This is a genomic window from Streptomyces sp. P17, assembly GCF_032436805.1.
In the GTDB taxonomy this organism is placed as follows: domain Bacteria; phylum Actinomycetota; class Actinomycetes; order Streptomycetales; family Streptomycetaceae; genus Streptomyces.
Window position 1 is genome coordinate 1 of the sequence record NZ_JAVRBF010000029.1, and the last position, 104,027, is coordinate 104,027.

Here is a 104,027-nt window from a genome sequence, read left to right on the forward strand (position 1 = left end):
ACGTCGGCCTTCAAGACCACAACCGGGTCTCGAAGGCCGACGTCACGCAGGGCCCCGGATTAACCAACAGCGTCCGGGTTACGGTTCGGGGCCCTTTGTTTTCCGCCCCCGCCGCCCCTACCCGTCCCAGCCCTGGGGGCTGCCGCCCCCAGACCCTCGCTTCGGCCCTGAAGGGGCCTCGTCCTCAAACGCCGGACGGGCTAAAGATCAGCCCCTCGCCGTTCGAAGGCGGAGGGCCGTGAAATCAGCCCCTCCGGCGTGTGAGGAGCGGGCCTCCAGGGGGCAGAGCCCCCTGGAGGGGGTTGAAGGGGCGGCAGCCCCTGCTGGGGTCCCCCCTCTGGGGGAGGGGACGGGTAGGGGCGGCGGGGGCGAGAAACTGCTCTCCGTCAGCGCAGGAAGTCCTCGGCGATTCGGGACGCCGAGCGTTCCAGGATGGGACCGGCGTCCGCGATGCACTTCGCGACGTCGGGCTCGATCTCCGTCAGGGCGTACACGCGGCGGATCCCCGCCCGGCCGAGCGCCTCCGGGGGCAGCGCCAGCCGGCCGCACACCGCCACGACCTCCTTGCCCGCAGCCCGGGCCGCCGCCGCGACCCCCGCCGGCGCCTTGCCGTGCAGCGTCTGCTCGTCCAGCGAGCCCTCCCCGGTGATCACCAGGTCCGCCCGCTCCAGCGCGGGCGCGAAGCCCAGCACGTCGAGCATGACCTCGATACCGGGCCGGAACCGGGCACCGAGAAGCAACGCGCCGTAACCGATGCCGCCCGCCGCACCCGCGCCCGGCGAGGCCGCGTACTCGGCGGCCTTGGAGCCGATCGCCCCCTCCAGCACCTTCGCGAAGTGCGCGAGCGCCGCGTCCAGCGTCGCCACGTCGTCCGGCGAGGCACCTTTCTGGGGGCCGTACACGGCAGGGGCGCCCTTGGGACCCGTCAGGGGGTTGTCGACGTCGCTCGCGAGCACCAGCTCGACGGAGGACAGACGCGCATCCAGGCCCGACAGATCCGCCGAGGCCAGGTCGCCCAGTCCCCCGCCACCCGGCGACACCGGCTCGCCGTCCGCGTCCAGGAAACGCGCCCCCAGCGCGGAGAGCATGCCGGCGCCGCCGTCGGTCGTAGCGCTGCCGCCCACGCCGAAGACGATCGTCCGCGCGCCCGCGTCGAGGGCGGCCCGCAGCAGCTCCCCGGAGCCGTACGTGGAGGCCGTCAGGGGCGCGAAGACGCCCGCCGGGAGCCGCTGGAGCCCGCTGGCCTCCGCCATCTCGACGACCGCCGTGTCACCGCGCAGCGCGAACGCCGCCGTGACCTCGTCACCGAGGGGTCCCGCGACCCGTACCTCGTGCCGCTCGAACCCGGCCGCGACCGCGGCGTCCACGGTGCCGTCGCCGCCGTCGGCCACGGGCAGCGCCTCGACGTCGACGTCGGGCACGACCTGCCGCAGTCCGGCCGTCACCCGCTCGGCGACCTGTACGGCCGTCAGCGAGCCCTTGAACTTGTCCGCGGCGATGAGCACGCGCTGTGTCACCTGTGATCCCCTTGCTCTCCGGGCCTCGCGCATGTCAAGGCCAGTCGCGCCGCTGCGACCTTAACCGCAGGACACCCCCGCCGTCATGCCCCGCCCGGTCCCTGGACCGCATCCACCCCCTCGCAAGCCGGCCGCAACCGAGGCGCCCCCTGAACCGGAACCACACGGCCCGGCCCCGCCCCGCTGTCCGCACCCCCCGGAATCGGGTAGACCGGTCGTATGACCCCTGTGGGCACCGAGCCAGAGCTCGCCGACCGCGTTCTCGGGGGCTGGCTGGGCCGGATCGCCGGGAACATGCTGGGGAAGCCGGTCGAGCAGGGCGACCTGTGGACGCGGGACCGGATCGACCGTTACTTGCGGCGGGCCGCCGCGCTGCCGCTCACCGACTACCTGCCCGAGCCGCCGCCCGGCGAGGACGACGTCCTCGAGCTGCGCCCGGAGTGGCGCCAGTGCGTGCGCGGCCGGATCCACGGCAGCTGCCGCGACGACGACGTCGACTACGCCATCCTCGGCCTGGACCTGCTGGAGACCCACGGCTTCGCGTTCAGCACCGAGCAGGTCGGCGACCGGTGGCTGCTGCGGCTGCCGTACCTCCAGACCTTCACCGCCGAGCGGGCGGCGTACCGGAACCTCGCCAACGGGCTCAAGCCGCCGCTGACCGCCACCTACGAGAACCCGTACCAGGAGTGGATCGGCGCCCTGATCCGGGCCGACATCTACGGCTGGACCTGCCCCGCCGCGCCGAGCCGCGCCGCCTCCCTCGCCCGCCGGGACGCGGTGCTGTCGCACACCGGCAACGGTGTGTACGGCGCGATGTGGGCGGCGGCGCTGGTCTCGGCGGCGTTCAGCGCGCCCACCGTGCGGCACGCCCTGAACGAGTCGCTCACCGTGATCCCGGCGAGCAGCCGCCTCGCGCGCACGGTGCGCCGGGTGATCTCGCTCCACGACACCCGGATGACCTGGGAGGACACCCTCACCACCGTGGCCGAGGAGACGGCGGGGCTCGGCTGGATCCACACCGTCCCGAACGCCGCCGTCCTCACCGCGGGCCTCCTGTACGGCGACGGCGACTTCACCCGCACCATCACACTGACGGTGCGGAGTGGTCTGGACACCGACTCCAACGGGGCCACCGCCGGTTCCGTGGCCGGGGTGCTGACCGGGGCGGAGGCGATTCCCGCGCAGTGGCGGGACCCGTTGGAGGACACGGTGCGCAGTGCGGTGTTCGGGTTCGACGGGGTGCGGATCAGCGAGCTGGCGGAGCGGACGGTGCGGCTGGTCGGCGCTGAGTGACGGTCAGGGCGCGACGTCCGCGTACGTCGTGCCGACCTTCGATCTCGGCGCCGTCCGTGCCCCACTGGGGTTTGTCAGGCTGTCCCAGGTGCGCCGTGGTAGCGGGGGGGTCGTCGCGAAGGCCCCGGTGCCGCCCGCCGCGTCGCCGTCCCAGGTGACGGCGGCCGACGCGGGCGACGCCGTCAGCAGGACGACGTCGGCGGCGAGGACGGGGAGGGTACGCGGGCCGGTACGCGGGCCTGCCCCCTTCACGCGAGCCGGACGGTGAGTTTGTGGGTGGCCCCGACCGTTTCGCTCAGGTCACCGAAGGTGACGGTCAGTTCGACGCCCGTATCGACCGAGGTGACCGTGGGCGCCTTCGACGAGGCGGGCCTCGGTGCGGTGACCGCGCGCGATGTGGTCGCGGACGACGAGCTCCACGGCGGAACTGGAGAACCGACACCGGGTCGGCTGATCCGGCCCGACGGGGTTCAGCCCTCGACGTCCCGGGGTTTGGCGTCCACCTCGCGCAGCGCGTCGTCGCGTTCGGCGATGCGGGCCTCGGTGCGGTGACCGCGCGCGATGTAGTCGCGGACGACGAGTTCCACGGCGTCCTGGGGGCTGCCCACGCCCGCGAGGACCATGACTTCGACGACGAGTTCGGCGTCGAGGGAGACGGTGACCTTGGCCATGCGCGGACGATAACACCGGCGTGTGTCCCGCGACCCGAATATCCGTTCGCCGCACCCGGGGCCCCCGCCTACCCTCGGTGGCATGACCAAGCCCCTCGTCGCCATCCTCAGCGGCGCCGGTATCAGCACGGACTCCGGGATCCCCGACTACCGCGGGCCCAACGGTCTGTGGCGGCGGGACCCGGACGCCGAGAAGCTGGTGACGTACGAGTACTACATGGGCGACCCGGAGATCCGTCGGCGCTCCTGGCGGATGCGGCGCAAGAACCGCACGCTGAAGGCCGAGCCGAACGCCGCGCACCACGCGGTCGCCGAGCTCGATCGCTCCGGGGTGCCGGTCCGGGTGATCACGCAGAACGTGGACGGGCCGCACCAGCTCGCCGGGATGCCGGCCCGCAAGGTGCTCGAACTGCACGGCAGCGCGCGCAGCGTGGTGTGCACCAAGTGCCATGCGCGCGGCCCGATGGAGGACGCGATCGCCCGGGTCGAGGCCGGTGAGGAGGATCCGCTGTGCCTGGAGTGCGGGGGGATCCTGAAGTCGGCCACGGTGATGTTCGGTGAGCGCCTCGATCCGGTGGTGCTCGGCGAGGCGGTCGCGATCACCAAGGCGTGCCAGGTGTTCATCGCGGTCGGCACCAGCCTCCAGGTGCAGCCCGCGGCCGGCCTCGCCGGGGTCGCCGCCGACCACGGCGCACGGCTCGTCATCGTCAACGCCGAGCCGACGCCGTACGACGAACTCGCCGACGAGGTGATCCGGGAGCCGATCGGCAGCGCGCTGCCGAGTCTGCTGCGCGGGCTCGGCGAGTAGCCCAGAATGCGATCATGACCTCTGTCATCCGCCATGTGACGATCGACTCCGCCGACGCCTACCGCCTCGCCGGCTTCTGGTCCCAGGTGCTGGGCCTGCCCGTGCACGAGGACAACAAGCCGGGGGACGAGGACGCGCTGATCGAGGGCGCGGGCCTGCTGTTCGTCACCGTCCCGGAACCGAAGACCGTCAAGAACCGGGTGCACCTGGACCTTCAGCCCGAGGACCGCACCCGGGACGAGGAGGTCGAGCGGCTGCTCGCCCTCGGCGCCACGATGGTCGACGACCGCCGCACCCCGGACGGCAGGGGCTGGGCGGTCCTCGCCGATCCGGAGGGCAACGAGTTCTGCGTGGAGCGCGGCGCGGCGGAGCGGGCCGGTGAACCGGCGGCCTAGGAGACCACTGAGAATCTTGAAAACCCGCCCGACTTGCACCGGATTGCCCCGATCGACTTTTGCCGGCGAACCTGGGCGATCGGGGCGGTCCAAGCAAGATCTTCAAAACACCCCCTAGAACAGCGCCGATCCGCCCTCGAACTCCAGCAGCCGCTGCTTGCGGTCGAGGCCGCCGCCGTACCCGGTGAGGCTGCCGTTGGCTCCGACCACGCGGTGGCAGGGGACGATGATGCCGATCGGGTTCTTGCCGTTGGCGAGACCGACCGCCCGGGAGGCACCGGGGTTGCCGAGGGCGTCGGCGAGATCGCCGTACGAGCGGGTCTCGCCGTAGGGGATCCTGCGGAGCTGGTCCCAGACGCTGCGCTGGAACGGTGTGCCGTTCAGGCGCAGTTCGAGGGCGAACTCCTTCAACTCGCCCGCGAAATAGGCCTCCAGTTGTTCCTCTGCGGCTCCGAACAGGGTGTCGTCGCGGGTGCCGAAGGTCTCCTCCGGTGGCCGGTGGCGCTGCTCGGTCATGTAGAGGCCGCACAGGACGCCGTCGTCGGCGACCAGGGTGAGCGGGCCGTACGGACTGTCGATCACGGTGTGCTGATGCATGGAACGTCCTTAGACCGGAAGGAAGTTGATCGGGTGGCTGTCGGTCGCCCACAGGTACTGGACGGCGTACGCCCGCCAGGGCCGCCAGGCGGCGGCGCGTGCGGTGAGGGCGGCGGGGGTGGAGGGCAGGCCCAACTCCCCTGCCGCGCGGCGGATTCCGAGGTCCGTCGGGAGGAAGGCGTCGGGGTCGCCGAGGGCCCGCATCGCGATGACGTCGACCGTCCAGGGGCCGAATCCGGGGAGGGCGAGCAGTCGGCCGCGTGTTTCCTCCCAGTCGCTCTCCACGCCCAGGTGCAGGCTTCCGTCGGCGAGTTGGCCGACCAGGGTGGTGAAGGTCGTACGGCGGGTGCGTGGCATCGCCAGTGACTCCGGGTCCGCCGCCGCCAGTGCCTCGGGCACCGGGAAGAGGTGGGTGAGGCCGCCCTCGGGGTCGTCGACCGCCTCGCCGTGCGCGGTGACCAGGCGGGCCGCGTGGGTGCGTGCGGCGGCCGTGGAGACCTGCTGGCCGAGCACGGCCCGTACGGCGAACTCCGCCTCGTCGACCGTGCGCGGTACGCGCCGTCCCGGGGCCTTGGCGACCAGCGGCGCGAGCAGCTCGTCCGTGCTGAGCTGCTCGTCGATGGCGACCGGATCGGCGTCCAGGTCGAGCAGGCGGCGGCAGCGGCTGATGGCGACGGTCAGATCGCGCAGGTCGCTGAGTGTGAGGCGGCAGGCGATGTGGTCGGGCCTCGGGGTGAGGGAGGCGATGCCGTGGCCGTACGGGAGGCGCAGGGTGCGTCGGTAGGCGCCGTCCCGCCACTCCTCCACGCCCGGTACCGCGGTGGCGGCGAGGTGGCCGAAGAGGTTGTCGGGGTTGAGGGGGGCGCGGAACGGCAGGCGGAGCGCCAGCGCTCCGGGCGTGTGTCCCGGGCGGGGCGCGCGCGCCCGTAGCTCGCTGGGCGCGAGCGCGAAGACTTCGCGCACGGTGTCGTTGAAGGTGCGGATGGAGGAGAAGCCGGCGGCGAAGGCGATCTCCGCCATCGGCAGCGGGGTCGTCTCGATCAACAGGCGGGCTGTCTGGGCGCGTTGGGCGCGGGCCAGCGCGAGCGGGCCCGCGCCCAGTTCGGCGAGGAGCTGGCGTTCGACCTGCCGGGTGCTGTAGCCGAGCCGGGCGGCGAGGCCGGGCACGCCCTCACGGTCCACGACCCCGTCGGCGATCAGCCGCATGGCGCGGGCCACGAGGTCGGCGCGCTGGTTCCACTCCGGGGAGCCCGGGCTGGCGTCCGGGCGGCACCTTTTGCAGGCCCGGAAGCCGGCCTGCTGACAGGCGGCCGCGCTCGGGTGGAACACCATGTTCTCCGGCTTGGGCGCGACCACCGGACAGCTCGGCCGGCAGTAGATCCCGGTGGTCAGAACGGCTGTGTAGAACCAGCCGTCGAAGCGCGCGTCCTTGCCCTGGACGGCCCGCACGCAGTGCTCGGTCTCGGTGTGCATCCCCTTCTGCATGCGTCCAGCATCGAGCACGCGCCGGGGGAAGGCTGGCGAGGATCCGACATCAACCTCGACGGTCCTGGGACCATGCCGATTCACGCAGAAGCCCGAGCCCATGAGCCCGACCAGCACGGTCGAGCCCTCGTGGCCCGCCATGCCGAGCGGCAGGGGAAGGTGGCCGATCAGGTCCCACAGCACCAGGCCGGTGATGAACACGCCCGCGATGACGAGGTTCTGCAGCACCAGCCGACGGGCGGCCCGGGACAGTCGTACCACCGCGGGCACGGTCGTCAGGTCGTCCCGCACGACCACGGCGTCCGCCGTCTCCAGGGCCGGGTCGGAGCCCGCGCGGCCCATGGCGATCCCGGAGTGGGCGGCGGCGAGGGCGGGGGCGTCGTTGACGCCGTCGCCGACGAAGAGCACCTTGGGGCGAGGCCCAGCAGGAAGGCGAGGGTCGCGGCGATCGCCCAGCGGGCCTCGGGCAGGGCGAGGATCCGGGTACGGCGGCGGAGGCCGCCGGGGCGGGTGCGGGGGCATGGGCGGGGACGAGTGTGGTGGATACGCGGGTGCCCTCCAGGCCCTGTCCACCGGCCCAGGTTGCGGGATCAGCAGGCGGGAGGGGTGGGCGAGCGGCGCGGCCGTTCGGTCGTGTGCGCGCTGCACGACCACCATGTCACCGAACTCCTCCACCAGGCCGTCCATCACGTGGAGCATCTGCGGCTGGGGATCAGCGACGTGACGGAGTCGGTCCTAGGCCGTCGTAGCCTCGTCCTCGGCCACGAAGTCGACGATCGCGAGCGCGAAGAGCAGGGTGAGGGCCAGGCCGACGACGACCCAGCCGGTCGGGTACGGCCACAGCACGAAGGCCAGGACCGCCGCTGCCACCAGCACCCAGGAGATCCAGGTGCGGTGACGGCAGGTGAAGCGTCCCACCCGGCCGGTGCGCAGGCCCGCCCTGTCGGCCGTCGAGCGGACGGCTCCGATGCCCGCGTGCCACATCTGCCGTACGAATCCGGCCCGGCGGCCGGGTCCGGTGAGCCAGGTGGCGAGGGCGACCACGAGACCGAGGGCGATCGCCACACGGACGCCGGTGCGCAGGAAGCGGACCATCGTGTCGTACACGGCCTCGGCGGCGGGCTGCGAGATGCCGGAGGGCAGGGCGTCGAGGTACACCATGCGGAAGACGGTCAGGGCGATGCCGAGCAGGCCGGCGGCGAAGGCGAAGCCGAGCGCGCCGGCGATCAGGGCCCGGCGGCGGTGCGTGGCCAGCAGGACCCCGCCCGCGATCAGCAGCACCGAGACGATCGGGAGCCAGAATCCGGTGAGCTGGAGCAGCCGGAACCCGGTACGGGCCTGGCCGATGTCCTCCGACTTGATGAGGGTGAAGTCGGTGTGGATCTCGGGGATCTTCCCGGCGACCGTCATGCCGTCATCGACGAGACGCTGTTTGACCTGTTCGACGACCGGGCCGAGGTCGATGGTCACCGCGTCGCCCTCCACCTTCACGGCACCGCCGCCCTCGCCGGTCAGCGCCTTGACGACGGCCTTGTGAACCCGGCGGTTGGCATCGGCCCAGATCCGGTCGAAGGTGTCCGAGGCAATGACGGCCTGCGCCTTGTCGTGCACGAAGCTGCGGACCGCGTTCTCCAGCGAACCGCCCAGCTTCCCGAGGGCCTTCTCCACCAGCGGCCGATCCGCGACGGGGGTCTGCGACAGCAGTGCCTTCAGGTCGAGGTGGGCCATCACGGCATCGCTGACCCGCCCCGCCACGGCGTTCTGGATGTCCCGGTCACGCGCGAGGGGTTCGACTGTCTCGACGTAGCGGTCGCTGTCCCGCGTGATGTCGGCGGTCCACGCGGCGAGGGCGCCCAGCGGTGTGAGGATGCAGCCGAGGACGATCAGCACGGCGGCGAGCAGCGACTTGACACGGTGCCGTCGCGGACGCGCGGCGCGCTCGGCCTCCAGCGCCTCGACGCGGGCCCGCAGCCGCTCCAGTTCGTCCCGCTCGGCGCCCGAGGGTTCCCCGTCACTCGCCATGCCGTGCTCCCTCCTGCTCCGCTGAGGCCAGCAGATCCCTGGGCCGGGAGGGAGGCGACCTCGGGCGGGCCGTCCGGGTGATCAGACCGGCGCCGGCTCCTGTACGGCACAGGGCCTGCACCGGCGGCATGGCGAGCGCGACCCGCAGCCGGCCGCCGGACTCCCCCGCGGCGTTCTCGGCCGAGGCGAAACAGCCGGCCAGCAGAGGCGTGAGGGCGAGCGTCGCGAGGAGCCCTCGGGAAGTGGTGCGTATCTGTGTCCCGTCGCGCGGTGGGGTCGTTCACGCCCCGCGCACTGAACACGGCGACCAGGACCGCGCCAATATATAAGGTAAGGCTTACCAAAGTTCATCCGGGTAGGTGAATTCTCAACCAATGAGATCGGCGAACGCCCCGTACGCCCGCTCGTCGAAGAGAACGAAGGTCACCTCTTCGACCGAGGTCTCCGCCGTCCGCACCGCCTCCACCGCGATTCGCGCCGCGTCCTCCACCGGCCAGCGGTAGACGCCCGTGGAGATGGCCGGGAAGGCGACTGTGCGGGCGCCCAACTCGTCGGCCACGCGCAGGGATTCGCGGTAGCAGGAGGCGAGGAGGTCGGAGCGGTCCTCACTGTGGCTGAAGACGGGTCCTACGGTGTGGATGACCCAGCGGGCGTCCAGTTCGCCGGCCGTGGTGGCGACCGCCTTGCCTGTGGCCAGGCCCTTGCCGTAGTGGGAGGCGCGCAGCTTGCGGCACTCCTCCAGGATCTCGGGACCGCCCCGGCGGTGGATGGCCCCGTCCACGCCGCCCCCGCCGAGCAGCGAGGAGTTGGCGGCGTTGACGATGGCGTCGGCGGCCTGGCGGGTGATGTCGCCCTGGACGAGCGTGATGGTGGTCATGTCTGCCTCAGCCTTCTCCAGACGGCCTTCGCCGCGTTGTGCCCCGACATCCCGTGCACACCGGGCCCGGGCGGGGTGGCGGAGGAACAGATGAAGACCGCCGGATGCGGAGTGCTGTACGGGAACAGGGACAGCCTGGGGCGCAGCATCAGCTGGAGTCCGGAGGCCGCGCCGGCGCCGATGTCGCCGCCGACGTAGTTGGCGTTGCGGGCGGCGAGTTCGGGCGGGCCCGCCGTGGCGCGGGCGAGGACGCGGTCGCGGAAACCCGGGGCGAAACGCTCCAGTTGACGCTCGATCGCGTCCGTGAGGTCGCCGGTCCAGCCGTTGGGCACATGGGCGTAGGTCCAGAAGACCTGCTTTCCCGCCGGGGCCCGGCTCGGGTCGGCGACACTGGGCTGGACCGTGATCATGAACGGCCGGCCGGGTGGCCTGCCCTCCCGTGACGCGGCGCGCAGTGCGGTACCGATCTCCGCGCTGTCGGCGCCGATCTGCACCGTCCCCGCGCGGCGGGCCTCCTCGGCGGCCCAGGGGACCGGTCCGTCCAGCGCGTAGTCGATCTTGAAGACGCCCGCGCCGTACCGGTAGTTCTCGTAGAAGCGGCCGAGGCCGGCGATTCGGGCCAGGGCGGTGGGTGAGGTGTCGAAGACGTACGCGCGCGCGGGCGGCAGGTCGTCGAGGCGCTTGACCTCGTAGTCGGTGTGGATCGTGCCGCCGAGGTCCAACAGATACGCGGCCAGCGCGTCCGAGATCGACTGGGAGCCGCCCCGGGCGACCGGCCAGCCGCGGGCGTGCGCGGCCAGGGCGAAGACCAGGCCCACGGCGCCGGTGGCGAAGCCGTTCAGCGGGGCCATGACGTGGGCCACGAGGCCGGCGAACAGGGTCTTGGCGCGCTCGTCCCGGAAGCGGCGGGTCAGCCAGGTCGACGGGGGCAGTCCGACGAGGCCGAAGCGGGCGAGGGTGAGCGGGTCCCGGGGCAGCGCGGTCAGCGGCAGGGACATGAAGTCCCGGGCCAGGGTGTCCCATCGGTGCAGGAAGGGCGCGACCAGCCTGCGGTACGCGCCCGCGTCCCGCGCCCCCAACGAGGCGGCCGTCTCTCCGACCGAGCGGGAGAGCACGGCGGCGGTGCCGTCGGGGAACGGGTGCGCCATGGGCAGCTCGGCGTGCAGCCACTGCAGGCCGTACCGCTCCAGCGGAAGAGCGCGGAACGCCGGGGAGTTGATGCCGAGCGGATGCGCCGCCGAACACGGGTCGTGGCGGAACCCCGGGAGGGTGAGCTCCTCGGTACGGGCTCCCCCGCCGATGGTGTCACGCGCCTCGAACAGGGCCACGGAGAAGCCGCGCCGGGCCAGCTCCACGGCAGCGGTCAGTCCGTTCGGCCCCGCACCCACCACGACCGCATCGAGCATCGACGGCACGTTTCGGTCCCCTATCGTCAGCCCATGGCCACTCGGGGTCAGGATATGCCGGGTGCGCCCAGGAGCCCGGTCCAGCCTGTCCGTATCGCGAGTGCGGGGGCGTGAGGGGCTTGTCGCGCCCACGCGGCGGAGCCGCATATCGATACAGCCCCGCGCCCCTGGGTGGGTCAGGCTGCCCCTCGCTCCAGAAGTTCCCGAACCCTGCTCGCCGTCGCCGCATCCCGCGCCGCCGTGAACGGCAGGGCGTTGCCGCCGGTCACGCGGAACGGCTCTCCGGAGAGGGTCAGATGGGCGCCGCCCGCCTCCTCGACCAGCAGCAGGCCCGCGGCGTGATCCCATGCCAGCTCCCAACTGAACGCGACGGCGTCCAAGTCGCCACGGGCGACGGCCAGATACTCCAGGCCCGCCGAGCCGCAGGCGCGCGGCGCCACGCCGTCCGTCCACAGGCCGAGCAGGGCGTGCTTCTGCTCGTCGGTGGTGTAGTCCGGGTGGGAGGTGGCCACGCGGAGGTCCCGGCCGGGGTCGGGCGCGCCGGCGTGCAGCCGCTCACCCTCGAAGAAGGCGCCCTGGCCGCGTATCGCGGTGGCGAGTTGGTCGCGGGCCGGGGCATAGGTCCAGGAGGCGAGCAGTTCGCCGTTCTGCACCAGCGCGACCAGGGTGCAGAACCCGGGGTCGCCGTGCACGAACTGACGGGTGCCGTCGACGGGGTCGACGATCCAGACGGGCGCCGCGCCCTGTATCGCCCCGTAGGTCGCGGGGTCGGCGTCCACCGCCTCCTCGCCGACGACGAGGGAGCCTGGCAGCAGCGCGCCGAGGGCTCCGGTGAGGTACTGCTCGGCCCTGCGGTCCGCGTCCGTCACCAGGTCGTGCGGTCCGCTCTTCTGGTCGACCTCGTGCGCGGCGAGCCTGCGCCAGCGCGGCATGATCTCCTGAGCGGCGGCCTGACGGACGGCTTCCTCCACGTCACAGGCGTGGAGAGCGAGAAACTCGTCGATGGTTTCCGTGTCTACGATCATGTCTCCATGAGAGCACGCCGCACTGACAATCCCCGCCCGGCCGGTAAATGCCGGGTGGAATCGGCGTGAATAGGCCGATTCGCGACGGGCGCACCATGATCGTCACCGCCCTACGGCGTACCCCTGCATCCCCCGCGGATTGGCCCCCGCCGACAGCACCCCGGTCCGTGGATCCCGCGCGACCGCGCACAGCCGCCCCTCCGACCAGGCCTCCCCGACCGTGACCCGGTGCCCCCGTGCGACCAGCTCCTCGATCACCTCCGCGCCCATACGAGACTCGACCGTCACGCTCCCCGGCCGCATACCGCGCGGGTGGAAGGAGCCGGTGAAACTGTCGTTGTGCCAGTTGGGGGCGTCGATCGCGCCCTGGAGGTCGAGGCCGCCGCGCACCCGCTCGCGGAGCGCCACGGCCAGGAAGAAGTGCAGCTGCCACTGGTCCTGCTGGTCGCCGCCGGGCGTGCCGAACGCCATGACCGGCTCCCCGTCGCGCAGGGCGAGCGAGGGCGAGAGCGTGGTGCGCGGGCGGCGGCCGGGCGTCAGCGAGGCCGGCAGGCCCTCCTCCAGCCAGGACATCTGGAGCCGGGTGCCGAGCGGGAAGCCCAGCTCGGGCACCACGGGGTTGGACTGGAGCCAGCCGCCGCTGGGCGTGGCCGCGACCATGTTGCCCCAGCGGTCGACGACGTCCAGGTGACAGGTGTCGCCGCGAGTGGCCCCGTCCGCGGTCACCTCGGGCTCCCCCGGCACGGGTGACGTGGAGTGCTTGGCCACGGTCGGCTCACCGGCACCCGGGGCGGCGACCTCGTCGTCGGCCACCACGCGCGCGTGCCCGCACAGGCGTGGCGTACGGCCCCCGGGGCTGCCGGGCCGCAGCTCGTGGGAGGCCTTGTCGCCCACGAGCGCCCGCCGCCCCGCGTTGTACCCGGCGGACAGCAGTTCCCCGAGCGGCACCTCGCCCGCGTCCCCGTACCAGGCCTCCCGGTCGGCCATGGCGAGCTTGCAGCCCTCGATCAGCAGGTGGACGTAGTCGGCGGAGCCGTAGGGCGGCAGCTCGGCGGGGAGCAGCGCGAGCTGCTGGAGCAGCACCGGGCCCTGGCTCCAGGGGCCGGCCTTGCACAGGGTCCAGCCGTTCCAGTCGTACGTCACCGGCGTCTCGTACGTCGCGGACCAGCCGGCGAGGTCGTCGGCGGTGAGGGTGCCGGTGTGGTGCTCGCCGCTGGTGTCCAGGGTGGGCCGCCGGGCCTGCCGGACGAGCGCCTCGGCGATGAATCCGGTGCGCCACACCTCGCGGGCCGCGTCGATCTGTGCCTCCCGGTCACCCGCCCCGGCCACCTCGGCGAGCAGCCGCTTCCAGGTGGCGGCGAGGGCGGGGTTGTGCAGGAGCCGGCCGGGGCGCGGCGGCTGCCCGTCCGGCAGATACACCTGCGCCGACGACGTCCACTCCGTCTCGAACAGCTCCCGTACGGTCTCGACGGTCGCCCCGATGTTCTCCACGGGCGCGTGCCCGTGTTCGGCGTATCCGACGGCGTACTTGAGCACGTCGGCGAGGGACTTGGTGCCGTGGTCCCTCAGGAGCAGCATCCAGGCGTCGAAGGCACCGGGCACGGCGGCGGCGAGGGGGCCTGTACCCGGGACCAGGTCCAGACCGAGCGCCCGGTAGTGCGCGACACTCGCTCCGGCCGGGGTGACGCCCTGCCCGCACAGCACCTGTACCGGGCCGCCCGCCGGGGCGAGCAGGATCGGGACCTCACCGGCCGGGCCGTTGAGGTGCGGCTCGACGACGTGCAGCACGAACGCCCCCGCCGCGGCGGCGTCGTAGGCGTTGCCGCCGTCCTCCAGGACGGCCATCGCCGACTGGGAGGCCAGCCAGTGGGTGGAGGACACCATGCCGAAGGTGCCCTGGAGGGTGGGGCGGGTGGTGAACATAGAGCCTCTCACCTCGCTGTTTACGTGTACCAGCCCGGACGATGGGCACTCAGGACGGGTCCTGGGGAGAATCTGGGGAGTTTGCGCCAGAGACCTCCTCCCGCTCCCCCAGAAGGCTATCGATCGCCCTGCGCCCCTTCTTCCCCGCCTCCGGCATGAAGTGGGCGTAGTGGTCGAGGGCGATGGTCGGCGACGAGTGTCCCAACCACTTGGCGAGCGTCACGACCGACTCGCCTGCCTCGAGGACTAGGGACGCATACGTGTGCCTCAACACGCGGAAACCGTCCTTCGGAGCGGCTTGCCACTGCCACGGCTTCGCCCCCTTAACCTGCGGCATTATGACGCCTGCTCTGGCCAAAGCGGGCTTCCAGATCTCGGTGTTCCACGTGTCGGCGGCGATTGCGTTGCCTTACTTTAGGAAGGTGCTGTCAACTGAGCTGCTATGTAAGGGGCTTGAGGCACGTTTGGGAGTGGGTTGTTTCGGCGGACTGCCACAGTGCGGTCGGTGATCTGGTTCCAAGTGGTGGTAGATCCTTGCTCGGGACCGCTTCAGCCGGCAGTGGGCAAACTCCGCGCCCCACAAAGCAACGGCGACTTCGTCCAGTACTGGGCCTTCCACATCGAGCGGGAATACCACCGCGTCCACCAGACCACATACCGCCCTGTCAGTCTCCACGCCGGCCGCGGCACCGGATTCGGCGGATCGTGTGGTGGTGCGGTCATGTCCCTGACTCCCCGGTCGTGGTCGAGGCTCCGGTGCGAACCGGGCCACGGGTCCATGCGAGCGCTGCCGCGATGTGCAGCGCGGCACCGGTGACCAGGCACTCTTCGTCAAGGAGTAGACGGCCCGAATGGCAGGGCGCGGCTGTGGCAGGGTCGGTGGTGTCCGGGGGGCACGCTCCGACCAGGACCAGGGCCCCGGGGACTCGTTCAAGGATCAGCCCGAAGTCCTCGGCCGCCATCACCGGTGTGGTGAGCTCGAGGGCCTGTCCCGGACCGAGGAGCTGCTCGGCAAGGTCGAGGGCGTCGCGCGCGTGACCGGGCTCGTTGACCGTCGGCGGGCAGCCGTACCGGAGGCTGAGACGACCGTCGAGACGGTGAGCTCGCGCGATGTTGTCGACCAGGGACGCAATGCGCTTCCAGGCTTCCGCGCGGACGCCGGGGTCGAAGGTCCGCAGCGTGCCCTTCAGGACCGCGGTCTCCGGAATGACGTTGGACGTGGTGCCGCTGTTGACCGCACCCAGGCTGACCACGACCGGGGTGTGCGGCGGGAAGGCCCGCTGCACGGTGGCGAGTAGCGCGGTGCCCAGGGCGAGCGCGCCCTGGATCGGGTCCACGCACGCATGCGGCATGGAGGCGTGGCCTCCCTGCCCGACCAGAAGGATCTCGAACTCGTCGCAGGAGGCGAAGAAGGCGCCAGGTCGCGTGGCGACCATGCCGGTGGGCAGGTTCGGGTTCACGTGTACCGCGAACGCGGCGTCGGTGGGTTCCGCGAGGAGCCCATCCTTGATCATGTGCTCCGCGCCGCCGCAGCCTTCCTCGCCGGGCTGGAAGACGAACCGCACGGTGCCGGTGAGCCGGTTCCGGAGCGGTCCTGCCAGAACCCGCGCGGCGCCGAGCAGCATCGCGGTGTGCGCGTCGTGCCCACAGGCGTGTGCGATGCCCGGGGTACGGCTGGCGAAGGGAAGCCCGGTCTCCTCGGTCAGCGGCAGGGCATCGGTGTCCGCTCTGAGCAGTACGGTGCGGCCGGGGCGTCTGCCGTACAGGGTGGCGATGATCGAACTGGCTCCGACCCCCGTCTCGATGTCGAGACCAAGGCCCTCCAATGCGGCTAGGACGGCGCTCTGGGTGCGTGGGTTGTCAAGCCCGGTTTCCGGGTGGGCGTGCAGGTCCCGCCTGATGGCGGTCATCGTTCCGGCCTCGGCGCGTACGAGGCGCAGTAGTTCTGCAGGGTCCGGACCGGGCAGAAGGGTGGTCAGATCATCGAGCACGGCCGGCCTCCTCGAGTGCCTTGTCCGGGGAGGCCAGGCTTCGCCGGAACCCGGCGACGAGCAGGCAGGAGACCGCGGCGATGCCGGCCGAAGCGACCACGACGGGCTCGTACGTCCGTAGGGTGTCGTAGCTGATGCCGCCGGCCTCGCTCACGGCGAAGGCGCCGATCTGGTGGACGAACCACATCAGGCCGAGGGCCAGGCCCTTGGTCCGGGCGTCGAGCCCGTCGAGCAGTAGCATCGAGCCGGCGATGACCGTGCCGAGGTAGGTGAGGCCGAAGAGGAGGCCGAAGACCCCGGCGGCGAAGGCGGTCGGGAAGGCCGCGAGAATCACCAAGGAGAGGCAGCGCAGCAGGTAGCTGCCGGCCAGGACCTTGACGGCGTGGCCGCGGTCGCACAGGTATCCGGCGAGCAGGGCTCCGGCGATCTCGGCGGCCCCCAGGAGTGCCACCGTGGTGCCGGCGACCGCCTGGCCCATACCCATGAGGTCCAGGTGCGCGACCAGGTGGACGTCGACGAACCCCATGGTGATCCCGCAGCCGAAGAATGCCCCGGACACCACCCAGAAGACCTTCGAGCGCAGCACCTTGGCCAGCCCTCCGCCACCAGCTGTCCCGGTCTGAGCCGCGACGGAGCGGGGGGCGCCGGGCAGCAGCATGAACGCGAGCACGGCGAGCAGTGCGGTCACCGCGCCGAGCACCAGAAACACGGTCCGCCATCGTTCGCCGTCGTCAAGCGCGATCCACAGCGGGAGCAGAGTGATGAAGCCGACCGCGGTGCCATTCATGAGCACCGCGTACGCGAGGCCGCGCCGCTCCGGCGGGAACATCTCGTCGGCCAGGACCCCGAGCGGTACGTACGAGATGGAGGTATAGGCAACCGCGAACCCGACCCCGTACAACACGGTAAACAGGCCGAACGAAGTCGCGATCCCCGCCGCGGCGAAGAGTACGGCCCCGAGGGCGAGTCCTCCGGTCAGGGCGCGGCGCGCGCCGATTCGGTCGGCGGCCCAGCCCATCAGGGGCGAGGCAATCGCGTACGTGAGCATGAACAGGGACGGCGCTAGGGCGAATCCGCCGCGGGTGACGTCGAAGCTGTCTGCCATGGAGACGTAGAACGCGCTCACCGTGTTCTTCAGTGAGGAGGAGAGCAGCGCGATGGCGAAGCCCACCGTGACGGCGACGAGCAGGAAACGGCGGGATGCCTTCGGGGCCTTCGGGGGTGCGGCGGCGTCCGGCGGAGGTGAGGTGGGTGCCACGGGGGCCCTCCTGGATGGTCTTCGGGGGGGAAGTCAGGCGGCGCGGGCGCTCAGTGCGGCCCGCGCGGTGTCGGCCAGGGAGCGCACGGGGCACGACATGTAGTGCCCTCGGTGGGAGACCTCACGGACCCGCACGTAGTCCTCGAGCACTCCGTAGGTGGTGAACCCGAACCGGGACCAGACGCGGTGCGCAGGTGAGCCTTCGCGGACATCGATAGTGAACAGCTCGACTCCGATGTCCCCGGCCCGGTCGCAGACCTCAGCAACGAGGCGGTGCACGGCCGTGGTGCCGCGAACCCGCGGGTCGAGGTACGCCTTGCTGACGTCTGCGATGTGCCGGCCGTTCGGCATGGAGGTGGTGCGCAGGACGCACATGGCGGCGGGACCGTCGGCGTCCTCACCGACGAGCACATGCCCGCCGCCCTCCGCGACCAGGCGGACCAGACCGTCGGCGAAGGCCGTGCGCTGGGCGGCGGTGGGTTCTTCGGTGTAACCAAGGATGCCGTCATCGCGGATGCTCGCGGCGAGCATGTCCGCGAGATGTGTGGCGTACGGACCGAGGTCGGTCGGCCAGGACCAGGTCAGCATGGGGCACCTGTCTGTTCTGAAGGAATACGGGCGGGTGTCGGGCGGACGCGGATGCGATGGCGTACCCCGCGGAGCCAGTTGGCGAAGAACCGGTGGGAGTCGGCGGTCCAGCCGCTCGTCACGTCGTGTTCGGACAGGTGCGGGAAGACGTCGAGCTGCCTGATGTCCCGGTGCTCGGCGGCGTGTTCCACGCAGTTACGCAAGGTGGCCTCGACGGATGGGGAGAAGGTGCGGTGCGGCAGGTCGGGCAATGTGGGTGATTCGCCCGCGAGATAGCGGCGCAGGTCTCGCCTGAACTCGCGGAGCAGCGTGTCCGGCAGGTACTCGGGATGCCCCTGGAGGAACACGTGACGGAGGCCATCGGCGGAGGCAGCCACTGTCCAGTCACTCCCGACGGAGTCGAGGACAGGTGTGACGCCTGCCTCACGAAGCTCCGTGGAAGGGACGGTGTTCCAGCGGGACTGGGGTACCTGGACGACGCCCTTCATGCCTGCGGTGAGGGGGTGGCATGTCGTACTCACCCAGTGGTCGAAGACTCCTACGCACTTGGTGTCCATCCGTCGGCGGCGCAGCCCGTGCCGGATGTGCAGGGCGGCATGCGCGGACTGGCAGGAGAACAGGATGGAGGTCGGGCCCTCCGTGTCGGACCGGGTGACGTCCAGAAGGCGTTTCACTACGGGAAGGAGCGGTTCCGCGCCGATGCTCCGGTGGCGTGGCTCGCTACCGGTGACTACGAGGGCGTCGTACCGGCCGATCGTCGTCCAGTCGATGCCGCAGAGATCCACGGAGCGCGAGGTGTCGACCCCGTACGCGGTGGTCTCGACGGTGCAGCCCAGCTGCTGGGCGGCCCGGTCTACCGCGCGGGAAAACAGGTGACGCGCGGTTCCGTCCGGGCCAGCGGTCATGAAGTCGACGATGCCGACACGAAGGCCCGCCGGAAGTGGGAGCACGGTCATGCGACGGCCTCCTGCTCCGCCGGACGGCGAACGGTCCGGACCGGATTCCCGGCCGTGCCGGGGTCCGCGTCTCTGGTCAGGCCCTGCTCCTGCGCCCGGTCCAGTGCCTGGCGGAGATCGGCGATCACGTCGGCCGGGTCTTCCAGACCGACAGAGACGCGAAGCATCCCTTCGACGACGCCGGCCCGGGACCGGTCGGCGTCGGAGAGACGGCCGTGCGTGGTGGAGGCTGGGTGAGTGACCATCGACTTGGTGTCGCCGATGTTGGTGGTGTTGGAGATCAGGCGCAGTCCGTCCAGCACACTCCAGGCCGCAGCCCGTCCGCCCCGCACGGTGAAGCTGACCAGGCCGCCGTGCCCGGACTGCTGGGCGTTGGCTAGCTCCCATTGCGGATGCGTACGGAGACCGGTGTAGTGCACCTCATGGACGGCCGGATGCTCCTGCAGCCATTCGGCGACCGCCTGACCACCACGGGCGTGCTCACGCATCCGTGCACCGAGGGTCTCCAGACTCTTCAGGAAGACCCATGAGTTGAACGGGCTGGGGCTGGGTCCGGCCGTCCTGAGCACGTCCCGGATCTGTTCCGTCAGTGCGTTACGGCCCGCGAGGATGCCTCCGCCGCACCGCCCCTGGCCATCGATGTACTTCGCGGTGGAGTGGACGACGAGATCGGCGCCCAGCGACAACGGGTTCTGGAAGACCGGGGTGCACAGCGTGTTGTCGACGACGAGAAGCACCCCGTTCGCGGTCGCGAGCGCCCCGAGGGCCCGCAGGTCCGCGACCTCCATCACCGGATTGGTGGGTGTCTCCACAATGAACATCACGGTGTCGTCGCGTACCGCGCGGGCCCAGGCAGCGGTATCGCGCACCCCGACCACGGTGCTGGTCACCCCAAACTTGGCCATGTAAGTCTGGAAGAACCGGGGTGTGGTGCCGAACATGCCGTCCGCCAGGACCACATGGTCCCCGGCCTTGAGCAGGGCGAGCGCGAGCGCGCTGAACGCCGCCATTCCGGAGGCCACCGCCACCGCGCTCTCGGCCTGTTCCATGGCGGCGAGCCGCTCTTCGAAGGCGGCCGTGGTCGGGTTCCCGAACCGCACGTAGACGTTGCCTGGGCGTCTGCCGGCGAACTTCTCGGCAGCGTCTTCGGCATCGGCGAACAGATAGCTCGCGGTGAGAGCGAGTCCTTCGCTGTGCAGGTCGGAGAGGTCCTGGTACTGCCCCGTGCGGACTGCCAGCGTGGCGGGGGACCGGGGGGCATCGGGAACTGCTGAGGTGGACACGGCTTATGCGCTCCTTCGTCGGGAATGCCGGGCCCGGGACCGTCGGCACGGTCCACGGACCGGTAAACGGGGCAGCGGGGCCGGTCAGAGACGGCCGGCCAGGAGTTCCTGGTGGATGCCCTCGTACATGCCGTAGAAGAGGTCGCAGGTGTGGGCGACCGCGTGCAGCGCCTCCTGCTGCATCTGCTCCGTGGTGCAGACGTCGGTCACCAGGTCCAGGCCGTGCCGGACATGGTGTACGTCCTCCTCCTGGTGGACGGAGAAGAACAACAGGTCCTCGTCCTTGAGGCCGTACACCTTCTTGAACAGGACGTCGCGGGCCTCGGCTCCGCGGGTCTCCAGGTTTTGCCCTTCGCTGGCGACCATTACCGCGGCGGCGCCGATGTGGTAAGTCTCCGGGTCCTTGCACGCCTTCATGCGATAGTCGATGAGCTCCTGCGTCTGAGGAAGGGCGAGAACGGCGTCACGCCGCTCGTCGTCGATGCCGATGGCACGGAGGAAGTCCTCCATGAGCTCGACGTGGTTCTTGGTCTTTGAGACCCGGCCGGTCTCCTCCTCGAAGAGGTTGAAGAGCAGACGCCTCTTGTGCTTGCGGTCCTTAGGACAGAAGTAGAAGAGCGTCTCGATGTACTCCAGGAAGTTCTTGGTCAGCTGGTAGCCCTGGAGCGCCACCTTCCGCAGGGTCTCCAGGTCGGGGTTGGCCGGGTCGAAGAGTGTCTCGAATATTGGGTGATTGAGCGTCAGCTTGCTCTGGAGCGTGTCGTCGAGCGCCTGACGGAAGTCTTGCTTGGGCAGCACAGGATCGTCCCCTTGTACGGGTCGGGTGGGGCAGCGCGGAATAGCGTCTTGCGGCATCGCACAGGCTTCTGGGCCGTCACCAGGTACTCGACTCATCGGTGGAGGCCGGACCGCCTCGCCGTTGAGGAGGGACAGCGGAAGGCACTACTGCGGCACGTGCGGCTTCGGCTGCTCCGATCCATGTTAGGCACGCCTGTCTCCGAGATCAATGCCGTATTGATCAAAAACTCAACTGGATCCACCGCATAGAAGTCGATGAATGGGTTTCAGGGCTTCTCGTGGCTGATTTCCGCTGTTGGGCAAGGGCGAGTTCCGGGTGGCCGCCGGTAGCGGGGTCTCCGGGTCCTTCGCGGTCGTGGATGGTCTGTCGGCCCTGGTGGTCAGCTCTTCATGCGGTGACCGACGGCTGTCCACGGCTTCGGTCAAGGCGCCCTGCCAGGACCAGCATTGAGGGAAGCGCCAGGTCAGCATGCGCGCGCCTGCGGTCAACCTGGTCGGAACGTGGAGGAGTCGACGGCGCATCGGGCCGGTCTTGGCCCGGCGTGGAAGACCGAGGCAGGGTGCCGAACATCGGAGCAAGTCACGCAACTTCACTCACTCCTGGTCAATGAGGCTATTCTGGAACCTTGAATTCCGTCGGATTCACCACGCTTCTCCGGAGCGCTCCTTCCTCGCCTGAGAAGTCTCCCCTCACGCACGGTGAATCGGAATTGAAAATTCCGTATGGCGATCATGCCCGACAGGTGACACTACTTAGAGGTCATCTCATGTGGCGTGGGGGCGGTGCGGCATGATGTCGGCTTGTGAGTGTTGATCTTTCGAGTCGGCTGGTGCCGGACGGTTTGTGGGAGCTGACTGCTCCGTTGTTGCCGGGGTTCAAGGCCCGGCCGCAGGGCGGGGGCACGGCTCCGGTGGACGAGCGGGCGGTGTTCACCGCGGTGGTGTACGTACTGGCCAGCGGGTGCGCCTGGCAGCTACTGCCCGGGGACTTCGGGGTCTCGCCGGCCACCGCCCACCGCCGGTTCACGGCCTGGACCGAGGCGGGGGTGTGGCGGCGGCTGCACCGGGCGGTGCTGGACGAGCTCGACGCCCGGGGCGAGATCGACTGGACCTCGGCCATCGTGGACGCGGCGAGCGTGCGCGCGAAAAAAGGGGCTCGCTGACCGGCCCGAACCCGGTCGACCGGGGCAAGAAGGGCAGCAAAATCCATGTCCTGTCCGACGCCCGAGGCCTGCCCCTGGCCGTCGCCGCGTCCGGCGCCAACGTCCACGACACCAACGCCCTGCGCCCGTTGATCGGCGGCATACCCGCGATCCGCTCCCGGCGCGGACCGCGCCGCCGGAAGCCCGTAAAACTCCGGGCCGACAAGGCGTACCACTCCGCCGCGCACCGCAGGTGGCTCCGGGACCGCGGCATCGTCCCGCGCATCGCCCGGCCCGGCATCGAAACCGGCGAGCGCCTGGGCCGGCACCGCTGGAAGATCGAGCGCACCATCGCCTGGCTCTTCGGTTACCGCCGCCTCACCGTCCGACACGAACGAAAGGGAAACCACTTCCTCGCCTTCCTCGGACTCGCAGCCGCCCTGACCTGCTACAAGAAGCTGGCGAAACTCGCCACATGAGATGACCTCGTGGTCGACCGATGACGCCGTCAGTGGTCATTGGGAGGGCTTCCGGGAAACCGAAGTGCTGGATCAGGCCGGTTGCGAGGACGGAGGTGGCCGCGATCAGGACCAGTCCGTCTCCGGCGAGGTCGTCGACACCGTCTCCGGTCAGGCCCCGTCGGTGATCGTGGAGATGGTCTGCTTCGACACCTCGGCCCCGTAGACCTCGGCGAGGTGGGCGGAGATCTCCCCGTGCGTGAGGCCCTTGGCGGACAGCGACAAGACCATCTCGTCGATCCCGCCGAGCCGCCGCTGCCGCTTCTTGACCAGCATCGGCTCGAAGGTGCCCGCCCGGTCCCGGGGAACCTCGACCTCGACCGGGCCGACCTCTGTGACCACAGTCTTGGCCCGGCGCCCGTTGCGGTAGTTCTCCCGCCCGCCCTCGGCCTTCTCGCCGCGCTCATGGCCCAGATGGTCGGTCAGCTCCCCTTCCAGGGCGGACTCCAGCACCCGCTTGGTCAGCTGCTGCAGCAGACCTCCCTCACCGGTCAGCCGCAGCCCGTCAGCCTGAGCCCGCGCCACCAACTGGGACACCAGCTCGTCATCCACACCCGCCCCCGGCCCCTCGGCGGCCCGATCCGAGGTCTCGGCGACACTCACGTCAGTCATCAACTTCCGCTTCCTGCCCGGGAGTTACACCAGTCACCGTACAGACCCGCTCCCCAGCTGCTCCGCATGGGGAGCGGCTGGGGAGTTTCTCGTCGCTGGGGGGAGGCTCTGGGGAGTTCCGGCGGCATCAGCCGGTACAGCACCGAAAGACACTGAAAGAAGCATCACCGCAGGTCAGGGACTCAATGGGCAACAAAAGCCCAGGTCAGCGACCCGACCCCGGGACCTCCATGCCGAACGTGCCCTGGAGGGTGGGGCGGGAGGTGAACACGGGCGGGGCTCCTCACTGCGCGGCGGCGGTCGTGCGATGGTACGCGGGTCAATTGCCGCCGCGTGCTGTCACCAGGCCCGACTCATAGGCGAACACGACCAGTTGGGCGCGGTCCCGGGCCCCCAGTTTGGTCATGGCGCGGCTGATGTGGGTCTTGGCCGTGAAGGGGCTGATGACCATGTGCTCGGCGATCTCCTCGTTGCTGAGGCCGCGGGCGGCCAGTGCGGTCACCTCGCGTTCGCGGCGGGTGAGGCCCTCCAGGCCGGGGGCGGTGGCCCGGTCCGGAGGGCGGGCGACGAACTCGCCGATGAGCGTGCGGGTGACCGACGGGGACAGCAGTGCCTCGCCGCGGGCCACGACCTCGATCGCCTGGAGCAGATCGGCCGGTTCCGTGTCCTTCAGCAGAAAGCCGCTCGCGCCCGCCCGCAGCGCCTCGAAGACGTACTCGTCGTGGCCGTAGTTGGTGAGGATCACCACGCGGACGTGCGCGAGCGCGGGGTCGGCGGCGATCCTGCGGGTCGCCTCGATGCCCGTCATCACCGGCATCTGTACGTCGATCAGCGCGATGTCGGGCACTTCGGCGCGCACGAGTGCCACGCCCCGCTCCCCGTCGGCCGCCTCACCGACCACCTCGACGCCGTCCTCGGCGTCCAGCAGGGCCCGGAACCCGGCCCGCATCAGCGCCTGGTCGTCGACCAGCGCCACCCTGATCATCCCACCTCCCCCAGCGGCAGCCGCGCGCACACCGAGAAGCCGCCCTCCGCGCGCGGGCCGGCGTGCAGGGTGCCACCGAGGGCCGCGACGCGTTCCCGCATGCCGGTGAGTCCGATGCCGGGCACGGGTGGGCGGTCCGGGACGGCGTTTCCGTCGTCGTCCACCCGGATCGTCAACCCGTCGTGGGCGTAGACGAGTTCGACATTGATCGTGGACTGCCCCGCATGCCGTGCCGCGTTGGTGAGCGCCTCCTGGACGATGCGGTACATGGCCCGGTCGACGGTCGCGGGCAGCGGGCGTTCGTCCCCTGTCACCGCCAGCTCGGCCGCGAGGCCCGCCGCCCGCGCCCGCTCCACCAGCAGCGCCGGGGTGCCGGTCGGCTCGTCCGTACGCAGCACCTCCAACGTGGCGCGCAGTTCACGCATCGCCTCGCCGCCGGCCTCCTGGATGGCGAGCAGCGCGGGCGGCACCTCCTCGCCCCGCTTGCGCGCCAGGTGGACGGCGACACCCGCCTGGAGCTTCACGATCGAGATGCTGTGGGTGAGCGAGTCATGCAACTCCCGGGCTATGCGCAGGCGTTCCTCGCCGGCCCGGCGCAGGGCGGCCTCCTCCCGGGTGCGCTCCGCCTCCAGCGCGCGCTGCTCGGTCTGGCGCAGATACGCCTGCCAGTTGCGGTCGGCGAGCCCGGTCACCACCGCGCACAGGAACCAGCCCGCGAGCAGCGCGGACTTCTCCAGCACCTCCTGGGTGCCGGGTCCGGTCGCGAGGTACGCCGCCAGGAAGGCTCCGGCCGCCGCCCCGGCGAGCGCCCGGTGTCCGGCCCGGGCCGCCGTGTGCACGGCGGCGATGACGGGAAGCGCGGCCAGGGTTCCCGGTTCGGCGTGCAGCACGTAGGCGGAGCTGCTCACGGCCGCGATCGCCAGCACGGCCCGCGGAGCCGTCCGGTAGAACGCCAGCGCCGCGCAGCCCACCAGCATGAGCGCGTAATCCACTACGGTCGCGCCTGCGGCCGTGGTCAGCACGAGGGCAGCGACCACGACCGCCAGGGCCGCGTCGGCGAGGTGCCTGCGTGTGACCGGGTTCCCGCTCATGAGGGCACACTAGACGCTGGTGCCGACACCGGCGTCAGACCTGTGGACAACTCCGGGACTACTCCCGGCGCAGTACTTCCGCCTTCCGGACCACCCGCCCGACGCAGCGTCAACTCCCTTCGGCTGTACGACGACCGCGGGCCCCCGCGAAAAGCAAGCTGCTGTCCATGACCACAGCCTTCCGATACACCCAGCCTCTGCCTCCCAAGTCGGCCACCGGACGCGTCGCCGAGGTCTACGAGCAGCTCTCCCGGGACTTCGGCATCGACGAGCCGGTGACCTTCGTGGTGCTCTCCTCCGCGCCGGAACTCCTCGCCGCCACGTGGGCGTTGATGCGCGAGTCCCTGATCGCCGGCCCCGGCAGCCGCACCGGCAAGGAGCTCGCGGCGTTCGGGGTGTCCCAGGCCAACCAGTGCCCGCTCTGCGTGGACGCCCACACCGTGCTGCTGCACGCCACCGGCGACCACGCTCTCGCCGAGCGTCTCGCGCGAGGACAGCTCCCGGAGGACGAGGAGCACGCGCGCGTGCTGGAGTGGGGCAAGCGGACCCGGGTGCCGAGCCCGGCGTCGAAGCCGTACCCCTTCCCGCGCGAGCAGGCACCGGGATACATCGGCACCGCGCTCGCCTTCCACTTCATCAACCGGATCGTGTCGGCTCTGCTGACCGAGAACCTGATGCCCGCGAACGCCCAGCACCTGAGGGTGGTCCGCAGCCTGGCGGGCCGCTCCCTCGCGCGGACCGTGCGCCGCCCGGCCCGGCCCGGTCAGGCGCTGGCGCTGCTCGACCGGACCGACCCCGGCGAGGCCCCCGCGTGGGCGGGCGACACCGCCGTAGGACCCGCGTACGCGGCGCTGCTCCGGGCGGCCATGGTGGGCGCCGATCTGCTCGACGCCGAGGACCAGGCCGTCGTACTGGAGAGGCTGCGGCACTGGGACGGGCGGCACCCGGGGCTCGGCCTGGAGGGGTTCCCGGACCGGCGGGAGCGGCCGGGGGCGCGTCTGGCGCTGCTGGCGGCCCTCGCGCCGTACCGGATCACCGACGAGGACATCGCGGCCTGGCGGCGGCCGGAGCACACCGACCACTGTCTGGTGCACCTCGTGGCGTACGGGGCGTTCACGGCGGTCGACCGGATCGAATCCGCGCTGAGCCGGTCCACTGCCCGGACATAACAGGCATACAGCCCATGGGCGGTGGGCCTCCGTCACCGCCCATGCACGGAGCGAGTTGGCACTTCCGCCCCACAGGGAGTCGTGCGAAACTGCCGTCCCGTCCGCAGTGCGGACTTGCTCCGCACCGTCCCCCACGAAAAGTGCGCCAGTGCGTTCCTTCCCCCTCCCGATCGCCCTCACCGCCCGCCTGTCCCCCGTCGTGGTGCTCGCCGTGGCGGGCTGGGCACTGACGTCCGGCCCGTTCGCCGCGACGCCGGACGCCGAGCCCCAGGCGCGGGAGAAGACGGAGAACAAGTCCGCCTCGGCGCCCTCGACCTCGGCCGCATCGAAGACGTACTCCGACGCCCCCGCACCCTGCGACAGCGTCTCCTCGGCAACGGTCAAATCGCTCGTTCCGGGCGCCAAGACCGCCGGCAAGGAGATCCCGTCGACAGACACAAACGTGCGCCGCACCTGCTCCTGGAACGCGCTCAAGGGGTACGACTACCGTTGGCTCGACGTCTCCTTCGAGATCACGGACTCGGACGAAGCGGCACAGAAGTCGTATCAGGGGCGCGTCGAGGACAAGAGCGGCGGAGGGGATGTTCCGGGCCTCGGGGACGCGGGTTATTCGGTGGTGAACCTGACCACCGAGGACGGGCAGAAGACGCGTGAGGGCGTGGTGCTGGCCCAGGTGTCCAACGCGCTGGTCGTCGTCACCTACAACGGCAGCGACTTCGAGACGAAGGAGGCGCCCAGCTCGGACGAGATCAACAAGGGCGCCATCAAGGCCGCCAAGGAGGCGGTGGCGGCCTTGGAGGACGGCCAGAACAGCTGACCGTCCTCCAGCGGGTGCCTTACACGCTGCGCCTGCGCGGCAGCATCAGCGCCAGATACAGCACCATCGACGTGCCGAGCCCGACCGCCCAGCCGTAGTCGGCGAGCGACGACAGCGCGGGGATGGGGGTGCCGTCGATCAGCGGATCGAAGTTCGCGCCGCCGATGGCCAGGACGCCACCGGTCAGGAAGGCGACCACGGCCCGCCAGTTCCAGCCGCCGTCGTACCAGTAACGCCCGCCGGTGCGGTACAGGTCCGTCAGGTCGAGACGGGCCCGGCGCAGGATCCAGTAGTCGGCGATGAGGATGCCGGCGACCGTGCCGAGCAGACCGCCGACCAGGCCGAGCCAGGTGAAGATGTAGCCCTGCGGGTCGGAGTACAGCTTCCAGGGGAAGATCAGTACGCCGAGGACACAGGTGGCGAGGGCGCCGGTACGGAAGCTGATCTTCCGGGGCGCGATGTTGGAGAAGTCGAAGGCCGGCGAGACCAGGTTGGCGGCGATGTTCACCGACAGGGTCGCCACCAGCACGGTCACCAGGGCGAAGAGCAGTCCGACCACGTTGTCCGTCTTGGCGGCCAACTGCACCGGGTTCCAGATGGGTTCGCCGTACACCGCCGCCGAACCGGAGGTGACCATCACCGACAGGAAGGCGAAGAGGGTCATCGTCGTCGGCAGACCGAGCGCCTGGCCCCAGGTCTGGGCCTTCTGGCTCTTTCCGTACCGGGTGAAGTCCGGGATGTTCAGCGAGAGCGTGGACCAGAAGCCGATCATGCCCATGAGGGACGGCCAGAACAGCTTCCAGAAGTCACCGCCCCAGCCCAGCTTGGAGGGCTGGTCCAGCAGCGGCCCGAAGCCACCGGCCTTGTCGCTCATCCACCACAGCATCACGAAGGCGCCGACCAGCACGAAGGGCGCCGCCCAGTTCTCGAACCGGCGGATCGTCTCCATGCCCCGGTAGATGATCGCGACCTGGATCGCCCAGAAGATGGCGAAGGACAGCCACATGGTCCAGGCGTAGCCGCCGATCTTCCCGGCGTCCGCCCAGCCGTCGCCGATCAGCTTCCCGGCCAGGAAGAAGATCGCCTCGCCGCCGATCCAGGTCTGGATGCCGAACCAGCCGCACGCCACCAACGCCCGTACGACAGCGGGGAGGTTGGCGCCGCGGATACCGAAGGAGGCCCGCGCGAACACCGGGAAGGGAATGCCGTACTTGGGCCCGGCGTGCCCGGTGAGCAGCATCGGCACCAGCACGATCACATTGGCCAGCGCGATGGTGAGCACGGCCTGCTTCCAGTCCATGCCGACGGCGATCAGACCGGAGGCAAGGGTCCAGGAGGCCGTGTTGTGGGCCATGCCGATCCACAGGGCGGAGAAGTTGTACGTGGTCCAGGTCCGCTTCTCCACCGGGACCGGGAGCAGGTCGTCGTTGGCGTACGGACCGCTGGGCAGCGGGGACCCCGGGGCGAGCTCCACCCGGCCGTCGGCCAGGGTGACTTGGGAGGACGGCGGTATCGCCGTGGGAGCGGTGTCGGTCATGGGCAGGCCAATCAGGGGACGGTGGGACGGGAAAGGCCGTGCGGGTGGCGCCGTTGGGGGGTGCGCTGGGAAGAAGCGCCCTGGGCCCCCTCCCCGGGACGGCGGGAAGGGGGAGCTGTCGGAGGGGGGTTCAGCCGTTGACGGTGGGGATGACCTTCGCCCCGTACGCGTCGATGACGGCTTCCTGGGCGTCGTGCATGTCGTAGACGGCGAACTGGTCGACACCGAGCTCACGCAACGCGTTCAGCTTCTCGATGTGCTTCTCCACCGGCCCGATGAGGCAGAACCGGTCGACGATCTCGTCCGGCACGAAGGCGGTGTCGGGGTTGTCGGCGCGTCCGTGGTGCGAGTAGTCGTAGCCCTCGCGCGCCTTGATGTAGTCGGTGAGTTCCTCGGGAACGGCGGCGGAGTGCTCGCCGTACTTGGACACCAGGTCGGCCACATGGTTGCCGACCATCCCGCCGAACCAGCGGCACTGCTCGCGCGCGTGGGCGAGCGCCTCGGGCGAGTCGTCCTCGGTGACGTAGGCCGGGGCGGCGACGCAGATCTTCACCTCTGAGGGGTCCCGGCCGGCCGCGACAGCCGCGTCCTTGACCGCCTTCACCATGTACTCGGTGAGATACAGATCGGCGAGCTGGAGAATGAAGCCGTCCGCCTCCTCGCCGGTCATCTTCAGCGCCTTCGGCCCGTACGCGGCCATCCAGACGGGAAGTCGGGCGCCCGGCCTGGTCCACGGGAACCTGATCACCGTGCCGCCGAGGTCGGCCTCGTCGCCGCGGCCGAGGGCGCGGATGACCTTCATGGCCTCGCTGATCCGGGCGAGGGTGTTGGGCTTGCGCCCCGCCACCCGCATCGCGGAGTCGCCGCGGCCGATGCCGCAGATCGTGCGGTTGCCGAACATGTCGTTGAGGGTGGCGAAGGTGGAGGCGGTGACCTCCCAGGTGCGGGTGCCCGGGTTGGTGACCATCGTGCCGACCGTCAACTTCGTGGTGTTGGCCAGGATCTGACTGTAGATCACGAACGGTTCCTGCCACAGCACCGCCGAGTCGAAGGTCCAGCCGTGCGTGAAGCCGTTGCGCTCGGCCCGCTTCATCAGGCTGACGACCTTCGAGGCCGGCGGGTCGGTCTGCAGGACGAGTCCGAAGTCCATGTGCTCCGCTCCTAGTTGAGGTACTGGCAGGTGGAGCGGGGGGTGTAGACCCCGTGCCCGGCGCGGCCGGTGTACTCCCGCTCGCTGATGACGACTTCGCCGCGGGAGAGGACCGTCTCCACCCGGCCGGTGGTCTGCTTGCCCTCGTAGGCCGAGTAGTCGACGTTCATGTGGTGCGTGACGGCGGACATGACCTGCTCGGCGCGCGGGTCGTAGATCACGATGTCGGCGTCGGAGCCCGGCGCGATGGTGCCCTTCTTCGGGTACATCCCGAACATCCGGGCCGGGGTCGCGCAGGCGATCTCGATCCAGCGGCGGCGGGAGATGTGCCCGTCGACGACGGCCTGGTGAAGCAGGTCCATACGGTTCTCCACGCCCGGCAGACCGTTGGGGATCTTGGAGAAGTCGCCCCGGCCCAGCTCCTTCTGGCCCACGAAGCAGAAGGGGCAGTGGTCGGTGGAGACGACCTGCAGATCGTTCGTCCGCAGCCCCTGCCACAGCTTGGCCTGGTGCTCCTGGGGGCGCAGCGGTGTGGAGCAGACGTACTTCGCGCCCTCGAAGTTCGGCTCGGCGAGGTTGTCGGTGGACAGGAACAGATACTGCGGGCAGGTCTCCCCGAAGACGTTCAGCCCCTCGTCGCGCGCCTTGGCCAGCTCGGCGACCGCCTCCATCGCCGAGACGTGCACGACGTACAGCGGCGCCCCCGCGACCTGGGCGAGCTTGATGGCGCGGTGGGTGGCCTCGGCCTCCAACAGGGCCTTGCGGACCTCGCCGTGATAGCGGGGGTCGGTCTCCCCGCGCGCCAGCGCCTGCTCCACCAGCACGTCGATCGCGATGCCGTTCTCGGCGTGCATCATGATCAGGCCGCCGTTCTCGGCGGAGCGCTGCATGGCGCGCAGGATCTGGCCGTCGTCGCTGTAGAAGACGCCGGGGTAGGCCATGAACTGCTTGAAGGAGGTGACGCCCTCCTCCACCAGCAGGTCCATCTCCTTGAGCGTGTCCTGGTTCACATCGGAGACGATCATGTGGAAGGCGTAGTCGATCGCGCAGTTGCCCTCGGCCTTGGCGTGCCAGGCGTCCAGGCCCTCGCGCAGGGTGTGTCCGACGCTCTGCACGGCGAAGTCCACGATGGTGGTCGTACCGCCCCAGGCGGCGGCCCTGGTGCCCGTCTCGAAGGTGTCGGAGGCGAAGGTGCCGCCGAACGGCAGCTCCATGTGGGTGTGGGCGTCCACGCCGCCCGGGATGACGTACTTCCCGGTGGCGTCGATCGTGCGGTCCGCGCTCCAGCTCTGCGTACCGGGCACGGCGAGCGCGGCGACCCGGCCGTCCTCGATCAGGACGTCGGCGTGGACCTCGTCGGACGCGGTGATGACGAGACCGCCACTGATGACGGTACGGCTGCTCATGGTCCCTCTCCTCCCAAAGTGGACGGTGTGATCAGGGCGCGGTGAGCGGTGTGTAGGCCCCCGGCGCCCGGTCGCGGTAGAACTGCCAGCGGTCGCGGACCTCGCGGAGCTTGGCCAGGTCCAGGTCGCGGACGACGAGTTCGGTCTCCTTGTCGCTCGCCACCTCGCCGACGAACTGGGCCTCCGGGTCCACGAAGTACGTGGTGCCGTAGAAGTCGTTGTCGCCGAGGTCCTCCACGCCGACCCGGTTGATCGCGCCCACGAAGTACTCGTTGGCGACGGCCGCCGCCGGCTGCTCCAGCTGCCACAGGTAGCGGGACAGTCCGCGCGAGGTGGCCGAGGGGTTGAAGACGATCTCGGCACCGGCGAGGCCCAACGCCCGCCAGCCCTCGGGGAAGTGCCGGTCGTAGCAGATGTACACGCCGATCCTGCCGACGGCGGTCTCGAAGACGGGCCAGCCGCTGTTGCCGGGGCGGAAGTAGAACTTCTCCCAGAACCCCGGCACTTGGGGGATGTGGGTCTTGCGGTACTTGCCCAGGTAGGAGCCGTCGGCGTCGATCACGGCGGCGGTGTTGTACAGGACCCCGGGCTGCTCCTCCTCGTACATCGGCAGCACGAGGACGAGGCCCAGCTCCTTCGCCAGCGCCTGGAAGCGCCGTACGGTCGGTCCCTCGGGGATCTGTTCGGCGTACTCGTAGAACGCCTTGTCCTGCACCTGGCAGAAGTACGGTCCGTAGAACAGCTCCTGGAAGCACAGGACTTGAGCACCCTGCGCGGCCGCGTCGCGGGCCGCCTGCTCGTGTACCTGGATCATCGACTCCTTGTCGCCCGTCCACGCGGTCTGGAAGAGGGCGGCACGGATCACTCTGCTCATCGGGACCTCCGGTCGCTCGGTGTGCGAGAAGACTAGGAAGTCCGAAAACCGGCTTTGAGTTGCACGGTGTCACGTCTGCGGGCCTCCGGCGTGCCACGGTGTCACGTGCTCGTGGGCCCATGTTTCACCGCCGTTTTCCCAGGTCGTCGCATGTTTCAGCCCTGTTGCGCATCATGTGCGAGCAGGGCGATGTGCACCGAGGCGGCCTGCTCGAAATCGTCGAGGTCCACACCGAGGCGGCCCTGTATCGCCTCCAGCCGGCGGTAGAGCGCGGGCCGGGAGACATGGTGGAGCTGGGCGGTGCGGGACTTGTTGCGGCCGGTGGCGAGATAGGTGCGCAGCACCGCGAGCAGGCCCTCCTCGGGGCCGCACAGCAGGCCGTCCAGCTCCCGTTCCGCGAAGGACTGCACCTGCGGGTCGTCCCGCAGCAGCCGGATCAGGCCGCGCAGATGGACGTCCTTGAGGCGGACCACAGCGGGAACGTCCAGCACATCGACCACGGCATCGGCGACGTGCTGGGCCTCGCGCAGGCCCGCGGGTACGTCGTCCCAGGCGGCGCGGGGGCCGGCGGCGGCCACGACGGTGCCCGGTGCCTCCGAGCGCAGCCGGGTCGCGAAGTTGGCCGTGAGCGCGCTCGCGTCCTGGTCACGGGCGAGGCTCAGCAGGACGGCGGTGACCGAGTCGGCGAGCTCGGCGACGATTCCGGGGAGCCCCACCATGCGGAGCACTCGGTCGAGTTGGGCGGGCTCTCCTCCCCTCACGACCAACGGCACGAAGGTGCGCCGGTTGACGGGCAGTCCGGCCGCCCGTGCCCGGGGCAGCAGCTGCCTGGCCGGTACGACCCCGCTGACCAGGTCGGTCAGCAGGCTCTGCGCGGACTGCTCCTCCCAGGTGTGGGCGGAGGTGCCGCCGAGCATGCGGTGCAGGACGAGCGCCTCGGCGGCCCGGTCGGCCAGCAGCCGTCCGGTGGTGGTGTCGCCGCGGTGGCCGCACAGGACGATCTGGCCCCAGCGCTCGCCCCGGCCGCCGAGTTCGGCGCGGATCCAGCCGTCGCCCTCGCTGCCGCCGGCCTGCCGGGCGATGCGCTCCCAGTCGCGCAGCACGTCGTCCACGGCAGGACGCTCCCCCGCCGTGGCCAGCACCCGGTGGGCGAGGTTGGTGACGACGACCGGGCAGGCGCTGTGCTGGGCGATCTCGTCGAGCAGCCGCTGCAGCGGGGCGCCCGCGGTGATCAGGCCGGTGAGGGCGGTCCGTACGGACTCCGACAGGCTGACGGCCGCGAACTTCCGCCGCACCAGCCGGGACTGGACCTCCTCGGTCAGTTCGGCGAAGGGGAAGGGCCGGTGCAGGACGACCATCGGCAGCCCGCACCGCTCGGCAGCCCGGCGCATCACGTCCGGCGCGGACGGGAAGGCGCGGCCGAGTCCGAGGACGACGGCCGCGGCCTCGGCGCGGTGCAGGGACTGGATGTACTCGGCCTGGGCGCTCTCGTCCCCGGCCAGCAGCACCCCGGTGGTCAGCACCATCTCGCCGCCACTGAGCATGACGCCGACGTCGGCGGCCTCGGCCACATGCACCCAGCGCACCGGCCGGTCGAGCTGCCCTGCGCCGGCCACCACCTCGGGCTCCCCGGCGAGCACCCGCTCCAGGGTGAGGACCTGACGGACCGACAGGGCGGGTTCCAAGGTGGTGGTCATGGCGCTGTTCCCTTACTGAAGGCTCCTCAGAGCGCGTTCGAGGATCGCGGCACCCTCCTCGGCCTCCGCGACGGACAGCGACAGCGGCGGGGCGACCCGCAGCGCGCTGGTGTCATGGCCGCCGCCCTTGCCGATCAGGAGTCCCTCCGCGCGGGCCGCCTCCAGCACGGCCGCCGCCGCGTCGGGGGCCGCCCGGTCCGTGCCGGGTTCGGCCAGCTCGATGCCGATCATCAGCCCGCGCCCGCGTACCTCCCGTACGTACGGCACCTGCGCGGCGACCGCCCGCAGCCGCTCGATGAGCAGCCCGCCGACCCGCCGGGCGTTGCCCTGGAGGTCGTGTTCCAGGAGGTACGTCAGGTTGGCGAGGCCCGCAGCCATGGTGATCTGGGTGCCGCCGAACGTCGAGATGCTGTTGGCGTCCAGGCAGTTCATGATCTCGGCGCGGGCGATCACCCCGCCGATGGACATGCCGTTGCCGATGCCCTTGGCGAAGGTGACGATGTCCGGCGGACCGTTCTTCCCGTGCGCCTGCCAGCCCCAGAAGTGCTCGCCGGTGCGGCCCCAGCCGGTCTGCACCTCGTCGGCGATCCACAGGATGCCGCGCTCGGCGAGCACCTCGCGGAAGGCCGCGTACAGGCCGTCGGGCGGGGAGGTGAAACCGCCGACGCCCTGGATGGGCTCGGCGATCAGGGCCGCGGGCGCCCGGGTGTGGCCGAGCAGGTCCTTGAGGTCCTCGACACAGGCCGCGATGAAGTCCGCGTCGCTGAGCGAGGCGTACGGACCCCGCGTCCGCACCCCGCCATGCACGTACAGCGTCTGGAGCGGGGACAGGGAGGTCGGGGACCAGCCGCGGTTGCCGGTGATGCCGACCGCGCTGAAGGAGCGGCCGTGGTAGCTGTTGCGCATCGCCAGGATCGTGTTGCTGCGCCGGTGCGCGGTGGCGAGCAGCAGGGCGGTGTCGTTGGCCTCGGTGCCGGAGGTGGTGAAGAAGACCCGGGCGTCCGGGATGCCGGACACATGGGCGACGCGCTCGGCGAGTTCGACCATGGGGCGGTTCAGATACAGGGTCGAGGAGTGGATGATCCGCCCGGCCTGCTCGCTCACCGCCTTGGTCACCTCGGGCAGCGCGTGCGCGGTCATCGTGGTGAGGATGCCGCCGAAGAAGTCGAGGTACTTGTTGCCGTGGGAGTCCCAGACATGGCGGCCCTCGCCGTGGGTGATCTCCAGCGGCTCCTCGTAGTAGAGGGCGAGCCAGTCCGGCAGCACCCGGCGGTGGCGTCCCAGCAGATCGTCGGCCGTCACGGCTGCACCAGCCCTTCGTAGGCGTCGGGGCGGCGGTCGCGGTAGAAGGCCCACTGCTGCCGCACCTCTTCGATGACGTCGAAGTCGAGGTCGCGGACGAGGAGTTCCTCCTTGCTGTCGCTGGCGGCCTCCCCCACGAACTGTCCGCGCGGGTCGACGAAGTAGCTCGTCCCGTAGAAGTCGTTGTCGCCGTACTCCTCGACGCCGACGCGGTTGATCGCGGCGACGAAGTACTCGTTGGCGACGGCCGCCGCGGGCTGCTCAAGACGCCACAGGTGGGAGGAGAGCCCACGGTGGGTGGCGGACGGGTTGTACACCAACTGGGCGCCGTTCAGCCCGAGTTGCCGCCACCCCTCCGGGAAGTGGCGGTCGTAGCAGATATAGACGCCGACCTTGCCGACGGCGGTCTCGAAGACCGGCCAGCCGATGTTTCCGGGTTTGAAGTAGTACTTCTCCCAGAAGCCCTTGACCTGCGGGATGTGGTGCTTGCGGTACTTGCCGAGGTAGGTGCCGTCGGCGTCGATCACGGCCGCCGTGTTGTAGTAGAAGCCGGACTGCTCGATCTCGAAGACCGGGACGACGATCACCATGCCGGTCTCGCGCGCGAGCTCCTGCATACGACGCACGGTCGGCCCGTCGGGCACCGGCTCGGCCCAGCGGTAGTGCTCCGGCTCCTGCACCTGACAGAAGTAGGGAGCGTTGAAGACCTCCTGGAACCCGATCACCTTGGCGCCCCGGCGGGCCGCCTCCCGGGCGTGCTCCTCGTGTTTCGCCACCATGGACTCGGTGTCGCCGGTCCAGGTGGCCTGGACCAGAGCGGCGCGTACGACGTTGGCCATGAGCTGCTCCTTCGACGGGACGTCAGAGCCTCTACGCCCGTAGACGCAGGCCGTAGAGGCACGAACGTAAGCCTCCCGGACGGGCTTGCCAAGACCATCGTCGTTAACCCGCTGAGTCGATCCGGTTTCACACTCCTGTGGGTGATCGGCCCACCCGGTCAGGCGGCGAATCCGGCGACCCTCAGCGCGTGGACGAGGTCCCAGTGGCGCTCGTCCGAGACACCCCGTGCGGCTTCCAGCAGCAACGGTACGAGGCTCCCCGGGTCCGCGGCCACGCTGCGGGCGGCCTCCTCGGGCGCGCGGACCCTGACGTAGGCGTCCAGCAGGGCGCGGATCTCTCGCCGGCGCCCCTCCTGGGCAAGAGCCAGCACGGCCTGTCCGATCTCGTCGGCGGACCGGACGACCCCCTGCCGCAGGAGCTGCTCCCCGTCGGCCTCCCGCCCCGCGGCGACCAGCGCGTCCGCCGCCGCGACCAGCCGCTCGGCGGGCAGCGAGGCGGCCTCCCACAGCAGGGTGGCCCAGTCCGCGCCGAGCCCGGCGCGCTGAAGCTCGACGGCGAGCAGCGGATACCGCCCGGCGGACGAGTAGGCGATCTCGGCGAGCAGCGCGTGCGCCTCTCCGCTACGGCCCTCGTGCCGCAGCCGTACGAGCCTCTCGACGGCCCCCGCGACCTCCCGGCGGTCCGCCCCGTCCACCGCCTCGACCTGCGGCTCCGCCGGCTCCACGGACTCGGCGGCTCCCGCGAAGCGGGCGCCTCGCGGGGTACGGCGGCCGGCGGCGGGGGGCTCGGGGAGGGACGGCACGGCGGTGGGCGGTACGACGACGGGGGCGGCGTCCTCCTCGACCATGCCGGCGAAGCGGGCACCGCCGCGTCGGCGTTTGCGTTGCCGGGGGGTGGGGGCGGGGGGTTCGGGCCGGTCGTCGGCCGGGCGGGCCGGAGCCTCGGTGGCCCAGGAGGCGGGGTCCTGGGCGGCGGCTTCCCCGGGCTGCGTGCCGACTCCCGGGTGCCCGGAGCCGTGGGTGCGGGCGGAGTCCTGCGCGGAGGTTCCCCCGGCCTGTGCAGCCCCCCGGCGTCCGGCGCCCTCGGCATGGACGGACGCCTGCGTCGGGGCTCCCACGCCCTGCGCGCCGGACGCCCGCGACGCGGCACCCCCGGCGGGGAAGCCCCCGCCTCCCTGCGCCGGAATCCCCCGGCCGTCCCCGAGCGGCGGCCCCTCCCCCATGCGCTCCCGCCGTATGGCCGCCGCCTGCCCACTCGCCGAGCGTCGGTCCAACTCCGTCATCCGGGCGCGGAGTTCGGCACACCGGGCGGTGGCCCGAGCATGATCGTCACGCGCCCAGGCGAGATCGAGACGAAGAGCCTCGGCCTGCTCCTGGGTGGTTGCCGCGGCGAGCGAACGGGCCAGTTCCGCCTGCCGCTCCGCGGCGTACCGCTGCTCGCGGAGCATGACGTCGAGCCGGTCACCCAGGGCGTCCCGGCCGCCGGGGCGGGTGTCGTAGGCGAGGAGCGCGGCGGCGTGCAGCGCGCGGACCCCCTCCGCCTCGGCGCGGGCGGCTTCCGGGCCGTACTCCGGGGCGAGGTCCTGCAGCAGCGCCTCCACCACGTCCCACGGCGGCACTTCACGCCCGTCGAGGCAGGCCTGCATGCCGTCCGGATCGCGCTGCCAGAACACCCCGCACCAGCCGCCGCCCTGGTCGAGGCGCGTCATGAGGCCGTTCAGGTAGTTCGCGAACTCCCGTACCCGAGCCGGGAGTTGTTCCACAGCCATGCCCAACTCCCGCCAGACCGGAGCACTCCGGTCCGTAAGGCAACACCAGTAGTGTTACGAGGACGCTACGGGGAGTTTTCCGGCGAGACGCAGAGTACGCCCACCCTGCCGGAACGTGACGTGCGAACGCTCACGCGGCGACCGGCGCGCACAGCCCGGCCAGCTCGTCCATGGACAGACCGAGCGCCCGCGCCAGCCCGGCCACCGTGAAGAACGCCGGGGTCGGCGCCCGGCCGGTCTCGATCTTGCGCAGCGTCTCGGCGGAGACACCGGCACTCGCCGCGACCTCCGCCATGCTGCGGTCGCCGCGCGCCTCGCGGAGCAGGCGCCCGAGCCGCTCGCCGCGCTCGCGCTCTTCGGGGGTCAGTGGGTTGCGTACCATGCCCCCATTCTAATACCGGTATAGTAATTGGCATGGTGGAACTGAAGACGGACACATCGATCGATGCCATGTACGAGGCCGGCCAGGTCGTCGCCCGCGCCCTGACAGCCGTACGAGAAGCCGCTGACGTGGGCGTTTCCCTGCTCGAACTGGACGAGGTGGCGCGGGCCGTCCTGCGGGAGGCGGGCGCGAGGTCCCCCTTCCTCGGCTATCGCCCGTCCTTCGCCCCGACCCCCTTTCCCGCGGTCATCTGCGCCTCGGTGAACGACGCGATCGTGCACGGCATCCCGACCGCGTACCGGCTGCGCGACGGCGACCTGGTCTCCATCGACACCGGGGCCGTACTCGACGGCTGGGCGGGCGACTCGGCGATCAGCTTCACGGTGGGCAGGCCCCGCCCGGCGGACCTGCGCCTGATCGACACGGCCGAGCGCGCCCTGGCCGCCGGCATCGAGGCGGCCGTCGTCGGCAACCGCATCGGCGACATCGCCCACGCCATCGGCACGGTCTGCCGGGAGGCCGGCTACGGCATCCCCGACGGCTTCGGCGGCCACGGCATCGGCCGCCACATGCACGAGGACCCCGGCGTCCCCAACGAGGGCCGCCCCCACCGAGGCCTCCCCCTGCGCCACGGCATGGCCCTGGCGATCGAGCCGATGCTGATCGCGGGAGGACAGGACGGCTACTACGCGGCCCCGGACGGCTGGACCCTGAAGACCAACGACGGGTCGCGAGCAGCACATGTGGAGCACACGGTGGCGATCACGGACAGAGGGCCAAGGGTTCTCACTGATCGAGGCCAGGGGGAAACTCCCTGAGGGGCGCGGGGAACTGCGCGAGCAACCACACGCGACCCGCACCCGCGACCGAACACCGGGCCCCCCATCCACAGGCGCCTGAAAGTGCCCCAAGATACAGAACGTGCCATCGTGGCTTAAACGCACCATGTCCGGGTTACCCGACTCCGGTACGTCGTCAACGAAGGTACGGAACCGATGACCAACGGCTTCAACGGCCCGGAGGGCTACGGCGACCCCTTCGGCGAGTTCCTCGCTCGCTTCTTCGGCGGCCCCCGCCCCGGCCCCCGCCAGATCAACATCGGCCAGCTGCTCAGCCAACCGGCCAGGGAACTCGTCCGCGGCGCCGCCCAGTACGCCGCCGAACACGGCAGCCGGGACCTGGACACCCAGCATCTGCTCCGCGCGGCCCTGTCCGCGGAGCCGACGAGGAGCCTGCTCAGCCGGGCCGGGGCCGACCCGGACTCCCTGGCGACGGAGATCGACGAGCGCTCGGGCCCGGTCCAGCACCCGCCCGGCGAGGCCCCGCCGCCCACCTCGCTCTCGCTCACCCCGGCCGCCAAGCGCGCCCTGCTGGACGCGCACGACCTGGCCCGGGCCCGCGGCACCGGTTACATCGGCCCCGAGCACGTGCTCAGCGCCCTCGCCGCGAACCCGGACTCCGCCGCCGGGCACATCCTGAACTCGGCGCGCTTCAGCCCCGCAGGGCTGCCGCCCGAGGCGCCGGACACCGCGCAGCGGCCCGAGCGGCCCCGGTCCGTGGACACGCCGACCCTGGACAAGTACGGCCGCGACCTCACCGAGCTCGCCCGGCAGGGCCGTATCGACCCGGTGATCGGCCGGGACGAGGAGATCGAGCAGACCATCGAGGTGCTGTCCCGGCGCGGCAAGAACAACCCCGTGCTGATCGGCGACGCGGGCGTGGGCAAGACCGCCGTGGTGGAGGGCCTGGCCCAGCGGATCGCCGACGGGGACGTCCCGGACGTGCTGAGCGGGCGGCGGGTGGTCGCCCTCGATCTGACGGGTGTCGTCGCGGGCACCCGGTACCGGGGCGACTTCGAGGAGCGCATGACCAACATCGTGGGCGAGATCCGCGCCCACTCCGACCGGCTGATCGTCTTCATCGACGAGCTGCACACCGTCGTGGGCGCCGGGGGCGGCGGCGAGGGCGGTTCGCTGGACGCCGGGAACATCCTCAAACCGGCCCTGGCCCGCGGCGAACTGCATGTCGTGGGCGCCACCACGCTGGAGGAGTACCGCAGGATCGAGAAGGACGCGGCCCTCTCCCGCCGCTTCCAGCCGATCCTGGTGCCCGAGCCGACCCCCGCGGACGCCATCGAGATCCTGCGCGGCCTCAGGGACCGCTACGAGGCCCACCACCAGGTCCGCTACAGCGACGAGGCGCTGGTGGCCGCCGTGGAGCTGTCCGACCGCTATCTCACCGACCGCCGTCTTCCGGACAAGGCGATCGACCTGATCGACCAGGCCGGCGCCCGGGTGCGGCTGCGGGCCCGGACCAAGGGCACCGACGTACGGGCCATGGAGCGCGAGGTCGAGCAGCTGGCCCGGGACAAGGACCAGGCCGTCGCGGACGAGCAGTACGAGCAGGCCACCCAACTGCGCGACCGCATCGTGGAGTTGAAGCAGCGGATCACGGCCGCCGACGGAAACGGCGCGGCCGACGAGGGACAGAACCTCGAAGTGACCGCCGAGGCCGTCGCGGAGGTCGTGTCCCGGCTGACCCATATCCCGGTCGCCAGCCTGACCGAGGAGGAGAAGGACCGGCTGCTGGGTCTGGAGCAGCATCTGCACGAGCGGGTCGTCGGCCAGGACGAGGCCGTGCGCGTGGTGTCCGAGGCGGTGCTGCGCTCGCGGGCCGGGCTCGCGAGTCCGGACCGGCCGATCGGCAGCTTCCTCTTCCTCGGCCCGACCGGCGTCGGCAAGACCGAACTGGCCCGGGCGCTCGCCGAGGCGCTGTTCGGCAGCGAGGAGCGGATGGTCCGCCTGGACATGAGCGAGTACCAGGAGCGGCACACGGTCAGCCGTCTGGTGGGCGCCCCGCCCGGCTACGTCGGCCACGAGGAGGCGGGCCAGCTCACCGAGGTCGTGCGCAGGCACCCGTACTCCCTGCTGCTGCTGGACGAGGTGGAGAAGGCACACCCGGACGTCTTCAACATCCTGCTCCAGGTGCTGGACGACGGACGGCTGACCGACTCCCAGGGCCGCACGGTGGACTTCACCAACACCGTCATCGTCATGACCAGCAACCTGGGCTCGGAGGCGATCACCCGGCGCGGTGCCGGGATCGGCTTCGGCGCGGGCGGTGAGGAGGCGGACGAGGAGGCGCGGCGCGAGCGGATCCTGCGGCCGCTGCGCGACCACTTCCGGCCCGAGTTCCTCAACCGTATCGACGAGATCGTGGTGTTCCGCCGGCTCGACCCCGACCAGCTGCGGCGGATCACGAACCTGCTGCTGGACCGGACGCGCCGGCTCATGCAGGCCCAGGACGTCACGGTCGAGTTCACCGAGCCGGCCGTCGACTGGCTCGCCGAGCGCGGCTACCAGCCCGAGTACGGCGCCCGCCCGCTGCGCCGCACCATCCAGCGCGAGGTCGACAACCGGCTGTCCCGGTTGCTGCTGGACGGCCGGGTCGCGGAGGGCGGCCGGGTGACGGTGGACGTCGAGGGCGGACGCCTGGCCTTCCGTACCGAAGAGCAGGCGCCCGCACCGGAGTTGTGACTACGGCACCGGGTGCACCACCATCGCCGAGCCGCCGCCCCGGCGTACCTTCTCGGCGGCGGCGAGCCACTTCCCGTCCGGCAGCCGCTGGACGGCGGTCGCCGCGCCGATCTCGGGATTGAGCCGGAAGCCGTGCCCGATCGCTTCCAGCTGAGCCTTCGACGGGCTGTTCCACAGGCCCGGTTCGAGCTCGGTGGTCATCTGGTTGCGCTGGCTGGCGCGTGGCGCGGCGATGGCGTCGACGAGCGGGAGACCGCGGTCGAGCAGGCCGGTCAGGGTCTGCAGCACCGTCGTGATGATGGTGGCGCCACCGGGCGAACCGAGCGCCACGACGGGCTTGCCGTGCTGGTCGAGGACGATCGTCGGGGACATCGAGGAGCGCGGACGCTTGCCGGGACCCGGCAGATTCGGGTCGTGGACGGCCGGGTTGGCCGGGGCGAAGGAGAAGTCCGTCAGCTCGTTGTTGAGGATGAAGCCACGGCCCGGGACCGTGATGCCGCTGCCACCGGTCTGCTCGATGGTCAGCGTGTACGAGACCACGTTGCCCCACTTGTCGGCCACCGTGAGATGGGTCGTGCTGTCGCCCTCGTACGTCGTCGGGGCCGCCGTACCACCCGCGCCGCAGGCGGCCGGGTTGCGCGGGTCCCCCGGCGCGAGCGGGCTCGCCAGCACGGCGTCGTCCTTGATCAGGCACTCCCGTGAGTCGGCGTACCGCTGCGACAGCAGCTCCTTCGTCGGTACGTCCTCGAAGGCGGGGTCGCCGACCCAGCGCCCCCGGTCGGCGAAGGCGATGCGGCTGGCCTCGATGTAGCGGTGCAGGTACCGGACCTCGCTCGCCTTCGAAAGGTCGGTCCGCTCAAGGATGTTGAGGGCCTCGCCGACGGTCGTGCCGCCGGAGGAGGAGGGTGCCATGGAGTAGACGCCGAGCCCGCGGTACGAGGTCTTCGTGGGCGCCTGGGACTTGGTGCGGTAGGCGGCGAGGTCCTTGGCCGTGAGATCGCCGGGACGGGCGTTCCAGCCCGAAGCGGGGTCCACGGGCGGCTTGTTTACCGTGTTCACGATGTCCTCGGCGAGATCGCCCCGGTACAGGGCGCGCACCCCTTCACGGCCCAACTGCTCGTAGGTACGGGCGAGATCGGGGTTCTTGAAGGTGGCGCCGACGACCGGGAGCGACCCGCCGGGCAGGAACAGCTCGGCGGTGTCGGGGAAGTAGCGGAAGCGGGTCTCGTTCGCGGCGGTCTGCGCGCGGAAGGTGTCGTCGACGACGAAGCCCTCCCGGGCCAGGCGCTCGGCGGGCTTGAGCAGGCTCCCGAGCTTCTTGCTGCCCCACTTGTCCAGCGCCGTCTGCCAGGTGGCGGGCGTGCCGGGGGTGCCGACGCTCAGGCCGCTGCTGACGGCCTCGGCGAAGGGGATCGCCGTGCCGTTCTCCAGGAACAGTCCGGAGTCCGCGCTCAGCGGGGCGGTCTCCCGGCCGTCGATCGTCCGCACCGTCCGGGATTTGGCGTCGTAGTAGACGAAGTAGCCGCCTCCGCCGATACCCGCGGAGTAGGGCTCGGTGACACCCAGTGCGGCGGCGGTGGCGACGGCCGCGTCGACGGCGTTGCCGCCCTTCCTCAGTACCTCGATACCGGCGGCGGAGGCGTCCGCGTCGACGCTCGCGACGGCACCGCCGTAACCGACGGCGACGGGGACCTTCCCGACGGCCGCTGCGGAAGCGGTGGGAGGCGCCGCCGCCCCCACCGACACCACGGCGGCCGAGACCGCGAGGACCGACAGCTTGCGTGCGACGGAAAGACGCATCCGCACCTCCAGTCAGGGACCGTTCGCGCAGCCTAATGGATCGACATGCCCCCGTCAGGAGCACCCGCTACCATGCGCGCCCATGAATGACGACCTGCGCAACATCGTCCTGGGTGTGGTCGCGGCCGGCCTGAGCGCCGCCCTCGGCTGGCTGGCCCGCACCTACCTGTGGAAGCGCAAGCTCCGCCGCAAGCAGGCCTTCTTCGGGCTGCCCGACAACTCCGAGTCGCTGCTTGTGGTGAACCGGGAGGCGGGATCGCCCGAGTTCAGCGTGATGCGGTTCGATGTGTTCGCGCTGCTGGAGCTGTCCGCGCTGATCAAGGACTGCAACGCGCACGCCCAGATCGTCACGCATGACGCCGCCCAGCAGGGCTTCGGTGAGCGCACCGAGTTCTGCGTCGGCGGGCCGGCCTCCAACCGCCGTATGACCGCCCATCTCGCCTCCCTCCTGCCCGGTATACGCATCAACGTGGACGCCGAGCCGGGGCCCGACCGGGGCGCCTTCCAGATCGGCAGCGAGCGCTACCGGCTGGAGCCGGGCCGCGGCGAGTACGTCATCCTCGCCCGGCTCACCGCGGGCCAGGGCGCGGGCTCCCGCCCGGTGTTCCTCTTCTGCGGGCAGCGGGCGATCACCAACCAGGCCGCGACCCGCTATCTCGCCCGCAACCACGAACGGCTGTACCGCAAGCACGGCAACAACTCCTTCGTCCTGCTGCTGAAGGTCGTCAACTCCCAGGCGTACGGCCCCGATGTGGTGGAGCTGGTGGCGGACGTGACCCGGACCGCCCAGGCACCCCTGCCGACATCGGCGGTCGCGCGCAACTCGCACCGCGCCTCCTGATTCCCTTCACCCGCCAACAATCGTTACTCCCGCGTAACTTACCGACGGGTTACCTACGGTAAGAGCCCCCGGTTACCGTCGGGTCACTTTGCACTGACACGAGTGAGGAGTGACCTGTGGGACCTCGCAAGGCTCTGCGCACGACCGCCGTGGGCATCGTCTCGGCGACCCTGATCGCCGGCGTCGGCCCCGTCGCCTCGGCATCGACGGGCGGCGTCCGCTTCGTCGACATCACCGGCGACGGCGGTACGACACTCAAGGCGAACGTCATCACCCCGGCCGGCGCCGACGGCACGCGCCGCTACCCGCTGCTGGTGTTCCCCACGAGCTGGGGCACGCCTCAGGTCGAGTACCTGGCCAAGGCCCAAAAGCTGGCGAACTCCGGGTACATCGTGGTCAGTTACAACGTCCGCGGCTTCTGGCAGTCCGGAGGCGAGATAGAAGTGGCGGGCCCGCCCGATGTGGCCGACGCCTCCCGGGTGATCGACTGGGCGCTCGCCAACACCCCCGCCGACGCGGGCCGGATCGGCATGAGCGGGGTGTCGTACGGAGCGGGCATCAGCCTGCTGGCCGCCGCGCGGGACGAACGTGTCCGGGCGGTCGCGGCCCTCAGCGGCTGGGCCGACCTCATCGACTCGATCTACTCCGGTCGCACGCAGCACACCCAGGCCGCCGCGCTGCTGGACGGCACGAGCCTGGTCACCGGTCGCCAGAGCGCCGAACTCAGGGAGATCTTCGACGCCTTCCGGTACTCCGACCTGAGCAAGGAGGACGCGATGATCGCCTGGGGGAAGAAACGTTCAGTCACGACCTATCTCGACCAGCTCAACGACAACGCCCCGGCGGTGCTGCTCGCCAACGCCTGGGGCGACTCGGTCTTCCCGCCCAACCAGTACGCGGACTTCTACGAGAAGCTCACCGGTCCCAAGCGCCTGCAGTTCCGTCCCGGCGACCACGCCACCGCCGAACTGACCGGACTGCTCGGCCTGCCCAACGATGTGTGGACCGACACCGAGCGCTGGTTCGACCGCTATCTGAAGGGCGAGGACAACGGCATCGACCGTGAGCGGCCGGTCCAGCTCAAGTCCCGTTCCACGGGCGGCTACGAGAGCTACCCCGACTGGAAGTCGGTCGGCGCGACCAGCCGCAAGATCGCCCTCGCGGGCTCCACCACGATCCGCACGAACGTCAACTCCGGTGCGGACGGCGGGCTCGTCCTGCTGACCGGCCTCCTCGACCAGATCGCCAAGCTGCCCCCGCTGGCGTCCATCCCCCTGCTCCCCCGCCGCTGGGCGGCCGTTTGGCAGTCGGAGAAGTACGCCACCACCCAACAGGTGCGCGGCACGGCCCGGCTGCACACCACCGTCACCCCGACCGAGGAGAGCGGCACCCTCGTCGCCTACCTCTACGACGTGGGCCCGCTCGGCCTCGGCAAGCTGGTCAGCAACGCGCCGTACACCTTCCACGGGCGTACGCCCGGAAAGCCGTTCGGCGTCGACCTGGAGCTGTTCTCCACGGCCTACGACGTCCCGGCAGGGCATCGTCTCGCCCTGGTCGTCGACACGGTCGACCCGCTCTACATCGAGCACAACCCGACCGGCGCGCAGCTGACCTTCTCCTCGCCGGCGAACGACCCGTCGTACGTGTCGGTCCCGTTGCGCGAGCAGTGATCTCCGGCTGCCGCCGGGCGGGTACGGCTCTGTGACTGGGGCTAGGGGGTGTTTTGAAAGTCCCGCACAGCACCCAGGGCGCCCGGCACGCATCCTCGCCGCACCGGCCAAAGACCCAAGTACGTCCAGTACGAGGGCCTTCGTCCGGCACGCCGAGGGCACGCACCGGACACCGCGGGCACCGCACAGGACTTTCAAAACACCCCCTAGGGGGACGAACCGCCCATCCTGGTCGAGGCTCGGCGGGACGCACTTCCCGGGCGGTGGGCGGGGCTTGAGCATCCGTCGTCCGGTGCCTCGAAGGACACACGTGTGGTACGCGGCATGGGTCGCACTCCCCGCTCAGTGCTTGAGGATCTTGGACAGGAAGTCCCGGGCGCGCTGGCTCTCCGGGGCGGTGAAGAAGTCCTCGGGCGCTCGGTCCTCGACGATGCGGCCGTCGGACATGAAGACGACACGGGTGGCGGCGGACCGGGCGAAGCCCATCTCGTGGGTGACGACGGCCATGGTCATGCCCTCGCGGGCCAGTTGCCGCATGACTTCGAGGACCTCGTTGATCATCTCGGGGTCGAGCGCCGAGGTCGGCTCGTCGAACAACAGCGCCTTGGGCTCCATGGCGAGCGCGCGGGCGATCGCCACCCTCCCCCAGCGCCTGAAGGGCCTGGGCGGTACCCCCAGCTGCTGCCCGCCGGAGAGCCGGGCGGGAAACTTGTCGGCCTGGTCGGCGAGGCCCACCCGGCCGAGGATGTGCCGCGAGCACTGGTCCGCCTGGTCCTTCCTGCGTCCGCGGACCCTGATCCGGGCCAGCGAGATGTTCTGCAGAACGGTCTTGTGGGCGAAGAGGTTGAAGGACTGGAAGACCATGCCGACATCGGCGCGGAGCCGCGCGAGGGCCTTGCCCTCCTCGGGCATCGGCTGTCCGTCGAGCAGGATGGTGCCGGAGCGGATCGTCTCCAGCCTGTTGATCGCCCTGCACAGGGTCGACTTCCCCGACCCCGAAGGGCCGATGACCACGACCACCTCCCCCTTGGCGACGGTGAGGTTGACGTCCTGCAGGACGTGCAGCCCCCCGTAGTACTTGTTGACGTCACGCAGCTCGATCAACGGATCGACGACCATGCCCAGCCCTACCCACTCTCAGCTGTGTCGTGGTTGCCGCAAACTACCCAGACAAGACGGAAGTTATGTGACGACACGCACTTTTCGGGCATTACCCGTATTTAAGCCGCAGCTCAGGCCAGGGATTCACGCCTCCGCGACCTCCGCGTAGAGCTGCGAGAGCTCGGGCACGCCACTGGAGGCCCACTCGTGCCCGGAGGCGACGACATCGAACTCACGGCCCGAGGAGAGCCGCACGACAGGCTGGCCGCTCGGCCAGATCTCCCACTGCGCGCCGGGGACCGTGCGCACGATCACCGTGCCGAGGTAGAGGCCCGCGTCGTTGCCGAGCCAGGGCAGCACCTCCTCGTCGTCCCGCCAGCGCGGAAGCAGCTGGTCGAGGGCTTCGAGCGAGGTCGCCGAATCATCGAGACGGACCCCCTCCCGGGCCGCCTGGGAGCGGAGCAGATCGCACTCGGAGAGCAGCTCGGCGATGCCCTCGTGGCTGTCGTCGCCGTCGGAGAAGACGGCGACGCCGAAAGCGGGACCGCGCCGCTTACGCCAGCCGCCCAGGAAAGGGATGTTCATACGCTCAGCCTCGCACCGACCATGCCACCGGCACCACCGGCACGCGGGAACCAGCCACCCGGAAACCTCTTGCCAAAGCTTATTCATTCTCCGTAGAGTTCATCAGGTCATGAGTTCAACGAATGTTGACTTTGGCCTTCCGGGAGGCGGGGACCCGTGCGGAAGATTCCATTCCAGGTGAACGAGGGCGGGCTGGTCGCCCTTCTGCCCAACGGTCATGTCGAGTTCCTCGCCGACTCGGCGCGCCGGCTGATCCTGCGGCACAACTCCGGACGGCCGGTGCCCGCCGAGGAGTTGATGGCCCACGCGCTCAGCGATCCGCTGGTGACCCTGGACCGGTTCCATCTGTCCGCCCCGGCCATCGCGTTCGTGGAGACCACGAACCTGTGCAACCTGCGCTGCAAGCACTGTTACGCGGACTCCGCGCTCAAGCGCCCCGACGAGATGTCCACCCCGCGCATCAAGGCCCTGCTGGACGAGTTCGCCGAGATGGGCGTGCTCCAGGTCTTTCTGACGGGGGGCGAGATCTTCTCGCACCGGGACGCCGTGGAGATCATCCGGCACGCCCGCAGCAAGCCGTTCAGCACCCAGATCTTCACCAACGGTCTGCTCATCACCGAGGAGCGGCTCGCGGCGATCCCGCCGGGCCAGTCGTTCTTCATCAGCTTCGACACCGCCGACCCCGAGCGCACCGTACGGGGGCGGATGGACTTTCCCAAGCTTCAGCACGCCTTCGAGATGATGCGCAAGCACGGGCACGTCTTCCGCACCGCTATCTCCGTCCACCGCAACAACATCCAGGACGCCGAGGAGATCTTCGAGTGGTGCGCGGAGCGGGGCTACCCCCGGCCGCAGTGGCTGGAGACCCACCCGGTGGGCCGCGCCCTGCTGCACCCGGACATGCTGCTGCGTCCCGAGGACGTGGACGAGGTCTTCGAGGTCTACCGGCGGTGCATGGAGCGGTACTCCGCCGGACCGGACATCGAACCCGGGGGCGCGGCTCCCGGTGAGCCCGGCCCACGCGCCGCGGACGAGATCCGCGGAGTGGACACCATCCAGTTCTGCCAGCGTCTGGAACGCGCCGTCGGCCAGGAGAAGTGCGGCCGCTCGGTGGTCTACGTCAACAGCCGCGGCGACATCTACCCGTGCAGCAACTGCATGTCGGGACAGCTGCACCGGGCCGGGAACCTCACCGAGCGGTCGTTCGCCGACATCTGGGAGTCCGGCTTCGACGCCTTCCGCGACATCCGGTTCAGCGACCACACCGTGTGCGGGAGCTGCCCGGTGGCCGCGGAGGACATCTGGTGCCAGTTCCGCTGCCCCCCGCTGGCCCGCAATCTCACCGGCGACCCCCAGGGGTGCGGTGCGACCGAGTACCTCCAGGAGTTCATGCTGCGCGCCGGCCGCTACTGGCGGGAGCGCAAGCGGCGCGACGTACGACTGACTCTCACCCCGCGTTAGACGCGGCCCCCGGGCCGCGTGCCGATCGCGCCCGGCGACTTCGCCGGGCCCCACCGACCCCGCTCCCGATGTCGTGGGCGGGTCCCGTCCGCGGGCGGCGCGACCGCTGCCGCCCCTCATCGAAGGGAACACGGGCATGCCCGAAGAGAAGAAGGTCATCCGCATCCACCTTGAGCCCGGCCAGGAGGGCGTGACGCTCAGCGCCGTCGGCGCCGCCTCGGCCACGGCGCCCAGCGAGACGCTCCTGGTGGAGGCCACCAACATCACCGAGGCCACGGTCATCGAGGTCGAGGTCTGACCCACCCCCGTGGCGAGACGGACCGGAGCGCAGCCATGGCCTGGCGGCGGATCAGGTCGGCTGCGAGGAACGGTGCTGCCCGGCCTGAGCCGAGCGGGGGCGATGGGGGTGCCCCCACGCGAGTTGTTCGAGCGTGGGGGAGCGTGCGGCTGCAAGGCGGAGGAGGGCGCCGACGCGGAGCGTCGGCGACCGACGACAACGCCGCACAGGCGCGTGCCAGGGCCCGCGACGCCGGCATGATCCGCCGGCCGGGCCATTGACCCCCCGGGCTCGTAGAGGGACGGGCCCGCGGAAGAGCGCTCAAGGGACCCCTGGGACCGCCGAGGGATCGGAAACGGGGCGAGCGCTGCACGGCCTTCCCGGCCCGTGAGGGACGGGCCGGGAAGGGCCGCGCGAACGTCAGGCGCGGCGTGACCGACGAGCGGGATCAGGAGACGAGGTCGCGATGAGCAAGACGGTTGCTTCAGCCGGCACCACCGCCGTGCGCCCCGGCACAGGACTCGCGCGGCTGCTCCAGGAGAACCCGGCCCTCAGGATCGGGCAGGACGACTACAACATCAACGTGACGGCCAACTACGGCGACCGGCTCGACCCCACCGAGGTCGCCGACGCCCTGCGCGCCCACCCGGGCGCCGGCCGGCCCGCGCATCTGTACTTCCATGTGCCGCTGTGCGCGTACGTCTGCCACTTCTGCAACTACGTCAAGCGCAAGATCCCCGGTGGCGCGGAGGGCGAGCGCGCGTCCCAGGTGTGGACGGATCTGCTGCTGGAGGAGTCGGGCCGTCGCCTCGCGCACGCGCCGTGGCTCTCCGAGGCCCGTATCGAGTCCGTCTATCTGGGCGGCGGCACCGCATCGTTGCTGGGCACCGCGCAGTTGGGGCGGCTGGTCGAGCACATGCGGGCCGACTACGCGTTGACCGACGACTGCGAGATCTCCCTTGAGGGCAACCCCGACAACTTCCTTTGCGACGAGCTGGCCGAGGCCTGCGAGATCGGCTTCAACCGCTTCAGCGTGGGCGTGCAGTCGCTGCAGAGCGAGGTCAACGCCTTCGCCGGACGCGGCCATGACGCGGAGATGTCGCTGCGGGCGATCGAGAAACTCCGGGCCACCGGGCGGCCGTTCAACGTCGACATGATGTTCGGGCTGCCCCACCAGACCCCCGAGAAGGTCGCCGACGACATCCGCACGCTGGTCGGCCTCAAGGTGCCCACGATCACCATCTACCGGCTGCGCAACGCGGACCGGGCGAAGATGGGGATCGGCAACCGGGCGCTGTGGAACGTGGAGAGCGTCCGCGACCGGCTGCGCGAGGAGCACCTCTTCCCCGGGCTCGACGAGACGTACGAGATGCGCGAGGCCATCGTGGAGCTGCTGCTCGACGGGGGCTACCACCCGAGCCCGTGCGGCTGGTGGAACCGGCCCGGGGTCTACCCGGACGGCAACATCCCGCAGGTCTCGCGCAACAAGTGGCAGCGCCATGACTCGATGATCGCCTACGGCCCCGGCGCCTACGGCTGGCTCACCGGCGACGACGACACCGTCGTCCAGACCCACAACATCGCCGACATCAGCGGGTACGCCCGGCTGATCCAGAACGGCCCGGAACTGCCGCTGGCGTTCGGGCGCAGGCTCGCCGGACCCGAGGCGATCGGGATGGTGCTCGGGTTCGCGTTCAAGGCGAACCAGCCCATCGACGCCGCGCGGTTCCGGCGCCGGTTCGGCATCGAGCTGTTCCACGACGAGCCGTTCGCCGGGGTCTTCGCCGAGCTCCTGGAGCGCGGGCTCGTCGAGCCGGTGCCGGGGGCCGCGGAGAGCGTCGTGCCCACGCTGGACGGCGAGGCACTGCACGAGGAGATCATCAGTGTCTACTTCCACCAGCGCATCGGCTCCTTCGCCGAAGCCGTGTGCCGGAGGTGAGACCGTGCGCGTCCACCGCCATGTCCAGTGGCGCCGGGCTCCGGACGGTACGGCCTACCGCGCCCGTCGGTCCTTCCCGGCCGGTCCGCCGAACGCGACCGTGCTGCTCGCCGGTCCCGGCAGCGTCTCGGACCTCGACGGCGAGGGCCGGGACGACCATCTGCTGGGCCGGCTGACGGCCCGTCTGGTGGCCTCGGGCGCCCAGGTGTTGCAGTGCGACATGCCCGCCCGCGACCGGGGCGCCCCCGCCTCGGCGCAGGACGAGCGCATCCGCGCCGAGCGGCTGGGACGGCTGCTGGACGGCAGCCGGCATCTGATGACCGGCTCGCTGTCGCTGGTGGGCTTCTCGCTCGGCGGCCAGGCCCTGCTGCGGCTGATGGAGTCCGGGGCGCCCCCGCGCGCCGACCGCGTCGTCCTGATCGGCACGGTGGTGGAGACGGACGCCTTCCTGACCTCCCGCATCCCCCTGATCGAACTGGTCTACGGCAGCTTCGACCTGGTCGGCTATCTCGCCGACGAGTCGGACGACAAGCTGCCGCCCGCGGTGTTCGAGCCGGCCATGTACGCCGACTGGTCCGCCCGCCATCTCATCGGTACCCACTCACCCGCGGTCCGGGTCCATGTGCTCGAAGGACTCGGTCACACCCTGCACCCGTGCGGACCGGGCCCGGCCCGTGATCCGCTGCCGGCGCTCACCTCACTGGTGGGCGTCACCTCATGACGTCACGTCAGCTCACAGCACGACAGGAAAGGGAACAACATGCCCGCGAGTGAGACTCTCTCCAGCCGGCGGTTCGACAAGATCGCCGACAACTTCGCCACCAGCGAGGTGCACCGGTCGAGCCCGACGATGGAGGCTCTGCACGAGACACTCGGACCGCAGACGGGCAGCGCGATCTGTGACGTCGCCTGTGGCGCGGGCCATCTGGCGCTGTCCTTCGCCGACGAGTACCCGGCCCGGCTGGTGGGCGTCGACCCGGCCCCGTCGATGCTGGAGTCGTTCCGGGGGCTCGCGGCCGAGCGGCAGACCACGGTGGAGACGGTACAGGCGGCCGCCGAGGAACTGCCCTTCCCGGACGCCTCGTTCGACCTGGTGGTGTCCCGGCTCGCCCCGCACCACTTCCAGGACATGCCGAAGGCCGTCGGTGAGATGACCCGGCTGCTGCGGCCGGGCGGGCGGCTCGCGGTGATCGATCTGGAGGGCCACGAGGACCCGGTGATCGACGCGCTCAACCACGAGCTGGAGATCCTGCACGACCCCACCCATCAGCGCAGCTACACCCTCGACGAGTGGGTCGGCTTCTTCCAGGACGCGGGGCTCAACGTCCCGGTCGCCCGCGGCCGTCAGGCGGAGAGCCGCACCGGCGTGCCCATCAAGCGCTGGTGCGAGATCGCCTCCTCCGGCGCCGAGGCGGAGGCCGCGATCCGGCGGCGGCTCGCCGAGGCCCCGGCGGAGCATCGTGAGGCGCTCGGGATCCGGCGGGACGGCGAGGAGTTCTACATCCCCGTGCGCACCTGCATGGTCATCGGCGTCAAGGCGCTCGGCGGGGTGCGCTGACATGCCGGTCATCAGGCTGTTCTCACCCGACGCGAGCCCGGGCCCCACGGCCCTGGAGGAACTCGCCACCGCTGTCACGGAGTTGCTGGGGTTGCCCGTCGGCCACTGCTGGGTGTGGTGGCACCGTCTGGAGCCCGGCACCTATCACCGCCCCGAGTGGCGCGCCCCGGACACTCCCCCGGCCCCGGTCGGGTTCGTGGTGTGCAAGGAGAGCTACAGCAAGGACCAGGTGGGCGCCCTGCTCCGGCTGCTCCAGGGCAGGCTCGCTCAGTTGCTGGACGTCCCGGCGGACGAGATCTTCCTGACCGTGCAGCGGGCCGTCGCGGGTGAGTTACTGGTGCGGGACGAGGTGTGGTTCGCGCATCTGGAGGAGCCGCGGCCGGGCGCCGTCACCGATCTGGTGCCGGTCGGACGCGTGCACACCGACCGCAGTGACCTCTCCGACGACTACTGGGGCGATGTGACCTCGGTGATCCGGCTGGACGGCGAGCGGTTCACCGCCGAGGCGCTGCTGGGCCTGGACACCTTCTCCCACCTGGAGGTCGTCTTCCACTTCCACCGGGTCGCGCCGGAGAAGGTGCACACGGGGGCCCGGCATCCGCGCGGCAACCCCGAGTGGCCGCGGGCCGGGATCTTCGCCCAGCGTGCGAAGAACCGCCCCAACCGCGTCGGCGTCTCGCGCTGCAAGCTGCTGAAGGTGGACGGCCTCGACGTCCATGTGCGCGGCCTGGACGCCGTGGACGGCACCCCCGTGCTCGACATCAAGCCGTATCTCACCCAGTTCGGGCCGCGCGAGGACGTCGTACAGCCCGCGTGGGTCGACGACCTGATGCGGGACTACTACTAGGGGGTGTTTCGAAAGTCCCGCACAGCACCCACGGCGCCCGGCACGCACCCTCGCCGCACCGGCCAAAGACCCAAGTACGTCCAGTACGAGGGCCTTCGTCCGGCACGCCGAGGGCACGCACCGAACACCGCGGGCACCGCACAGGACTTTCAAAACACCCCCTAGACCCGTACTTCGCAGGTCACCCGATCGTGAAGACCAAGCGGTCGTAGCTGATCGCTCGCCGGTCGGAACCGCAGCAGCGATGGCCGTCTCGGTCCGGCCCAGTCGAGATCGGACGCCGTGAGGCCGATGCGGAGAACCTTTTCGGCGACCTGCGAAGTACGGGCCTAGAACGTCCGCCGATCGGAGCCGACATGAAGAAGTCCGCCGAGAAGCGGGAGCGGTTGCCGCGCACCGCGCTGGCGCTGCTGGCCGCGGTGTTCGTGGACGCCCTCGGCAGCGGGCTCTACATGGCGGTCTCCGTCGTCTTCCTCACCCGCTACCTGGACCTGGGCAGCAGTGAGGTGGGCCTCGGGCTGGGTGTCGCGGGCGCGGTGTCCTTCGCGCTGCTGGTGCCCACGGGGATCCTCGCGGACCGGGCCGGTCCGCGCACCATGCTGATCGCCGCCCATCTGACCCGGGCGGCGCTGCTGGCGTGCTACCCGTTCGCGTCCTCCTTCGTCCCCTTCCTGATCGTGGTGTCCCTGCTCGCGGTGGCCGACCGGGCCGCATCGCCGCTGGTGCAGGGGATGTTCGGGGCGGCCGTGGAGGCCGGGCAGCGGGTGCGGGCGATGGGCATGGCCCGGTCGCTGCAGAACCTGGGTCTCTCGCTCGGCGGTCTCGCGGCCGCCGGGGCGCTGCTGTGGGACAGCAACGGGGTGTATCTGGCGGTCGTGTTCGGCAACGCGCTGTCGTTCGTGCTCGCCGCCGCGCTCGTGGCCCGGCTGCGGGCCGGCGGGGGCGGCGGGGGCCGGCCGCTGCCGTGGCGGCGGCGCCTCGCGGTGTTCCGGGACCGGCGGTTCGCCGGGCTGACCGTGCTCAACTCCGTGGTGAGCCTGCATGTGACGGTGCTGACGGTCGGCATCCCGCTGTGGGTGCTGGCCCATGACGAGCTGCCCCGGTCCGTGATCGCGTGGACGCTGGTACTCAACACCGTGGTGGTCGTGCTGTTCCAGGTGCGTGCGACGCGCGGCATCGAGAGCGCCGCGGACGGCGGCCGCGCGCTGCGCCTGAGCGGACTGCTGCTCGCCGCGGGCTGCTGCGCGCTGGCCGCCACCGGAGAACTGCCCACGGCCTGGGCGGTGGCGGTGCTGCTCGGCGCCGTGGCCTTCCAGGCGTTCGCGGAGATGCACCAGCAGGCGGGCGCCTGGGCGATCTCCTACGACCTCGCGCCCGAGGACCGCCGCCAGGTGTATCTGGCCTTCTTCAGCCTGGGCAACGCCGCCCGCAACACCTACGGTCCACTCGTCGTCACGTTCCTCGTCGTGCAGCGCGGGCCCGTCGGCTGGCTGCTGCTCGGTGCCCTGGCGCTGGGCTCCGGTGCCTGGGCAGCGCGGGCCGGCCGGCCGTCCACAGCTTCCGGTGCGCAGCCCGCACCCTCCGTTTCGCTGACCGATGTCCAAGGAGAGACCCATGGCACCCACCCCTGAGCAGTCCGTCATCATCGTCGGAGCAGGGCCCACCGGACTGGCGCTGGCCTGTGAACTGGCCGCCGCCGGAGTCGCCTGCACCGTCCTGGAGCGCCGTACGGCGCCGTCCACGCAGTCCCGTGCCATGGGGGTGTACTCCAGGACGATGGAGGTGCTCGACCTGCGCGGGCACGCCGACTCCCTCACCGCGGTGGGCCGGCCGGTCGGCCGGATGCTGCCCGCGCCGGGCGCGGCGATCGACTTCACCGCGATCGACAGCCCCTTCCCGGCGCTGTACGTGCTCCCGCAGAGCCGCACCGAGGAGGCGCTCCAGCAGCGCGCGATCGACCTCGGGGTCATCGTGCAGCGCGGTGCCGAGGTCTTCGGACTTGAGCAGGACGCCACCGGGGTACGGCTGCATGTGCGTACCGAGTCCGGCGAGTGGGAGGAGAGCGCCGACTACGTCGTGGGCTGCGACGGCGCGCACAGCGCGGTGCGCGAGCTGTCCGGGATCGCCTTCCGCGGCCGTACGTACGACATCGCGCCGATCCTCGCGGACGTGTACCTGGAGACCCCGCCGCCGGACGATGTGACGATCCTGTCCGGGGGTGGCGCGATGATGGTGTCCGTGCCGTTCGGGGACGGGCTGTACCGGGTCGCGGTGGGGCACCGCGACCACCCGTGGACGCGGGACGAGGTGACGCTGGAGGAGCTGGCCGAGCGGCTGAAGCAGGTGCTCGGCTTCGACCCGAAGCCGCACGATCCGCAGTGGCTGGCCCGGTTCAAGATCCACCAGCGGCTCGCCGACCAGTACCGCACCGGCCGGGTGCTGCTGGCGGGCGACGCGGCGCATCTGCACTCGCCGCTGGGCGGGCAGGGCCTGAACCTCGGTATCCAGGATGCCGTCAACCTCGGCTGGAAGCTGGCCGCGACGCTTCAGGGCTGGGCGCCGGCCGGGCTGCTCGACACCTACCAGAGCGAGCGCCGGCCGCAGGCGCAGAAGATCCTGAAGGCCACCGACCACGCCACCCGGATGGCGACCCACCCCTCGCCGGTGGTGTCGGGGCTGCGCCGGATGGTGCTGGCACGGCTCCTCGGGCGGCGCAGGATCCAGAAGTTCGCCGGCGAGGCGCTGTCCGGACTGCGGGCCGGTTACGCCGGCCGCGGCCGCCCGGCCCTGCTCGGCGGCGCCCGGCTGCGCGCCGGACAGCGCGTGCCGGACCTGGCGGTTCCGCAGGCGGACGGAGCACCGGTACGGCTGTACGAGCTGATGCGCGACGGCCGGTTCCTGCTGCTCGACCTGCACGGCGACGGCGGGGCCGCCGCGGTCGCGGATGCCTGGGGCTCCCGGGTGTGCCCGGTCCGGGTCGACGGTTCGGTACCCCAACTCTCGGGGCTCAGCGCCGTATTGGTCCGTCCGGACGGCTACGCTGCGTGGGTGGACAGCACGTCGTCGACCACGGGCCGCGAAGGGCGCGTACGGCAGGCCCTGCACCGCTGGTGCGGTACCGAGGGCCCGACCCCGCAGCGCCACCCGGCCCCCACCGCCGGGACCGCGGCCCCCGCCCGGCAGGGCCGGCAGGCACACGCCGAGGCCCCCGACACGGAACCGGCCCCCGCCGACCGCACGTGACAAGAGGACACCGTGGAGGACCACCCCCGTCCGGCCGACCCCCTCGAACCACCTCCCGCGCGGCGCGTCGTCGTCGCGCGGGAGCTTGCGCGGACCACTTGCGCGGACCAGATGCAGAAAGGCACGTCGCCATGGCACAGCAGCTGATGTCGGCGCGCTCCCAGCGGACCCGCGAGGCCATACTGCGGGCGGCCCGGATGCACTTCGCGGCCGACGGGTACCAGCGGTCGACGATAAGAGCCATCGCGGCCACGGCCTCCATCGACCCGTCCATGGTCATGCGCTACTTCGGCAGCAAGGAACAGCTCTTCGACGCGGCGCTCGACGTCGACCTGCATCTGCCGGACCTCACGGGCACGCCCGCGGAACAGCTCCCGCGGGCGCTGATCACGCACTTCCTCGCACCGTGGGAGGACGACCTCGACGAGGGCTCGATGCGGCTGCTGCTGCGCTGCGCGGCGACCAACGAGCGGGCGGCGGAGCATCTTCGGCAGATGCTGCACGAGCAGTTCACCAGCAGTCTGCGCGGCGCCCTCGGCGCGGAGCGCGCGGCCGCGTGCAGCGGGATACTCGCGGCGCAGCTGCTGGGGGTGGCGTTCACCCGGTACGTGTTACGACTGCGGCCGATCGCCGATCTTCCCGTTGCGGCGCTGGCGGATCTGGTGGCGCCGTCGCTGCGGACGGTATTGGCCGCGGGAGGAACGATGTGAGTAAGGAAGAACCCAAGACTCCGCATGTCCATGGCCTGGAGGTGTCACGCCTGCTAAGATATTTTCACGGTACAGTGAATTACTTGTTCCGGCATTCCTCATCCAAAGTGCAGTGATCTCATGAAACCCAGGCGCACAGACGGTTCCGCTTCTACGTCCGGGAGGTCCGACAAGGCCGACTCGACCGACGTTCCGCCGGCCCGGCGGAGCCGTCCGAAGCGCGCCCGCAGCGGGCGCCGCCCAGGAGAGAGCGGCACTCGCGACCAGATCCTCGAAGCGGCGCTCCATCTGTTCTCCGACCGCGGTTACGCCCGGACCACCATCCGCGCGATCGCCGAGGACGCCCAGGTGGACCCCGCGCTCGTGCACCACTTCTTCACCAACAAGGAGGGGGTTTTCGACGCCGCGGTCAACTCCTCCTTCAGTGTCTCGACGACCTTCGACGAGACGCCGATCGGCGACACGTCCACCTCCCAGGCGGCCTGGCTCGCGCAGACGTACTTCTCCTTCTGGGAGAACGAGAAGACGCGCTACGCCATGACCGCCGTCTACCGCGCGGGCATGGCCGACAGCGCCACCTCGGACCTGCTCCGGGCCCGTATCGAGGCGAGCTCCAAGTCCTGGGCGAACGCCTCCGGTTACCGGGACCTGCCCGACGCCGAGACCCGTACGGCGCTGGCCGCCGGGCATCTCGCCGGGCTGGCCATCATGCGCTACGTCCTGCAGATCCAGCCGCTGGCCGGCATGGAGTTCGCCGAGTTCATGGCCTGGGTGGTGCCGGCGCTTGAGCAGCGTCTGTCCCCCGCGCTGCAGCCCCGTACGTCCCACGAGGACGAGACGGACTGATCCCTGCCCCGCCCCGCCCCGGCGCCTTCGCCGGACAGCCGCAGCGGACGGCCCTGGGACAGGGCCGTCCGCCCGGATCGACTGCGCGGCTGCACGGCGGGAGCAGCGGCGCCGGATCCGCCGGGATGACGTCAGGTCAGACGCCGTTGCGCCAGATCGTCTTCACGGCCATCAGACACACCCCGGGACCCACCCCGAGCATGAGACCGCGCGCCCCCGGCTCCGGCCGCTTGGCGAAGGTCCGCTCCATGACCTCCAGCACCGACACGGATCCCAGGTTGCCCAGTTCGCGCAGGGAGTCGCGGGCCAGTCCGAACATCTCCGACGGACAGTCGAGTCCGTCGGAGAGACAGTCCAGGATGCGGGGGCTTCCGGTGTGCGAGACGAGGAACTCCGGGGCGCCGTCGGTGCCGGCGGGCGCGGTCGCCTTGAGCCATTCCCTCAGACCCGGCAGTAGACCGCCGACCACCTCGGCCAGGCGCGGGGAGTTGTGGGCGTGCAGTCCGTCGTCCTCGGTACGGCCGCCGACGATGTCCTTGCCGCTGACGTCCAGGAACTCCCAGGAGCCCACGATCTCCATGTGCGGGCCGTTCACCCGCTCCCGGACCACACAGGCGCCGCCCGCGTCACCGAGGATGGCCTTGAAGATCATCCCGTCCATGCCGGCGTCGCCGGGGTGCAGATAGTGGCTGAAGGCGTCCGCGCACACCACCAGCACGATGGCGTCCGGGCGGGCCTTCACCAGCTCGGCGGCCGTGGAGACGGCGAACACGCCTCCGACGCAGCCCATCTGGGTCACCGGGATGCGCCGGACCGACGGCGGCAGACCGAGCCGCTCCATCAGCAGGACGTCGAGCCCCGGCATGCTGTGTCCGGTGGCACTGGAGACGACCAGGGCGGTGACGTCCTCCGGCCGCAGCCCGGCCTCCCGCAGAGCCGCGCGTCCGGCGCGCTCCGCGATGGCGAGTGAGTCCCGCAGATGCTCGCGGGTGCGCTCGTAGAGCGGGGCGTCGATGTTGAACTGCTCTTCCAGCGGGCGGGTGTACCAGCGCGTGCGGACCGTGGAGCGCCGGATGACCCGCTGGACGACGTTCATCCGTGGGTGGTTCGGATACAACTCGACGATGCGTTCGATGAGTTCGTCGGTGGTCACCTGGTAGCGGGGAAGTGCGACAACGGGTGCAGTGACGACGGGCACGACGTCTCCAAAGCGGTGGGAAGCCAGCGGATGAAGGAGGCACTGGTCACGTCCGGCCCGGCGGTCGGGCGCTCGAACGGCGTCGCAGTCGCCGTTCACTGGCTCTTGCCATGGAAATCTGCGCATGCCGAACACTCCCCCCGGTGTCTGACGGTGCTGTCCTTCGCGGGCGCCCGAAGGGCGCGTCTCGCCGAGCATGCGCACGACAAAAGGGCGCACACAGCGGCACACGGCGATGCAGAAACGTATATGCAGAGGCTCCCCGACTTCCGGACTTTCCCGGGTCCGCCTCTGAACTTGAAGGTACGAGAGCGGAGTTGACTACAACTAGAGCGAAATTCAACGCGCATGGAATTCAATCCGGGAGGACAGCCGAGACACCGGCCACCGGGATCACACCGAGAAAGGGCCGACCGCCATGCACGCACCACCGCACTACGCGGACCCCGACCCCTGGACCGAACGCGCTGCCTGCCGCGATACCGACCCCGAGACCTTCTTCCCGCTCCCCGGAGCCTCCGGCGGCGTCGACCGGGAGGCCGTCGCCAAACGCCTGTGCGGCCGCTGCCCGGTGGCCCGGGAGTGTCTGCGCGAGGCCCTGCTGCGCGACGAGGGCGCCGGGATCTGGGGCGGGTTCAACGCGCGGGAACGGCGTGAGCTGCTGCGCATCGCGAGCACACTGGAGTCGACGGCCGCGGAGCTGGCCGGGTATCTGGCGAGTGGCGGACGCAGGCTGAGCGCGACGCCCCGGGAACGGCCCGCGTACGTGTGGTACCTGCGCCGCCACGGCTGGACCCCGCGCCGTATCGCGGGCGCCCTCGGCGTCAGCTTCGGACAGGTCCAACAGGCGTGGCAGCTCGCCGAGTTGGCGGCCTCGTGCACCCGCGGCCCGGTGAGCGGCATGCCCAATCCCCGGGCGCCGAGAAAGCGGGTACGGCGGACCGGCGGCGATGAGCGGGGGGTGGTCGGCGTCGAACGCCCCGAGATACGCGGCGGCGTGGCGGCCCTGGGCCGGACGCCGCTGCCCGGGTACGGAAACCGCGGCGCGGCCCCGAAGCGACCTCAACTTCCGGCGGGCGGGGGGCATCCGGCGGGGCCGGTGCCGGCGGATCGGCGGCGGGTGCCGCTTGCGGGTGACGGGCGGGGGGTGGGCGGGGGCCGTACGCAGGTGCCGCTGCCGGCTGACCGGCGGGGGGTGCGCGGCGGCCGTACGCAGGTGCCCCTTGCTGCGGACAGGCGGGGGGTGGGCGGCGGCCGTACGCCGGTGCCGCTGCCGGCTGACCGGCGGGGGGTGGGCGGCGGCCGTACGCCGGTGCCGCTGCCGGCTGACCGGCGGGGGGTGGGCGGCGGCCGTACGCAGGTGCCGCTGCCGGCTGACCGGCGGGGGGTGGGCGGCGGCCGTACGCAGGTGCCCCTTGCCGCGGACAGGCGGGGGGCGGGCAGTACGCAGGTGCCCCTTGCCGCGGACGGGCAGGGGGTGGGCGGTAGCCGTTCGCCGGAGCCGCTAGGTTCTCGTGGGCGGCGGGTGCAGGGGGGCGAGCGGGTCCCGGAGCGGTCCCAAGTGGCGCCCGGGGCGGGGCCGTTGGCCAGGGACCGTGAGCGGGTGCCGTTCACCGCCGTACCGCCCCGTGGCCCGGGCCCCGTCCCCGCCGACCGCACCCGGGTCCGCCTGGCCCCCATGGCACGGCGACTGCCCACCGGCCCCCGAGTCACCCTCACCAGCAGCAGCGCGCGCACCTTCGTGGCGCCCGGCAGTCCCCGGATCACCATCACCATCAGGCCCGTTCCGGGGACCGTTGTCAGCAGGCGAGGGGTGTCATGAGTGCCATGAGGACGGCGCAGGACCGGCGGCTCGCCGGGACCGTCATCACGGAGGACGGCGCCGAGATCGTCCTGTACGCGCATGGGTCCCCGGATGCCGAGGCCACCGTCGTGCTGTCGCACGGGTGGACCATGTCGGCGCTCGAATGGCGGCCGCACATCGAGGCGTTGACACGGCCCCGGCCCGGGTTCCCCGCACTGCGGGCGGTCAGTTACGACCAGCGCGGGCACGGCCGGTCCACGCGGGGGCAGGCGCCGTTGGACATGGCGTTGCTCGGCCGGGACCTGGATCTCGTACTACAGAGGGCGACCGCGCCCGAGGACGGGCCCGTGCTGCTCGTCGGCCACTCCATGGGCGGGATGGCCGTACAGCAACTCGCCGCCACCCGGCCCGAGTTGTTCGGGCCCTGGGTGTCCGGGGCCGCCCTGTTCTCGACCTGCGTGGAAGATGTGGGCGCGGTCCCCTTCGTACCCCAGGACCGCGCCGCGCAGCGGCGGGCGCAGGCCGAACGGATGGTCGCCGACGGCCTGTTGCGCTCGCCGGGCTGGGCGAAGGCCGTGCACCGGCTGCTCACCGGGCCGCTGTCCCACCCCTCGACCGCCCCGATCTGGCACGCACTGTTCGGGCGGGGCCCGGGGACCGACCTCGTCCGGGCCGACGCGCACGCGCTGCGCGCCATCCCGCCGCTGACCGTCGCCGAGTTCTTCGCCGCGCTCACCACCCACGACTGCGCGGGGCGCCTCGGCGCGCTCGGCCGGGTGCCGACCCGGATCCTCGTCGGCGCCCTGGACAGCTACACACCACCCGCCCAGGCCGTGCGCCTGGCCGACGACATCCCGGGGGCGACCCTGTACACCGTGCCGAAACAGGGCCATGACCTGCCGTACGAGCGCCCCGTGCTGGTCGTGGAGACCGTGCACGCGCTCTTGCGCGACCTACGAGACCGGCGCGAGTCCGCCCCGAGTGAGCCTCGGGAACTCGCCCTCGGAACGGGAGCGGAACGATGACCGGGTCCCCGAACACCGCCGCGCAGGGCCTGCGCCCCGATGTGCTGAAGGCGCGGCGGATCGTGGTGAAGGTGGGTTCGTCGTCGCTGACGACCGCGGTCGGCGGTCTGGACTCGGACCGCGTGGACGCCCTCGTCGACGTCCTCGCGCGCACCCGCGCCACCGGCACCGAGATCGTGCTCGTCTCCTCGGGCGCCATCGCCGCCGGTCTCGCCCCGCTGGGCCTGGCCGAGCGGCCGCAGGACCTGGCCGGGCAGCAGGCGGCGGCCTGTGTGGGCCAGGGCCTGCTGGTGGCCCGCTACACCGCCTCCTTCGCCCGCTACGGCCTGCGCGTCGGCCAGGTCCTGCTGACCGCCGACGACATCGGTCGCCGCGCCCAGTACCGCAACGCCTACCGCGCCCTGACCAAGGTGCTGTCCATGGGCGCGGTGCCGATCGTCAACGAGAACGACACGGTGGCGACCTCGGAGATCCGCTTCGGCGACAACGACCGCCTGGCCGCGCTGGTCTCCCACCTCGTCCGCGCCGACCTGCTGGTGCTGCTGTCCGACATCGACGGCCTGTACGACGGCGACCCCCGGCGCCCGGGGGCACAGCGCCTCAAGGACGTCTACGGCCAACAGGACCTGGCCGACGTCGAGTTGGGCGGGGCGGGATCGGGCGTCGGCACCGGCGGAATGAAGACCAAGGTGGAGGCGGCGCGGATCGCGACCGGGGCGGGCGTCCCGGTGGTCCTCACCGCCGCCCGGCACGCCGCCGACGCGCTGGCCGGGCGGGAGACCGGCACGCTCTTCCACCGCACCGGGGACCGCAACTCCGACCACCTGCTGTGGCTGGAGCACGCCAGCAGCCCGCGCGGCACGGTCCAGCTCACCGCGGACGCGGTCAACGCCCTCGTACAGGGCCGTGGCGCGCTGCCCGCGACGGGGGTGACCCGTGTCGCGGGTCAGTTCGTGGCGGGCGATCCGGTGGAACTCCTCGACGAGGAGGGCCGTGTGGTCGCCCGCGGCCTTGCCTCGCTCGCCTTCCAGGAACTGTCGCTGCTGCGCGGCCGTTCGGGCCGGGAGGTGGTGCACCAGGACGACCTGGTCCTGCTCCCGGCCGCCGCCCGCGCCTGGCCCCCGTCGCAACTGCGCCGACAGGTGAGCGTACGGGTGCTGCCCGCCCGCGAGTTCGCGGCGCGGGACGCGGGCGGGCCCGGGTTCTGAGGGGTGGCCACAGGGCGGCGCCCGTCGTGGATTCCGACGGGCGCCGCCCTGTGGGTACTGCTTGCCGGTCAGTCGATACTGCGCACGATGTGGAACTCGCCGGGGTCGTTGTCCACTCCGGCCAGGCCCAGCGGTGGCGCCGGAACCGAGCGCCGGCGAACCCTCCGTACGTCGTCCCGGTACACGAGCCGGCCCGCCGGCTTCGTCTTCGTGATGATGCGTATCTGCATGAACGGACCTCCCGTCCAGGGCAGCGGGGCGGCGGTTCCGCCCCTGGTGTGCCCGTCGCCCACCAGGACGTACTTGGTGGTGGTCAACGCGGTCAGCCCCATGGGGCCGCGCGCGTGCAACTTCTGGGTGGGGACGCCGAGTTCGGTGCCGAGACCGAGCTCGCCGCCGTCGGCGAACCGGGTGGAGGCGTTGACGGCGACCACCGCGGTGTCCAGCGAGCCGGCGAACCGGCGTACGGTGCCGGCGAGCGAGTCGAGTTGCTCACGAGTGAGGGTCAACCGGTCCAGCACGGACGCGGAGAGCCCGAGGTCGCGGGCGGCGGCGACATCGCGCTGATTGGCGGCGAGGATGTCGGCGGGGTCGACGGTGAGCCGCCGCGCGATGGCGAGCAGCGCGGCGTTCCGTACGTCACCGGAGGTACCGGCAAGCAGCCGGGCGGCGGCGCGGGAGGCACGGGCAGCGCCGCGTACGTCCCCTTCCGTCACCGCCGGCGCGGGGACGCCGACGGACACATCGGCGGTCATCCCTCACCGCCGTCCCCCACCACCACGTCCACCTGCTCCCCGGCCGGCGGCGCGGGCACGGTCCCCGACAACTCGGCCAACATCACCCAGGCCAGCGCCTCGGCCTCCTCCGCGGCAACGGTGAGACCAGAACCAGTGCTGCTCATACGAACTCCCTGTGGTGTACGACTGCCGCCACAACGCACGGCAAAAGCAACTCAACAACTGGTGAACTCACCTCGGACGAGCCTTACACGAGCCATCAACCGGAACAAGGGCGGTGGATCCGGGGCGCGAGGGGGGCTGGGGTGGGGCTTGAGTGGGGCTGTATGGGGGGGCCGGGGGTGATGGGCGGGCTTCGCAGTGGCAGGGGAGGTAGCGCGGCATCGCGGATGTCGGGCTGATCTTCGCAGCTGCCCGCGGCCGCCGACGGCGGATCCGCCCCGGAGGGGCCACCCGCGACCGACCACGATGGCCGCACGGGTGCTGCGGGTGGGAACACGAAACGGCCGAAGGCGCAGCCGAGGCCGTATCTACCGTCGCGACTCCGACGCCCCCACCACCACCGCCCCCGACCTCCGCAGCCGTATCCCCCGGAAATGCCCCCCAGGCGCCGCCACTTGAGGCCGAGACCCCTCCGGCGCCCCGTCCGTCTCCGCACGAGCCAGGACGAACACCCCCCGCCCCGCGGCCATCGCGGCGACAAGACCGGCAACCACCGTCACCAGCCCCGTCGAGTACCGATCCCCCAGCACCACCACCCCGATCACCACGGCGAACACCGGATTCACCAACGTCACCATGGCAAGCGGAGCCTCCAGCCCACCCCGGTAAGCGAGTTGGCACAGCAACAAGCCCGCCGGCGCGAGAAACAGCACCCCACCCGCGACGAGCACAGCCGACGCCAAGGTCCCAGAACCCGCACCGGTCACCTGAAGCACCGCCGTCTGCGCCAGCGCACTCGCCGCCGCAAAGGCAACCCCCGCAGCAGCCGCGTACGAAAGACTCGCCACCGTCACTCCCCGAGAGACCGCCGCCGCCACAACCGGCACCCCCATCGCCACCCCGGTCAGCACCGCCACCCCGACCAGTTCCCCCGCATCCAGCGTCCGGCTCTCCCCCGCGGACGGCACCAGCGCGAGCAGCCCCACCACCCCCGCCACCGTCAGCCCCGTCCCCGACCACTGCGCCGACGTCATCCGCTGCCGCAGCACACCCGACGACGACAACGGCGCCGCGACCAGGGTCAGCACCCCGAGCATCTGCACGGCGACCAGCGAGCCGTACCGCAGCGCGGCCGTATGCAGCACGGCCCCCAACGCGTTCAGCAGCACCGAGACCCACCACGCCCCCGACCGCCGCAGCCCGATCCCGTGTGGCCCGGCGGCCCGAAGGGCAGCCATCCGCTGCGCAACCGCCGCCGCCGCGTACGCCAGCGCGGATGTCGTACCGAGCACCAGAACCGAGAACACGGTGGGACGTCCTTTCACCGCGCCGGGCACGGAGCAAGATATTTCATTCTCTGTTGAAGTCTACGGACGCTGAATTAATCCCCGCAACCGGCACCGACGGGCACCCGAACGCAGGGCCACAGGAGTTCGAGACGGACTCCATCCGACGTCCACGGGGATTCCTGCCGCGGCACCTACCCTCACCGCACTCACCAGCCCGGCAACGCCACCTGGACCACGGAGAGTCGCTCATGACGTACGTCATCGCCCAGCCCTGCGTCGACCTCAAGGACAAGGCCTGCGTCGACGAGTGCCCCGTCGACTGCATCTACGAAGGCCAGCGGAAGATGTACATCAACCCCGACGAATGCGTCGACTGCGGCGCCTGCGAGCCCGTCTGCCCGGTCGAGGCGATCTTCTTCGAGGACGACGTCCCCGGTGAGTGGGCGGACTTCCGCCGGGCCGACACGGAGTTCTTCGCCGAGCTCGGCTCCCCGGGCGGCGCCGCCAACCTCGGCCCCGTCGACTCCGACCACGCCGTCGTCGCCGAACTGCCGGTGTCGGCCAAGCCGTGACGAACGGGTGAGTTCGTCGTCTGTTCACACGACCCTCGTTGACGTACGCCCGTCACGTCCATAGCTTCGTGCCCGCCTGACATCACGTCAGCAAAGGCTTCGCGGAGGAGAGGGGCGGGACGTGCGGCTGAGTCTTCGGGGCGCGGGGGTCGTGTGCGCGCTGATCGCGGGTCTGCTGCCCGTGTCGGCCGCGACCGCCTCCGCGACGACCGCGGCCGAACCGCTCCCCCTGGAGCGGCTCTTCGACAACACCGCGGTCAGCGAGGACTCCCGCCCCGGCGAGGCGGACTTCGACGGCTCCGGCGCCTCCCTGTCGGCCCGGGACCTGGCCGCCGCCGGCTGGAGCCCCGGCCGCGCGCTCACCGTGCAGGGCGCCCGCCTCACCTGGCCGGACCGCCCCGCGGGCGAGCCCGACAACGTCCTCGCCGACGGACAGAACATCCGTGTCCCCGGCCGCGGTGACGCCCTCGCCTTCCTCGTCACCGGCACCACCGGCGAGGAGGTCACCGGCTCCGGCACGGTCGCATACGCGAACGGCACCCGCACCCCGTACCGGCTGACCGCCCCCGACTGGCGCACCGGACCGCTCGCCACCAAGGCGCTGGCCCTCCCCCACGTCAACACGCCGGACGGCCAACTACCCGAGCGAGCCCGGCTGTACGTGGTGACGGTGCCGCTCGCGGCGGACCGCGAGGTGACCTCGGTACAGCTGCCGCGCGCGGCCGGACTCCATGTGTTCGCGGTGTCGGTGCGCACCGTCACCCTCGGATGGACCGGCAGTTGGGGCACGGCGACCGGCGGCTACGCGGCCGTGGGCCCGTGGACCGACCGGACGCTGCGTCTTGTGGTGTACACCTCTGCGGGCGGGCCACGGGTCCGCGTCCGGTTCGACAACACCTTCGCGGCGGCGCCGGTCCGGATCGGGAGTGCCACGGTGGCGGTCCAGGCGTCCGGCGCCACACCGCAGGGCACACCGGTGCCGCTGTCCTTCGGCGGCGCCCCTGGCACCGAGATCCCGGCGGGCGCGCAGGTGTTCAGCGACCCGCTGGGCTTCCCGGTGCCCGCGGACACGAACCTGCTCGTCAGCTTCCATCTGCCCGGCACGGTCGCGGCGGCACCGGTGCACCGGCTCGCGCAGCAGCGGTCGTATGTGAGTGAGCCGGGTGACCACTCGGCCGACGGCTCGGCCACGGCGTACACCTCGACGTTGACGAGCTGGCCGCTGCTCGCCGGCGTGGATGTGAGCGGCGGACCCGGGTCGGTGGTGCTGCTCGGGGACTCGATCACCGACGGGGACAAGTCCACGCTCGACGCGAACCGGCGCTGGCCGAATGTGCTGGCCTCCCGGCTGCTCGGCCAGGACGAGGTCCCGCGCTACGGCGTGCTCAACCAGGGAGTCTCCGGCAACCGTGTGGTCGCCGACCGCTACCCCGGTGACGGGGTCTCCACCGACACGGCCGGGGTGAACGCCCTCAACCGCTTCGACCGGGATGTCCTCGCCCAGCCGTCGGTGCGTACGGCGGTGGTGTTCGAGGGCGTCAACGACGTGCGCTGGGGCGCGACGGCGGAGCAGGTGATCGAGGGGCTGCGTCAACTCGCGGACCGGGGGCACGCGCGCGGGCTGCGGATGCTGGCCGCGACGATCGTGCCGTGCGAGGGCGAGGCACGGTGCACGGCCGCCGCCGACGCGGAGCGGGTCGAGGTGAACGCCTGGATCCGGGCCACGGGGGTCTTCGACGGCGTCCTGGACTTCGACGCGGCCCTGCGCGACCCCGCGCGCCCCTCGCGCATTCTTCCGGAGTACGACAGCGGCGACCATCTGCATCCCGGCGACGCGGGTCTCGCCGCGCTGGCCGCGTCGGTGGATCTGCGGGCCTTGATGCCGTGAACCGGTGAAGGGCTACACGTCCAGGTCCACCACTACCGGCGCATGGTCCGACGCGCCCTTGCCCTTGCGCTCCTCGCGGTCCACGTACGCGTCCTTGACGGCCGTCGCGAACGGCTCGTTGCCATAGACGAGGTCGATGCGCATGCCGCGGTTCTTCGGGAAGCAGAGCTGGCGGTAGTCCCAGTACGTGAAGGGGTGGTCGTACTTGAGGGGCCGGGGGACCACGTCCGACAGGCCCGCCTCGCACAGGGAGGCGAGGGCGGCGCGCTCGGCGGGGGTGACATGGGTCAGGCCCTCGAAGGCGGCCACGTCGTAGACGTCGTCGTCCGTCGGCGCCACGTTGTAGTCGCCCATCACCGCGAACGGGCGGCTGCCGCCCGCGTCGCCCGCGACGGCCGCCTTCAGGGCCTCGAACCACTGGAGCTTGTAGGCGTAGTGGGGGTGGTCCACCTCACGGCCGTTCGGCACGTACACCGACCAGACGCGGACCGGGCCGCAGGTCGCGGAGATGGCGCGGGGCTCGACCGAGCCGTCGTAGCCGGGGTCGCCGGGCAGGCCCTTGACGACGTCCTCGATCCCTATGCGGGAGAGCACCGCCACGCCGTTCCACCGGCCGGTCGCGTGGACCGCCGACTCATAGCCCAGTTCGCGCAGCTGCTCGGCCGGGAAGGCGCCCTCGGCGACCTTGGCCTCCTGGAGGCAGAGCACGTCGGTGCCGCTGCTCTCCAGCCAGGCCAGGAGCCTCGGCAGGCGGGCGGTGATCGAGTTCACGTTCCAGGTCGCGATGCGCATGCCTGACAACCTACCGGGCGGCACTGACAATCAGACAGCCGCGCTCTGGCCGGGCGCCAGCCGCAGGTGCTCGGCGCCGCCGAGGGCGCCGATCTGGTTGTCGTAGATCGGCCGGGCGAGGTCGGTGAGCAGGGCGTCGTGGATGTCGTAGGCGCGCTGCGGTTCGACCTCACGGACGTACTCGATGACCTCGGAGATCTTGTTCCAGGGGGCCATGACCGGGAGCATCAGCGTCTCGACCGGGTGGTCGGGGACGGTGAGGGCGTCGCCGGGGTGGAAGACGCGGCCGCCGTCGACGAGGTAGCCGACGTTGGTGATGCGCGGGATGTCCGGGTGGATGACCGCGTGCAGTTCGCCGTGGACCTGGATGTCGAAGCCCGCGGCGGTGAAGGTGTCGCCGTGGCCGACGGTGTGCACCCGGCCAGGGAAGGCGGCCGAGATCTTCTCCGCGACCGACTTGAGGGTCCAGATCTCGGCGGCCGGGTTGGCCTCCATCGCGGTGCGCAGCCGCTCTTCGTTGAAGTGGTCGGGGTGCTCGTGCGTGACGAGGATCGCGTCCGCGCCGAGCGCGGCGTCCTCCTCGCTGAAGCCTCCGGGGTCGAGGACGAGCGTGCGCCCGTCCTTCTCCAGACGGACGCAGGCGTGCGACTTCTTCGTGAACCTCATGGCACCATCCTGCCCCCGCGCGGCGGCACAGGAGGCTCACTCGGTGGGCGTGGTCTCCTCGCGGATGACCTGCTGCGCCACCGTGAACGCGCTGTTCGCCGCCGGTACGCCGCAGTAGACCGCGGCCTGGAGCAGCACTTCCTTGATCTCGGTCGGGGTCAGGCCGTTGCGCAGGGCGGCGCGGACGTGGAAGGCGAGCTCCTCCAGGTGGCCGCCGGCGACCAGGGCGGTGAGGGTGACGCAGCTGCGCGAGCGCCGGTCGAGGCCGGGGCGGTCCCAGATCTCGCCCCAGGCGTAGCGGGTGACGAACTCCTGGAAGTCGCCCGAGAACTCGTCGGCCTGCGCCAGCGCCCGGTCGACATGCGCGTCGCCGAGCACCTCGCGGCGCACCTTGATCCCGGCGTCGTACGGATCGGGCCGTCCGCCCGGCATCGGGGCGGGGACCGCGGCCGGGGCGATCTCGGCGATGGGCGCGGGTCCCGGGGGCGCGACCGGCGCCGGAGCGGTGAGGACCGGCTTCACGGGGGCCGCGGGGATGGCGACCTGGCCGGTGGCCGAGCCGTAGGCGGGCTGCCAGGCCGTGGAGAAGTGTCTGACGAGCAGATCGGTGACGGCGGCGGGCTGCTCCACCGGTACGAGGTGGGAGGCGCCGGGGACCACGGCGAGCCGGGCGTCGGGGATGCCGGCGACCAGGGTGCGGGCCTCGGCGGGGCCGGTGACCTGATCCTCGGAGCCGACCAGGACGAGGGTGGGCACGCCGACGCTGTTGAGCTCGGTGCGCACGTCGAAGGAGGCCAGCGCCTCGCAGGCGCTGATGTAACAGCCGGGGTCGGTGGTGCGCACCATCTGCACGGCCCAGTCGGTGATGGCGGGCTGGGCGGCGGCGAAGCCATGGGTGAACCAGCGCTCGGGCGAGCTGCGGGCGATGGGGTCGAGGCCGTTCGTCCGGACGATCACCCCGCGCTGCCGGAACTCGTCGGCCGTGCCGAAGCGGGGCGAGGCGGCGATCAGGGCGAGCGAGGCAAGCCGCTCCGGGCGGCGCAGGGCCAGCTCCACGCCGATCGCGCCGCCGAGCGCACAGCCGGCGTAGCCGAAGCGCTGCACTCCGAGGCCGTCCAGCGTGGCGAGCAGCCGCGCGGCCAGCTCGGCGACCGAGCCCGCGGGGTACGCCGGGGCGCCGCCGTGCCCCGGCAGGTCGAACCGGAAGACCCGCCACTGCTGCGTCAGCTCGGGAACCTGGCGGTCCCACATGTGCCATGTAGTAGCGAGAGAGTTCCCAAGAATCAGAACCGGGGCGTCTTCCGGCCCGTCAAAGCGGTATTGCAGGGTGTTCGTCGTCGTCGCGCTCACCCACTCACGCTCCCACATCTCACATTCTCCTCGTGAGCGGGGGCAGCGCCACTGGCCAAACCTCCCCACGCATCCGCCGCCGGACGCAAATCCTCCACACCGGGCTTCACGTACCAACGCTGTGTGGTCTCTACGTTGGTGTGCCCCGCCCACCGGGCAAGGAGGTGGGGCGGCACCCCGTTGTTCGCGAGGTAGGTGAAACAACTCGCGCGAGCGTCGTACAAGCGGACTCGCCGCAGCGCGTTCTCACTCATGACCTTGTACGCCCGTTCCCGCAGCTGCCGTCCGTTGAGCACCCCGCCGAGTTCGTCCACGACGATGTACCCACTGGCTTCGTACCGCTCCCCGGCCGCCCGCCTCTCAGCCATCTGCACGGCCTGGAAACGCGTCAGCGCCCCCCTGACCAGATCCGGCAGGGGAAGCTCCCGCTCCCCTGCAAGTGACTTCGTGTCCTTCTCCACCACGGTCTTGTTCCCCATCAACGTCCGGGTGTTGGCGATGGTCAGCATGGCCCTTTCCAGGTCGACGTCGGCCCAGCGCATGCCGCAGATTTCCGCCGGCCTCAGGCCCATCAGGGAGAAGAGAAACGGGGCGTACAGGCGGTCGTCCTCGACCGCGCGCACGAAGGCATGGACCTCCTCGACATTCCAGGGCGGCACCAACGTCCTGGTCTTGCGCTCCGCCTTGCGTACCTTCCGAGGGATCGTCACCCCCTGGGCGACGTTCACCTCGACCAACCGCCGCTTCACCGCCCGGTTGAGTGCCTCCTTCAGTCGCGTCAGGGACATCTCGACCGAAGTCACACCCAGGCCCGTGCCCGCCTTGCCACCGCGGGTCCGCCCTTCCCGAAGCGCCCACTGCATCCACGCCTCGACGTGATCCTCGGTGAGTTCTTGAAGCCGAATCTGCCCGAGCTTCCCGCGAACACGGTCCAGGGTCATCCTGTAGCTGTATACGGTGCTCTCTTCCAGGTCTTCCGACTTCTTGGCGAGCCACTGATCGAGCCACTCGTTCACCGTGATCTCATGGGCCGGCACCAACGCCGCGTCATAGCGACGATTTGTGATACGCGCGTACTCGGCCTTCGCCTCGCGCAGCGTGCCGAAGGTCCGAGTCACCTGCTTACGCTTCCCCGTGACGGGGTCGGCCCCAACATCGACCACGAACCGGTACCGGACCTCCCCCTTCGCATTCGGCGGGAGCTTCTTGATCGGAACGGACAGAACCACTCACTCTCCTTGATGGTGCGCACACTCCACATAGCCTGAGGCGCCGCCGCGTGTCAGCAAAAGGCGCCACGGCCATCAGGGCTGCTCCCACCGGCACGCGTGGCCAGGTGCAAAGCAGCACCGAACACCTCAAGGGTCTGCACAATCCCCGGTTTCGGTAACCGGGGATCACCTGCTATGTATCGCCCAGCACAACGACAACCCGCCCCTCACTCCCTGCTTCCGCCTCAGACAGGAGGCCAGGGTCGAAGGGCGGGGATCACACGAACCGCGGAGGCCACCGCCGCGGCAAGAGCGGTATCTCGTCCGATTCGCTGCCCATGAAGTCATCGGCATCACGGCGGTTGCAGACGCCCGGCCCCCGGTTTCCCGCCCTCAAGCCGGAGATCGAGCCCGCCGCTACCAACGGTGCCTCTTCGAAGGGGACCGGCCGTGCATCACCAGCGCAGGAAGCATGATCGCCGTTCGTGTAAAGCGCGCCGCAGAAAAACGGCAGAGCCGGTGGGGGGTGCCAGCGCTCCATCACCTCTCAGGGGAACAAGGCGAGCTGTTCGTCCTCCGGTGCTTGCGCGAGGCCGGGATCCTCTGCGTATTCCGGGTCCAGGTCTGCCGGCTCGGTGTCCATGCCTTCCTCGATCACGCCCAGCGCCGCCGCTACGCGCTGCCCATTGACGTTGCCCGCCGCCTCGGCGGTGGCCAGCTCCTCCAGGGAGGATTCCTCATCCTCAGCCGACTCTGCCTCGGCGACCGTAGGCAGTACGTAGTGCTGGGCGAGGCTCGCGAGGTGCAGGGGCAGGGGGAGGGAGAGTGCGTCCAGGTAGTCGGGGGCTTGGCGCAGCTGGTGCACCGCTAGAGCGAGTGCTTCGGGTGAGTCGCCGGCATCCGCGTGGCAGCCCAGGACTGCGATCTCCACTAGCCCGGGGTTCCAGGCCGGGATGTGTGTATCGATGGTGGGTTTGCCCTTGTTGGGTCCCTGGCGCAGCGGCCGGGGCGCGATTTTGTCAGCCTCGACGGCGGAGTCTCGGAAGGTGCTCGCTTTGGGTGTGGTGCTGTAGAAGACCCGGCCCGAGGAGCGTGCGGCATCTTCGTCCTCCACCCACAGCCCCTGGGGCAGGCCATTCACTTCGCCGGGAGAGGCGTTGCCCCACCATTGCGGGGTCTCCCGCCCTGCTGCCGTACGTACGCGAATCAACCGGAGATCGGGGTCGAGTCCCACCGGCTGCGCGTGCCCGGTCTTGATCAGGTCCCGTTCAGTTCGGCCGTCCTGAAGCCACGGCCAGTGCAGCCGACTGTTCTGCGAATGGGTCAGCAATGCGGTGGGTCGGCCGCGAAGAGAGCGGACCATTTTCTGGAGGTACCGGGCGGTCGCCCTGCGCTGTTCGTCCATGTTCTGCTGCCAGACGCGGTACTTCGAACGCTGCTGCGGTACGGAGGCGACGGCTTCGGTGTCCGTGGGCGTCGCGGTCTCGGTCTCAGTGGGTTCGCTGACCTCCGGGATTTCGGCTGTCTTGACCAGGCCGAGCAGGAACTGGGGGTAGGGAATCCAGCGTCCCGTCCGCTCGTCCCAGCCTGTGACGGCCGCCAGGCCGCTGCCCGGTGCCAGCGGTGTGACCATGACGGCCACCGGGGTGTGGCGGGGCAGTCGGGTGGGGCCGTCCTTGCGCCGCTTGACCATGTACGTGGCGACGTAGCGCAGGTCCTTGGGGATCGCTTCGCCGAGCGTGTGCTCGGGGAGGACACGGACGCCGTACTGGCGCAGAGCGTCTTCCCAGCCCGAATGGACCCGGTGGGAGAGGCTCTTCTCGCTGTTGTAGCCCTTGGCCTTCTTGGGGACGAGTGCGAATTGCGTCAGGACGCCCGCGTCCGCGCAGCCCAGCCGGAGCGCGTATTTGGGGTCGTCCAGACGGTGGGCGAAGTCCTGGCGACGGTCGATCTCTACGAGGGCGAAGCTGGGGTGGAGCGGGTCAGCTCCGTCGTCGGCCAAGAATGCGGCGGCAGTCTTCCGCCGGGCGTTGATACCGGCCTCCAGGGCTTTGCCCCTGGGCCGCGCTGTGGGGTCGATGCCCAGGGTGTCGGTGATTCCTGCCGTGGTGCGCAGGCAGCGGAGGCGGAGAGTGAGTTCCGGGGCCTTCCATTCGAGAGTGACAGGGCTTCCGGGTGCGGCCTGCTCGTATGCGTCCTCGGCAGTGACTGGCTCTGGGCGTCTTCCGTCGCCGTCCAACCCGAGGACGTCGGCGAGGGCATCGATGGCTGCGTCCCGGAACGACGGGCTCTGCCACAGCAGTCTGGCTTCGACGAGGCACCCGGCTCCCGTCCCCTTGATCGCCTCGGCGGGGTCCTGTCCCTGGTTGATCCTGGCTGCCACCGCGAGTGCGGTCCGGCGGGCGCGGGCTTCGCGTTGCGCCTCCGCTTCCTTCTCCGCCGCCTTGGGCTTGGGCCGGGCATTGGCGGGGGCGCTGCTGCCGGCGCTCGCCCGGCTGAGGGAGGGGACCCGGCGTAGCTGCTCGGGCAGCGCCTGTTCGGCCCACTGAACGATCTGTGAACGCTGGTGTGACATTAGGCCGGCACCGATGCCGTGAGCACCCATGTGTGTGCTGTGGACGACAGCGGCGCGGGTACCGTCCCCGTCGCCGATCCACTCCTCGGGTGTGGCGAGCAGGCTGGCGGGGTCGGGGAAGGGACGGTTGAGCGCCAGCCTGCCCAGGATCTGGGCGGGGCCGTTGTTCTTCCAGGCATAGCTCTCGATGCCGCGATCCCAGGTCAGCCGGGCCACGGCGTACCGCTCGCTGGTGGGTGCTCCGGGGAGCCAGGGGATGCCGGGCAATAGGTAGACGGAGGTGTCGCGGCCATACGGCAGCCGCAGTCGCTGCTTCCTCGCGTCGAGGCGAGTTGCCCAGCGGCGTACTCCGGTGTGCAGGTGGAGACGGGGGCGAGGGTCGAAGGGGACAGTGTGTAGCGAAATGTTGATCACGAGGGAGAACCACCACTCGCGCCCCTTGACCACGTGCGAGAGCGGCTGCGAGAGGAGTTCCGCTCCTTGCTGGCGCGGGCCTCGCGGCACGGCCCGAAAGTGCAGGCTGCCGGCGCTGTGCTCGTAGGGCCCCAGGGCGAGGACGCGCCGGGCCAGGGCATCGGTTGCGAGTTGGTATTGCCGGTCACGCGGAGCCGCGGTTCCGCCGTCGGTCGTGGGGCAGCCGAGGAGGTCGACGGTGACGTCCTGCCACTGCGGCGGGCAGGAGCGCAGCGCCGTATGGGTGTCCAGGACCGCCCGGTGATGTGCGGGTTCGGGGCGGAGGTCTTGAAGCCAGGCGCCGCTCAGTCGGTCCAGGGTGTCGCCGGGAAGCGGGTGGGGGGTGTCGGAGGGGGTGTAGAGCCAGAAGTCCTCGGCCAGCTGCTGGGGGTCGCGGGGACGGCCGCGGACGACCAGATCAGGGGCGAGGCTCTGCAGAACTCCGTTGAACCTGGCGACGGGCGCAGCGCGGTAGGGCTCGGCCTCTGGGGGACGCCCTAGGTTGCAGAGGTCCAGAACGCTCTCGTGCCACTGCTCCGCAAAGGTCAGCGCCCGATAACGAGCGGTCCAGGGGGCGGTGTTGGGCTTCAGAAGGTAGGCAGCCCGGCTTGCGTCGCGGTACTTGGCAGCCATGGTCTTTGCAGTCTCCTTGTGGTGGCTCAACAGTCAGTTCGGGCGCTCAGACCGCACAGGGCGTCGTAGAGCGGGTGGTAGAGAGTGCGGACCAAAGCGGGGTCGGCAGGGTCGGCAAACGATTCGGGGGTGGTTTCGTCGTCAAAGTAGGGCGCGAGGACGTCGCGGAGCTTGATGAGCAGGCCGTGGTCGTTGCGTCGGCGTCCGCTGCGGGTCGCCGCCGCGGGCGGGGCCCCGGCCTCGGCGAGTGCGGGTGCGAAGGCCGCGTCGACGAACACCACCCGCGCGGGCACACCGCCGCGCACCAGTCGGCCGATGACCTGCCAGATGGTGACCAGCTGATCCCAGGCGAAGGAGGTCTTCTCCGCGTCGTTGAGCTGGGAGTAGATGTAGCGTCGGGACAGCAGGCGGCGCCACTCCTTGCGAGCCGCGAGGCGGAAGGCGAGCCCGGCGCTGTCCATGTCCGCTGCGTCGGCCACGAGTTTGGCGAAGGTTCCCGCCTCGGCATCCGGCTGGTTGCGGACGAACCTGGTGACCCAGTCGTTGATGGCGAAGACGGCCAGCGACAGGTCGTCGGGGCGCGGGTGGGGACGGGCGAGGAAGAGGACGGTCCCGAAGGCGGCTTTGTGGCTCTGGTTGAGGATGTTGTGGCCGCGCTCGATTGCCATCAGGGGGGCGACCAGGACTTCGGCGTCTTCGTCCTTGGCGAAGGCGGCGAGGTCGCCGCGGCGTACGGCTGAGGCGCCGGTGAAGTCTCCCGTGGCAGTGTCCCCGGGGCCAGCGTGGTCGAGCTCTGCCTTGTCGGAGGCAAGGACGCGAACTTTCCCGCGCCAGCGCGGCATGCGTTCCAGGAGGTCGGCGGCGATCCTGGCGTCCTTGTAGCTGCCGACCAGGAGGAGGGCGCGTCGGCGTTCTCCGTCCTCGATCTGCCGTAGTTCCTGGTCGAGGAGCGAGCTGCTGCCTGGGGCCGACTTGCCGAGCTGGGTGACCATCTGGGCCAGGACCCGTTCACGGGTGTCGAGTCGGGCTCCGGAGAGGGTGAGCGGGGTTCCTTCGCCGTCGTAGAGGAACAGCGTGGTGAACAGGGTTTGCCGGATGGAGTCGACGGCGGCTTGGTGGGGTTTGAGGATCGCCGTGACTGGGGCCATGACGTGTGCGCGGGTCGATGTCCCGGCCCAGCTGGTGCCGGACATGAGCAGGACGTGTGGTCCGGGACGGTCTGCTGCGGGGTCGGCTCCCAGCGCGGGAAGGTGGAGCAAGAGCTCGCGACCGACGCCGGCACAGCGGAAGAAGCGCAGGGTACCGCTGCGGTGCTCGTCGCCGTCCGGGCCTGCCTCCGGATCTTCGGGCAGGTACTGGAATCCAAGGACGTTGCCCATCGGGGCTTCCGGCACCACCGGCGCGTAGTCGAGGGGCGGTCTGCGGGAGAGTTCGTTGTCGGCGGTGTCCAGATGCAGAGCCGCCTCGGCCTGCGGCCACAGGAAGGTGACGCGTTCGAGGCGCTGATGCAGGGCGGCCAGTACCAGGGTGAACTCAAGGCGTCGGGCTTCTCGTTCCAGCCAGGGATCGCTCCCCCAGGTGTCCACGGGATCCCGGGCGGGTTTCCCCGGGCCGGGTGGCTCCTGGCGCAGGGAACCGTCCAGCAGGGGGGACTCGCTGAGCAGTGTGTCGAGCACGGAGCGGACACGTTGGCTGGTCGCTGTCTGGTCGAGGTGGTGCAGGAGAGCTCCGGCACTGCGGATCAGGGCGTCGGCGAGGTCGTCGTGCGGGCCACGATCGCCGAGCGGGTCATCGCGGAAGGCGTCGAACGCCTTGGTGACTTCGCTGCGTCGGATATCCCAGGGCTCCGTGTCCGGGGTCCGCGGCAGGGGTGTGTCACCGTCGGCCTCGTCGTTGGAGTCGTACACCTCGGAGTCGGAGGAGGTCTCCTCGGGGAGGAGACCGGTGGGGCGCGGTCGAGGGTACCACTCGTTGACGAGTTTCTCCTGAAGCGTCCAGGCGCTGAAGTATTCGATGTCCGCCCAGCGGCGCAGGTCATGGTCGGTAATCAGTCGGCGGTAGAGACGGTTGGCGGCGATGTGGACCAGGTCCAGGGAGGCCGACCAGCGTTCGACATCGCGTGCCGAGAGGGGCAGGCGCCCTTGCCGGGCCAGTTCATCGATCTTGTGGATGCCGAGGCGGTCGAGCCAGGAATCCGGGCCGCGCACGATCAGCGTCGCGGACGGGGCGAAGGCGGTGTCGAGCTGCATCTGTACGCGGTCCGCCTCGTCGACGATGATGATGTCGCTGCGTAGGCAGGCCAGTTCAAGGTGCCTGAGGCGTTCGGCGTTGAGGTGGTTGGGGACAGCGCTCTGCAGGAGGCTGGCCGGGTTGGCCACCCAGATCAGGGCATCGACCAGCTCCCGGTCGGGGGCATGGCGGGGGCAAACGCTCCACACCGGACAGCCGTGATCGGACCGCGACATCTCGCTGTCCGCTGCGGGTGTCTCGGACAGGTCGTGCCGGTACACAGGCATCGGGATCTCCCCGGCAGCGGTGGGACCGTGCTTCTTGACCGGGCGCAGTTCCGTGCAGGGGGCGTCGACGTAGCGCAGGGGTTCGGCTGCTTCCAGCCCGCGCTGCGCGTCGAGGACGCACACCGAGCTCAGATCGTCGAAGGCCGGATCATCGTGCTGGAGAAGGGAGACTTGGCCGCGCGCGGCAAGGCGGCGGTGCAGCCGGGACGCGTGCTGCTCACGGGTGGTGCCGCCGATGACGGGAGCAGCCTGCAGGTCCAGGTCGCGGAACTGGCCGACCAGGGTGAGCTGTTCGGCGACGTCACCGACGACCAGAGTGGTGCGCAGCCCTTTGCGCGCGCCCCAGACGGCGATGAGATGCATCAGGGTGCTCTTGCCCGCGCCCACCATACCGACCAGATGGAGCAGGCGGTCCATGCGGAGAACCGTGGTCTCCTCAAAGCGCAGCCCGTCCGCAGACAGGGCATCGAGTTGCAGGTCCTCGAGCCGTCGTACCCAATGGCCACAGGTAAGGCCGCGGGCCGTCTCGGTTTCCTCCATCCAGCGGGCGGTCTCGGCGAGTTCAGCCAGCGGAATGTCCAGGGGACGGCCTGTGGTGTGCGGGACCTGGCTCAGGTCGTGGCCGGTCGCCGGCGGGAAACACAGCCGTTCGGGGATGGCCACGGAGGCTGGCCGGTGCCGCTCGGTGAACCGGGCCTGGCCCGCCGGGGCGGGCGGCAGTTGCCGTTGGTCGAAGTGCGGAAGTCGGGACAGCGCATGCTCGAACCTGTCGAAGCGGTCTGCGGCGATGGTGGGTTCAACGCGCCGCGCCGGTCCTCCTCCCGCGGCCAGCCGGTAGCCGCGGAGCCGTTCGGGCAGCTGGACGTACGTCTCCAGGCATTGGTGCCACATGCGGCGGCGACGCAGCTTCCACAGCAAGTGGCGCGCCACGTCGAGCCGGGCGCTCTGTTCCGGGGTGGTGGCGACGCCCGCGGCCGCGGCAAAGGGATAGCCGCCCAGGAGGGTGTAGACACCGTGAGCGTCGCCGGTCGGGTCGAGACCTTCCATCAGATAGAGGCCGAGTTCCACCTGGCAGAGCAGCGAGGGGTTAACGTCCTGGTGTTCTTGGGGCCAGACAGGTTCCAGGGCTTTGGCCAGTTTCTGGTACCACTCACTGCTGTTACGCACTCGGGGATCCGTTCGTCGGTGCGGAGTCCGTCAGGTGGGGGCCGTCGGCCCCTCGGATGCGGGCGGTCGCGAGGGCGACAAGCCGGTCGTCGGTGAGCAGGGGCAGGCCCGCAGCGGAGGCGGGGCGGTTGCGGCGGTACGTGCCGAGGTAATCGCGGTGGGCTTCGGCCTGTTCGCGGGGAACCACCCAGCAGGCTTCGTCGTAGGGCGGCTCTGGGCGAACGGGTTTCGCGGACCGGCCAAGCAGCCCGGGATGCTTCCAGTCCTTGACGTCGATGGCCCAGATGTGCCCGTCGGGGAAGGTCACCCGCAAGTCGTAGGCGTCGAAGCCGGGCCAGAGCTGGACCTCGAGCCCCAGCGTGCGCAGTCGGGCTTCCAGCTCGACCTCGGCACGTCCCGGTCCGGTGACGAACTGCCTTAGCGGTCGCACAAGTTGCAGCAGTCCCGCCACGTCGGCTCCGGTCAGGGTCCGTCCGTGCGGCGGTGCGCTCCGGCGTCGGCACCGGTCTCTCTCACACCACCACGCCCCGTCGGCGAGCGGCGTGAGCAAGGTCAGGCAGCGGCCGCAGGTGACGTAGCCGCCCTGGAATTCGTAGGAGGCCGGGACCGGGGCGTAGCACTGATCCAGCAGTTCTTGCACGGGGGCGAGGGACAGGTCGGTCTCGGTCTCGAACCGTTCCACTCCGGTGAGTACCGGTCGTTCGACCAGGAGTCTGCGGAAGGCGACGTAGGACTCCGGTGATGACGCCTTGCGGCACAGGCGCATGGCCGTGTGAATGACCTCCCGGTCGAACTGCGCGGCGCCGGCATCCTTGCCTCGGATCCACCATTCGTGGCACAGCTGGGTGGGAACCCGTGCCTCGGGGTCCACCAGGTAGTCGTCCGGGCCGAAAGCGTCTGGTGGCAGGTCCAGGGGCCAGTCTTCCAGGGGGCGGCTGTGGCACCAAAAGAGCAGTTCCGGCAGGCTTTTCGGGATCTCCTCGACGCCCCTGAGGAGGCAGGCGAGGACGGTCCGGTCGAGGGCTCGCTGGGCTTCCGCCGGGTAGGGCAGTTTGAAGGAGGAAAGCGAACCGAGATCGGCGAGCTGGATGACGGCGCCAGCTAGCGTACGGACAAGGCGTACGTCGGGGAAGTCGAGCCAGTCACCGCGCTGGGCTGCGTGGGCGTCAAAGGCGGTGGCCATCAGGAATCCTGCCTTGTCGTTGCGAGGTGTTCGATGCCCGCGCGGCACCATTCGAGGGCTTCGCAGCCGTCGCAATGCCGGCCTGGAGCGGTCGGGTAGTCCTGATCCCAAGCCCAGGGCTGGGCGAGTTGCGTGATCACTTCTCGCGCTTCGTCGACGGTCCCCGGGTGTGAGGGGTCGAGTTCCTCAAAGGTCACGTCGTCTGTGTGCAGCAGTTCGAGCTCCACCCTGGAGCGGGCCGCGTCTCCACCCAGGACCCCTGTGGCCAGCATTAGGACACCGAGCGCCAGCTGAGGGTAGAGCTTCAACAGCGGCTCGCCCTCATAGAGGTATCTACTCGCGGTCTTGGTCTCCCGCCAGATCCAGCCCCCGCGGCGGGTGTGGAGCAGATCGGGGGTGGCTATCAGCACGAGGTCGAGTCCGGGGTCGTAGCAGACCGCCTGGTACTGCACCCGCACCTCTTCTTCTGCGGCGAGGCCGTCCAAGGGGCAGTAGAAGGCGTGCTGTTCGAGCATGGCGGCACCGTCGAGTGCATCTTGACCGCTCAGGTGCAGACCGCTGGCTCCCCAGGAGTCCGGGGCCGCCGGGCCGGGAAAGGTCTCGCAGCTTCGGTGGGGCGTGCTGGCGTGCCGCTGGTTCAGAATGTCGTCGACCACACGGCCGCGCCGGACTTCTGGGCTCTCGGGTGCCGAGGAGCGCAGCTTGAGCTGCCGGGTCGCGTGGTATTTCGCCGGACAGTCCCGATAAGCGCGCAGATCGGTGACCGAGACGCTGCGGCGGGGACGCCGGCGCTTCGGCGGCGTAATGCTCAGCAGTTCTGGGCTGCGTGGGAGTGCATGGCAGCCGGTCAGTGCCTTGCAGTCGATGCAGCCGGTGCCGGGGCGGGTCCCAGTCCCGTCGATGGCCTGGAGTAACGATGGCCACCCCGCCGCCGTGAAGTGCTGACGCGCTTCCTGTCTGTTCCAGTCGATCAGCTCGTTGCGTTTGCCGTCTCCGCAGCCGAATTCGATGACCCTGACGTGCTCGGGAAGGGCGGCGCGGTGCTGGGGAAGTTCACCGAAGGGGGTCGGGGTGTGCCGCTTGCGCCATCCTCCGACCGCGGGGCGCCCTCGCGCCGCCACGTATGCGGCTACGGCCTTTTCCGCTTCGGGTCGGTCGTCCTTGGCGGTGCCGAAGGTGAGCAGCCACAGTTCTCGTGTGGAGCCGTCGAGGGCCGCGTAGCGGCGTCCCCAAGCGGTCATCTCATAGGTGTCCGCGCCCCGGGAGTCGACCGGGCCCGGGTCCGTGCCAACCACCCATGCGTCACGCACCGGGACCGTGAGCGGCAGCTCGGCGACCTGGCGGGCGTGCTGGTCTGCCGTTCTGGCCGCCAGATAGCGACGGACCGCCTCGGCTGACCAGGACATCAGCAGGCGGTGCGCTTCACGGCGCCGGTAGAGCCCGAAGGTCCCGTTTGTGCGCCGGAGTTCCCCGATCACCCACTCCGGGTCCTTGCCCTCGTGTTCAATCAGGTCGAGTGCATCCATGAAGACCTTGAGCGTGAAATCTTGTAGTTTTTCGGCAAGTTGAGGGGGTTCGGGATCTGCGATCAGCATCGGCCGGGCGTCGCTGGCCCGCTTCGTGGGGCAGTCCCGGGGATCGAGGCGCGCCGCAGCGAGGTTCGTGCGTACCAGCCTGATGTCACCGCTGGTCCCGGCAGGGCGCGGCCCACTACTCACAGTCTCCTCCAAGCAGTTTGGACAGGACGGCCCGATACGGCACCACCGAGCGGGCGCACCGGGTTCCGGCATATCCAGCATGACACAAAACAGTCTGTGAACTCAGTCCATGCACGACTTAGTCTTCGATCGCTTTACACTGGGCGCATCCGCCACGCAACGGTCTGGCGGAACCGGGAACTCGCCATCGTCGCGCCTCTCCTGCGTGCCAGAGGCGGGACGCTTCACAGGCAAGGAGCGGCATGAAGAAGGACGAGGTGCTGGGCAGCCGGTACAAACTGCTCAAGCACCTGGGCACCGGCGGCATGGCCGTGGTCTGGCTGGCGAGGGACCTGCGGGACGACAGGCTCGTGGCCGTCAAATGCCTGCGCACACAGAACGAGCTCCTGGACGCGCTCGACGAAGACGAGGCGCACGACGAACTCCGGCGCATGCGTGGCCGGTTCCGGCGCGAGGGCACCCTTCTGGGCCGGCTGCATAACAGGAGCATTCCCGAGCTCTACGACCAGGGCACTCACCACGCCGAGCCCTACCTCGTCATGCGCTACGTCGCCGGCAAGCCCCTGCACCGATTTTTGGAGCAGTACACCCCCACCATCGAGGTCAGCGCGGCCATCGGGTTTCAGATCGCCGAGGCACTGACCTGCGCCCATGACCTGCCGGTGGTGCACCGCGACCTCAAGCCGTACAACTTGATCATCGATGAGAACGGCGTGGTCGTCCTCATCGACTTCGGCATCGCCAAGCCGCTCTGGCCTGGCGTCACCGACTACACCCAGCACGGATCCACCGTCGGCAGCAGAGGGTACGAGGCCCCGGAGCAGATCCTGGAACGCCAGATCACCCCGAAGACCGACCTGTATGCGCTGGGCTGCGTCCTCTACCACCTGCTGACCGGCCATCCGCCGTTCTCCGGGGACGGGCTTAAGGACCAACATGTGCATGCCGCGCCGATCCCGCCAACCTGCCATGTCGGGCACATCCCGGCAGAGCTCGAGAGGCTGGTACTGAAGCTGCTGGCGAAGGAGCCGGAGGACCGGCCGATGGACACCCGCATGGTCGCGGAGGTACTGCGGAAGTACGCGCCGCGCACGGGTGACGCTGCCGCGTCCCCGCGGCTAGAGCCGGACCCGACGCGTCCGTTGCGCTTGCCCGACGAATACGACCTGCCAACCGCGCCCGCGACACCGATGGCTGCGTCCAACTCCGGCAGGAGGCGACGCGGTTCCGGGTTCCTCAGCCGCCGGATTTTTCAGGACGTCACCACCGAAGCCGAAGCAGAGGTCGAATCCGGTGAGCCTGCGAGTGCGGTAGACAAGCTGCTGGAGCTGCTGCCCGCCGCCCGCCGGGATTGGGGCGCCTTCGACCCCGGCGTCCGGACCGCTTTGCGCGCGGCCGCGAACGGCATGCGCGTGGCCGGGCGCTGCAAGGAGGCGATCGCGCTCTTTGAGGATCTGGCCCTGCGGGCTGAGGGCAAGGCGAGCCCGGATGAGCTGGCCGACTACCTGGAGGGCGCTCTGGGTGCGGCGGAGTGCCGTATCCCCTTCGGTGACTTACTTCCGGCCGCGGCGGCACGGGCCATGGTGCTCGAACGGATGGCCGACGTCACGGGCCCGCGCGCCCAAGTCCTGGCTGAGCGATGCCAAGAGGTCGGCATCGAGCTCGAGGAGCTGGGTTTCGACATGTAGGCGATCTTGCGTAAGTAAGTTGTGCTCTGGCTGGCCGGGACAGGTCGCTGGGTGAGTGTGCCCGGGCGGTGGCGTACTTCTTGCGTTTTCGGAGATCCTTTCCAGTCCAGGCTCATCAGTGATCGTTCCCCAGCGCCTGCGGGCCAACATCGATGTTCGGCGGACAAGTCACGTACAGGGGGGTCCCGCAGGTGCACCTCAAGCGATCGGCGGCTTGCTCACGGACGCAAAGAGCGCAGCTTTCCCGCTGCGAGCCCGTCCCCGAGGCTCCGCACGAGAGCCTCGCCCACCGATGCGACCGAGCGGAGCGACTCCTCAAGTGCCAAGAGTTCTCTGAAGGCCGCCGCATACGGCCGCTGTTCAACAAGTGTGAGCTGGAGTACCCGTAGCTTGCGTACGTCGATGCGGGCAGAGCTGGAGGTGTGGGAACCCGCCTGCCGCGCATTCGCGGACGCACGCAGGCAGCCTGCGAGGAACCAGGGGTCGAGGACTTCGGGGTCCGGGCGCAGCGCGTAGAGCTGGGGTCCGAGCACCAAGGGCGTATCCTCTTGGACCCAGACGCGATACGCCCTCTCGACACCCGCCACGACGACATCCCCCGGCTCGGCCACGGTGAACGAACCCGTACTGGCGCCCCGCTCTACCTCGGCCCTGGCGAGCCAGCCCCCTGGCTGTCCTCCCAGGACCAGGTCGGGAACGCTCAAGGCTGGCACCGCGCCATCTGGCAGCGCGTCGCCGTGCAGTAGTTCACCGGGGAGCGTCTGCCCCTGTTGCAGGTTGAGAGCATGGGCACGGTGCAGGTCCGAGACCGTGATCGTGGACAGCGCCTCACTACCCACCGACAGGTCGATTGCCGCCAGAGACTGGGAGTGATTGCGCACTTCGTCGAGCAAGCCACCCAGGCGCCCCCAGGACTCATGGAGCTTGGCCTGGGCCTCTACGGCCGTCTCTGGTACGTGGCGGGCCGGTGTGAGATCGGTCTGTTCATTGAGCAGGTCCACCACTGGAACGGTGACACTCCCCTCAGGCAATTGCTTCCCTGCTGCCTTCCTTTCTCCAGACCAGTCATAAGCACGTACCGCATCGAGTACGCGGCTGGTCAACTGCGGCCAATCGATGCCTTGAGCTCCTCTCGTCGCCCCATGCGATGTGGCTGCATCGAGCAGAAACAGGCGTTCGCCGGAAGCAGCGCTACCCTCGGACACCGGCATCCGGAGAATCCACAACTGGAGCGAGACGCTGTGCGGTTGGGCGGCCCCGGCTGGAAGTGCGACGACTCCCTGCAGAGCGCCCGTCCGCAGTAGCGCCCCACGGATGCGCCTACCTGCGCGCCGAGAGGCCACCGCTGGCGGCAGCAGGAGTACAGCCACGCCGCCTGGCGCCAGTCGCGCCAGCGCGTGCTCAATCCAGGCGAGTTCGGGCTCGGTCCTCGGTGGCAGGCCGTAGACCCAGCGGGGGTCAGTAGCCAGTTCCTCATGACCCCAGTCGCGCGCGTTGAACGGGGGGTTGCACAGGACGATGTCGGCCCGGACACCGTCGTTTGGGTCCGCGCGGAGCGAGTCACCTGCCTTGATCCTCACAACGCCGCTTCCCCCCTCCGCGTCGGCGAAGCCCAGCCGCACTTCCGCCAGCGCGGCAAGTACCGAGTCGAGTTCGGTACCGATGAGCGCCGTAGTCCCGGGATCGGCGTCGGCGCTTCGCTCCGCCATGCCCTCACCGGCGGCCAGGAGCAACCCGCCGACACCGCAGGCGGGGTCGAGAACGGTGATCCGCCCATCCGCGCCCCGGTTCTCCTCCGCTCTGACGGCTAGAGCAACGTCTGCCATCAGTCGGGCCAGTGGGGCTGGGGTGGTGCCGACCTGCCGTACATGGGCGTCAAGCCAGCGTGTGAGCAGGAAGGTGAATGTCTCCCGCTCGCCTTCGTATCGTGCGACGTCGACCGTCTCGTTCATCACGCGAGCGGCCTCGTCCGGAAGCAAGGAATGCTCGGGTGCGGCCTGATCCACGCCTGTCGCGGCAAGCAGGCGGCGGCCGGCTTCGGCGAGCGCCGCGCCCATCACCGCACGATCCCCCAGGGCCTCGTAGTGCGGCCACAGCCGCTCGCGCAACCCGATCCGCTCGATCTTCCCGTGGGCGTACAGCCACCGTTCGATCTCCGCAAGGGAGAACTGCGGGCTGGTGTCTGTACCGCCGACCGGCATCGGGAACGAGACATGGCGCCGTCGCCAGTTACTTACAGCCGCTCGACCAACGCCCGCGATGCGCGCGATTCCCGCCAAAGTGACGGGCGCATCGTTGGATGATGACATGTGGTTCTCCGAGCAGGACGGCGACTTTCGGACGGGTCTGACACAGGATGCCGACACCGTAGCTCAGCCACCCCCATCAGGCCAATCATTGACTGAGTTCACAGACACTTCGTCGATCGCGCGCTTTCCACGGCTACCTCCCAAACGCTCGAGTGCACCAAACGGGGCCTACGACCTCGCTGATCCCGCGGCATTAGCCGGGAACTCGCCGGCAGCCAGGACTGACCCCGTCACGGAGTGAACCGTTCCGGGTTCGGTAGGGACTCCGGACGAACCGGCGCTCAACTTGGCTTTGACGGGCTGACACTGTGTTGACTACTCACCCATTCGTGACCGGAATTGACGAACGATTTGTGGCTCTGCGGAGCACATCGCGGGCGCGGGATCGACACTTGCTGAGCAGGAACGTTAACGGGCAGGGCCGCCGTTTTCCTTCAGGTACCGCTCGGAAACAGTCCCCGCACGGGCACCGTCCACCCTTCTCCGCGCCCCAGCACCCGCACCGGCGCTGGGAGCAGGCTGCGCTGCGGATCCCAAGCAATCACAATCGCGCCGTGTCCGACGGCGCCTGGCGAGTCGCGATCCACACAGCCTCGAGAGACAGTACGGCCGACGCCCTCCGAAGGCGGTGGACGTTACCGAAGCACTGGGCCCAGCTATACCCGCCGAGGTAGAGCGGAAATTGGATGTCGAGCGGGAATCGGATGACCGTCCATTCTACTGCCAGTATTTCTCGTCTTCTTCTCGTCGGATCCGGTCCTGGCAGTCGGCGCAGAGCAGTTGACCGGTGATCTTGAAATTCTCGTCGTCCTTGGGCCAGAAGCAGCCGCAGCCCTTGCACAGACCGAGGTTGTCGAACTCCTTGGTGCAGGCGAGGCAGTACATTGCGTCGTTATTCGACGGATCGATGAATACGGCGCAGTCGAGGAGCGCGTGGGCGTGGCAGGATGGACATTCCATGCCGGGGCTGCCTTGAGGGTCGGGGTCGCGCCAGACGTCAACCAGCAGTTGCTTCACGGTCCAGGTTACGGAGCAGAAGTGGCACTGTGCCCCATCGGCATCAACAACTAGTGCGTCCTGCTGGCATTCGTTGCAGTGGGCGGTGCGATGCTCAAGGCCGGCCAGATCGTTGCCGCGCAGTCGGTTCATGCGCTGGCGGACGAAGGACTTGATGTCGGTGAGACGTGTCCGGGCCATCTCGAGGTCCGGGTGGATGGACGCCAGTTCGTCGGGGCCAAGTTTCGGGAGCAGCTCGGTGTCCAGGAATCTCACTAGGAAGTCGAGGACGATGGCTGCGCGGGATTCAACGGCACGCACGTTGTGCTGAAAGCCGTAGTGCTGAAGGGCATTTCGGTCTCGTGCCAGGTCCTTGAGTGCCTTCGCCTCCTCGGCGCTGATGGGGACCTGGGCAATGTTGCGCAGCCGTTCCACGGCTGCGTTGGTGGTGCAGCTCTCGAAGGAGAAGTCGGCGAGGCTGGCGCGCGTGGCAGTGGCGGGGTTACTGAAGACCAGGCTCCAGTGTTCGCGCTGCAGGCGCGCCTTCAGCAGTACCTCTACGGCTGCCTGAAGGTGGAGGACCGCGTACTTGACTGAGCGCGGGCCCGGAAGGTGCTCCGCGCCGCGGGTTAGGGCAGGTGAGCCGAGGTGCTGAACGACGCTGGCCAGGTAGTCCACTCCATTACGGACCGGCGGGTAGTCGATCGAGACGGGGGCGGGCCGACCGGGCCTACTTTCCTGCGATGCCGCCTGTTCCGTTGCGCTGATCTTGTCCACGCACCCATCTTCGCGCAGAGGACCATCGCAGCCGCCGCCGGTGTCCATCTTCCTGGGGTGCGGCTCGTTGGAGGGACTCTGCAGCGGAGTCAGTCTTGGCGGCTACCAGGCTGGGGCGCCGCGTCACTCCCTGGCATGATCACGTCTCTGGGTGTGATGTGTGACTACTTCTCCGCGGCATGAGACGAGTCGGCCGCCACGACCGTCGACCTGCCCGGCGGGCCGGATGGTGCGGGGGCGCAGCTGCCGATGCCCGTCCCGGAGGTCGTGCGGCTTTACGGGTGCGACGGCCTTCGCGAACGCCGCCGGAGCCCGTCGATCCACCCCTCTCATTCCAGGACGCCGTCGGCGCCCCGTCTCACACCGCGTCGACGAAGCCCTGGGACGCTCACGCGGTGGCTTCACATGCAAGATCCACCTGGCCAGCGAAGGCGGCCAACGGCCGCTCGCCTTGGTGATCACACCGGGCCAGTGGGGCGATGCCCCGCAACTGATCGAGGTCCTGGACCGCATCCGCGTCGCCCGGCCCGCCGGCGGACACCCACGGACCTGCCCGGACTACCTGAGCGGCGACAGGTCCTACAGTTCACGCCGCAATCGCCGCCACCTGCGCAGACGCCAGATCAAGCACACCATCCCCGAAGCCCAGGAACCAGCGGGCCAACCGTCAAAGCCGGGGCAACAAGGGCGGTCGGCCCACCGGCTTCGACAAGACGACCTACAAACGCCGTAACGAGGTCGAGCGCACGATCAACCGACTCAGGAAAATCCGCCGTCGGCGGGGGTGCTGCGGCGGGAGAGGCCCAAGGCCAGGGCGAGGGTTATCTCGCGGGCCATGGGTACGTCCAGGGCATCCCTTGCCGGGGTCGATCCGGGGATCCGTCCGGCCTGCCTCGTCCCCTCATTCGCCACCCACCACCGCATCCCCGTCGAACCGCAGCGACGTGATCCGCGACTCGCCGACCCACTCCTGGAGGGTGTCCAGTGCAGCGGGCTCAAGTTTCGTGGTGAAGAGGATGGCCAGGTGCTCTCTGGCCCGTGAGCATGCCACGTAGAAGAGGTTGCGTGCCCTGATGAACGCCTCCAGTTCCTTGTCCGTCAGTTCGTCGCGCCGGGAGAAGTTAGCCAGCATCTCGGGGATCTGGAAGCGGGAGTGTCCCTTGCTGACCACGGCGAGGACCCGGTTGAACTCCAGTCCCTTGACTCCGTGTTGTGTGGCGAAGGGCGTGCCGCCGCCGAGGTGCTCGTTCAACGCCAGCAACTCCGCGTACGGCACCTGGCGCAGTTGTTGGTACTCCTTCGACCGCGCCGCCGCCCGGGCTTCGGCCTTGTCGTCACTCACAGCCTGCGGGTCTGTGCCGGATGGTGACACGGCCTTCCGGTGACGCTCGCGCACCTTCCCCAGGCCGTCGAAGAGCTGCTGCTCAAGACAGAGGTCGAGGACGTCGCCGACCGTGCCCGTCTTGCGGGCCTCCCCCAGTTTCGTCAGGAACGCCATCCATTCCTGCTTGTCGGCCGACGAGTTGATGGGTGGGCGGCCACGGGGGTCGAGTGCGTCGAACATCGCGCCGTAGCGCTTGTTCCGGTGGTGGAGCAGGGCCGGTTCCAGCGTGTCCATGAAGAAGGCCATGGCGTGGTCCTCCTTCCTCACGTAGGAATCGTTGCGCCGAAAGGCCCCGTGGAGCTTCTGATATCCCAGTTCGCCGGCGATCGTCTCGTGCGTGAGCATGAGGATCTTCGTGCTGGGCTCCTCCGCCCGCGCCTGGGCATCGTGACTGGATGCCCCGATGCTCCATAGCCGGTCGCGGACGTCGTCCAGTACCCATTTCCGGGCCGCGTGGGCCGCGTCCCAGCCGAGCTGACCCTTCCGGTGGTGGGTGAGCCTCGTCCCGGCCCATTCGTTGGTGTGATAGACGGCGACGGTGCCCTCGCCAACTCCTGACGCCGTGGTCTGCGTCAGTTCGGGACGCATCGTGTTCAGGAGGTTCACGACGGCGCGCTGCGAGCGCCGATTGCGCCGTCTGAAGACCGGTGTCGGGCGGGCGTCCTCGAGTGCCCCGCACGCGTTGTCGTAGATCTGCTGCCAATGGTCCCCGAAGAAGCCGCAGAGGGGGCCGCGCGCGGTGGCCTCATCGCCCGGCGTGCCCAGCATGGCCTCCGCCAGACCGGCGGGGGTGTCCTGGTACTCGTCCACGAAGACGATCGGGAACCGGTCGGCAGCCAGGGCCCGGAACTTGGGAAGGACAAGAAACGCCCTCGCGAGGACGGGCAGATCGTTGTGACCCAGCTGCACCCGACGGCTGTCGTGGTCCACTTTCTGGAAGCCGGTGCTGTACTCGACGGTGTAGTCGTCCAGTGAGGTGTGGCCCTCCATCTTCGACAGCATGATGTCCAACTCGACGATGTGGCGCAACAGGTGCTTGCGGAAAGGGGAGAGCAGCTGCCACAGGAAACCATGGATGGTTTCGGCGAACACGTACGGGCTGCGGTCGGTACGGCTGATGATCTCGTCGCGGGCCACATTGGTGTAGGTGACGCAGGCGATGCGCTGGTGGGGCCGCGGGAGGTAGCGGGGGCGGTCAGCCAGGATGCTCTGGAGCGCCTCGATCAGTGAGCTGGTCTTGCCCGCACCGGCACCGGCCTCCACCTTGAAGTGACGGGCCGTCTGGAGAGCCGTCAGGATCGTGTGCGTGACGTCTTCCGCCTCGGTCGTCACTGGACGTCCACCTTCGTCGCCGTCCCGTCCTGTGCCATGAGCCACTCGAGGCCGCGCCTGATGTACTTCGGGACCTGCCAGTCGTGGTCTCCGAGGACGTGGTCGAGGGCAAAGTCGACCTTGCTGCGCCTGGTCTCCACGCTGCTACGGGCCTGTTGCTCCAGTTCCTCGGCGGGAGCGTCACCCGTGGGAATATCGAACAGGGCCCGGTTGGCCAGCGCGAAGGCGTCCTCGAAAGTGCGGCCGCACGGACCGCCGGGCTCCTCCGGCACCTGGTAGGCGAGGCACATGCTGCCGCCGGCGATCGGCGGGTCCGTCTCGGCCCGCTGCAGCAGCTCGGCCACCGTGATGTCGGCCATCTCGGGGGACCACGCCCTGATGGACTGGTTGGACGTGCGTCCGGATTCGGACACCAGACATTTGCGGATCTTGGGCTCCCTGTTGTCGACGGGATCAAGATCCGTGATGATCAGGGCTGGGATCCCGAGGACCTTCAGCAGCGGATAGAACCTGTGGGCATGCGCCCCGCCGACCTCCATCAAGGTCACGTACTGGTGCTGGGGCGTCTCTCCGGGCCTCGTCGCCGCCAGCTTCTCCTCCGCAGCCGGGACGAAGATACGCTCGCTGGCGCCCTCGACGAGGATGGCCTTGTCCGCGAAGTAGAGGTCGGCCCGGGTGAGGGTCAGGTACTTGCGGAGGAACCTCTCGTCGCCGGTCACCTGGGACAGGTCCTTGATGACGGTGCGGGCCGGCCCCGGCTCGCTTCCGCTCTCCACGGTGTCCTCCTCCTTCCGGAAGTACCGGATGTCGGAGAAGTGTCCCCGGTTGGCCACGTGTGCCGAGTGGGTGGTCACCACGAACTGAGCGTTCCACCGGGGGCTGCTGTCGATTGCGGTGCTGCTCTCCTCGACCGCTCCCTTTTGCCCGGGCATCGTCGCTCTCATCTGCGCGTCGATCCGGGGGAACAGATTGACGGAGTACGTGAGTCGCTGGATGAACGCCTCCTGCATCTGCGGATGCAGATGGGCCTCCGGTTCCTCCAGGAAGACGAGATGGATCCCCGACTCCGGAGAGGTCGCCGTGTGGTCGCGGTAGCAGGTGAAGAGCCTGAGCAGAATCATCACCAAGTTCCGCGTACCGAGGCCGTTGTACGACCTCCGGGAACCGCACACCGGCCACTCCCGGATAGTGAATGCGCGCGAAGTTCCTGAGCAGCCTCTTGGAGTCCAGCCGGGCGGCCGTGACGAAATCCTGGTTGGCCAGACCCGGATAGCCGAATGCCTTCAACGTCGGCGCCACCCGTTCGCGGACCTTCTGGAGGCTGCTGTCGAGACTGCCGGAGGTGTCCAGGAGTGTCCTGTCGATGTTCGCGGCGAGCTCCTCCAGCCACGTCGCGTTCTGGCTCTTTTCCGCCGCGGTCAGCAGTTGCTCGAAGACCGCTCCGATTGGTGCGGCATGCCCGTCGCTCTCGTCGTCCAGCCCTCGCTGCGCCTCGACGAAGTCCACCCTCACCAGGGTGCGCACGTCCGCGAGGTCGACCGGTCGGACGTTCGCCTCATCGGTCGGGTCGACCGCCATCACTGACATCTCGAAGTGCTTCGGGATGCCTCTGCCCAGCTGCTCAAGCGTGGCCGTGGCATCCGGCCCCACCGGTACGCCGCCGAAGAACTCCTTCAGGGCACCGTCCCCCAACGCGAAGGCGAACCTGATCACAACCTCGGAGCAGTCGGGGTCGAGGTCCACCACGAAGGGGGCCAGGGGTCCGTACTGGCCGCAGTCCTTGTCGTAGGAGATGTGGAGGGTGAGGGTGACTGCCGGAACCGTGTCGCGTGCCTGCTCCGCTTCACCCGAGGCGAAGAGTCGATGGGCGGCGAGGAACTCCTCGTAGCAGTCGGCGGAGAAGTCCTCGATGCGTAGCGCGGCCTTCTTCCTCGCCACGAAGAATTCGAACAGTTTCGCCAGCGAGGTCTTTCCCGTGTTGTTGCGGCCGACGCACAGTGTCACCTTGTCGGTGAAGGAGAGTTCGGTTCTGCGGAGCAGCCGGAAGTTGCGGATGGCCGCCTTGGTGAGCCGGGGCGGCACCGGGACTACAGGCCCGTGTGGTTCGGCGGAGCCGTCTCGCGGGCCTGGGACGGCACACGGTGATGAGACTCTTTGAAATCGGGTCTGGTCGGAATTTCGTGACGGTCACGATCGCGTAGTCCTTGGCCTGTGCGTTTGGCGGCGGGAATGCCCTGGTCATGGGGGATCTGTCCGCGTTGAAGGAGATGCTGTTCCCGGATGCTGTGGGGATGGTGCTGGACCGGTTGACCGAGCTGGACGGGATGGTTGTGGCCGAAGCCCACAGCGCTGTACCGGAGTTGATCTGCCCGGACTGCGCGACCGTCTCGCGCCGGGTGCACAGCCGTTACGGACGACGGCTCGCCGAGTACCCGGTCGGCGGGCGCCAGGTGGTGGTGAAACTGGGGGTCCGGCGGTTCTTCTGCGACGCCGCCGGCTGCGGACGGCGCACGTTCGTCGAACAGGTCGAGGGTCTGACCACGCGTTATGCCCGCGCCGGACCCGGTGTGAAGACGCTCTGGCGGTCCGTCGCACTCGCGGCGGGCGGTCGGCCGGGCATGCGACTGTGCCGCTCGCTGGCGGTGCCCACCGGCCGGGCCCGGCTGCTCGGCCAGCTGCACGCGCCCGACGTTCCCGCCCGCAGCCCGCGAGTACTGGGCGTCGACGACTTCGCCTTCCGCCGCTCGCGCACCTACGGAACCATCCTGGTCGACGTCGAGACCTCCACCCCCATCGACCTGCTGCCCGACCGCACCAGCGAGACGCTCGCCGCCTGGCTCACCTCACACCCCGGCGCGGAGATCATCTGCCGGGACCGCGACAGCGGCTACAGCCGCGCGATCAAGGAGGCAGCACCGGACGCCACCGAGGTGGCCGACCGCTGGCACATGCTGCAAAACCTGTCCTCCGCGATCGAGAAGACCTGCCACCAACACCGCGCATGCCTGCACAAATACGCCCTGGACGACGTGGACGCACCGACGCCGCCGACCGCACCGCCCACGGCCCTGCTGCCGCTGACGCCGCCCCTCGATAACATCCCCGCCACCCCACTTATGCAGCGGGTGACCCAACGGCATGCAGAGATCCACCGATTACGAGAAGCTACGTGGACGATCAGCGCCATCGCCCGCCGCTTCGGACTGGACCGCAAGACCGTCCGCCGCTACCTCACCACAGATCTTGAGGTACTGATCGCCTCGGCCCGCGACCGACGCCCCCGCCAGCTCGACCCCTACCGGTCTTACCTGCAACAACGGTTCACTGACGGCTGCACCAACGCCGCCCAGCTCTACCGAGAGATCCACGAGCACGGCTACCGCGGCAACCATCAGGCCGTCCGCCTCTACATCCGCACCATGCGCGGCGGCACCGCCGCAGCCGAGCCTCCCCGCCCCACTCCCACACCACGCAAAATCACCGCATGGATCATGAGACCGCGCGACGGCCTCAGCCGTGAGGAACAAGACCAGCTCGACGAAGTACGCATCGCCTGCCCGGACATCGCCACCGCCTGTGACCTGGCCCGCGTCTTCGCCGGCCTGGTCCGTGACCGGCGAGGGCATCTCCTCGCCGACTGGATCCGCGAGGCCGAGACCAACGGCCCCGGTCCCGTGCGGGGCTTCGCCGGATTCCTCCGCCAGGACTGGGACGCCGTCCACGCCGGTATGACGCTCGACTACAGCTCCGGAGTCGTCGAAGGGCACATCAACCGTTTAAGACGATCAAGCGGCAGATGTACGGCCGAGGCTCCTTCCGGCTCCTCCGCACCCGCGTCCTGCTGCGATCGTGACCGTCACGAAATTCCGACCAGACCCAAATTCAAAGAGCGTCATCAACGCTCACTGGGCTGGGTCATCGCGGCTCCTTGCTGCGCTCGTACAAACCCTGGGACGCCCGGCGGGAACACACAGCAAAGGGAGCCACAAGCCCCATGAGATGCCGTCACCCCCTCAGGATCTGGGGCCGCATCTTGTCACCATAATTCTCTAAATGCACAGCGGTCGCATTTGATTCATTTTCGGTCGCCTATCGGTCTGAATTCGCTCCCGAATGTTCGAGATGCGGCACCCATGCGGCCACCACCTCACAGGCCGACGGACCGGGTGAGGGATGGCCATGTACGAGGCGCACAGCGTGACCGGTGCTCAGCGAAGGCGTTGCGCCAGGAGCGGTGAATGGGTCCGCATCAGGTCCGATGCCAGCCCATGTCCAGTCCCGTCGAGTCCTTGAGGACCTGGTTCAGCGCTTCGACCTGTCCGACGTCGTCGAAGAGGCTGCGGGGAAGGTGGTCGTGGGCGAGAGGGCCGACGCCGTGCAGGATGTCGTCGTACGCCGACGCCACGGCGGCACCTATCAGTAGGTCCGTCGCCTCATCGAGGCCCACGTGCTCCGCCGGCCACCGGTACTCACCCTGACTCACCTGGAACACCGGGAACAGCCACTGCATGTCCCGGTCGGGCTTGATGAACCTGGTCGCTCTCTCGCCAAGGAAATTGACGCCGTAGTGCGAGATCGAACAGACGTCTCTTTCCCGCAGGGCAAGCAGGCGTGAAGCGCACATGAGGGACACGGCAGGCGTCCGCGCGGACAGGTGCATGGGGGTCGTGGCGGCTTCCCGGAGGGTCGAGAGGTCGGACAGACGGGAAGCCACGCTTCCCATCCGGAGCCCACTGCGCTTGGTCAGCATGTGCTGGAAGTGGACCGTCGCCTCGTGGCTCGGATACTGGAACTCCAGGTCCGTCTCCCAGCCCGTCATCGCCTTGGCTGCCGTCGCGAACCGGTAGGGAGGGTAGAGCTCTTTCCAGTCGACGGACGGGTTGTCGGAGTTCAAGCCCGGCACTACAGGGTTCAGTGCGAAGTCGATGAGTGCCAGGACGGTACTTCCGCCGAGGGTGCGCCCTGCGAGAGCACGTGCCAGGCGACACGGCATCCCATACTCGCCGTTCAGCACCTCGAGCAAGAACTCGCGCAGCGCCGGGTCAGCTTTCCGTATGAAGGCGCCCTCGAACTGGAAGAGTTCGTCGAGCACCGCCGCGCACTCGAAGAGGACGCGAGTGGTGAGCGGGCCCTCGGAGGTGTGCACAAGCTTCAGGGGCCCGTCGATGCCGACGCGTACGTCATCGGGACACTCGACCATCTCCATGCCCGCACGCTGGCGCCACATGTCTTCGAGGGAGTGCTCCATTGCCGCCCGCATGTCCCAGGTGGCGGTGTCGAACTCCGTCAGACCCTCCGGGTCCAAGAGGAGGTAGTAGGCGAAGTAGAGGTTGAGCCAATCCAATTCGCTGTATTTCAGTTCCCCTTGGGCGTGCTTGGGGTAGCGCTCGAAGGAGAAAAAGGGGAGTCCGCTGCTCCGGTCCTCGTGGAGATGCTCCACGTCTTGCCGGGGCAGGTGAGAGATCGTGTACGCGGCCAACTGGTCCCTCGTGCGCCGCAGCAGGCTCAGAAGAATGCCGACAGTGGATCCATGATATCGCGCCCAGTGGCTGCTCTCGTGGACGTAGGTCTTGTGCCAGGAGCCGACCGCCGTCACAAGATCGCTGGTGAGCGTGCGGGTCTGGTCCTGGAAGAGGATCTGGCTGCGCAGATTCAACTCGGCGCCGCTCGAGTTCCGTAGACGTGGAGAGTGGACGGTCACCGGTTCCCCCCTTCCGAGCCGTCCGCACCCTGGTCGTCGTCTTCCGGTCGAGGAGGCGCCTCCTCCACGGGCCCCCGGTCTCGCGCCCGCTCGACCAGTGCCTTCAAGGCGTCATACAGGGTGTTCGTGGCCAGTCCGGCGGCGACGGAGATGGAGATCTCCGCCCAGTGGGCGTGGCGTAAGGAGTCGCGCCTGTTCTGCTGCAGGGGTGTGAGGGCGAGGGAGCACTTTCCGGCGAGGTGCTGATCCGCCTCTATTTCCCGTGCTAGCACCTTCAAGTTCGCGGCTTCGCCCCGGTATTCAAAGATCGGCATGGCGGGAGCCTACAACTGGCCTCCGGTTCCCGGATCGGGACTCGGACACCGCCGTCTTCGCTGGAGGACCGCGGTAGCGCAACGTCGGGTGAGTTCGCCCCCGGGTGGTCGTTTGAGGCCGGCGGCGACGTGGGGGGCGGCGCCGGTATAGGCGCGGTCGGCGAGGACAGGGACGCCTTGTCGCTCACAGATCCGGATGATGTGGTGGCCCACGCCGACGCTCACTTTCCAGCGACATACGGCTGTCGTGGGTCGCTTCGGTGACTGATGGCCGACGCGCCCGTCGCCATCAGGGCGGCACGCGGACACAGGCGCCTGGCGTGGCCGGAGCCATGCGGCGAGCCAGGGTTCCCGGGGGATCGCTTCCGTCGCCGCTGATGCCGGGGCATGCGGGCATATGCGGCTGACCTCGGAGCGTACGCGACACAGTCTGCAGCGACTCCTGCGACCGCGAATCCGATCCACCAAGCACGACTTTATGGAGGCCAGCTTCCTGGGCCAGTACGCACCCCTGCGGTCACTCATGGGCAGAATCCGCAAGTTGGTTGACAAGACCGTTCTTCTCCATGGCCGCGTGGACACCCCTTCTACGCTGGCCGTCATGCGCGAAATCGAATACCGGAGCAGCAACATTCCGTTGGAGGAGTATGAACTCACCCTCGGGGACCACCGCCGTCAGCAGCAGAGCGAGGAGATCAGCGAGTCGGTTCGGCGTCAGGTCGAGGAGGACAACGCCAAATGCCGGGCAGACCCGGCGAGGGCGGAGTGTCGCCGCCAGGCGTTCGAGAACGTCGCGAAGCTGATGCAGTCCTTCAAGAAGGCAGACCACGAGATCATGCGGTGGCGTGTCCGGCTGTACTGCGGCCACATCATCGAGACCGAGGCGCACTACACGTACACCGACCCCCTCTCCGCCGGGTCATACGGCAGGCGATGCTCTGAGTGCGGGGAGGACCGGCAAACAATCGTGGCCTTCGAACCCATCGGGCTGCGTGGCGAACCACCCGAACCAACAGAATCCACACCTCCGCCGCCCCCGAAGAACCCGACACGAGCCGACCTCGAACGACGCGTTAAGACCCTCGAGAAGGAGAACGAACGCTTGCGCACGAAGCTCAGTGGCTGAGGGCCCCGACCGAAGCCACCGGGCTGACTCGCCAGCAGCGCACGGAGACCGAGCTGACGGCAACGGCGAAGATCGCCGCCGCACGGACACCCAATTCGCCCGCACAATGGCAGCTCATCGCTCCCTTCGGCGAAGACCCGGCCGCGCACCGGTCGGCGATACGCGCCATCGCCGCGTAGACACGGTCCACGTCAGCCTTCGCTCGTTCGAGCGAATTGTTTCGAACCATCCGCCGCTGACAAGCAGAACTGACACTATGCCGCCGTCGTACGTCAACCTCGAGTCGAAGGCGGGTCATTGGAACGGCAGGTCAATGAGCGGCAACTCTCGGTGCTGAAGTGGGTGGAAGACGGGTGCCCTGTCGGCGTTTGGGAGACCAGCTCCTACAAAACCACCTGTCAGGCACTGCAGAACCGCGGCCTGGTCCTGGTCTCCCGGAAGGGTGGGCAGTGGAGCGTCGCCCTGACAAGCGCCGGCCGGCACTACCTGGCGCACGGCACATACCCTCCCCGTGGATCGCGCCCGCGGAGGATCCAGGCCGCCGCTCCGCAACCCCCGTCCCCCCGAGCGCAGGAAACTCCGGCCTCCGCGCGAAAGCCAAGCCCTCTTCCACAGCGTCGCGTGACGTTCACGGAGCAGCTGCTGCAAGAGCTCGCGGAGGCAGGCGGCCAGATCGTCAAGCCCGGCAGCGGTCCGGACTCCGAGAAGTGGCCGTCCCGGATCGCCGCGGCGCGCAGATCCGGAAGGATTCCGGAGACGAAGGAGCTGTACGGGGGTTGGTCCCGTGGCGGGTACGAGATCAAGCTCGTCGACATCCTCGCCTGGCGCCTTGCCGTCCTCGAACCCGTCCCCGTGCCCGCCCGGCTCACCCGCCCGCACACCGTGGTCCGGGTCATGCAGAGCGAACAACAGCCGCTGGGCCTGACCAGGCCCGTCCAAGGACGTGCTCTCCGGCTCATCCAGGCGCTGATCACCGCTGCCGAGGCCGAAGGACACTCCTGTTCGGCGGGAGCGACCGGCTTCGCGCCCCCCTCTCATCGCCGCCGCAGAGCGTCTCCCCACTTCACCATCACCGCACAGGGCCAGACCGTGGGGTTCCTCGTCCTCCAGGAGCAGGACCGGACCGAGCACGTCGCCACCGAGAAGGAACTCGCCGACGCCAAGAAGCACTCCTGGATCAGGATCCCCCGCTTCGACTACACCCCATCCGAACGCCTCCGCTTTGTCCTCAACGGCGGCCAACCGCACCGGGCAAGCGAATGGTCCGACGCCCCCGGCCACCCCCTCGAAGAGCAGCTCGCCGAGATCGCACAGGAGGTCACCCTCCGCGGCGAAGCCGCCGAACGCAGACGTCTCGACGAGATCGAAGCCGCACGCCAGAAACGCATCCGCTGGGAAGCCGCCATGGAGGACGCCCGCATCCGGTACGCCGAGGCGTACCGTTTCAGACACTTTGAAGCGCAGGAAGCGGCATGGCGCCACGCCACCGGACTTACGGAGTACTTGAGCGCCGTACGCACGCGAGTCGAGGCCATGACCCCGGGGCAGACCAGAACCGAAGCCGAAGCATGGATCAGCTGGGCAGCATCCACCGTCGAGCGCCTCGACCCATTGCACACACCACCCCGACTGCCCGACATCCCCGAACCACGAGCCGACGACCTCAGGCCCTTCCTCGGGCACTGGAGCCCCTACGGCCCCTGACACGACACTCACCTGCCACCCACCCCGCGTCACGACTGCCCCTATGACGAGGGCCAACGCCACGGCGGGTTGGCCCCGACGAAACTCTGTGTGGTGCGCGCGGTGTAGTCAGACTTCGCCGCCCTCGTCCCACCCACATTCAGTACAACGAACTCCCGCGTACATGTCGTCTCGGACGTGATCAACGGCGCTCCAGCCCTCCAACTTCGAACTTGGAGCTCCGCACCGGGGACAGCCAACGATGACGCCGAACCCATGGAAGTACCTGTACTCCAGTCCGGACTCCTCAACCGTCCGCTGCATCGTCTTCACGAGTTCTGCTTGGGAGTCCACACCTACGAGTTCCCGAGCAGCTCGATCGACATCACCGTCAACCATGGAAACCCACATGATCGGCTCAAGGAGCGGCGGAAGCGGGGTGTCGTCGAGGACAACCGGGATGACGCGGACAGAGTCATCCCGCAGTCGCCGTGTGAGGGCGGCCTCCCACTCTGTGTTCACCCAAGGGGAATTCGAAGAGTTGGCGGACCAGAAGACCATGACGGTGTCTACGAGCCCCAGCGCCTCGTTGACCTTGCCGGGGATCCGATCCCCAGGTCGGATCTTCCATGAATCAAGCCAGACGTCCACGCCGAGCAGCCGCAATCGGGCGGCAAGTGGCGTCACTTGGGGCTTGTCGCGGTGGTTGTGAGAGATGAAGGCGTGCATGAACACAGCCTCCCACCGGGGGCTCCACCAGATAGGGGAAATCGTCAAACTGACGAGATCGTGCGTCTGGCTCGTCTCCCGCGCAGTCGACCTCACCGTCCGGGACGTGAAGGAACGCGAGCTGGACACCACCCGGCCCAACCGCTGCAGTAGGGCCAGTCCCCCGGCTCGGCCGGTCTGAAGCTGCCAGTGGGTCCAAGAAGTCTTCCAGCCTACCGAGAGGCGCCATCAGAGAACTCCGCACCACCTCATGCCGCGCATCCCGCGAAACCCGGTCTCAAGCAGCGGCAGCCGCTGCACAATCAGGTTCATAGGGTTGCGCCGTTCGGACATCGTCCAGATCGAAGCACCCCGGAGAGCGGCTCCCGCGCGGAAGGTGCAGATGACGAGTGGCCCACAACGACGCCTACCACTGGCCGCCTGAGCTTTTGGACCTGCTGATCGAACTGGTGCCCCGGCTCAACCGGAGCAAAGAAGGGGTCCTTGGATTCTTGCGGGGCGCTGGCGTCAGCGAAGACCTGCTCGCGCCCCATCGACACCAGCTCGCCGCGGACAGGTCAGCAGTCAGCAAGTACAAGATCGTTCGTGCCGTGCTCAGCCGGATCAATGAACAGGGCGATTCAGGCTTGGGCGTTCGCAGGGAGATCCTCAAACGAGCGATCGAATTCGAGGACTTCTCCACACTGTGGCCGGATGACCGTCTCCCGGCCCAGGGGCTACAAGCAAGCGTGCGACGACTCGTGAACGTCAAGGACTCATTCACGCGGATGAGCCAGGCGCATGATGAAGAGCGAGCAGCTCGCATCAAAGCACGCACAAGCGAGCTTGAGCGCCTTGCTCGACGGAAGGCAAGGTTTCAAGCACTCCGAGACCGCCTCAACGATCTGTTCAACGAAGACGACCCGAGAAAGCGAGGCACCGCCCTGGAAGGTGTGCTCAACGATCTGTTCGCAACCGAAGGCATCTTGATCAGGGAATCCTTCACGCTGCGCAGCGAGGAGGGGCATCCCGTTGAACAGATCGACGGCGCCCTCGAAGTCGACGGATCCGCGTACCTCGTAGAGATCAAGTGGTGGGGTGAGCCTGTCGAGATCAACGCGATGAGCCGCCACCTGGTACGGGTGTACGGGCGCTCGGAAGTCCGCGCCCTATTCATTTCTGCATCTGGCTTCACCGGGCCGGCCATCGAAGAGAGCGAACGCGCGCTGAACCAGCGAGTGATCGTCCTGGGCGAACTCCGGGAACTCGTTCTCCTGCTCGAACAGCAAGGTGATGTTGCGGCCTGGCTGCGCGAAAAGGTCCGCTTCGCGCAGCTCGAACGTCGTCCTCTCGCCCTGCTGGGCTCCGATTTCTGAGCACCCTACACACCATCAGAACACTCAAGCGCACAGCGTCCAGCCAGGCAGCCGTTCGCCCAATGCCGATGGCAAGGCGCTCCCCCAATGCCGTCGCTGCACACAGGGGATCCGCTGCGCATCTTCTGTCACGTCCGTGTCACAGCCCCTACAAGCGGGGTCCTGACTGTAGCTGTCCTAGCAGGTGAAAGACCTCCTGAGCCGCCTCACGGCTCCCCACTTCCAAGCCCGATTGCGTATCCACTCCCAGCATCACCTCCCCTCGCAGGCGACGACGACGGGTCTGCGGAGCAGGCGGCGTACTGGACATGGTCGAAGTGGACATGCCCGTTCCCACTTCCGGTCCGACGACGCGTCGCGTTGCCGGTACCGGGCCGCGTCGGGCGGTCAGAAACGTGAGGACGCCACAGCGATCGGCAGGCCCCTATCGGGACACGCCCCGCCGGCCCGGCACCGACAACGCACCGTCCCCAGCCCACGGCCGACACTGTGACACCGAGACACTTTGGTCAGAAACCCCGTGAGTCAGACCCCGGGCCCGGGCCAGCACCCGCCCGTCCTCCCGCCCCACTCGCCACACGGGCCTTCTGTGGTCACATCTGACCGCTAGGCAGGACCATTCGACAACTCGCGCCTACCAACGGCCGTAGGTGTCGCGCCGATCAGCCTGGCCCGTAGCCCCTCGACCCGTCGCACAAGGGGATCAGCCTTCGCGGTCGGGAGTATGGCCAGGGCGTGGGCGCTCGACGGCGGTCCCTGCTACCCGTAGTCAGTCCACACAGGCCGATGCGCTGTGCCGCGTCGCCATTCCTTCCCCAACAGGGGAGGTGGAGGCCGGGCCCGGGCGGGCGGAGAGCCGCGCGTGAAACACCAGTCCGGCATCGCGCGCTGTGTCACGGTTCCGGGTGGGAACTGTCCTTCCGAGGCAAGGGCGAGTGCATTCGAAGTACGTTTGCTGGACGGTGTGTTGGGGCCGGGCACCTGTGTGCTGACCTCCAGTCCAGATGCCCGGTTGCGGCATTGTGGCACGGCCGTTTGCACAGGACGAGGCCGCACCTGGCCCGGGGCCGGGACCACGCTGAAGACTCACCGCCAGGACCAGTCGGCGGGCCCCTTCGGGAACGGCGCGGTCCGAGGTACACGTGCTCTTGTGCCACGGTCAATTGACATCCACCCACTGCCCTCGGGGGGTGTCCCTATGACTTTGGTCAAGGGGCAATCGGGGTTGGTGGTTGGTAGAAAGTGCTGTCGCGGAGCATCGCGAAGAGGACGTCGGCTCGGCGGCGGGCGAGGCAGAGGAGTGCCTGGGTGCGGTGCTTTCCCTGGGTGATCTTCTTGTCTGTAGGTCCGCGAGGTCGGTTCGGCTAACGCGGCGAATACGGAGAGGAAGAACGCCCTCTTGAGCTGTTTGTTTCTTCTGCGGGAGGGCTGTTCGCCGCGGATCGAGGACCCGGAGTTTCTGGTCGCGGGGGCGAGGCCGGTAGTCAGGCGCCGTAGTGGACGTAAGAGGACCACACGTCAGGACGCCCGGGATTGCGGGAGCGGGCGCGACAGGCTGCCTGGTGGAGGGATCGAGCGGGTCCGGTCGCGGTGCTGAGCGTTTGATAGAAGTCCAGGGCGACCTGTGGGGCTTCCGCGTCGTAGATGGGCCACAGCGTGGCGATGACGTTGCGATAGCCGGCCAGGAGGAATGCCGAAGCAAGGGTGATGGCTTCGTCGGGCAGGACATAGCCGCCCTGCGCGGTGCTGCAGGCTGACAGGAATGCCAGATCGGCATCCAGGTCAATGCGGTTGATAGCGCTTACCGGCAGGACCCTCTCTGTCAGCCTTGGGTGAGACGCCCCGCTTCGTCGGGTTAGCCTGAGAGGGCACGACAGGAGAACCACCCC

The 104,027-nt window shown here is 69.8% G+C and carries 80 protein-coding genes and 8 pseudogenes; 33 read left to right on the top strand and 55 right to left on the bottom strand.

Going from position 1 to position 104,027, the window contains the following annotated elements:
- Window positions 1-386: 386 nt before the first annotated feature.
- Complete coding sequence (locus tag RMT89_RS19865; protein ID WP_315885079.1) at window positions 387-1,550, bottom strand: glycerate kinase; 1,164 nt, start codon at window positions 1,548-1,550, stop codon at window positions 387-389.
- 186 nt (window positions 1,551-1,736) lie between these two features.
- Between RMT89_RS19865 and RMT89_RS19870 the strand changes: the two genes are divergently transcribed.
- Complete coding sequence (locus RMT89_RS19870) at window positions 1,737-2,810, top strand: ADP-ribosylglycohydrolase family protein (RefSeq protein WP_315885080.1); 1,074 nt, start codon at window positions 1,737-1,739, stop codon at window positions 2,808-2,810.
- A gap of 3 nt (window positions 2,811-2,813) precedes the next feature.
- Here the strand turns inward: RMT89_RS19870 and RMT89_RS19875 are convergent, their stop codons facing one another.
- Window positions 2,814-3,062 carry a hypothetical protein gene (locus RMT89_RS19875; protein WP_315885081.1) on the bottom strand — a complete coding sequence of 83 codons (249 nt, stop codon included), beginning with the start codon at window positions 3,060-3,062 and terminating at the stop codon, window positions 2,814-2,816.
- Between the two features lie 218 nt (window positions 3,063-3,280).
- A complete protein-coding gene (locus RMT89_RS19880; RefSeq protein WP_315885082.1) occupies window positions 3,281-3,481 on the bottom strand; it encodes a type II toxin-antitoxin system VapB family antitoxin in 201 nt (66 codons plus the stop codon).
- An 82-nt stretch (window positions 3,482-3,563) separates the two neighbouring features.
- Between RMT89_RS19880 and RMT89_RS19885 the strand changes: the two genes are divergently transcribed.
- A complete protein-coding gene (locus RMT89_RS19885) occupies window positions 3,564-4,289 on the top strand; it encodes a Sir2 family NAD-dependent protein deacetylase (RefSeq protein ID WP_315885083.1) in 726 nt (241 codons plus the stop codon).
- A gap of 14 nt (window positions 4,290-4,303) precedes the next feature.
- On the top strand, window positions 4,304-4,684 hold the full coding sequence (locus RMT89_RS19890; RefSeq protein WP_315885084.1) for a VOC family protein: 381 nt from the start codon (window positions 4,304-4,306) through the stop codon (window positions 4,682-4,684).
- Window positions 4,685-4,798: 114 nt separating this feature from the next.
- Here the strand turns inward: RMT89_RS19890 and RMT89_RS19895 are convergent, their stop codons facing one another.
- From RMT89_RS19895 to RMT89_RS19905, 3 genes and pseudogenes are all read right to left on the bottom strand, one after another.
- On the bottom strand, window positions 4,799-5,281 hold the full coding sequence (locus tag RMT89_RS19895) for a methylated-DNA--[protein]-cysteine S-methyltransferase (RefSeq protein ID WP_315885085.1): 483 nt from the start codon (window positions 5,279-5,281) through the stop codon (window positions 4,799-4,801).
- A gap of 9 nt (window positions 5,282-5,290) precedes the next feature.
- Window positions 5,291-6,754, bottom strand: coding sequence for an AlkA N-terminal domain-containing protein (locus RMT89_RS19900; RefSeq protein WP_315885154.1), 1,464 nt, complete (start codon window positions 6,752-6,754; stop codon window positions 5,291-5,293).
- Window positions 6,755-6,815: 61 nt separating this feature from the next.
- A pseudogene (locus tag RMT89_RS19905) lies at window positions 6,816-7,177 on the bottom strand (heavy metal translocating P-type ATPase); the annotation flags it as partial.
- Between the two features lie 192 nt (window positions 7,178-7,369).
- On the opposite strand from RMT89_RS19905, the pseudogene RMT89_RS19910 reads away from it, so the two are divergent.
- Window positions 7,370-7,495, top strand: a pseudogene (locus RMT89_RS19910) (transcriptional regulator); the annotation flags it as partial.
- A gap of 6 nt (window positions 7,496-7,501) precedes the next feature.
- Here RMT89_RS19910 and RMT89_RS19915 read toward each other — a convergent pair.
- The 11 genes from RMT89_RS19915 to RMT89_RS19965 form a co-directional block, all read right to left on the bottom strand.
- Window positions 7,502-8,788 (bottom strand): hypothetical protein, encoded by a 1,287-nt coding sequence (locus RMT89_RS19915; protein ID WP_315885086.1) that lies wholly within the window; start codon window positions 8,786-8,788, stop codon window positions 7,502-7,504.
- A 367-nt stretch (window positions 8,789-9,155) separates the two neighbouring features.
- A complete protein-coding gene (locus RMT89_RS19920; RefSeq protein WP_315885087.1) occupies window positions 9,156-9,665 on the bottom strand; it encodes an O-acetyl-ADP-ribose deacetylase in 510 nt (169 codons plus the stop codon).
- Window positions 9,662-11,071, bottom strand: coding sequence for an NAD(P)/FAD-dependent oxidoreductase (locus RMT89_RS19925; RefSeq protein ID WP_315885088.1), 1,410 nt, complete (start codon window positions 11,069-11,071; stop codon window positions 9,662-9,664). The genes RMT89_RS19920 and RMT89_RS19925 overlap by 4 nt, the downstream gene beginning before the upstream one ends.
- A 176-nt stretch (window positions 11,072-11,247) precedes the next feature.
- Window positions 11,248-12,096 carry an inositol monophosphatase family protein gene (locus tag RMT89_RS19930; RefSeq protein ID WP_315885089.1) on the bottom strand — a complete coding sequence of 283 codons (849 nt, stop codon included), beginning with the start codon at window positions 12,094-12,096 and terminating at the stop codon, window positions 11,248-11,250.
- Window positions 12,097-12,198: 102 nt separating this feature from the next.
- Complete coding sequence (locus tag RMT89_RS19935) at window positions 12,199-14,019, bottom strand: gamma-glutamyltransferase (protein WP_315885090.1); 1,821 nt, start codon at window positions 14,017-14,019, stop codon at window positions 12,199-12,201.
- A gap of 719 nt (window positions 14,020-14,738) precedes the next feature.
- Window positions 14,739-16,010 carry a M20 family metallopeptidase gene (locus tag RMT89_RS19940; protein WP_315885091.1) on the bottom strand — a complete coding sequence of 424 codons (1,272 nt, stop codon included), beginning with the start codon at window positions 16,008-16,010 and terminating at the stop codon, window positions 14,739-14,741.
- Window positions 16,000-17,268: an MFS transporter gene (locus tag RMT89_RS19945; protein ID WP_315885092.1), complete on the bottom strand. Its 1,269-nt coding sequence runs from the start codon at window positions 17,266-17,268 to the stop codon at window positions 16,000-16,002. The genes RMT89_RS19940 and RMT89_RS19945 overlap by 11 nt, the downstream gene beginning before the upstream one ends.
- Before the next feature lie 33 nt (window positions 17,269-17,301).
- Window positions 17,302-17,856, bottom strand: coding sequence for a hypothetical protein (locus RMT89_RS19950; protein WP_315885093.1), 555 nt, complete (start codon window positions 17,854-17,856; stop codon window positions 17,302-17,304).
- Window positions 17,850-18,812, bottom strand: coding sequence for a homoserine O-succinyltransferase (locus RMT89_RS19955; RefSeq protein WP_315885094.1), 963 nt, complete (start codon window positions 18,810-18,812; stop codon window positions 17,850-17,852). Before RMT89_RS19955 ends, RMT89_RS19950 begins: the two co-directional genes overlap by 7 nt.
- On the bottom strand, window positions 18,809-20,095 hold the full coding sequence (locus RMT89_RS19960) for an O-succinylhomoserine sulfhydrylase (RefSeq protein ID WP_315885095.1): 1,287 nt from the start codon (window positions 20,093-20,095) through the stop codon (window positions 18,809-18,811). Before RMT89_RS19960 ends, RMT89_RS19955 begins: the two co-directional genes overlap by 4 nt.
- Before the next feature lie 84 nt (window positions 20,096-20,179).
- On the bottom strand, window positions 20,180-20,893 hold the full coding sequence (locus tag RMT89_RS19965; protein ID WP_315885096.1) for an iron-containing redox enzyme family protein: 714 nt from the start codon (window positions 20,891-20,893) through the stop codon (window positions 20,180-20,182).
- An 803-nt stretch (window positions 20,894-21,696) separates the two neighbouring features.
- Between RMT89_RS19965 and RMT89_RS19970 the strand changes: the two genes are divergently transcribed.
- A protein-coding gene (locus RMT89_RS19970; protein WP_315885097.1) for an IS5 family transposase occupies window positions 21,697-22,514 on the top strand; the annotation gives its coding sequence in 2 pieces (ribosomal slippage) (window positions 21,697-22,054 and window positions 22,054-22,514; 819 coding nt in all).
- Between the two features lie 159 nt (window positions 22,515-22,673).
- On the opposite strand, the pseudogene RMT89_RS19975 reads toward RMT89_RS19970, so the two are convergent.
- The 3 genes and pseudogenes from RMT89_RS19975 to RMT89_RS19985 all read right to left on the bottom strand — a co-directional run.
- Window positions 22,674-23,165: pseudogene (locus RMT89_RS19975) on the bottom strand (transposase); the annotation flags it as partial.
- Window positions 23,166-23,484: 319 nt separating this feature from the next.
- Window positions 23,485-24,150 carry a response regulator transcription factor gene (locus tag RMT89_RS19980; RefSeq protein WP_315885098.1) on the bottom strand — a complete coding sequence of 222 codons (666 nt, stop codon included), beginning with the start codon at window positions 24,148-24,150 and terminating at the stop codon, window positions 23,485-23,487.
- Window positions 24,147-25,241: a sensor histidine kinase gene (locus RMT89_RS19985; protein WP_315885099.1), complete on the bottom strand. Its 1,095-nt coding sequence runs from the start codon at window positions 25,239-25,241 to the stop codon at window positions 24,147-24,149. The genes RMT89_RS19980 and RMT89_RS19985 overlap by 4 nt, the downstream gene beginning before the upstream one ends.
- A gap of 167 nt (window positions 25,242-25,408) precedes the next feature.
- Here RMT89_RS19985 and RMT89_RS19990 point away from each other — a divergent pair, with 167 nt between their 5' ends.
- Together RMT89_RS19990 and RMT89_RS19995 are read left to right on the top strand one after the other, a co-directional pair.
- Window positions 25,409-26,410 carry a carboxymuconolactone decarboxylase family protein gene (locus RMT89_RS19990; RefSeq protein WP_315885100.1) on the top strand — a complete coding sequence of 334 codons (1,002 nt, stop codon included), beginning with the start codon at window positions 25,409-25,411 and terminating at the stop codon, window positions 26,408-26,410.
- 148 nt (window positions 26,411-26,558) lie between these two features.
- Complete coding sequence (locus tag RMT89_RS19995) at window positions 26,559-27,227, top strand: hypothetical protein (protein WP_315885101.1); 669 nt, start codon at window positions 26,559-26,561, stop codon at window positions 27,225-27,227.
- A gap of 19 nt (window positions 27,228-27,246) precedes the next feature.
- On the opposite strand, the gene RMT89_RS20000 is transcribed toward RMT89_RS19995, so the two are convergent.
- The 9 genes from RMT89_RS20000 to RMT89_RS20040 all read right to left on the bottom strand — a co-directional run bounded on the left by RMT89_RS20000 (window position 27,247) and on the right by RMT89_RS20040 (window position 38,183).
- Window positions 27,247-28,764, bottom strand: a complete 1,518-nt coding sequence (locus RMT89_RS20000; protein WP_315885102.1) for an NCS1 family nucleobase:cation symporter-1 — start codon at window positions 28,762-28,764, stop codon at window positions 27,247-27,249.
- Between the two features lie 130 nt (window positions 28,765-28,894).
- On the bottom strand, window positions 28,895-29,914 hold the full coding sequence (locus tag RMT89_RS20005) for a TIGR03842 family LLM class F420-dependent oxidoreductase (protein WP_315885103.1): 1,020 nt from the start codon (window positions 29,912-29,914) through the stop codon (window positions 28,895-28,897).
- 11 nt (window positions 29,915-29,925) lie between these two features.
- Window positions 29,926-31,320, bottom strand: a complete 1,395-nt coding sequence (gene hydA / locus RMT89_RS20010; protein ID WP_315885104.1) for a dihydropyrimidinase — start codon at window positions 31,318-31,320, stop codon at window positions 29,926-29,928.
- 31 nt (window positions 31,321-31,351) lie between these two features.
- Window positions 31,352-32,194: a nitrilase-related carbon-nitrogen hydrolase gene (locus RMT89_RS20015; protein WP_315885105.1), complete on the bottom strand. Its 843-nt coding sequence runs from the start codon at window positions 32,192-32,194 to the stop codon at window positions 31,352-31,354.
- A 155-nt stretch (window positions 32,195-32,349) separates the two neighbouring features.
- On the bottom strand, window positions 32,350-33,891 hold the full coding sequence (locus RMT89_RS20020; RefSeq protein WP_315885106.1) for a PucR family transcriptional regulator: 1,542 nt from the start codon (window positions 33,889-33,891) through the stop codon (window positions 32,350-32,352).
- Between the two features lie 12 nt (window positions 33,892-33,903).
- Window positions 33,904-35,193 carry an aspartate aminotransferase family protein gene (locus RMT89_RS20025; RefSeq protein WP_315885107.1) on the bottom strand — a complete coding sequence of 430 codons (1,290 nt, stop codon included), beginning with the start codon at window positions 35,191-35,193 and terminating at the stop codon, window positions 33,904-33,906.
- On the bottom strand, window positions 35,190-36,032 hold the full coding sequence (locus RMT89_RS20030) for a nitrilase-related carbon-nitrogen hydrolase (protein WP_315885108.1): 843 nt from the start codon (window positions 36,030-36,032) through the stop codon (window positions 35,190-35,192). The genes RMT89_RS20025 and RMT89_RS20030 overlap by 4 nt, the downstream gene beginning before the upstream one ends.
- 158 nt (window positions 36,033-36,190) lie before the next feature.
- Window positions 36,191-37,801, bottom strand: a complete 1,611-nt coding sequence (locus RMT89_RS20035; RefSeq protein WP_315885109.1) for a hypothetical protein — start codon at window positions 37,799-37,801, stop codon at window positions 36,191-36,193.
- Between the two features lie 130 nt (window positions 37,802-37,931).
- Complete coding sequence (locus tag RMT89_RS20040; protein ID WP_315885110.1) at window positions 37,932-38,183, bottom strand: helix-turn-helix transcriptional regulator; 252 nt, start codon at window positions 38,181-38,183, stop codon at window positions 37,932-37,934.
- 32 nt (window positions 38,184-38,215) lie between these two features.
- Between RMT89_RS20040 and map the strand changes: the two genes are divergently transcribed.
- Both map and RMT89_RS20050 read left to right on the top strand, forming a co-directional pair.
- Window positions 38,216-39,001, top strand: coding sequence for a type I methionyl aminopeptidase (gene map / locus RMT89_RS20045; RefSeq protein WP_315885111.1), 786 nt, complete (start codon window positions 38,216-38,218; stop codon window positions 38,999-39,001).
- 177 nt (window positions 39,002-39,178) lie between these two features.
- The gene (locus tag RMT89_RS20050; RefSeq protein WP_315885112.1) at window positions 39,179-41,719 is read left to right on the top strand and encodes an ATP-dependent Clp protease ATP-binding subunit; all 2,541 of its coding nucleotides are present in this window, start codon (window positions 39,179-39,181) and stop codon (window positions 41,717-41,719) included.
- On the opposite strand, the gene ggt is transcribed toward RMT89_RS20050, so the two are convergent.
- Window positions 41,720-43,519: a gamma-glutamyltransferase gene (ggt, locus tag RMT89_RS20055; protein WP_315885113.1), complete on the bottom strand. Its 1,800-nt coding sequence runs from the start codon at window positions 43,517-43,519 to the stop codon at window positions 41,720-41,722.
- 82 nt (window positions 43,520-43,601) lie between these two features.
- Between ggt and RMT89_RS20060 the strand changes: the two genes are divergently transcribed.
- Both RMT89_RS20060 and RMT89_RS20065 read left to right on the top strand, forming a co-directional pair.
- A complete protein-coding gene (locus RMT89_RS20060; protein ID WP_315885114.1) occupies window positions 43,602-44,360 on the top strand; it encodes a hypothetical protein in 759 nt (252 codons plus the stop codon).
- Window positions 44,361-44,476: 116 nt separating this feature from the next.
- Window positions 44,477-46,030, top strand: coding sequence for a CocE/NonD family hydrolase (locus RMT89_RS20065; protein ID WP_315885115.1), 1,554 nt, complete (start codon window positions 44,477-44,479; stop codon window positions 46,028-46,030).
- Between the two features lie 342 nt (window positions 46,031-46,372).
- On the opposite strand, the gene RMT89_RS20070 is transcribed toward RMT89_RS20065, so the two are convergent.
- Both RMT89_RS20070 and RMT89_RS20075 read right to left on the bottom strand, forming a co-directional pair.
- Window positions 46,373-47,149, bottom strand: a complete 777-nt coding sequence (locus tag RMT89_RS20070; protein ID WP_315885116.1) for an amino acid ABC transporter ATP-binding protein — start codon at window positions 47,147-47,149, stop codon at window positions 46,373-46,375.
- A gap of 126 nt (window positions 47,150-47,275) precedes the next feature.
- Window positions 47,276-47,716, bottom strand: a complete 441-nt coding sequence (locus tag RMT89_RS20075; RefSeq protein ID WP_315885117.1) for a DUF6278 family protein — start codon at window positions 47,714-47,716, stop codon at window positions 47,276-47,278.
- 156 nt (window positions 47,717-47,872) lie between these two features.
- Here RMT89_RS20075 and RMT89_RS20080 point away from each other — a divergent pair, with 156 nt between their 5' ends.
- From RMT89_RS20080 to RMT89_RS20125, 10 genes are all read left to right on the top strand, one after another.
- Entirely contained in the window at window positions 47,873-49,177 is a 1,305-nt protein-coding gene (locus RMT89_RS20080) for a radical SAM/SPASM domain-containing protein (protein ID WP_315885118.1), read from the top strand.
- 136 nt (window positions 49,178-49,313) lie between these two features.
- Window positions 49,314-49,475, top strand: a complete 162-nt coding sequence (locus tag RMT89_RS20085; protein WP_176711692.1) for a hypothetical protein — start codon at window positions 49,314-49,316, stop codon at window positions 49,473-49,475.
- Between the two features lie 445 nt (window positions 49,476-49,920).
- Window positions 49,921-51,393 carry a radical SAM protein gene (locus RMT89_RS20090; RefSeq protein WP_315885119.1) on the top strand — a complete coding sequence of 491 codons (1,473 nt, stop codon included), beginning with the start codon at window positions 49,921-49,923 and terminating at the stop codon, window positions 51,391-51,393.
- A gap of 4 nt (window positions 51,394-51,397) precedes the next feature.
- Window positions 51,398-52,114 carry a hypothetical protein gene (locus RMT89_RS20095; RefSeq protein ID WP_315885120.1) on the top strand — a complete coding sequence of 239 codons (717 nt, stop codon included), beginning with the start codon at window positions 51,398-51,400 and terminating at the stop codon, window positions 52,112-52,114.
- A gap of 39 nt (window positions 52,115-52,153) precedes the next feature.
- Complete coding sequence (locus tag RMT89_RS20100; protein WP_315885121.1) at window positions 52,154-52,951, top strand: methyltransferase domain-containing protein; 798 nt, start codon at window positions 52,154-52,156, stop codon at window positions 52,949-52,951.
- Window position 52,952: 1 nt separating this feature from the next.
- Window positions 52,953-53,798, top strand: coding sequence for an SAM-dependent methyltransferase (locus tag RMT89_RS20105; protein ID WP_315885122.1), 846 nt, complete (start codon window positions 52,953-52,955; stop codon window positions 53,796-53,798).
- Window positions 53,799-54,154: 356 nt separating this feature from the next.
- Entirely contained in the window at window positions 54,155-55,429 is a 1,275-nt protein-coding gene (locus tag RMT89_RS20110; protein ID WP_315885123.1) for an MFS transporter, read from the top strand.
- Window positions 55,413-57,041: an FAD-dependent oxidoreductase gene (locus tag RMT89_RS20115; protein WP_315885124.1), complete on the top strand. Its 1,629-nt coding sequence runs from the start codon at window positions 55,413-55,415 to the stop codon at window positions 57,039-57,041. The genes RMT89_RS20110 and RMT89_RS20115 overlap by 17 nt, the downstream gene beginning before the upstream one ends.
- Before the next feature lie 131 nt (window positions 57,042-57,172).
- Window positions 57,173-57,751 (top strand): TetR family transcriptional regulator, encoded by a 579-nt coding sequence (locus RMT89_RS20120; protein ID WP_315885125.1) that lies wholly within the window; start codon window positions 57,173-57,175, stop codon window positions 57,749-57,751.
- A gap of 120 nt (window positions 57,752-57,871) precedes the next feature.
- On the top strand, window positions 57,872-58,597 hold the full coding sequence (locus tag RMT89_RS20125; RefSeq protein ID WP_315885126.1) for a TetR family transcriptional regulator: 726 nt from the start codon (window positions 57,872-57,874) through the stop codon (window positions 58,595-58,597).
- Between the two features lie 136 nt (window positions 58,598-58,733).
- Here the strand turns inward: RMT89_RS20125 and RMT89_RS20130 are convergent, their stop codons facing one another.
- Window positions 58,734-59,795 carry a PhlD gene (locus tag RMT89_RS20130; RefSeq protein WP_315885127.1) on the bottom strand — a complete coding sequence of 354 codons (1,062 nt, stop codon included), beginning with the start codon at window positions 59,793-59,795 and terminating at the stop codon, window positions 58,734-58,736.
- A gap of 418 nt (window positions 59,796-60,213) precedes the next feature.
- On the opposite strand from RMT89_RS20130, the gene RMT89_RS20135 reads away from it, so the two are divergent.
- Genes RMT89_RS20135 through proB form a run of 3 tightly spaced genes read left to right on the top strand, consistent with a single transcriptional unit; the run spans window position 60,214 to window position 63,832 of the window.
- Window positions 60,214-61,617: a WhiB family transcriptional regulator gene (locus RMT89_RS20135; RefSeq protein WP_315885128.1), complete on the top strand. Its 1,404-nt coding sequence runs from the start codon at window positions 60,214-60,216 to the stop codon at window positions 61,615-61,617.
- On the top strand, window positions 61,614-62,624 hold the full coding sequence (locus RMT89_RS20140; protein WP_315885129.1) for an alpha/beta hydrolase: 1,011 nt from the start codon (window positions 61,614-61,616) through the stop codon (window positions 62,622-62,624). Before RMT89_RS20135 ends, RMT89_RS20140 begins: the two co-directional genes overlap by 4 nt.
- Window positions 62,621-63,832, top strand: a complete 1,212-nt coding sequence (gene proB / locus RMT89_RS20145) for a glutamate 5-kinase (RefSeq protein ID WP_315885130.1) — start codon at window positions 62,621-62,623, stop codon at window positions 63,830-63,832. The genes RMT89_RS20140 and proB overlap by 4 nt, the downstream gene beginning before the upstream one ends.
- A 272-nt stretch (window positions 63,833-64,104) precedes the next feature.
- Here proB and RMT89_RS20150 read toward each other — a convergent pair.
- The 3 genes and pseudogenes from RMT89_RS20150 to RMT89_RS20160 form a co-directional block, all read right to left on the bottom strand.
- Window positions 64,105-64,269, bottom strand: a pseudogene (locus tag RMT89_RS20150) (gamma-glutamyl-phosphate reductase); the annotation flags it as partial.
- Between the two features lie 314 nt (window positions 64,270-64,583).
- Window positions 64,584-64,733 carry a hypothetical protein gene (locus RMT89_RS20155; RefSeq protein WP_315885131.1) on the bottom strand — a complete coding sequence of 50 codons (150 nt, stop codon included), beginning with the start codon at window positions 64,731-64,733 and terminating at the stop codon, window positions 64,584-64,586.
- Between the two features lie 366 nt (window positions 64,734-65,099).
- Window positions 65,100-66,038, bottom strand: coding sequence for a hypothetical protein (locus RMT89_RS20160; protein ID WP_315885132.1), 939 nt, complete (start codon window positions 66,036-66,038; stop codon window positions 65,100-65,102).
- A 230-nt stretch (window positions 66,039-66,268) separates the two neighbouring features.
- Between RMT89_RS20160 and fdxA the strand changes: the two genes are divergently transcribed.
- Entirely contained in the window at window positions 66,269-66,592 is a 324-nt protein-coding gene (gene fdxA / locus RMT89_RS20165; protein ID WP_315885133.1) for a ferredoxin, read from the top strand.
- A gap of 121 nt (window positions 66,593-66,713) precedes the next feature.
- Window positions 66,714-68,480, top strand: coding sequence for an SGNH/GDSL hydrolase family protein (locus tag RMT89_RS20170; RefSeq protein ID WP_399498437.1), 1,767 nt, complete (start codon window positions 66,714-66,716; stop codon window positions 68,478-68,480).
- A gap of 12 nt (window positions 68,481-68,492) precedes the next feature.
- On the opposite strand, the gene RMT89_RS20175 is transcribed toward RMT89_RS20170, so the two are convergent.
- The 8 genes from RMT89_RS20175 to RMT89_RS20210 all read right to left on the bottom strand — a co-directional run bounded on the left by RMT89_RS20175 (window position 68,493) and on the right by RMT89_RS20210 (window position 82,621).
- Window positions 68,493-69,272: an exodeoxyribonuclease III gene (locus RMT89_RS20175; RefSeq protein ID WP_315885134.1), complete on the bottom strand. Its 780-nt coding sequence runs from the start codon at window positions 69,270-69,272 to the stop codon at window positions 68,493-68,495.
- A gap of 30 nt (window positions 69,273-69,302) precedes the next feature.
- Entirely contained in the window at window positions 69,303-69,938 is a 636-nt protein-coding gene (locus RMT89_RS20180; protein WP_315885135.1) for an MBL fold metallo-hydrolase, read from the bottom strand.
- A gap of 36 nt (window positions 69,939-69,974) precedes the next feature.
- A complete protein-coding gene (gene pcaC, locus RMT89_RS20185; RefSeq protein WP_315885156.1) occupies window positions 69,975-71,288 on the bottom strand; it encodes a 4-carboxymuconolactone decarboxylase in 1,314 nt (437 codons plus the stop codon).
- Window positions 71,285-72,517 (bottom strand): tyrosine-type recombinase/integrase, encoded by a 1,233-nt coding sequence (locus RMT89_RS20190; protein ID WP_315885136.1) that lies wholly within the window; start codon window positions 72,515-72,517, stop codon window positions 71,285-71,287. The genes pcaC and RMT89_RS20190 overlap by 4 nt, the downstream gene beginning before the upstream one ends.
- A 529-nt stretch (window positions 72,518-73,046) precedes the next feature.
- Window positions 73,047-76,160 (bottom strand): pPIWI_RE module domain-containing protein, encoded by a 3,114-nt coding sequence (locus tag RMT89_RS20195; protein ID WP_315885137.1) that lies wholly within the window; start codon window positions 76,158-76,160, stop codon window positions 73,047-73,049.
- Between the two features lie 26 nt (window positions 76,161-76,186).
- On the bottom strand, window positions 76,187-79,843 hold the full coding sequence (locus tag RMT89_RS20200) for a hypothetical protein (protein ID WP_315885138.1): 3,657 nt from the start codon (window positions 79,841-79,843) through the stop codon (window positions 76,187-76,189).
- On the bottom strand, window positions 79,836-81,026 hold the full coding sequence (locus tag RMT89_RS20205; RefSeq protein ID WP_315885139.1) for a hypothetical protein: 1,191 nt from the start codon (window positions 81,024-81,026) through the stop codon (window positions 79,836-79,838). Before RMT89_RS20205 ends, RMT89_RS20200 begins: the two co-directional genes overlap by 8 nt.
- Window positions 81,026-82,621 (bottom strand): PD-(D/E)XK nuclease family protein, encoded by a 1,596-nt coding sequence (locus RMT89_RS20210; protein WP_315885140.1) that lies wholly within the window; start codon window positions 82,619-82,621, stop codon window positions 81,026-81,028. The genes RMT89_RS20205 and RMT89_RS20210 overlap by 1 nt, the downstream gene beginning before the upstream one ends.
- 365 nt (window positions 82,622-82,986) lie before the next feature.
- Between RMT89_RS20210 and RMT89_RS20215 the strand changes: the two genes are divergently transcribed.
- Complete coding sequence (locus tag RMT89_RS20215) at window positions 82,987-84,432, top strand: serine/threonine-protein kinase (RefSeq protein ID WP_315885141.1); 1,446 nt, start codon at window positions 82,987-82,989, stop codon at window positions 84,430-84,432.
- A gap of 218 nt (window positions 84,433-84,650) precedes the next feature.
- Here RMT89_RS20215 and RMT89_RS20220 read toward each other — a convergent pair whose 3' ends face one another.
- Window positions 84,651-86,741 (bottom strand): N-6 DNA methylase, encoded by a 2,091-nt coding sequence (locus tag RMT89_RS20220; protein WP_315885142.1) that lies wholly within the window; start codon window positions 86,739-86,741, stop codon window positions 84,651-84,653.
- A 717-nt stretch (window positions 86,742-87,458) separates the two neighbouring features.
- Entirely contained in the window at window positions 87,459-88,514 is a 1,056-nt protein-coding gene (locus tag RMT89_RS20225; protein ID WP_315885143.1) for a hypothetical protein, read from the bottom strand.
- Between the two features lie 295 nt (window positions 88,515-88,809).
- On the opposite strand from RMT89_RS20225, the pseudogene RMT89_RS20230 reads away from it, so the two are divergent.
- Window positions 88,810-89,287, top strand: a pseudogene (locus RMT89_RS20230) (transposase); the annotation flags it as partial.
- Window positions 89,288-89,415: 128 nt separating this feature from the next.
- On the opposite strand, the gene RMT89_RS20235 reads toward RMT89_RS20230, so the two are convergent.
- Both RMT89_RS20235 and RMT89_RS20240 read right to left on the bottom strand, forming a co-directional pair.
- Entirely contained in the window at window positions 89,416-91,230 is a 1,815-nt protein-coding gene (locus tag RMT89_RS20235) for a UvrD-helicase domain-containing protein (RefSeq protein ID WP_315885144.1), read from the bottom strand.
- Window positions 91,227-92,402, bottom strand: a complete 1,176-nt coding sequence (locus tag RMT89_RS20240; protein ID WP_315885145.1) for a TOPRIM nucleotidyl transferase/hydrolase domain-containing protein — start codon at window positions 92,400-92,402, stop codon at window positions 91,227-91,229. Before RMT89_RS20240 ends, RMT89_RS20235 begins: the two co-directional genes overlap by 4 nt.
- Before the next feature lie 283 nt (window positions 92,403-92,685).
- Here RMT89_RS20240 and RMT89_RS20245 point away from each other — a divergent pair, with 283 nt between their 5' ends.
- On the top strand, window positions 92,686-92,814 hold the full coding sequence (locus RMT89_RS20245) for a hypothetical protein (RefSeq protein ID WP_315885146.1): 129 nt from the start codon (window positions 92,686-92,688) through the stop codon (window positions 92,812-92,814).
- Between the two features lie 213 nt (window positions 92,815-93,027).
- On the opposite strand, the pseudogene RMT89_RS46000 reads toward RMT89_RS20245, so the two are convergent.
- A pseudogene (locus tag RMT89_RS46000) lies at window positions 93,028-93,312 on the bottom strand (AAA family ATPase); the annotation flags it as partial.
- Between the two features lie 158 nt (window positions 93,313-93,470).
- Between RMT89_RS46000 and RMT89_RS20250 the strand changes: the two are divergent.
- A complete protein-coding gene (locus RMT89_RS20250; protein ID WP_315885147.1) occupies window positions 93,471-95,228 on the top strand; it encodes an ISL3 family transposase in 1,758 nt (585 codons plus the stop codon).
- A gap of 251 nt (window positions 95,229-95,479) precedes the next feature.
- Here RMT89_RS20250 and RMT89_RS20255 read toward each other — a convergent pair whose 3' ends face one another.
- The 3 genes and pseudogenes from RMT89_RS20255 to RMT89_RS20265 form a co-directional block, all read right to left on the bottom strand.
- Window positions 95,480-96,931, bottom strand: a complete 1,452-nt coding sequence (locus RMT89_RS20255) for a hypothetical protein (protein ID WP_315885148.1) — start codon at window positions 96,929-96,931, stop codon at window positions 95,480-95,482.
- Window positions 96,928-97,245 carry a hypothetical protein gene (locus tag RMT89_RS20260; RefSeq protein WP_205034675.1) on the bottom strand — a complete coding sequence of 106 codons (318 nt, stop codon included), beginning with the start codon at window positions 97,243-97,245 and terminating at the stop codon, window positions 96,928-96,930. Before RMT89_RS20260 ends, RMT89_RS20255 begins: the two co-directional genes overlap by 4 nt.
- Window positions 97,246-97,332: 87 nt before the next feature.
- A pseudogene (locus RMT89_RS20265) lies at window positions 97,333-97,452 on the bottom strand (IS5/IS1182 family transposase); the annotation flags it as partial.
- A gap of 334 nt (window positions 97,453-97,786) precedes the next feature.
- Between RMT89_RS20265 and RMT89_RS20270 the strand changes: the two are divergent.
- Together RMT89_RS20270 and RMT89_RS20275 are read left to right on the top strand one after the other, a co-directional pair.
- Window positions 97,787-98,371 (top strand): hypothetical protein, encoded by a 585-nt coding sequence (locus tag RMT89_RS20270; RefSeq protein ID WP_315885149.1) that lies wholly within the window; start codon window positions 97,787-97,789, stop codon window positions 98,369-98,371.
- 621 nt (window positions 98,372-98,992) lie between these two features.
- Window positions 98,993-100,075: a hypothetical protein gene (locus tag RMT89_RS20275; RefSeq protein ID WP_315885150.1), complete on the top strand. Its 1,083-nt coding sequence runs from the start codon at window positions 98,993-98,995 to the stop codon at window positions 100,073-100,075.
- A gap of 108 nt (window positions 100,076-100,183) precedes the next feature.
- On the opposite strand, the gene RMT89_RS20280 is transcribed toward RMT89_RS20275, so the two are convergent.
- On the bottom strand, window positions 100,184-100,783 hold the full coding sequence (locus RMT89_RS20280; RefSeq protein ID WP_315885151.1) for a toll/interleukin-1 receptor domain-containing protein: 600 nt from the start codon (window positions 100,781-100,783) through the stop codon (window positions 100,184-100,186).
- Window positions 100,784-101,172: 389 nt separating this feature from the next.
- Here RMT89_RS20280 and RMT89_RS20285 point away from each other — a divergent pair, with 389 nt between their 5' ends.
- Complete coding sequence (locus RMT89_RS20285) at window positions 101,173-102,138, top strand: restriction endonuclease (RefSeq protein ID WP_315885152.1); 966 nt, start codon at window positions 101,173-101,175, stop codon at window positions 102,136-102,138.
- Between the two features lie 1,208 nt (window positions 102,139-103,346).
- On the opposite strand, the pseudogene RMT89_RS20290 reads toward RMT89_RS20285, so the two are convergent.
- Window positions 103,347-103,617: pseudogene (locus RMT89_RS20290) on the bottom strand (transposase); the annotation flags it as partial.
- Between the two features lie 5 nt (window positions 103,618-103,622).
- Window positions 103,623-104,027, bottom strand: a 405-nt coding sequence (locus tag RMT89_RS20295) for a CHAT domain-containing protein (RefSeq protein WP_315885153.1), incomplete at its 5' end; no start/stop codon positions are given.

Excerpts from the sequence above, each read along its gene's own strand:
- RMT89_RS19865 (WP_315885079.1), bottom strand. The coding sequence starts at position 1,550 with ATGCGCGAGGCCCGGAGAGCAAGGGGATCACAGGTGACACAGCGCGTG.
- RMT89_RS19870 (WP_315885080.1), top strand. The coding sequence starts at position 1,737 with ATGACCCCTGTGGGCACCGAGCCAGAGCTCGCCGACCGCGTTCTCGGG.
- RMT89_RS19880 (WP_315885082.1), bottom strand. The coding sequence starts at position 3,481 with ATGGCCAAGGTCACCGTCTCCCTCGACGCCGAACTCGTCGTCGAAGTC.
- RMT89_RS19885 (WP_315885083.1), top strand. The coding sequence starts at position 3,564 with ATGACCAAGCCCCTCGTCGCCATCCTCAGCGGCGCCGGTATCAGCACG.
- RMT89_RS19890 (WP_315885084.1), top strand. The coding sequence starts at position 4,304 with ATGACCTCTGTCATCCGCCATGTGACGATCGACTCCGCCGACGCCTAC.
- RMT89_RS19895 (WP_315885085.1), bottom strand. The coding sequence starts at position 5,281 with ATGCATCAGCACACCGTGATCGACAGTCCGTACGGCCCGCTCACCCTG.
- RMT89_RS19900 (WP_315885154.1), bottom strand. The coding sequence starts at position 6,754 with ATGCACACCGAGACCGAGCACTGCGTGCGGGCCGTCCAGGGCAAGGAC.
- RMT89_RS19915 (WP_315885086.1), bottom strand. The coding sequence starts at position 8,788 with ATGGCGAGTGACGGGGAACCCTCGGGCGCCGAGCGGGACGAACTGGAG.
- RMT89_RS19920 (WP_315885087.1), bottom strand. The coding sequence starts at position 9,665 with ATGACCACCATCACGCTCGTCCAGGGCGACATCACCCGCCAGGCCGCC.
- RMT89_RS19925 (WP_315885088.1), bottom strand. The coding sequence starts at position 11,071 with ATGCTCGATGCGGTCGTGGTGGGTGCGGGGCCGAACGGACTGACCGCT.
- RMT89_RS19930 (WP_315885089.1), bottom strand. The coding sequence starts at position 12,096 with ATGATCGTAGACACGGAAACCATCGACGAGTTTCTCGCTCTCCACGCC.
- RMT89_RS19935 (WP_315885090.1), bottom strand. The coding sequence starts at position 14,019 with ATGTTCACCACCCGCCCCACCCTCCAGGGCACCTTCGGCATGGTGTCC.
- RMT89_RS19950 (WP_315885093.1), bottom strand. The coding sequence starts at position 17,856 with ATGCTGACCTGGTCCTGGCCGACCGACCTCGGTCCGTACGCCACACAT.
- RMT89_RS19955 (WP_315885094.1), bottom strand. The coding sequence starts at position 18,812 with ATGACCGTGCTCCCACTTCCGGCGGGCCTTCGTGTCGGCATCGTCGAC.
- RMT89_RS19980 (WP_315885098.1), bottom strand. The coding sequence starts at position 24,150 with ATGATCAGGGTGGCGCTGGTCGACGACCAGGCGCTGATGCGGGCCGGG.
- RMT89_RS19985 (WP_315885099.1), bottom strand. The coding sequence starts at position 25,241 with ATGAGCGGGAACCCGGTCACACGCAGGCACCTCGCCGACGCGGCCCTG.
- RMT89_RS19990 (WP_315885100.1), top strand. The coding sequence starts at position 25,409 with ATGACCACAGCCTTCCGATACACCCAGCCTCTGCCTCCCAAGTCGGCC.
- RMT89_RS20000 (WP_315885102.1), bottom strand. The coding sequence starts at position 28,764 with ATGACCGACACCGCTCCCACGGCGATACCGCCGTCCTCCCAAGTCACC.
- RMT89_RS20005 (WP_315885103.1), bottom strand. The coding sequence starts at position 29,914 with ATGGACTTCGGACTCGTCCTGCAGACCGACCCGCCGGCCTCGAAGGTC.
- hydA (WP_315885104.1), bottom strand. The coding sequence starts at position 31,320 with ATGAGCAGCCGTACCGTCATCAGTGGCGGTCTCGTCATCACCGCGTCC.
- RMT89_RS20015 (WP_315885105.1), bottom strand. The coding sequence starts at position 32,194 with ATGAGCAGAGTGATCCGTGCCGCCCTCTTCCAGACCGCGTGGACGGGC.
- RMT89_RS20020 (WP_315885106.1), bottom strand. The coding sequence starts at position 33,891 with ATGACCACCACCTTGGAACCCGCCCTGTCGGTCCGTCAGGTCCTCACC.
- RMT89_RS20030 (WP_315885108.1), bottom strand. The coding sequence starts at position 36,032 with ATGGCCAACGTCGTACGCGCCGCTCTGGTCCAGGCCACCTGGACCGGC.
- RMT89_RS20035 (WP_315885109.1), bottom strand. The coding sequence starts at position 37,801 with ATGGCTGTGGAACAACTCCCGGCTCGGGTACGGGAGTTCGCGAACTAC.
- RMT89_RS20040 (WP_315885110.1), bottom strand. The coding sequence starts at position 38,183 with ATGGTACGCAACCCACTGACCCCCGAAGAGCGCGAGCGCGGCGAGCGG.
- map (WP_315885111.1), top strand. The coding sequence starts at position 38,216 with ATGGTGGAACTGAAGACGGACACATCGATCGATGCCATGTACGAGGCC.
- RMT89_RS20050 (WP_315885112.1), top strand. The coding sequence starts at position 39,179 with ATGACCAACGGCTTCAACGGCCCGGAGGGCTACGGCGACCCCTTCGGC.
- ggt (WP_315885113.1), bottom strand. The coding sequence starts at position 43,519 with ATGCGTCTTTCCGTCGCACGCAAGCTGTCGGTCCTCGCGGTCTCGGCC.
- RMT89_RS20060 (WP_315885114.1), top strand. The coding sequence starts at position 43,602 with ATGAATGACGACCTGCGCAACATCGTCCTGGGTGTGGTCGCGGCCGGC.
- RMT89_RS20070 (WP_315885116.1), bottom strand. The coding sequence starts at position 47,149 with ATGGTCGTCGATCCGTTGATCGAGCTGCGTGACGTCAACAAGTACTAC.
- RMT89_RS20075 (WP_315885117.1), bottom strand. The coding sequence starts at position 47,716 with ATGAACATCCCTTTCCTGGGCGGCTGGCGTAAGCGGCGCGGTCCCGCT.
- RMT89_RS20085 (WP_176711692.1), top strand. The coding sequence starts at position 49,314 with ATGCCCGAAGAGAAGAAGGTCATCCGCATCCACCTTGAGCCCGGCCAG.
- RMT89_RS20090 (WP_315885119.1), top strand. The coding sequence starts at position 49,921 with ATGAGCAAGACGGTTGCTTCAGCCGGCACCACCGCCGTGCGCCCCGGC.
- RMT89_RS20100 (WP_315885121.1), top strand. The coding sequence starts at position 52,154 with ATGCCCGCGAGTGAGACTCTCTCCAGCCGGCGGTTCGACAAGATCGCC.
- RMT89_RS20105 (WP_315885122.1), top strand. The coding sequence starts at position 52,953 with ATGCCGGTCATCAGGCTGTTCTCACCCGACGCGAGCCCGGGCCCCACG.
- RMT89_RS20110 (WP_315885123.1), top strand. The coding sequence starts at position 54,155 with ATGAAGAAGTCCGCCGAGAAGCGGGAGCGGTTGCCGCGCACCGCGCTG.
- RMT89_RS20115 (WP_315885124.1), top strand. The coding sequence starts at position 55,413 with ATGGCACCCACCCCTGAGCAGTCCGTCATCATCGTCGGAGCAGGGCCC.
- RMT89_RS20120 (WP_315885125.1), top strand. The coding sequence starts at position 57,173 with ATGGCACAGCAGCTGATGTCGGCGCGCTCCCAGCGGACCCGCGAGGCC.
- RMT89_RS20125 (WP_315885126.1), top strand. The coding sequence starts at position 57,872 with ATGAAACCCAGGCGCACAGACGGTTCCGCTTCTACGTCCGGGAGGTCC.
- RMT89_RS20135 (WP_315885128.1), top strand. The coding sequence starts at position 60,214 with ATGCACGCACCACCGCACTACGCGGACCCCGACCCCTGGACCGAACGC.
- RMT89_RS20140 (WP_315885129.1), top strand. The coding sequence starts at position 61,614 with ATGAGTGCCATGAGGACGGCGCAGGACCGGCGGCTCGCCGGGACCGTC.
- proB (WP_315885130.1), top strand. The coding sequence starts at position 62,621 with ATGACCGGGTCCCCGAACACCGCCGCGCAGGGCCTGCGCCCCGATGTG.
- RMT89_RS20155 (WP_315885131.1), bottom strand. The coding sequence starts at position 64,733 with ATGAGCAGCACTGGTTCTGGTCTCACCGTTGCCGCGGAGGAGGCCGAG.
- fdxA (WP_315885133.1), top strand. The coding sequence starts at position 66,269 with ATGACGTACGTCATCGCCCAGCCCTGCGTCGACCTCAAGGACAAGGCC.
- RMT89_RS20175 (WP_315885134.1), bottom strand. The coding sequence starts at position 69,272 with ATGCGCATCGCGACCTGGAACGTGAACTCGATCACCGCCCGCCTGCCG.
- RMT89_RS20180 (WP_315885135.1), bottom strand. The coding sequence starts at position 69,938 with ATGAGGTTCACGAAGAAGTCGCACGCCTGCGTCCGTCTGGAGAAGGAC.
- RMT89_RS20195 (WP_315885137.1), bottom strand. The coding sequence starts at position 76,160 with ATGGCTGCCAAGTACCGCGACGCAAGCCGGGCTGCCTACCTTCTGAAG.
- RMT89_RS20205 (WP_315885139.1), bottom strand. The coding sequence starts at position 81,026 with ATGGCCACCGCCTTTGACGCCCACGCAGCCCAGCGCGGTGACTGGCTC.
- RMT89_RS20210 (WP_315885140.1), bottom strand. The coding sequence starts at position 82,621 with ATGCTGATCGCAGATCCCGAACCCCCTCAACTTGCCGAAAAACTACAA.
- RMT89_RS20215 (WP_315885141.1), top strand. The coding sequence starts at position 82,987 with ATGAAGAAGGACGAGGTGCTGGGCAGCCGGTACAAACTGCTCAAGCAC.
- RMT89_RS20220 (WP_315885142.1), bottom strand. The coding sequence starts at position 86,741 with ATGTCATCATCCAACGATGCGCCCGTCACTTTGGCGGGAATCGCGCGC.
- RMT89_RS20245 (WP_315885146.1), top strand. The coding sequence starts at position 92,686 with ATGCCCGTCGCTCTCGTCGTCCAGCCCTCGCTGCGCCTCGACGAAGTC.
- RMT89_RS20250 (WP_315885147.1), top strand. The coding sequence starts at position 93,471 with ATGGGGGATCTGTCCGCGTTGAAGGAGATGCTGTTCCCGGATGCTGTG.
- RMT89_RS20260 (WP_205034675.1), bottom strand. The coding sequence starts at position 97,245 with ATGCCGATCTTTGAATACCGGGGCGAAGCCGCGAACTTGAAGGTGCTA.
- RMT89_RS20280 (WP_315885151.1), bottom strand. The coding sequence starts at position 100,783 with ATGCACGCCTTCATCTCTCACAACCACCGCGACAAGCCCCAAGTGACG.